Annotated in this window: 101 protein-coding genes, 2 pseudogenes and 1 riboswitch; of the genes and pseudogenes, 54 read left to right on the forward strand and 49 right to left on the reverse strand. The window is 62.8% G+C overall.

The annotated features are described in order from the left end of the window. Positions 1–340: 340 nt before the first annotated feature. The 4 genes from PG897_RS13265 (at position 341) to PG897_RS13280 (ending at position 5402) form a co-directional block, all read left to right on the forward strand. Positions 341–790: a pullulanase gene (locus PG897_RS13265; protein ID WP_043171972.1), complete on the forward strand. Its 450-nt coding sequence runs from the start codon at positions 341–343 to the stop codon at positions 788–790. Positions 791–1003: 213 nt separating this feature from the next. Next, a complete protein-coding gene (locus tag PG897_RS13270) occupies positions 1004–3151 on the forward strand; it encodes an adenosylcobalamin-dependent ribonucleoside-diphosphate reductase (RefSeq protein ID WP_201885124.1) in 2148 nt (715 codons plus the stop codon). Positions 3152–3161: 10 nt separating this feature from the next. Continuing rightward, the gene (locus tag PG897_RS13275) at positions 3162–3845 is read left to right on the forward strand and encodes a TSCPD domain-containing protein (RefSeq protein ID WP_043171973.1); all 684 of its coding nucleotides are present in this window, start codon (positions 3162–3164) and stop codon (positions 3843–3845) included. 186 nt (positions 3846–4031) lie between these two features. Then, on the forward strand, positions 4032–5402 hold the full coding sequence (locus tag PG897_RS13280) for a PhoH family protein (protein ID WP_017763817.1): 1371 nt from the start codon (positions 4032–4034) through the stop codon (positions 5400–5402). 68 nt (positions 5403–5470) lie between these two features. Here the strand turns inward: PG897_RS13280 and PG897_RS13285 are convergent. From PG897_RS13285 to thiB, 4 genes and pseudogenes are all read right to left on the reverse strand, one after another. Next, a pseudogene (locus PG897_RS13285) lies at positions 5471–5613 on the reverse strand (thiamine ABC transporter ATP-binding protein); the annotation flags it as partial. A gap of 37 nt (positions 5614–5650) precedes the next feature. Beyond that, the gene (gene thiQ / locus PG897_RS13290; RefSeq protein WP_201885122.1) at positions 5651–6358 is read right to left on the reverse strand and encodes a thiamine ABC transporter ATP-binding protein; all 708 of its coding nucleotides are present in this window, start codon (positions 6356–6358) and stop codon (positions 5651–5653) included. Positions 6359–6430: 72 nt separating this feature from the next. After that, positions 6431–8053 carry a thiamine/thiamine pyrophosphate ABC transporter permease gene (thiP, locus tag PG897_RS13295; RefSeq protein ID WP_201889707.1) on the reverse strand — a complete coding sequence of 541 codons (1623 nt, stop codon included), beginning with the start codon at positions 8051–8053 and terminating at the stop codon, positions 6431–6433. Continuing rightward, the gene (gene thiB / locus PG897_RS13300) at positions 8050–9030 is read right to left on the reverse strand and encodes a thiamine ABC transporter substrate binding subunit (protein ID WP_201885121.1); all 981 of its coding nucleotides are present in this window, start codon (positions 9028–9030) and stop codon (positions 8050–8052) included. Before thiB ends, thiP begins: the two co-directional genes overlap by 4 nt. A gap of 51 nt (positions 9031–9081) precedes the next feature. Then, positions 9082–9172, reverse strand: a riboswitch (TPP riboswitch). Positions 9173–9263: 91 nt separating this feature from the next. On the opposite strand from thiB, the gene PG897_RS13305 reads away from it, so the two are divergent. Then, positions 9264–9554: a PilZ domain-containing protein gene (locus PG897_RS13305; RefSeq protein WP_005304376.1), complete on the forward strand. Its 291-nt coding sequence runs from the start codon at positions 9264–9266 to the stop codon at positions 9552–9554. A gap of 89 nt (positions 9555–9643) precedes the next feature. Here the strand turns inward: PG897_RS13305 and PG897_RS13310 are convergent, their stop codons facing one another. From PG897_RS13310 to leuA, 5 genes are all read right to left on the reverse strand, one after another. Beyond that, entirely contained in the window at positions 9644–10573 is a 930-nt protein-coding gene (locus PG897_RS13310; protein ID WP_054544177.1) for a hypothetical protein, read from the reverse strand. Positions 10574–10689: 116 nt separating this feature from the next. Continuing rightward, entirely contained in the window at positions 10690–11289 is a 600-nt protein-coding gene (gene leuD, locus PG897_RS13315) for a 3-isopropylmalate dehydratase small subunit (protein WP_054544178.1), read from the reverse strand. A gap of 99 nt (positions 11290–11388) precedes the next feature. Next, complete coding sequence (gene leuC, locus PG897_RS13320) at positions 11389–12786, reverse strand: 3-isopropylmalate dehydratase large subunit (protein WP_126882532.1); 1398 nt, start codon at positions 12784–12786, stop codon at positions 11389–11391. A 32-nt stretch (positions 12787–12818) separates the two neighbouring features. Further along, positions 12819–13904 carry a 3-isopropylmalate dehydrogenase gene (leuB, locus tag PG897_RS13325; protein ID WP_201885120.1) on the reverse strand — a complete coding sequence of 362 codons (1086 nt, stop codon included), beginning with the start codon at positions 13902–13904 and terminating at the stop codon, positions 12819–12821. A gap of 2 nt (positions 13905–13906) precedes the next feature. Further along, positions 13907–15481, reverse strand: a complete 1575-nt coding sequence (leuA, locus tag PG897_RS13330) for a 2-isopropylmalate synthase (RefSeq protein WP_201885119.1) — start codon at positions 15479–15481, stop codon at positions 13907–13909. A gap of 407 nt (positions 15482–15888) precedes the next feature. On the opposite strand from leuA, the gene PG897_RS13335 reads away from it, so the two are divergent. From PG897_RS13335 to ilvN, 6 genes and pseudogenes are all read left to right on the forward strand, one after another. Continuing rightward, positions 15889–16512 carry a TetR/AcrR family transcriptional regulator gene (locus PG897_RS13335; RefSeq protein WP_005304358.1) on the forward strand — a complete coding sequence of 208 codons (624 nt, stop codon included), beginning with the start codon at positions 15889–15891 and terminating at the stop codon, positions 16510–16512. A gap of 125 nt (positions 16513–16637) precedes the next feature. Next, positions 16638–17141, forward strand: coding sequence for a phosphatase PAP2 family protein (locus PG897_RS13340; protein ID WP_010634973.1), 504 nt, complete (start codon positions 16638–16640; stop codon positions 17139–17141). Next, positions 17138–18246, forward strand: a pseudogene (locus PG897_RS13345) (MJ1255/VC2487 family glycosyltransferase). Before PG897_RS13340 ends, PG897_RS13345 begins: the two are co-directional and overlap by 4 nt. 36 nt (positions 18247–18282) lie before the next feature. After that, a complete protein-coding gene (locus PG897_RS13350; RefSeq protein ID WP_005304348.1) occupies positions 18283–18435 on the forward strand; it encodes a hypothetical protein in 153 nt (50 codons plus the stop codon). Positions 18436–18823: 388 nt separating this feature from the next. Continuing rightward, the gene (locus tag PG897_RS13355; RefSeq protein ID WP_005304345.1) at positions 18824–20542 is read left to right on the forward strand and encodes an acetolactate synthase 3 large subunit; all 1719 of its coding nucleotides are present in this window, start codon (positions 18824–18826) and stop codon (positions 20540–20542) included. Next, the gene (gene ilvN, locus PG897_RS13360) at positions 20542–21036 is read left to right on the forward strand and encodes an acetolactate synthase small subunit (protein WP_005304342.1); all 495 of its coding nucleotides are present in this window, start codon (positions 20542–20544) and stop codon (positions 21034–21036) included. The genes PG897_RS13355 and ilvN overlap by 1 nt, the downstream gene beginning before the upstream one ends. Before the next feature lie 406 nt (positions 21037–21442). On the opposite strand, the gene pta is transcribed toward ilvN, so the two are convergent. Together pta and PG897_RS13370 are read right to left on the reverse strand one after the other, a co-directional pair. Further along, positions 21443–23614 (reverse strand): phosphate acetyltransferase, encoded by a 2172-nt coding sequence (pta, locus tag PG897_RS13365; RefSeq protein WP_017763828.1) that lies wholly within the window; start codon positions 23612–23614, stop codon positions 21443–21445. 51 nt (positions 23615–23665) lie between these two features. Continuing rightward, positions 23666–24868: an acetate kinase gene (locus PG897_RS13370; protein WP_005304335.1), complete on the reverse strand. Its 1203-nt coding sequence runs from the start codon at positions 24866–24868 to the stop codon at positions 23666–23668. A gap of 302 nt (positions 24869–25170) precedes the next feature. On the opposite strand from PG897_RS13370, the gene yfbV reads away from it, so the two are divergent. After that, positions 25171–25611 (forward strand): terminus macrodomain insulation protein YfbV, encoded by a 441-nt coding sequence (gene yfbV / locus PG897_RS13375; protein WP_017779105.1) that lies wholly within the window; start codon positions 25171–25173, stop codon positions 25609–25611. Positions 25612–25673: 62 nt separating this feature from the next. Here the strand turns inward: yfbV and PG897_RS13380 are convergent, their stop codons facing one another. The 3 genes from PG897_RS13380 to PG897_RS13390 all read right to left on the reverse strand — a co-directional run bounded on the left by PG897_RS13380 (position 25674) and on the right by PG897_RS13390 (position 27600). Then, complete coding sequence (locus PG897_RS13380) at positions 25674–26174, reverse strand: YfbU family protein (RefSeq protein ID WP_024942265.1); 501 nt, start codon at positions 26172–26174, stop codon at positions 25674–25676. A 407-nt stretch (positions 26175–26581) separates the two neighbouring features. After that, positions 26582–27046, reverse strand: coding sequence for a thioredoxin-dependent thiol peroxidase (gene bcp / locus PG897_RS13385; protein WP_201881766.1), 465 nt, complete (start codon positions 27044–27046; stop codon positions 26582–26584). A gap of 20 nt (positions 27047–27066) precedes the next feature. Next, the gene (locus tag PG897_RS13390) at positions 27067–27600 is read right to left on the reverse strand and encodes a glycine cleavage system protein R (protein WP_005304323.1); all 534 of its coding nucleotides are present in this window, start codon (positions 27598–27600) and stop codon (positions 27067–27069) included. Positions 27601–27872: 272 nt separating this feature from the next. Between PG897_RS13390 and dapA the strand changes: the two genes are divergently transcribed. From dapA to PG897_RS13405, 3 genes are all read left to right on the forward strand, one after another. Further along, positions 27873–28760 carry a 4-hydroxy-tetrahydrodipicolinate synthase gene (gene dapA, locus PG897_RS13395; RefSeq protein ID WP_201881767.1) on the forward strand — a complete coding sequence of 296 codons (888 nt, stop codon included), beginning with the start codon at positions 27873–27875 and terminating at the stop codon, positions 28758–28760. Further along, entirely contained in the window at positions 28753–29877 is a 1125-nt protein-coding gene (gene bamC, locus PG897_RS13400; protein WP_017779109.1) for an outer membrane protein assembly factor BamC, read from the forward strand. The genes dapA and bamC overlap by 8 nt, the downstream gene beginning before the upstream one ends. Before the next feature lie 65 nt (positions 29878–29942). After that, complete coding sequence (locus PG897_RS13405; RefSeq protein WP_270829103.1) at positions 29943–31046, forward strand: phosphoribosylaminoimidazolesuccinocarboxamide synthase; 1104 nt, start codon at positions 29943–29945, stop codon at positions 31044–31046. Between the two features lie 131 nt (positions 31047–31177). On the opposite strand, the gene PG897_RS13410 is transcribed toward PG897_RS13405, so the two are convergent. Continuing rightward, complete coding sequence (locus PG897_RS13410) at positions 31178–31780, reverse strand: short chain dehydrogenase (RefSeq protein ID WP_043171983.1); 603 nt, start codon at positions 31778–31780, stop codon at positions 31178–31180. Between the two features lie 97 nt (positions 31781–31877). Between PG897_RS13410 and PG897_RS13415 the strand changes: the two genes are divergently transcribed. From PG897_RS13415 to PG897_RS13430, 4 genes are all read left to right on the forward strand, one after another. After that, a complete protein-coding gene (locus PG897_RS13415; RefSeq protein ID WP_043171984.1) occupies positions 31878–32777 on the forward strand; it encodes a LysR family transcriptional regulator in 900 nt (299 codons plus the stop codon). Positions 32778–32849: 72 nt separating this feature from the next. Next, the gene (locus PG897_RS13420; RefSeq protein WP_043171985.1) at positions 32850–33506 is read left to right on the forward strand and encodes a DUF2057 domain-containing protein; all 657 of its coding nucleotides are present in this window, start codon (positions 32850–32852) and stop codon (positions 33504–33506) included. A 72-nt stretch (positions 33507–33578) separates the two neighbouring features. Then, a complete protein-coding gene (locus PG897_RS13425; RefSeq protein ID WP_043171986.1) occupies positions 33579–34016 on the forward strand; it encodes an HIT domain-containing protein in 438 nt (145 codons plus the stop codon). A gap of 98 nt (positions 34017–34114) precedes the next feature. Next, complete coding sequence (locus PG897_RS13430) at positions 34115–34813, forward strand: DUF3334 family protein (protein ID WP_043171987.1); 699 nt, start codon at positions 34115–34117, stop codon at positions 34811–34813. A 67-nt stretch (positions 34814–34880) separates the two neighbouring features. Here PG897_RS13430 and PG897_RS13435 read toward each other — a convergent pair whose 3' ends face one another. Then, positions 34881–35879 carry a DUF2860 family protein gene (locus PG897_RS13435; RefSeq protein ID WP_010634959.1) on the reverse strand — a complete coding sequence of 333 codons (999 nt, stop codon included), beginning with the start codon at positions 35877–35879 and terminating at the stop codon, positions 34881–34883. Between the two features lie 207 nt (positions 35880–36086). Between PG897_RS13435 and arcB the strand changes: the two genes are divergently transcribed. The 6 genes from arcB to PG897_RS13465 all read left to right on the forward strand — a co-directional run bounded on the left by arcB (position 36087) and on the right by PG897_RS13465 (position 47961). Continuing rightward, entirely contained in the window at positions 36087–38399 is a 2313-nt protein-coding gene (arcB, locus tag PG897_RS13440; protein ID WP_010634958.1) for an aerobic respiration two-component sensor histidine kinase ArcB, read from the forward strand. A gap of 28 nt (positions 38400–38427) precedes the next feature. Beyond that, positions 38428–39804: a dGTPase gene (dgt, locus tag PG897_RS13445; RefSeq protein ID WP_201889705.1), complete on the forward strand. Its 1377-nt coding sequence runs from the start codon at positions 38428–38430 to the stop codon at positions 39802–39804. A 320-nt stretch (positions 39805–40124) separates the two neighbouring features. Continuing rightward, positions 40125–40328: a hypothetical protein gene (locus PG897_RS13450; protein WP_005304283.1), complete on the forward strand. Its 204-nt coding sequence runs from the start codon at positions 40125–40127 to the stop codon at positions 40326–40328. A gap of 148 nt (positions 40329–40476) precedes the next feature. Continuing rightward, on the forward strand, positions 40477–44754 hold the full coding sequence (locus tag PG897_RS13455) for a transporter substrate-binding domain-containing protein (RefSeq protein ID WP_042005864.1): 4278 nt from the start codon (positions 40477–40479) through the stop codon (positions 44752–44754). Beyond that, positions 44735–45946: an EAL domain-containing response regulator gene (locus PG897_RS13460; protein ID WP_017787669.1), complete on the forward strand. Its 1212-nt coding sequence runs from the start codon at positions 44735–44737 to the stop codon at positions 45944–45946. Before PG897_RS13455 ends, PG897_RS13460 begins: the two co-directional genes overlap by 20 nt. 38 nt (positions 45947–45984) lie before the next feature. Next, a complete protein-coding gene (locus tag PG897_RS13465; RefSeq protein WP_054544633.1) occupies positions 45985–47961 on the forward strand; it encodes a HAMP domain-containing methyl-accepting chemotaxis protein in 1977 nt (658 codons plus the stop codon). Between the two features lie 95 nt (positions 47962–48056). On the opposite strand, the gene rfaH is transcribed toward PG897_RS13465, so the two are convergent. The 4 genes from rfaH to metN all read right to left on the reverse strand — a co-directional run bounded on the left by rfaH (position 48057) and on the right by metN (position 51157). Then, complete coding sequence (gene rfaH / locus PG897_RS13470) at positions 48057–48557, reverse strand: transcription/translation regulatory transformer protein RfaH (RefSeq protein ID WP_019840631.1); 501 nt, start codon at positions 48555–48557, stop codon at positions 48057–48059. A gap of 96 nt (positions 48558–48653) precedes the next feature. Further along, the gene (gene metQ, locus PG897_RS13475; RefSeq protein ID WP_005304269.1) at positions 48654–49454 is read right to left on the reverse strand and encodes a methionine ABC transporter substrate-binding lipoprotein MetQ; all 801 of its coding nucleotides are present in this window, start codon (positions 49452–49454) and stop codon (positions 48654–48656) included. A 25-nt stretch (positions 49455–49479) separates the two neighbouring features. Beyond that, a complete protein-coding gene (locus PG897_RS13480; RefSeq protein ID WP_011704854.1) occupies positions 49480–50133 on the reverse strand; it encodes a methionine ABC transporter permease in 654 nt (217 codons plus the stop codon). Then, on the reverse strand, positions 50114–51157 hold the full coding sequence (metN, locus tag PG897_RS13485) for a methionine ABC transporter ATP-binding protein MetN (protein ID WP_005304262.1): 1044 nt from the start codon (positions 51155–51157) through the stop codon (positions 50114–50116). Before metN ends, PG897_RS13480 begins: the two co-directional genes overlap by 20 nt. 471 nt (positions 51158–51628) lie before the next feature. On the opposite strand from metN, the gene PG897_RS13490 reads away from it, so the two are divergent. Further along, positions 51629–52084: a hypothetical protein gene (locus PG897_RS13490; protein ID WP_201881781.1), complete on the forward strand. Its 456-nt coding sequence runs from the start codon at positions 51629–51631 to the stop codon at positions 52082–52084. Between the two features lie 109 nt (positions 52085–52193). Here the strand turns inward: PG897_RS13490 and ppgK are convergent, their stop codons facing one another. Both ppgK and queG read right to left on the reverse strand, forming a co-directional pair. Then, entirely contained in the window at positions 52194–52949 is a 756-nt protein-coding gene (ppgK, locus tag PG897_RS13495; protein ID WP_005304254.1) for a polyphosphate--glucose phosphotransferase, read from the reverse strand. An 83-nt stretch (positions 52950–53032) separates the two neighbouring features. Next, complete coding sequence (gene queG / locus PG897_RS13500) at positions 53033–54160, reverse strand: tRNA epoxyqueuosine(34) reductase QueG (RefSeq protein ID WP_201885116.1); 1128 nt, start codon at positions 54158–54160, stop codon at positions 53033–53035. Positions 54161–54346: 186 nt separating this feature from the next. Between queG and PG897_RS13505 the strand changes: the two genes are divergently transcribed. The 10 genes from PG897_RS13505 to PG897_RS13550 all read left to right on the forward strand — a co-directional run bounded on the left by PG897_RS13505 (position 54347) and on the right by PG897_RS13550 (position 65135). Then, positions 54347–55858: a bifunctional ADP-dependent NAD(P)H-hydrate dehydratase/NAD(P)H-hydrate epimerase gene (locus PG897_RS13505; RefSeq protein ID WP_042009095.1), complete on the forward strand. Its 1512-nt coding sequence runs from the start codon at positions 54347–54349 to the stop codon at positions 55856–55858. 8 nt (positions 55859–55866) lie between these two features. Beyond that, entirely contained in the window at positions 55867–56340 is a 474-nt protein-coding gene (gene tsaE, locus PG897_RS13510) for a tRNA (adenosine(37)-N6)-threonylcarbamoyltransferase complex ATPase subunit type 1 TsaE (protein ID WP_005304245.1), read from the forward strand. Then, positions 56331–57887 carry an N-acetylmuramoyl-L-alanine amidase gene (locus tag PG897_RS13515; RefSeq protein WP_270829106.1) on the forward strand — a complete coding sequence of 519 codons (1557 nt, stop codon included), beginning with the start codon at positions 56331–56333 and terminating at the stop codon, positions 57885–57887. Before tsaE ends, PG897_RS13515 begins: the two co-directional genes overlap by 10 nt. Positions 57888–58116: 229 nt before the next feature. Further along, complete coding sequence (mutL, locus tag PG897_RS13520) at positions 58117–59988, forward strand: DNA mismatch repair endonuclease MutL (protein WP_117404752.1); 1872 nt, start codon at positions 58117–58119, stop codon at positions 59986–59988. Positions 59989–60081: 93 nt separating this feature from the next. Continuing rightward, complete coding sequence (gene miaA / locus PG897_RS13525; protein ID WP_095593354.1) at positions 60082–60999, forward strand: tRNA (adenosine(37)-N6)-dimethylallyltransferase MiaA; 918 nt, start codon at positions 60082–60084, stop codon at positions 60997–60999. Between the two features lie 70 nt (positions 61000–61069). Further along, entirely contained in the window at positions 61070–61333 is a 264-nt protein-coding gene (gene hfq / locus PG897_RS13530; protein ID WP_005304228.1) for an RNA chaperone Hfq, read from the forward strand. Between the two features lie 63 nt (positions 61334–61396). Beyond that, complete coding sequence (hflX, locus tag PG897_RS13535) at positions 61397–62683, forward strand: ribosome rescue GTPase HflX (RefSeq protein WP_201881790.1); 1287 nt, start codon at positions 61397–61399, stop codon at positions 62681–62683. 91 nt (positions 62684–62774) lie between these two features. Continuing rightward, the gene (gene hflK / locus PG897_RS13540; RefSeq protein ID WP_005304223.1) at positions 62775–63926 is read left to right on the forward strand and encodes an FtsH protease activity modulator HflK; all 1152 of its coding nucleotides are present in this window, start codon (positions 62775–62777) and stop codon (positions 63924–63926) included. Positions 63927–63929: 3 nt separating this feature from the next. After that, positions 63930–64814: a protease modulator HflC gene (hflC, locus tag PG897_RS13545; RefSeq protein ID WP_017763855.1), complete on the forward strand. Its 885-nt coding sequence runs from the start codon at positions 63930–63932 to the stop codon at positions 64812–64814. Between the two features lie 132 nt (positions 64815–64946). Beyond that, complete coding sequence (locus PG897_RS13550; RefSeq protein ID WP_005304217.1) at positions 64947–65135, forward strand: DUF2065 domain-containing protein; 189 nt, start codon at positions 64947–64949, stop codon at positions 65133–65135. An 86-nt stretch (positions 65136–65221) separates the two neighbouring features. On the opposite strand, the gene ispB is transcribed toward PG897_RS13550, so the two are convergent. Beyond that, positions 65222–66193 (reverse strand): octaprenyl diphosphate synthase, encoded by a 972-nt coding sequence (ispB, locus tag PG897_RS13555; RefSeq protein WP_270829108.1) that lies wholly within the window; start codon positions 66191–66193, stop codon positions 65222–65224. 242 nt (positions 66194–66435) lie between these two features. On the opposite strand from ispB, the gene rplU reads away from it, so the two are divergent. The 5 genes from rplU (at position 66436) to PG897_RS13580 (ending at position 72040) form a co-directional block, all read left to right on the forward strand. After that, entirely contained in the window at positions 66436–66747 is a 312-nt protein-coding gene (gene rplU, locus PG897_RS13560; protein ID WP_005304210.1) for a 50S ribosomal protein L21, read from the forward strand. 17 nt (positions 66748–66764) lie between these two features. After that, the gene (gene rpmA / locus PG897_RS13565) at positions 66765–67022 is read left to right on the forward strand and encodes a 50S ribosomal protein L27 (RefSeq protein ID WP_005304202.1); all 258 of its coding nucleotides are present in this window, start codon (positions 66765–66767) and stop codon (positions 67020–67022) included. Between the two features lie 188 nt (positions 67023–67210). After that, positions 67211–68413: an Obg family GTPase CgtA gene (cgtA, locus tag PG897_RS13570; RefSeq protein WP_017763857.1), complete on the forward strand. Its 1203-nt coding sequence runs from the start codon at positions 67211–67213 to the stop codon at positions 68411–68413. Between the two features lie 393 nt (positions 68414–68806). Then, the gene (locus PG897_RS13575; RefSeq protein ID WP_005304191.1) at positions 68807–70177 is read left to right on the forward strand and encodes a YjiH family protein; all 1371 of its coding nucleotides are present in this window, start codon (positions 68807–68809) and stop codon (positions 70175–70177) included. A 168-nt stretch (positions 70178–70345) separates the two neighbouring features. Continuing rightward, positions 70346–72040, forward strand: a complete 1695-nt coding sequence (locus PG897_RS13580; RefSeq protein ID WP_270829110.1) for an AMP-binding protein — start codon at positions 70346–70348, stop codon at positions 72038–72040. Between the two features lie 42 nt (positions 72041–72082). On the opposite strand, the gene PG897_RS13585 is transcribed toward PG897_RS13580, so the two are convergent. The 3 genes from PG897_RS13585 to PG897_RS13595 form a co-directional block, all read right to left on the reverse strand. Beyond that, on the reverse strand, positions 72083–72436 hold the full coding sequence (locus PG897_RS13585) for a hypothetical protein (RefSeq protein ID WP_017787685.1): 354 nt from the start codon (positions 72434–72436) through the stop codon (positions 72083–72085). 85 nt (positions 72437–72521) lie between these two features. Beyond that, a complete protein-coding gene (locus PG897_RS13590) occupies positions 72522–72872 on the reverse strand; it encodes a hypothetical protein (protein ID WP_017787686.1) in 351 nt (116 codons plus the stop codon). Between the two features lie 133 nt (positions 72873–73005). Continuing rightward, a complete protein-coding gene (locus PG897_RS13595; RefSeq protein ID WP_201889702.1) occupies positions 73006–75978 on the reverse strand; it encodes an HD domain-containing phosphohydrolase in 2973 nt (990 codons plus the stop codon). Positions 75979–76133: 155 nt separating this feature from the next. Here PG897_RS13595 and PG897_RS13600 point away from each other — a divergent pair, with 155 nt between their 5' ends. Next, positions 76134–77123 carry a luciferase-like monooxygenase gene (locus PG897_RS13600; RefSeq protein WP_005304175.1) on the forward strand — a complete coding sequence of 330 codons (990 nt, stop codon included), beginning with the start codon at positions 76134–76136 and terminating at the stop codon, positions 77121–77123. 234 nt (positions 77124–77357) lie between these two features. After that, positions 77358–77858: a 2TM domain-containing protein gene (locus PG897_RS13605; protein ID WP_017763864.1), complete on the forward strand. Its 501-nt coding sequence runs from the start codon at positions 77358–77360 to the stop codon at positions 77856–77858. A 252-nt stretch (positions 77859–78110) separates the two neighbouring features. On the opposite strand, the gene PG897_RS13610 is transcribed toward PG897_RS13605, so the two are convergent. Genes PG897_RS13610 through lptD form a run of 6 tightly spaced genes read right to left on the reverse strand, consistent with a single transcriptional unit; the run spans position 78111 to position 84864 of the window. Then, on the reverse strand, positions 78111–78932 hold the full coding sequence (locus PG897_RS13610; RefSeq protein WP_017782105.1) for a symmetrical bis(5'-nucleosyl)-tetraphosphatase: 822 nt from the start codon (positions 78930–78932) through the stop codon (positions 78111–78113). 6 nt (positions 78933–78938) lie between these two features. Next, entirely contained in the window at positions 78939–79301 is a 363-nt protein-coding gene (gene apaG / locus PG897_RS13615) for a Co2+/Mg2+ efflux protein ApaG (protein ID WP_005304166.1), read from the reverse strand. A gap of 4 nt (positions 79302–79305) precedes the next feature. Beyond that, positions 79306–80118, reverse strand: a complete 813-nt coding sequence (rsmA, locus tag PG897_RS13620) for a 16S rRNA (adenine(1518)-N(6)/adenine(1519)-N(6))-dimethyltransferase RsmA (RefSeq protein WP_005304162.1) — start codon at positions 80116–80118, stop codon at positions 79306–79308. Next, complete coding sequence (gene pdxA / locus PG897_RS13625) at positions 80108–81103, reverse strand: 4-hydroxythreonine-4-phosphate dehydrogenase PdxA (RefSeq protein WP_201881792.1); 996 nt, start codon at positions 81101–81103, stop codon at positions 80108–80110. The genes rsmA and pdxA overlap by 11 nt, the downstream gene beginning before the upstream one ends. After that, positions 81103–82401, reverse strand: a complete 1299-nt coding sequence (surA, locus tag PG897_RS13630) for a peptidylprolyl isomerase SurA (protein ID WP_005304159.1) — start codon at positions 82399–82401, stop codon at positions 81103–81105. The genes pdxA and surA overlap by 1 nt, the downstream gene beginning before the upstream one ends. A gap of 30 nt (positions 82402–82431) precedes the next feature. Beyond that, entirely contained in the window at positions 82432–84864 is a 2433-nt protein-coding gene (gene lptD, locus PG897_RS13635) for an LPS assembly protein LptD (RefSeq protein ID WP_017779137.1), read from the reverse strand. A 174-nt stretch (positions 84865–85038) separates the two neighbouring features. Between lptD and PG897_RS13640 the strand changes: the two genes are divergently transcribed. Genes PG897_RS13640 through djlA form a run of 3 tightly spaced genes read left to right on the forward strand, consistent with a single transcriptional unit; the run spans position 85039 to position 87564 of the window. Further along, complete coding sequence (locus PG897_RS13640; protein WP_201881793.1) at positions 85039–86049, forward strand: aminoglycoside phosphotransferase family protein; 1011 nt, start codon at positions 85039–85041, stop codon at positions 86047–86049. Further along, positions 86046–86714, forward strand: coding sequence for an N-acetylmuramate alpha-1-phosphate uridylyltransferase MurU (murU, locus tag PG897_RS13645; protein WP_054544199.1), 669 nt, complete (start codon positions 86046–86048; stop codon positions 86712–86714). The genes PG897_RS13640 and murU overlap by 4 nt, the downstream gene beginning before the upstream one ends. Before the next feature lie 19 nt (positions 86715–86733). Next, on the forward strand, positions 86734–87564 hold the full coding sequence (djlA, locus tag PG897_RS13650; protein WP_017779140.1) for a co-chaperone DjlA: 831 nt from the start codon (positions 86734–86736) through the stop codon (positions 87562–87564). Positions 87565–87640: 76 nt separating this feature from the next. Here djlA and PG897_RS13655 read toward each other — a convergent pair whose 3' ends face one another. The 3 genes from PG897_RS13655 to ettA all read right to left on the reverse strand — a co-directional run bounded on the left by PG897_RS13655 (position 87641) and on the right by ettA (position 91343). Then, positions 87641–88984 carry an NCS2 family permease gene (locus PG897_RS13655; RefSeq protein ID WP_201881794.1) on the reverse strand — a complete coding sequence of 448 codons (1344 nt, stop codon included), beginning with the start codon at positions 88982–88984 and terminating at the stop codon, positions 87641–87643. Positions 88985–89243: 259 nt separating this feature from the next. Beyond that, positions 89244–89579 (reverse strand): hypothetical protein, encoded by a 336-nt coding sequence (locus PG897_RS13660; protein WP_010634932.1) that lies wholly within the window; start codon positions 89577–89579, stop codon positions 89244–89246. Between the two features lie 96 nt (positions 89580–89675). After that, complete coding sequence (gene ettA / locus PG897_RS13665) at positions 89676–91343, reverse strand: energy-dependent translational throttle protein EttA (RefSeq protein WP_005304135.1); 1668 nt, start codon at positions 91341–91343, stop codon at positions 89676–89678. Positions 91344–91584: 241 nt separating this feature from the next. On the opposite strand from ettA, the gene PG897_RS13670 reads away from it, so the two are divergent. Beyond that, positions 91585–92160 (forward strand): Crp/Fnr family transcriptional regulator, encoded by a 576-nt coding sequence (locus tag PG897_RS13670; protein ID WP_201881796.1) that lies wholly within the window; start codon positions 91585–91587, stop codon positions 92158–92160. A 57-nt stretch (positions 92161–92217) separates the two neighbouring features. Continuing rightward, a complete protein-coding gene (locus PG897_RS13675; protein ID WP_201881798.1) occupies positions 92218–92727 on the forward strand; it encodes a YgjV family protein in 510 nt (169 codons plus the stop codon). Between the two features lie 90 nt (positions 92728–92817). Here PG897_RS13675 and PG897_RS13680 read toward each other — a convergent pair whose 3' ends face one another. The 4 genes from PG897_RS13680 to PG897_RS13695 form a co-directional block, all read right to left on the reverse strand. Next, positions 92818–93654, reverse strand: a complete 837-nt coding sequence (locus PG897_RS13680) for a phosphorylase family protein (RefSeq protein ID WP_201881799.1) — start codon at positions 93652–93654, stop codon at positions 92818–92820. A gap of 107 nt (positions 93655–93761) precedes the next feature. Continuing rightward, a complete protein-coding gene (locus PG897_RS13685) occupies positions 93762–94616 on the reverse strand; it encodes a lytic transglycosylase domain-containing protein (protein ID WP_005304122.1) in 855 nt (284 codons plus the stop codon). A gap of 207 nt (positions 94617–94823) precedes the next feature. Next, the gene (locus PG897_RS13690) at positions 94824–95012 is read right to left on the reverse strand and encodes a hypothetical protein (protein WP_201881800.1); all 189 of its coding nucleotides are present in this window, start codon (positions 95010–95012) and stop codon (positions 94824–94826) included. Between the two features lie 210 nt (positions 95013–95222). Further along, entirely contained in the window at positions 95223–96242 is a 1020-nt protein-coding gene (locus PG897_RS13695) for an NAD-dependent epimerase (protein ID WP_124249262.1), read from the reverse strand. 323 nt (positions 96243–96565) lie between these two features. On the opposite strand from PG897_RS13695, the gene PG897_RS13700 reads away from it, so the two are divergent. Next, entirely contained in the window at positions 96566–97192 is a 627-nt protein-coding gene (locus tag PG897_RS13700; RefSeq protein ID WP_005304112.1) for a YitT family protein, read from the forward strand. Here the strand turns inward: PG897_RS13700 and PG897_RS13705 are convergent. Genes PG897_RS13705 through PG897_RS13720 form a run of 4 tightly spaced genes read right to left on the reverse strand, consistent with a single transcriptional unit; the run spans position 97180 to position 100734 of the window. Beyond that, on the reverse strand, positions 97180–97995 hold the full coding sequence (locus PG897_RS13705) for a substrate-binding periplasmic protein (RefSeq protein WP_017763877.1): 816 nt from the start codon (positions 97993–97995) through the stop codon (positions 97180–97182). The two genes, PG897_RS13700 and PG897_RS13705, sit on opposite strands and share 13 nt — an antisense overlap. A gap of 50 nt (positions 97996–98045) precedes the next feature. Continuing rightward, positions 98046–98834: a heme ABC transporter ATP-binding protein gene (locus PG897_RS13710; RefSeq protein ID WP_017779146.1), complete on the reverse strand. Its 789-nt coding sequence runs from the start codon at positions 98832–98834 to the stop codon at positions 98046–98048. 14 nt (positions 98835–98848) lie between these two features. Next, positions 98849–99880: a FecCD family ABC transporter permease gene (locus PG897_RS13715; protein ID WP_185450407.1), complete on the reverse strand. Its 1032-nt coding sequence runs from the start codon at positions 99878–99880 to the stop codon at positions 98849–98851. Next, positions 99877–100734 carry a heme/hemin ABC transporter substrate-binding protein gene (locus tag PG897_RS13720; protein WP_201881801.1) on the reverse strand — a complete coding sequence of 286 codons (858 nt, stop codon included), beginning with the start codon at positions 100732–100734 and terminating at the stop codon, positions 99877–99879. Before PG897_RS13720 ends, PG897_RS13715 begins: the two co-directional genes overlap by 4 nt. Positions 100735–100902: 168 nt before the next feature. On the opposite strand from PG897_RS13720, the gene hutX reads away from it, so the two are divergent. Both hutX and hutZ read left to right on the forward strand, forming a co-directional pair. After that, positions 100903–101415: a heme utilization cystosolic carrier protein HutX gene (gene hutX / locus PG897_RS13725; RefSeq protein WP_005304096.1), complete on the forward strand. Its 513-nt coding sequence runs from the start codon at positions 100903–100905 to the stop codon at positions 101413–101415. Then, entirely contained in the window at positions 101412–101969 is a 558-nt protein-coding gene (gene hutZ, locus PG897_RS13730; RefSeq protein WP_005304092.1) for a heme utilization protein HutZ, read from the forward strand. Before hutX ends, hutZ begins: the two co-directional genes overlap by 4 nt. A gap of 71 nt (positions 101970–102040) precedes the next feature. Here the strand turns inward: hutZ and PG897_RS13735 are convergent, their stop codons facing one another. From PG897_RS13735 to PG897_RS13745, 3 genes are read right to left on the reverse strand one after another with little or no spacing between them, the layout of a single operon-like run. Beyond that, positions 102041–102445, reverse strand: a complete 405-nt coding sequence (locus PG897_RS13735) for a hypothetical protein (protein WP_017779150.1) — start codon at positions 102443–102445, stop codon at positions 102041–102043. Positions 102446–102484: 39 nt separating this feature from the next. Further along, a complete protein-coding gene (locus PG897_RS13740) occupies positions 102485–103036 on the reverse strand; it encodes a cysteine hydrolase family protein (RefSeq protein WP_017784347.1) in 552 nt (183 codons plus the stop codon). A 60-nt stretch (positions 103037–103096) separates the two neighbouring features. After that, positions 103097–104080, reverse strand: coding sequence for a ChaN family lipoprotein (locus tag PG897_RS13745; protein ID WP_024942298.1), 984 nt, complete (start codon positions 104078–104080; stop codon positions 103097–103099). 188 nt (positions 104081–104268) lie between these two features. On the opposite strand from PG897_RS13745, the gene PG897_RS13750 reads away from it, so the two are divergent. Together PG897_RS13750 and PG897_RS13755 are read left to right on the forward strand one after the other, a co-directional pair. Continuing rightward, positions 104269–106362, forward strand: a complete 2094-nt coding sequence (locus PG897_RS13750; RefSeq protein ID WP_270829115.1) for a TonB-dependent hemoglobin/transferrin/lactoferrin family receptor — start codon at positions 104269–104271, stop codon at positions 106360–106362. Positions 106363–106628: 266 nt separating this feature from the next. Then, complete coding sequence (locus PG897_RS13755) at positions 106629–107783, forward strand: 3-phenylpropionate MFS transporter (protein ID WP_010634915.1); 1155 nt, start codon at positions 106629–106631, stop codon at positions 107781–107783. Positions 107784–107857: 74 nt separating this feature from the next. Here PG897_RS13755 and PG897_RS13760 read toward each other — a convergent pair whose 3' ends face one another. The 3 genes from PG897_RS13760 to PG897_RS13770 are packed head-to-tail and all read right to left on the reverse strand — an operon-like array spanning position 107858 to position 109901. Further along, a complete protein-coding gene (locus PG897_RS13760) occupies positions 107858–109066 on the reverse strand; it encodes a hypothetical protein (protein ID WP_065018675.1) in 1209 nt (402 codons plus the stop codon). 6 nt (positions 109067–109072) lie between these two features. Next, the gene (locus PG897_RS13765; RefSeq protein ID WP_005304071.1) at positions 109073–109282 is read right to left on the reverse strand and encodes a helix-turn-helix domain-containing protein; all 210 of its coding nucleotides are present in this window, start codon (positions 109280–109282) and stop codon (positions 109073–109075) included. Positions 109283–109289: 7 nt separating this feature from the next. Continuing rightward, a complete protein-coding gene (locus PG897_RS13770) occupies positions 109290–109901 on the reverse strand; it encodes a DUF2975 domain-containing protein (RefSeq protein WP_065018676.1) in 612 nt (203 codons plus the stop codon). Between the two features lie 219 nt (positions 109902–110120). Here PG897_RS13770 and PG897_RS13775 point away from each other — a divergent pair, with 219 nt between their 5' ends. After that, positions 110121–113621 (forward strand): hybrid sensor histidine kinase/response regulator, encoded by a 3501-nt coding sequence (locus PG897_RS13775; RefSeq protein WP_270829116.1) that lies wholly within the window; start codon positions 110121–110123, stop codon positions 113619–113621. The last annotated feature ends 72 nt before the right edge of the window (positions 113622–113693 follow it).

Consider the following 113693-nt stretch of genomic DNA (forward strand, 5'->3'; position numbering starts at 1 on the left):
TAGCGCCGATGGTAGTGTGGCATTCGCCATGCGAGAGTAGGACACTGCCAGGCACCCAATTGAAGAAGCCCGCTCATTTGAGCGGGCTTTTTTATTGCCTGACATTCAGCTTTTTCTCCCCTAAGTGCAGTTCAGCTGTTCGATCTGCAACCACCTTACTCACATTGCTTCTTGTGCGATTTGCCCATTACGGGGCTGATATTTGTCCATCAATTCAATTGTTGAGCAGAAAAAGCACGGAATGTGATGCCTCTACCTTTCTTGCGATGCCCGCTCTGCTTTAATTCGTCAGCCCACGTTCGATGGGCCAAGGAATCACAATAATCTGAGGAATGGACACATGTTCAAAAGAACAGTAACGATGATGCTGGCGGCGGGAACCCTGGTATTAGGCGGTTGCGCATCCAATGGCGGTGCAGAGCAGGCGGCGGATAACAGCGATTTCGGTGGCAAGTCCATCTACCTGCGCGGGGAAATGAACGACTGGATGGCAACCGATGCGAGCAAGGTGGTCAAGGTGGCCGACAAGCTCTATATGGCCAAGGGAGCGCTCAAGAAAGAGTGGGCTCCTTACAAGTTCAAGTTTGCCGACTCCGGCTGGAGCTGTGGCACCAACTTTGGCTACAAGAGCCCAAGCGATGGTGTTGCCGTGCTGGGTGGCGAAGCCGTACCGGTCAATCCCTGCTCCAAGTATGAGGACATGAAGTTCTCACCGGATGCGGATGGTGTCTATGAGTTCTATCTGAATATGGCTGGTGACACCCCGACCGTATACGTCAAGAAGCCCTGATCTGCGACGGGAAGCGAGCTTCCCGGGCAATTAAATGACGCGATGTAATGCCCCGGACCAGTACCCTGCTGGCCGGGGCATTTGCTTGTGGCAGGCATGACCAGAAAGCGCAAATGATTACTATATATTGTGATTTTGTCTTCCGCGTTAGCTATATGTAGTAATGGCTGTTACTGTCATGAGGTCGCGGCATATCCAGGAGGTTGATTGAACATGGCTAAATCACATCCGGTGCGAGAGAGTGAGAGCGGCTCTCGTCATATTCCTCTGCAGGAGACTTCCCTCGAGATCTGGGACAGCAAGTACCGGCTCAAGAGCAAGGACGGCACTCCCATCGATGGTGCCATCGATGACACTTACCAGCGGGTTGCCCGTGCTCTCGCCGCGCAGGAGCATGACTCTGATGCCTGGTATGAGCCCTTCCTGTGGGCCCTGCGCAACGGTGCCATTCCTGCTGGTCGCATCATTTCCAATGCCGGCGCATTCGAGCACAAGCCTGCTACCTCCACCATCAACTGCACCGTGTCCGGCACCATCGAGGATTCGATGGACGATATCCTCGGCAAAGTGCACGAGGCGGGGCTGACCCTGAAGGCCGGTTGCGGCATCGGCTATGACTTCTCGACCCTGCGCCCGCGCGGGGCCTTCGTCTCCGGCGCCGGGGCCCATACTTCTGGCCCGCTCTCCTTCATGGATATCTACGACAAGATGTGTTTCACCATCTCGTCGGCGGGAGGGCGTCGTGGCGCCCAGATGGGCACCATGGATATCCGTCACCCCGATGTGATCGAGTTTATTCAGGCCAAGCGGGAGGATGGCCGCCTGCGCCAGTTCAACCTCTCCCTGCTCATCACCGAAGAGTTCGTCAAGGCGGTGAAAGAGGATGCCTCCTGGCAGCTTATTTTCCCCTACACCGCCAGGGAGGTGGGGCAGGATGGCATTGCGCTGGATGATCCCGCCCAGGTGGTCTGGGCCGACTGGCCCAACAAGGAGGGGGTTGTCGTCAACGCCTTGGGGCAGGTCGCCTGCAAGGTCTACAAGACCCTGCCGGCCCGCAGGCTGTGGAACGTCATCATGACTTCCACCTACGACTACGCGGAGCCCGGTTTTATCCTGATCGACAAGGTCAACCAGATGAACAACAACTGGTTCTGCGAGGAGATCCGGGCCACCAACCCCTGTGGCGAGCAACCGCTGCCTCCCTATGGGGCCTGCCTGTTGGGATCCGTCAACCTGACCCGCTTCGTGCGCGACCCTTTCACCGAACAGGCCGCCTTTGACTGGCCCGCCTTTCGCAAAGTGGTGGCCATTTTCACCCGCATGCTGGACAACGTGGTGGCGATCAACCAACTGCCGCTGGCCAAGCAGCGCGAGGAGATCATCAGCAAACGCCGGCATGGCATGGGCTTCCTTGGCCTCGGCTCGGCCCTCACCATGCTGCGGATAAAATATGGCTCTGCTGCCGCAGTCGCTTTTACCGAACAGGTATCCCAGGAGCTGGCCATGACCGGCTGGCGCGAGTCCCTGGCCTTGGCGAAGGAGAAGGGCCCGGCACCCATCATGGAGCAGGAGTTCGAAGTGACCGGCAAGCTGCTGCGACTGCGCCCCGAGATGGCGGCGGATGGCATCAAGCCGGGCGACAAGGTAAAGGGCAAGGTGCTGCACGCGCGCTACAGCCGCTACATGCAGCAGGTGGCCGAGGTGGATCCCGCCCTGGTTGCCGAGCTGGCCGAAGTGGGGGGGCGTTTCACCCACCACAGCAGCATAGCGCCGACTGGCACTATCTCGCTGTCGCTCGCCAACAACGCCAGCAACGGTATCGAACCGAGCTTTGCCCACCACTACAGCCGCAACGTCATCAAGCCGGGCAAGAAGAGCAAAGAGAGCGTGGATGTCTACTCCTACGAGTTGCTTGCCTACCGCGAGCTGGTGAATCCGGCGGCCATGCCCTATGCCGAGGATGAGGCGACCCGGTTGCCGGACTACTTCATCACCGCCGACGACATCACGCCGGCGCAGCATGTGGACATTCAGGCGGCGGCCCAGCGCTGGATAGACTCCTCCATCTCCAAGACCGCCAACGTGCCGACCGACTTTCCGTTCGAACAGTTCAAGGACATCTACCTCTACGCCTCGGATTCGGGACTCAAGGGCTGCACCACTTTCCGATTCAATCCGGCAGCCTTCCAAGGCGTGCTGGTGAAGGAGCAGGATCTGGAGAAAACTCTGTACGAGTTCACTCTGGAGGATGGCTCCGTCATCACGGCGAAAGGGAATGAGGAGATCGAATACGATGGCGAGCTGCATACCGCCGCCAACCTCTACGACGCCTTGAAAGAAGGCTATTACGGCAAATTTTGAGGACGAGTTCATGGTCAAGAAGATCGATGGGAAAATCGTCGCCTACCAGGTGAAAACCCGGGATGAGCCGCAAGCAGAGCCGGCCCAGCAGGATGCCGTGGTACAGATGCACGAGACCGTGCTGCGGCCGGAGCGGCTGATGGGCACCACCTACAAACTGAAGACACCGGAGCATGTCTCCGAGCATTCCCTGTTCATCACCATCAACGACATAGTGCTCAATGAGGGGACGGTGCACGAGACCCGCCGGCCATTCGAGATCTTCATCAACTCCAAGAGCCTGGAACACTACCAGTGGATAGTGGCGCTGACCCGCATCATCTCGGCGGTGTTTCGCAAGGGGGGTGATGTCACCTTTCTGGTGGAGGAGCTGCGCTCCGTGTTCGATCCCAAGGGCGGCTACTGGAACAAGGGCAAGTACGTACCGTCCCTTATCGCCGAAATTGGCAACGTGATCGAGACCCACCTCACCGAGATCGGCATACTCAAGGTGGCCGGGCTGGATGAGCACCAGCAGGCGTTTCTGGCCGGCAAGCAGGCGGAGATCCAAACCGCGCAAGAAACCGACGAGCAGCAGGCCGGGAGTGGTTTTCCCCCCGGTGCGGCGCTCTGCTACAAGTGCCACAGCAAGGCGCTGGTGCAGAAAGATGGCTGCATGACCTGCCTCAACTGCGGCGACTCCAAGTGCGGTTGAACCCTTGAGGGCCAGTAAAGGCCAGCTGTTGTTTTTCTGCGCAAACACGCGGGGTGCCCAAGTGATTTGTTGCGTGATGGTAAAATCGGGCGTAGCGTTGGAGGTAATAAAACTGTCACGGCCGTGTGGTTTCAATGACATCTGAGATTCACACACGTGGCACCTTCAGTGCCAAGGAGGATGCTTATGGACAATACGGACCGAAAGCTGTTTATCCTGGATACCAACGTTCTGCTTCACGAACCTCTCGCCATCTACTCCTTCAAAGAGCACGACGTGCTCATCCCCATGACGGTGCTGGAAGAGCTAGACAACATCAAGGATCGCCACAAGGATGTCAGCCGTGATGCGCGCATCGCCATCCGGGCGCTGGAGGACGTGTTCCGCGACGCGACTCCCGAGCAGATAGTGCAGGGGGTGGCGCTGGCCGGCGAGGCGAGCGGCCACATCTCCATCTTCAGTGACCACCATCTGCCCCAGGATGCCGAAGTGTTCACCGACAAGGAGGCCGACAACCGCATCATCAACGCGGCCCTCTACCTGCAAAAGCATGAGCTGAAGCGGCAGGTGGTGCTGGTCACCAAAGACATCAACATGCGGCTCAAGGCCAAGGGGGCCGGGCTTGCCCACGTCGAGGATTATCGCAGCGACCAGCTGATCGATGACATCCGGCTGCTCGCCAAGGGCTTCCAGACGGTGCCAGGCAGCTTCTGGGAGCGGGTCGGCGAGTGTGACAGCGAGACCCATGGCCGCGATACCGTCCACGTCATCGATGCCAAGCTGCTGGAGGGGGTTCACGTCAACCAGTACCTGATCGATGAAGAGAACTTCTTCGCCGCCCGGGTACTCAGCCACGACAACCAGAAGATCCGCATCAAGGATCTGGGGCGCGAGCGACTGATGTCCCGCAAGGCGTGGGGGGTGCATCCGAAGAACGTCTATCAGGGCATGGCGCTCGATGCGCTGCTCGATCCACACATCGATCTGGTGATCCTGACCGGCCCGGCGGGCTGCGGCAAGACCCTGCTGGCCATGGCCGCCGCCCTGGAGCTGGTGATCGAGAAGGGGATCTACGAGAAGGTGATCGTAACCCGTAATACTCCGGAAATTGCCGAGAGCATCGGCTTCCTGCCCGGCACCGAAGAAGAGAAGATGATGCCCTGGCTGGCTGCGGTCACCGACACTCTGGAGGTGCTGCACAAGCAGGACGAGAACATGAGCGGGTCGCTGAGCTACATCATGGAGAAGGCCAACATCCAGTTCAAATCGGTCAACTTCATGCGCGGGCGCAGCATCCAGAACACCTTCGTGCTGCTGGATGAGTGCCAGAACCTGACCGCGTCCCAGATCAAGACCATCATCACTCGCTGCGGCGAGGGCACCAAGATTGTCTGTTCTGGCAACCTGGCCCAGATCGACTCCAACTACCTGAGCCCGGTGACCTCGGGTCTGACCTACATAGTCGAGCGTTTCAAAGACTTCGATGGCAGTGCCAACATTTTCCTGAACGGGGTGGTGCGCAGCAAGCTCGCCTCCTTCGCCGAGGAAAACCTCTGATCTGACTATCCATCCTCATATGAAAAGGGGAAGCCGACCGGCTTCCCCTTTTTTGATCCCGTTGCCGGTCACTGCTCCTTTGTGCGGCCAAGGTAGCGCAGCAGCCCGGGGTGATCGCTGTTTTGCAGTATGTCGGGTTTGCCTTGCAGGGCGATGCGCCCCTCGTCGATGAACAACACCTGATCGGCGAAATCAGCAGGGCATCCTCCGGCCTGATAGTGGGAGACCATCAGCTTGTTAGCCATTCACTATGGCGCTAGAGCGCGGCCAAGGTAGCGCAGCAGGCCAGGGTGGTCGCTGTTTTGCAGTATGTCGGGTTTGCCTTGCAGGGCGATGCGCCCCTCGTCCACGAACAACACCTGATCGGCGATGAGCTGAGCATCTTCCGGGTTGTGAGAGACCATCAGCACGGTAATGCCTTGCTCGCAGGCGAGCCTGGCCACCTCTGCCAGCATCTCCCGGCGCAGGGCCGGATCGAGCGCCGAGAAGGGCTCATCCAGCAGCAGCAGCGGCTTGCCGCGTACCAGGGCGCGGGCTAGCCCGACCCGTTGCTGCTGGCCACCGGAGAGCTGCTCCGGCAGGCGCGTGAGCATCTCGCCGAGGCCGACCCGGTTCGCGGCATCCTTCACCTGAGCCCGCTGGGCGGCGTTCAGGCGCAGGCCGGGGTGTAAGCCGATGGCGATATTGTCGAATACCGACAGGTGCAGGAACAGGTTGTGATCCTGAAACAGGGTAGTCACGGGCCGTGCGGCTGGGCCCAGCGGCAGCAGATCCTGATCGTCGAAGGTGAGGGTGCCGGATTCTACCGGTACGAAACCGGCGATCATGCCGAGCAGGGTCGACTTGCCTGCCCCGCTCGGACCGATCAGCGCGGTGATCTCCCCCTTGGGCAGGGTGGCGCTGAAGCTGACGCGCCAGTCCGGGTAGCTGGTCACCAGCTCATCAATGTTCAGCATGTTTTCCTCTCAAGGGGGGCGTTTGAGCGGCCAGCACAGCCGCCGAGACGGTAGCGCCGGGTCTTTTGTCTCTCAATGGTCGGCATGCTTTCCTCCAAGCCCCCGCTCTACCAGCCAGAACAGGGAGAAGCAGAGGGTGAGCAGCAGCAGGGCGGTGGCGGCCGCCTCGGTCAGCCGGTAGCTGCCGAGCTGCTGATAGAGCAGCCAGGGCAGGGTGGTGAGCTCCTGGCTGCCGAACATGGCGATGGCGCCGAGATCCCCGAGCGACAAGATCATGGCCAGCGCCGCCGCCTGGCCCAGCGGACGGCGCAGCAGGGGCCACTCCACCAGTCGCAGGCGATGCAGGCCGTGTACCCCCAGGCTGTCGGCCAGCCGGTCGTACTGGCGCACTACCAGCTGCATGGGGGCGGAGAGGGTACGCAGCACATAGGGCAGCGCCATCAGGGCGTTGACCAGCACCACCAGCCAGGGGCCGAGAGCAAAGACATCGGCAAACGGCATGCACAGGATGAACAGGCCGGTGGAGAGCACCACCGCCGGGATCATCAGGATCACCGAGCCACTGGTCTCCCACAGGGCGGCGGCCCGCCGCTTGTGCTCCCGAACCCGCAGATGGCGGCTGGTGAGCAGCAGGGCGCTGCCGAGCAGGGTGGCCAGGCTGCCCGCCGCCAGCGCAATCAGCAGCGACTGGCCGCTGGCCAGCCACAACTTGCCTGAGGTCAGGGCATCTGGCAGGCCGGGATTGAGGCCGGCCACCACGATGGCCAGCAAGGGGGGCAGGAATACCGCCAGCCCGATGGCAAGGGCGAGGGCATCCACCAGGCCGCTGCCCGGCTGATGACGGTCCGGTCGCAGACAGGGGCGATGAGCGGTGATCCGGCTGGCCGGGCTGCTCTGCAGCTTGTGCTGCAGCATCAGCAGGGCGGCGGTCAGGATGAGCTGGACCAGCGCCAGTCCGCCGGCGGTGGCGAGATCGAAGTCAAAGCGCAGCGCCTGATAGACGGCCACCTCCAGGGTGGTGGACTTGGGGCCACCCCCCAGCGCCAGCACGGTGGCGAAGCTGGTGAAGCAGAGCATGAAGATGAGGCTGGCCAGCCCTGGCAACTGGGCCCGGATCAGCGGCCACTCCAGCAGCCGGAAGATATGGGAGGAGCGCATGCCGAGCTGGCTGGCGAGGCGCCAGGAGGGTTCGGGGATGCTCTCCAGGCTCTGCAGCAAGAGACGCGCGGCCAGCGGCATGTTGAAGAAGACGTGGGCCAGCAGGATGCCGAACAGGCCGTAGAGGTAGTTGCCGGGAGCGAGCCCGAACCCGTGCAGCAGTTGCGGCAACCAGCCCTGCTTGCCATGCACCGCGACGATGCCGAAGACGGCGATGATGACCGGCAGTACCAGCGAGAGGCCGAACAGCTTGATGAGCAGGGTGCGCCCCGGAAAGCGGCGCCGCGCCAGGGCGCGGGCCACCGGAATGGCCAGTCCCAGGCTCAGCAGGGTGGAGAGCAGCGCCTGCCAGAGGCTGAAGCCCAGCACGTGGCGCAGGTAGGGATCGGCCAGCAGGGTGCGAGGGGCTAGCCCCCCTGCCTGCCACAACAGGGCCGCCAGCGGCCCCAGCGACAACAGCAGGATCAGGGCTGTGGCGGCACTGCCCGGCAGCCACCAGAGCTGACGCGTCCCAGGTTTCACGAAGAGACGGCTCACTGGGTAACGGCTTGCAGCCACTCGCGGATCCAGCCCTTGCGATTGGCGGCCACCTCGTCAGAGCTGAAGGCGAGCGGCTTAGCTACGGTGATCATCTGCTCGAAGCCCTTGGGTAGCGGTGTGTCGATCACCGGATACATCCAGTTGCCAGTCGCCATCTCGTTCTGGAAGGCGGGGCTTATCATGAACTGCAGGAACTGATCCGCCAGCTTGCCCTGCTTGGCATTTTTGAGCTTGGCGGCCACTTCCACCTGACGGTAGTGCCCCTCTTCAAACGCCGCGGCCTGATACTGGGACTTGTGCTCGGCAATCAGGTGATAGGCGGGTGAGCTGGTGTAGGAGAGCACCATGTCCGCCTCGCCATCGAGGAACATGCCGTAGGCCTCTGACCACCCCTTGGTGACGGTGACCGTCTTTTTGGCCAGTTGCTCCCAGGCGGTGGGGGCCTGGTCACCGTAGACCGACTTCATCCACAGCATCAGCCCCTGGCCCGGGGTGGAGGTGCGGGGATCCTGATAGATGATCTTGAGGTCGGGTCGCGCCACCAGCTCCTTCAGGCTCTTGGGGGGCTGCTTGAGCTTCTCCTTGTCGTAGACGAAGGCGAAGTAGCCGTAGTCGTAGGGGACGAAGGTGTCATCCTGCCAGCCGCCGGGCACCTTGAGACCATCCAGCTTGGTGGCGTGAGGGGCGAACAGACCGCTCTGCTTGGCTTCACTGACGAGGGCATCGTCCAGCCCCAGCACCAGATCGGCCTTGCTGTGTTTGCCCTCCAGTCGCAACCGGTTGAGGATGGCCACGCCATCTTCGAGCGGTACCAGATTGAGGGTGCAGCCGCACTCCTTCTCGAAGGCCTGTTTGATCTTGGGACCCGGGCCCCACTCGGCGGTAAAGGAGCTGTAGGTGTAGACGGTGAGGGTATCCGCCGCGAAGGCCTGAGCGGAGAGCAGGCTGGTGGCGACCAGCAGCAGGGTTTTCATGGGTGGCACTCCCTTTAGCAATGAGGTGCCAGCGGATGAGGGCGCAAAAACGAGCGCCATGCCTCAAATTCCTCCGCCAGCATTATCTGGATCAGGTTCACGGGTATAATCTCAGCGGTAGACCGCACCCCGTTTGAGAAACGCACCGCATTGTATTAACGTTCTTGGGGGGAGGCCAGCACAATTGTTTCTGCGGGCCAGCGAGACGGATCAGCTCAACAGAGGATGTTTGCGTGATCACCAGCACCAAGGAAAGACGCGCCTTCCAGCGCATGATAATCAATGCTCCCGTCACCATCTTCCAGCAGCAGCAGGTGCTGGAGGGGGTCTGCCGGGATCTCAGCGCCAACGGCATGGGCATCTCGGTGCCGGAGCACCAGCTCGATACAACCCAGCCCATCCGGGTGAGCCTGGCCACCAACAACAACCTGTTGCCCCCCTTCGAGGCGCAGGCCCGCATCATCAGGGTACTGGAGGAGGAGGACGGGCTCTTGCTGGCCATCGAGTTCCAGTCCCTCGCCTGAGCCATCCACCTCCTTGCCTCCATCGACCAGCCCTACGCTGGTCGCTTTCATTTTGGCCTGTCCCCCCTCGCTTTCATGACGTCCACCACCTATTTGTCGGCGCGAACCGGCTGCACGCTGAGCTGCTTGCTGTCGATGAAGGTCTTGCTGGGCGGGGCCAGCTGACCCATCGCCAGCTGGGCCGGGCCGGTGGGCTCCATCAGCAGGTAGGTTTCCCCTTCCCAGCTCAAGGTAGCCTCGCCCGGCTTGGCCGGCAGCGCTACTCCCAGCAGGGCGTGACCCGGTACGAACACCATGGCCTGTTTCAATTCGGGAAAGAGCTGGGCCAGCATGGCGGCCATCAGGGTCACCTTGCTGTCGCAGTCGCCCTGATTTTGCTCCAGTACCTGTCGCGGGCTGAGAAAGCCCTTGCCCTGGCGGCCCGACTGGCTGTCGAGCAGTTGATAGGGGATGGCCTGAATGAAGTCGAGCATCTGGGCCGTGGTCTTCTGGCGCGCCTCGGTTTCCGTGCTGCCCTGCTGCTTGAGCTGTTCGGCCAGCGGCGCCAGTTCGCTGCGGCTCTCCAGTGCGATGCGCACGTGATCCTGCTTGATGGCGGCGGCACCGTCGGGGGCGGTGAACGGCTGAAAATAGTGCAGCTTGAGCCACGCTGCTTCCTGCTTGTCGCGCTGCTGGGTGAGCCAGCTCATGGCCTTGGCGACCTGTTCGGGCTGACGGCCCTTGAGCCTGAGCTCCATCTCGGGGCGGGAGAGGGAGAACTGCACGGCGGGGAACTCGGCCACCCCCTGCTGCAGCAGGCTCTGCAGCACGTCCTCCTGCATGCGGGCCGACCGATAGGCGATGAGCGGCGGCAGCTTGCCTGCCTCCAGCCGATAGGTGAGTTGCTGCACCTTGCCGTCCTTGTCCTGCCAGCCGACGTTGAGCTGACCGCTACTGCTGTTGAAATAGGTCTGCCCGGCGCAGACCGGCAGCGCCAGCCAGAGGCCGCAGAGCAGGGGGAGGGCGAGTGTCATCTTCATCCAGGTGTCTCGTCGGGTATGCAGAAGTGGCGGGCCATGGCGTGCACCTAGGCCTGACAATAAAACAGGGAGCCAAGGCTCCCTGTTGATTCTACTCGTTTTTTGCAACTGGCTGATTAAATCCAGCTCGGCTGTTTCGCCTCGAAGGCGCTGATGGCGGTCTCGTGCTGCAGGGTCAGGCCGATGGCATCCAGCCCGTTGAGCAGGCAGTAGCGACGGAACTCATCGATCTCGAAGCCGAACGTGAGGCTACCTGCCCGCACCTGATTGGCTTCCAGATCCACTTCGATCTCGATGCCCGGCTGGGCGGCAACCAGCTGGAACAGGGCGTCGACCTCCTCCTCCTTCAGCCGTACCGGCACCATGCCGTTGTTGATGGCGTTGCCGTAGAAGATGTCTGCAAAGCTCGGGGCAATGATGGTCTTGAAGCCGTAGTCCGCCAGCGCCCAGGGGGCGTGCTCGCGGCTCGAACCGCAGCCGAAGTTCTCGCGGGCCAGCAGGATGCTGGCGCCGGCGAACTGCGGTTGGTTGAGCACGAACTCGGGGTTGGGCTGCTCCCCCGCATCGTCCAGGAAGCGCCAGTCGTGGAACAGGTGCTTGCCAAAACCGATGCGATTGACCTTCTGCAGAAACTGCTTGGGAATGATGGCGTCGGTGTCGACGTTGGCACTGTCGAGGGGGACAACTATCCCTTTATGCTGTTTGAAACCTGTCATGTACGTTCCCTCTTACAGTGCACGAATGTCGGCGAAGATGATGTCGGTGACGGCGAAGGGCCGTCCGTGTTGTTTGAATACTTTCATCCTCAACCCCTCTTACAGCGCGCGAATGTCGGCGAAGCGGCCGGTGACGGCGGCGGCGGCGGCCATGGCTGGGCTCACCAGGTGGGTACGGCCGGCGCGGCCCTGACGCCCCTCGAAGTTGCGGTTGCTGGTGGAGGCGCAGCGCTCCCCCGGTTGCAGCCGGTCGTTGTTCATGGCCAGACACATGGAGCAGCCGGGCAGACGCCACTCAAAGCCAGCCTCGATGAAGATCTTGTCGAGCCCCTCGGCTTCGGCCTGGGCCTTCACCTGCTCGGAGCCCGGCACCACCAGCGCCTGCACGCCAGCGGCGACCTTGCGACCGCGGGCGATGGCGGCGGCAGCGCGCAGATCCTCGATGCGGCTGTTGGTGCAGGAACCGATAAACACCTTGTCGATGGCGACGTCGGAGAGCTTCTGACCCGGTTGCAGATCCATGTAGGCGAGGGCCTTGCGGGCGGACTGCTGCTCCATCAGATCGCTGAAGGATTCCGGCGCCGGAATGGGTTCATTGACGGCGATCACCTGACCCGGGTTGGTGCCCCAGGTCACCTGAGGGGCGATGTCGGCGGCGTCCAGCACCACTTCGGCATCGAATCTGGCATCGGCATCGCTCTTGAGGCTTTGCCAGTAGGTGATGGCCTGCTCCAGCGCCTCGCCCTTGGGAGCGAACTCCTTGCCGCGGATGTAGTCGATGGTGGTCTGGTCGGGGGCGATCATGCCGGCCTTGGCACCGAGTTCGATGGCCATGTTGCACACCGTCATGCGCCCTTCCATGGTGAGCCCTTCAATGGCCTCGCCAGCGAACTCCACCACGTAGCCGGTACCGCCAGCGTGGCCGACCCGGCCTATGATGGCGAGCACCACGTCTTTCGCGCTGATGCCATCACTCAGTTTGCCGTTGACCGAAATGCGCATGGTCTTGGCGCGGCCCTGTTTCAGGGTCTGGGTGGCCATCACGTGCTCCACCTCGGAGGTGCCGATGCCGAATGCGAGCGAGCCGAAGGCGCCGTGGGTGGCGGTGTGGGAGTCACCGCAGACGATGGTAGTGCCGGGCAGGGTGATGCCAAGCTCGGGACCCATCACGTGGACGATACCCTGGTACTTGTGGTTCAGGTCATAGAGGCGAACCCCGAACTCCTTGCAGTTATGGGCCAGCGTCTCCATCTGGATGCGGGCCATCTCGCCGGAGGCGGCGATGTCCTTGGTGGTGGTGGAGACGTTGTGATCCATGGTGGCCCAGGTCAGATCCGGGCGACGCAGCTGGCGGTTCATGGCGCGCAGGCTGTCGAATGCCTGCGGGCTGGTCACTTCATGCACCAGGTGGCGGTCGATGTAGATGAGGGGGGTTTCCCCTTCCACTTCCCGCACCACGTGGGCGTCGAATACTTTCTGATAGAGGGTCTTGGCCATTGCTCGGTTTCCTTGTTATCGATGCCGTGGGGTCAGATGCGAGCGGCGATCTGGCTGCCCATCTCGGCCGTGCTCTGTACCGGGTGACGGGCGCTCGCCTGATGCAGGTCGGCGGTGAAGTAGCCTTCGGCCAGGGTCTGGGCCACGGCCTGCTCGATGGCCTGGGCGGCGGCTTCCTGGCCGAGGCTGTAGCGCAGCATCAGGGCGGCGGAGAGGATCTGGGCGATGGGGTTCGCGATCCCCTTGCCAGCGATGTCCGGAGCCGAGCCGCCGGCTGGCTCGAACAGGCCGAAACCGGATTCGTTCAGGCTGGCGGAGGGGAGCAGCCCCATGGAGCCGGTGATCATGGCGCATTCGTCGGAGAGGATGTCGCCGAACAGGTTGGAGCAGAGCAGCACGTCGAACTGGGACGGATCCTTGATGAGTTGCATGGTGGCGTTGTCGATGTACATGTGATTCAGCGCCACGTCCGGATAGGACTTGGCGACTTGCGTCACCACCTCGCGCCACAGGATGGAGGAGGCGAGCACGTTGGCCTTGTCGATGGAGGTGACCTTGGCCTTGCGAACCCGGGCCGACTCGAACGCTATCTTGGCGATGCGCTCGATCTCGAAGCGGTGGTACACCTCGGTGTCGAATGCCTTCTCGGTGGGGCCTTCCCCTTCACGCCCCTTGGGCTGACCGAAGTAGATGCCGCCGGTCAGCTCGCGCACGCAGGCGATGTCAAAACCGCGATCCGAGATGTCGGCCCGCAGCGGTGAGAACTGCTCGAGGCCGGTGTAGATACGGGCCGGACGCAGGTTGCAGAACAGCTTGAAGTGGGCGCGCAGAGGCAGCAGGGCGCCGCGTTCCGGCTGATCGTTGGGGGGCAGGTGCTCCCACTTGGGGCCGCCCACCGAGCCGAACAGCACGGCGTCGGCCGCTTCACAGCCTGCAATGGTGCTCTGGGGCAGCGGGGTGCCGTGGTTGTCGATGGCGATACCTCCCACGTCATGGCGCTCGTAGTCGAGGGCGAAGCCGAATCTGGCCTGCACCTTTTCCAGCACCTTGACGGCCTCGGCCATCACTTCCTGGCCAATGCCGTCACCCGGCAATACTGCGATCCGATAACTGCTCATACTCACACGCTCTCCGTATTGATCTTGTCTGTTTTTGCAACGTTGCGTTCCATCTGTTCGGCCACCTGATCGGCGCGCCAGATGCTGTTGATCACGTGGATCAACGCCTGGGCGGAAGACTCTATGATGTCGGTGGCCAGGCCCATACCATGGAATTTGCGGCCCTTGTACTGTGCGACTATGTCGACCTGGCCGAGGGCGTTCTTGCCTTCCCCCTTGCCCTTGAGTTCGTACTTGTCGATGCTGATCTCGTAGCCGGTGATGCGGTTGATGCATTGGTAGACCGCATCCACCGGGCCGTTGCCGGTGGCGGCTTCGCTGACGATCTCCTGGCCCACCTTCAATTTCACCGAGGCGGTGGCCATCACAGAGCTGCCGCTCTGCACGCCGAGGTACTCCAGCTTGAAGTGCTCCGGCTCTTCGTGGATCTGGCTGAAGAAGGCGAGCGCCTCCAGATCGTAATCGAACACCTGCCCCTTCTTGTCGGCCAGAGTGAGGAACTTGGCGTAGAGATCGTCGAGGTCGTAACTGCTCTCGGCGTAGCCCATGGACTCCATCCGGTGCTTGATGACGTGGCGGCCGGAGCGGGAGGTCATGTTGAGGTTGTTCTGGGTGAGACCGATGCTCTCCGGGGTGATGATTTCATAGGTGTTTTTCGCCTTGAGCACGCCATCCTGGTGGATGCCGGAGCTGTGGGAGAAGGCGTTGGCACCGACGATGGCCTTGTTGGGCTGCACCGGCATGTTGCAGAGCTGGCTGACCAGGGTGCTGGTGCGGTGGATCTCGTTGTGACGGATATTGGTGTGCACCCCAAGCAGGTCGGCGCGGGTTTTGAGGATCATCGCCACCTCTTCCAGCGAGCAGTTGCCGGCCCGCTCGCCGATGCCGTTGATGGTGCACTCGATCTGGCGAGCCCCCATCTGCACGGCGCCGATGGAGTTGGCCACCGAGAGCCCCAGATCGTCGTGGCAGTGCACCGAGATGATGGCCTGATCGATGTTGGGTACCCGGTTGAACAGGGTCTGGATGATGCCGGAGAACTCGGTTGGCACCGTGTAGCCGACGGTATCGGGAATATTGATGGTACGAGCGCCGGCCTTGATGGCGGCCTCCACCATGCGGCACAGGTTGTCTATCGGGGTGCGGCCTGCATCCTCGCAGGAGAACTCGACATCGTCGGTGTAGCGGCGGGCATGCTTGATGGCGCTGACCCCCATCTCCAGCACGTCCTCGAAGCTCTTCTTGAGCTTGCTCTCGACGTGGATGGAGGAGGTGGAGATAAAGGTGTGGATGCGAAAGGCGTCGGCGACCCGCAGGGCTTCGCCGGCGGCGTCTATGTCCTTGGGCAGGGCGCGGGCGAGGGCACAGACCCGGCTCTGCTTGATGTGACGTGCAATGGTCTGCACCGATTGAAAGTCGCCGGGGGAGGAGACTGGGAACCCCACCTCCATGACGTCGACACCGAGCCGCTCCAGTGCCTGGGCGATCTGCAGCTTCTCCTTGACCGTCAAGCTGGCCGCCAGGGCCTGCTCACCATCGCGCAGGGTGGTGTCGAATATGATGACCCGATCTGACATGTGACTTCCCTCTTCCTAAGTTCGGTGACGTGCATCCTGCGTTGGCATAAAAAAACCCGTGCAGGGTGCACGGGTTTTTGTAAATTCCGGCTATGCCTGAGCCCGGCTACAAGGATCCCGCGCGAGAGGTCGCGATTAGGGAGATTAGTAGTAGCGGAGCGGCAATACGCATGATGAATCAATCCTTGCAGTCGATAACGCTTTTACCAATATCGAGATTTTTATGCTGTGTCAACCGTACGCACCCGGTTCATTTCGCTGGTTTATTTAATCGGATTGTAAAGGAGTGCAAATTTACTTGTCCCATATTCGGCCCTTGCCCGATTATCTGGTCATTCCTGCTGTACTCGATCATCTGTACAATCAGATCGACTTGTCAGTTTCTGCTGAATTATCCGAGGTATTAAATGGAAAAACGTAGACCTGGTCGTCCGGTCGGACGTTCTGACATTCGTGACAAGTTGCTCTGTGCCGCTCGCGAGCGTTTTCTGAACACCCCCTACAGCAAGGTGACGACCCGCGAGATCGCCGAGCTGGCTGGCTCCAATCTGGCCATGATCCACTACTACTTCGGCAGCAAAGAGGGCCTCTACAAGGCGGTGCTGGGGGATGTGGCCGAGCCGCTCGACCAGGCCTGGCACGACGAGACCGGCAACCGCAGCCTCAACGATCTGCTCAATACCTACTACCAGGTGATGGCGCCCAACAGCGAGCTGACCTCCGCCATCTCCAGCGCATTATCGACCGAGAAGAGTCCGGGGCGGGATTTTGTGCTGAACCGCCTGCTGGAACGCCAGCTGCCCCAGTTCGATGCCTTGCTGGAGTCCATGAAGAACAACGGCGAGCTGGGTGACAACCTGGATCCCGAGATGCTGAAGATCTCCTTCCTCAGCATGATGTGGCAGCCCTTCGTGATGAAAGATCTCTACGAGCAGGTGTTCGGCCTGACCGTGGACGAGCACTTCATGGCTCGCCTGGCGGATCACAACTGCCGCCTGATGGAAAACGGCCTGCGCGGCACCCTGAACTGATCATTTGCCATGCTGGTAGCAAAAAGGGCCATTCGGCCCTTTTTTCATAAATCTGTTATTTGAACGTCAACCAAGTGTCACCCCGCCGCCCTAGTCTGCTCTGAGACGCTAGGGAAGGAGGGGTTATGAACAAGATCCAGCAATGGGACCTGCAGGTGTGCCGCATCTGCCTGCTCCACGCCTACAACCGGCCACAGGCCAGGATCAGCCGGCTCATCTCCCGTACCGGTGACGGCCCGCTCTACGCCGTGCTGGCGGCCCTGCTCTGGTGGCAGGGGGAAGCCGAACGCGAACTGGTGAAGCTGGCACTGCTCGCATTCGCTCTCGAGCTGCCGCTCTACCTGCTGCTCAAGAATGCCCTCAAACGCCAGCGCCCGGTGGGGCTGCCGGTCTTCATCACCCCCTCCGACCGCTACAGCCTGCCCTCGGGCCACACCGCCGCCGCCTTCCTGATGGCAACCGTGCTGGCGGCCAGCTTCCCGCTCTGGGCGCCGCTGCTGTTCGTCTGGGCCGCGCTGGTGGGGGCGTCCCGTCTGCTGCTGGGGGTGCACTATCTGAGCGACCTGGTAGCCGGCGCCCTGCTCGGTGGTGGCTGCGCCCTGCTGGCGCTCATGTGGGGGCAGGGATGAAGATACTGTTCGGTGTGCAGGGGACCGGCAACGGCCACATCAGTCGCAGCCGTACCCTGGCGCGGGCCTTGCGGGTCCGTGGTCTCGCGGTGGACTATCTGTTCAGCGGCCGTCCTGCGGACGGCTACTTCGAGATGGCCGAATTCGGCGACTACCGCACCTTTCCCGGCATCACCTTCGTCAGCCATGAGGGGCCATCTCGAACTGGCGCACCCTCAAGGGGCTCTCGCCCCTGCGCTTCTGGCGCGACATGCGAGCGCTCGATTGTCGCGACTACGACCTCGTCATCAGCGATTTCGAGCCTATCAGCGCCCATGCCGCTCGCCGCTGGGGCAAGCCGAGCCTCACCATCAGCCATCAGGCGAGCTTCGACTGGCCCATTCCACGCTGGGGGGAGAGCGGCTTCAACCGCCAGCTGATGCGCCACTTCGCGCCGGTGCGCCAGTCGCTCGGGCTGCACTGGTTTCACTTTGGCCAGCCCCTGTTGCCGCCCATCATAGATCCCATCAGCCAGGGGCCCGACAACCAACAGATCCTGGTCTATCTGCCGTTCGAGCAGACCGAGGCGATCGCGGCCCTGTTGTCGCGCTTCAACCAGCAACGCTTCGTCTGCTTTCATCCGGCCATTCGCAGTGCCAGCCAGTGGCGCAACATCCGCTTCGAGCCACAGGCCCGTGAGGCGTTCAAGCAGGTGCTGGCTGGCTGTCGCGGGGTCATCACCAACGGTGGTTTCGAGCTCGCCTCGGAGGCGCTCTCCCTTGGCAAAAAGCTGCTGGTCAAGCCGCTGGGAGGCCAGTTCGAGCAGCTGACCAACAGCAAGACCCTGGAACTGATGGGGCTGGCGCGGCTGATGGATGCGCTCGATGCCAACGCAGTACGTGCCTGGCTGGATGCGACGGCCCCGGGCCAGATCTGCTACCCCGATGTGGCGGGGGAGCTGGCCGGCTGGCTCGCCACCGGCGCCCAGGAGAGCGTGGCGGATCTCTCCCGCCGGCTGTGGGCCCGAACCCTGTTTCCGGAGGAGGTGTGCGATCGGCTGAGCGAGCTGGAGGAGGGGAGTGCACTCAGTAGATGCTGGTTATCGCAAGTGAGCGCCTTTGACTAGACTGAGAGGGATCCCACCAAGGAGAGGACGGACACCATGCGCTTTACCAATGAAAACGGCGACACCATGAACCTGGCGGACAATCTCACCCTGCACGAGCTGCTGGACATGGGGGTCAGCATCTCGGTCTGCGAAGAGACGGATCCGGATCAGCAGATCTGGCTGGCGGAGCCGGAACAGGATCACTGATCCGCAGCCTGCCACCAAGGCCCACCCTGGCGGTGGGCCATTTTTTTCCGCGTTTGGCGGCTGTTGCAGCATGATCCGCTGGCTTGCCGCCCATCTTCCCCGCATTGTTCCCACCCTTTCCAGCAAGTCACTGAATGTTAATAGTTGTTTGAAATTTATGACTGTTGTGGTCAGACAAAGCCGTGGACAACCGTTCACAAGCGGGTTAAGTTGGTTTTTCACCCGCTTTGCGGGTGAATGATGGAAAAAACCTATTTTTCTACTATCGACAGCGCCGAACTCGCCGGGTCCGTATTCAGACAACAACAACGCACGGGCCGGCGGTGCCGGGAAGCAGCGGACTGCCGATAGCTTTCGCTTAACGGAGCAAAGCCTGGAGGGCTTTATCATGGAGATGTTATCAGGCGCCCAGATGGTGGTTAGAGCGCTGGAAGATCAGGGAGTTGAGCACGTTTTCGGCTACCCTGGTGGCTCAGTGCTCGACATCTATGACGCTCTCTTTGAAAACGGCAAGATGGAGCATGTCCTGGTGCGGCACGAGCAGGCCGCGGTGCACATGGCGGACGGTTACGCCCGCTCCACCGGCAAGGTGGGCACAGTGCTGGTGACCTCGGGTCCCGGCGCCACCAACTGCATCACGGGGATCGCGACCGCCTACATGGACTCCATCCCCCTGGTGATCCTGTCCGGCCAGGTGCCGACCAGCATGATCGGGGAGGATGCGTTCCAGGAGACCGACATGATCGGCATCTCCCGCCCGGTGGTGAAGCACAGCTTCCTGTGCAAGAAAGCCAGCGACATTCCGGCCGCCATCAAGAAGGCCTACTACATTGCCGCCAGCGGCCGCCCGGGGCCGGTGGTGGTGGATCTGCCCAAAGACGTGCAGAACCCGAAAGAAAAATTCCCCTACGAGTACCCGGAGACGGTCTCCCTGCGCTCCTACAACCCGACCAAGTCGGGTCACAAGGGCCAGATCAAGCGTGCCGCCAAGCTGCTGGTGGAGGCGAGCCGGCCGGTGATGTATGTCGGTGGCGGTGCCATCAATGCCAATGCGGATCACCTGGTGACCAAGCTGGCCGAGCTGCTGAATCTGCCGGTGACCACCACCCTGATGGGGCTGGGGGCCTTCTCTGGCACCCATCCGCAGTTCATCGGCATGCTCGGCATGCACGGTACCTTCGAAGCGAACAAGAGCATGCACAACGCGGATCTCATCTTCGCCGTGGGTGCCCGTTTCGATGACCGCGTCACCAACAATGTGGCCAAGTTCTGTCCCAACGCCACCATAGTCCACATCGACATCGATCCCACCTCCATCTCCAAGACGGTGCAGGCCCATGTGCCCATCGTCGGCTCGGTGGAAACCGTGCTGGAGCAGATGCTGGAAGTGATCCGCGAGTGCGGCTTCGACAACGACAAGCAGGCGCTGGCGGACTGGTGGAGCCAGATCGGCCAGTGGCGTTCGCGCAACTGCCTGGCCTATGAGACCCACCCCACCCTGATCAAGCCGCAGCAGGTGATCGAGACCCTCTACAAGGTGACCAAGGGGGAGGCGTTCGTGGCCTCCGACGTGGGCCAGCACCAGATGTTTGCCGCCCTCTACTACCCGTTCGCCAAGCCGCGCCAGTGGATCAACTCCGGCGGCCTCGGCACCATGGGGTTCGGCATTCCGGCCGCCATGGGGGCCCAGTTTGCCAACCCGGATGCCGTGGTCTGCTGCGTCACCGGCGATGGCTCGGTGCAGATGAACATTCAGGAGCTCTCCACCTGCATGCAGTACGGGGTGCCCATCAAGATCATCTCCATCAACAACCGCGCCCTTGGCATGGTCAAGCAGTGGCAGAAGATGTTCTACGGCGGCCGTCACAGCCACTCCTACATGGAATCTCTGCCGGACTTCGTCAAACTGGCGGAAGCCTATGGCCACGTCGGTATCGCGGTGAGCGATCCGGCGGAGCTGGAGAGCGCCATGGAGAAGGCCTTCGCCATGAAGGATCGGCTGGTGTTCATGGACATCTCGGTCGACCCGGATGAGCACGTCTATCCAATGCAGATAAAGTTCGGTGCCATGGACGAGATGTGGCTGAGCAAGACGGAGAGAACCTGATGAGACATATAATTTCCGTTCTGCTGGAGAACGAATCCGGCGCCCTGAGCCGTGTGGTGGGCCTCTTCTCCCAGCGCGGCTACAACATCGAGACCCTGACGGTGGCCCCCACCGAGGATCCCACCCTGTCGCGCATGACCATAGTCACCATGGGGGACGAGCGGGTGCTGGAGCAGATCCAGAAACAGCTGCACAAGCTGGTGGACGTGCTCAAGGTGTGTGATCTCAGCGAAGGGGAGCACATCGAGCGGGAAATCGCCCTGGTCAAGGCGCGCGCCGCCGGTGGTGGCCGCGACGAGCTGAAACGGCTGGCGGATATCTTCCGCGGCCAGATCGTCGACGTCACCCCCGAGCTCTACACGGTGCAGCTGGTGGGGACCAGCGAGAAGCTGGATGCCTTCATCAAGACCGCCGCCCAGACCAACGAGATTGTCGAAGTGGTGCGCTCCGGGGTGTGTGGCATCTCCCGCGCCGACAAGGCGCTGCGTCCCTGAGCTATCGCTTGGCAGCAGGCAGATTAAAGGGGCTCCTCGGAGCCCCTTTCTTGTGGGCGCTTGGTGAAATGGAGGGCTGGCACGAGTCTGTCATTTTCTTTCAAATGATCGGTAAACTATCCACAAAAGCTGTGGAAAACTCTGTAGATTAGCGGTGTGTCTGGCGTTAGTGTGCTGATCTTAAAAGGATATTTGGATCTGATCTGCGCTGGGGCGCAATTGTGCAATCGACTCTGGCGGGTGTGAGTGTTTGCTTATCCCGCCGCCCTTGCAGGACTGGCGCCTGTCGCCGAGCAGGTGATCCTGCCAGGATCCAGATTTGATCTTGCGGATCAACATTTCCCCAAATCAGCCATAAAAAAACCCGCCTTGCGGCGGGTTTTTCAGCAGGCAGAGCCGAGGACGATTACTCGGCCTGGGCTGCCTGAATACCGGTCAGGGCGATGGTGTAGACGATGTCGTCAACCAGGGCGCCGCGGGACAGGTCGTTGACCGGCTTGCGCATGCCTTGCAGCATGGGGCCGATGGAGACCAGATCAGCGGAGCGCTGTACCGCCTTGTAGGTGGTGTTGCCAGTATTCAGATCCGGGAACACGAACACGGTGGCCTTGCCGGCAACCGGAGAGTTCGGTGCCTTGGACTTGGCCACGTTCTCCATGATGGCGGCATCGTACTGCAGCGGACCGTCGATGATGAGGTCGGGGCGCTTGGCCTTGGCCAGTTCGGTCGCTTCACGCACTTTCTCTACGTCTGCGCCGGCGCCGGAGGTGCCGGTGGAGTAGGAGATCATGGCCACACGCGGCTCGATGCCGAAGGCGGCAGCGGAGTCGGCGGACTGGATGGCGATCTCGGCCAGCTGCTCGGCAGTGGGGTCCGGATTGATCGCGCAGTCACCGTAGACCAGTACCTGATCCGGCAGCAGCATGAAGAAGATGGAGGAGATCAGGGAAGAGCCCGGGGCGGTCTTGATGATCTGCATCGGCGGACGGATGGTGTTGGCAGTGGTGTGCACCGCGCCGGATACCAGACCGTCGACTTCGTTGCGCTCCAGCATCATGGTACCCAGTACCACGTTGTCTTCCAGCTGTTCGCGGGCAACCACTTCGGTCATGCCCTTGTTCTTGCGCAGCTCGACCAGACGGGCCACATAGCGCTCGCGCACGGCAACCGGATCGATGATCTCGACGCGGTCGGTCAGTACCACGCCCTGCTGTTCGGCGACGCGACGGATCTCTTCCGGGTTGCCCAGCAGCACCGGACGGGCGATGCCACGCTCGGCACAGATGGCGGCAGCCTTGATGGTGCGCGGCTCTTCCCCTTCCGGCAGCACGACGCGCTTGTTGGCCTGACGGGCCAGCTCGGTCAGCTGGTAACGGAAGGCCGGCGGGCTCAGGCGACGGGAGCGGGTGGACTTGGCGGAGAGAGACTCGATCCAGTGCTTGTCGATGTGGCCGGCCACATAGTCCTGCACCAGCTCGATACGCTCGCGGTCATCTTCCGGGATGTCGACGTTGAAGTTCTGCAGGCTGACGGCGGTCTGCCAGGTGTTGGTGCCGGTGATCATGATCGGCAGGCCGGTAGCCATGGCCTGTTGGCACAGCGCCATCACCTGGGGTTCCGGGTGATAGTTGCCGGTCAGCAGCAGGGCGCCCAGCTTGACGCCGTTCATGGCGGAGAGGCAGGCGGAGACGATGACGTCGGAACGGTCGCCGGAGGTGACCAGCAGGCTGCCCGGACGGAAGTGCTCGATCATGTTGTGGATGGAGCGGGCGCAGAAGGTCACGGTCTGCAGACGGCGGCTGTCCAGCTCACCCTTGTGCAGGATCTTGGCGGCCAGGTGCTTGGCGAGATCCTTGGCGCGCGGGGCGATCAGCTGGGTGTTCCAGGGGATGCAGCCGAGGATGCGCAGCGGGCTCTTGCCGAATACCTGCAGTACTTCCAGGTTGTGAGCGGTGTCGGCGCCGTGGTGATGGGCTTCGAACATCTCGGTCAGGTCGGGGCGGGTCACGCCGTGCTCGTCAACCGGTGCACCCACCTTGTTGATGACGCAGCCCACGATGCGGGGGTTGCTGACGCCACCGAAGTTGGAGCAAGCAAGCTCGATGCGCTCTTTCAGCTTCTGGCTGGAGTCGTTGCCCGGGTGGGTCACGAACACCATGTCGGCGTCCAGCGCCTTGGCGACGTCGTAGTTCAGCTTGTTGGCAAACGGCTGCTTGTCGGTCGGCACCATGCCTTCGATGACCAGCACTTCGGCACCGCTGGCCTTCACGTGCTCTTCGAAGCGGGCCACGATCTCTTCCAGCAGGATGTCGGTGTTGCTGGAGGTGATCATGTTCTCGGCGTAGGAGAGGGCGAACGGCTCGGGCGGGTTGATGTTGGCAGCAGCGCGGATCACGGCGGTGGAACGCTCGGTACCGGTTTCACCCGGACGCGGCTGAGCGACCGGTTTGAAGAAGCTGACATTGACACCGTGACGTTCCATGGCGCGAACGACGCCAAGGCTCACGGAAGTTACGCCGACACCAGTGCCGACCGGGATAAGCATAATAGTGCGTGCCACTTTATACCCCTTGTTCATTTTTGGGATCAGGAAAAGGCCGCCCTTGGGCGGCCTTGCTCTACAGCGAAATTATGCGCCGACCAGTTCCAGCGCGTCGTGGGCGATGACCCACTCTTCGTTGGTCGGGATAACCAGGGCCTTGGTGGAGCCAGCCTTGGTGATCTCGCCACCCTTGCCGAAGCGAGCCTTCAGGTTGGCGTCGTGATCGACGTCGAAGCCCAGCAGACCCAGTTTGTTCAGGGTGATTTCACGGATCGGGGCGGAGTTTTCACCGATACCACCGGTGAAGACCACGGCGTCCAGACGACCGTCCATGGCGGCAGCGTAGGCGCCGATGTACTTGGCCAGGCGATAGCAGTAAACGTCCATGGCACGCTTGGCTTCTTCTTTGCTGTCGTAGTTGTCTTCAACGAAACGGCAGTCGGAAGTTACTTCGGTCAGACCCTGCAGGCCGGACTCTTTGGTCAGCATGGTGTTGATCTGATCAACGCTCATGCCCAGCTTGTCGTGCAGGAAGAAGATGATGGCCGGATCGATGTCGCCGGAGCGGGTACCCATCACCAGGCCTTCCAGCGGGGTCAGACCCATGGAGGTGTCGACGGACTGGCCGTTCTTGATGGCGCAGACGGAGCCGCCGTTGCCCAGGTGGCAGTTGATGATGTTCAGCTCTTCCACCGGCTTGTTCAGCTGCTTGGCCGCTTCCAGGCTGATGTAGTAGTGGCTGGTGCCGTGGGCGCCGTAGCGACGGATGCCGTTCTCTTTGTAGAGTTTGTACGGCAGGGCGTACAGGAAGGCTTCTTCCGGCATGGTCTGGTGGAAAGCGGTGTCGAACACGGCCACGTTCTTCTCGGCCAGCGCCGGGAACACACGACGGGCTTCACGAATACCGATCAGGTGAGCCGGGTTGTGCAGCGGGGCGTACGGTACGGCGGCTTCGATGCCGGCGATCACGTCGTCGCAGATGCGCACGGAGGAGGTGAAGCGCTCGCCGCCGTGTACGACACGGTGGCCGATGGCGATCAGGTTCTTGGACAGCTCCGGGTTGAGCGGCAGGATCTTGTTGACGATGTAGTCCAGCGCTTCCTGGTGAGCGGCACCGGCGCCCAGATCGGCACTGCCTTTCTCGCCGTTCAGTTTCCACTTGATGCGGGCGTCGTCGAGGTTGAAGCACTCGGCCAGGCCGGACAGCAGGTCATCACCGGTGGTTGCGTCAATGACAGCAAACTTCAGGGAAGAGCTGCCACAGTTAAGAACAAGAACCAGCTTACTCATGAATAAATCCTATCGCAGATTGGGTTGTGTAGGAGGATGCGTTGGACGCGCTGTGTCCAAAAACTTTCAACTTATCCTTATGAGGGTTGGCAATCTGTTGCTTGCCCCTTGTATAGTGATACAAGACCCGAAATCCAGACGTCCCTGACGGCTCAACGGCAGGCCGTTGGCGCAAAAATTGGGCGTACAAAGGATAACCCGATTGTTGAAAAATAACAAAGTCATCCTCAACCTTTGTTATTGCGCATCAAATATTGTCGTGGTTTTGCCGTTAATACGTTCAAAAAGAGCTCGGAGGTAGCATGAGCATGAACATTTTTGGAACTAAGTTACAGCAAGGCCGTCATTATATGACCCTTTGGCCCCGCCGTCCCGAGCTTAATTCCATGTTCCCGGAGAATCGGGTGATCAAGGCCACCGAGTTTGCCCTCAAGGTGATTCCTGCGCTGGCGGTGCTCAGCGTCATGCTGCAGTTTCAGTTTGGCGAGCAGCACTACTGGCCTTCCGTCATGACCTCGGTGCTGTTTCTGCTCAGCCTGCCGCTGCAGGGCTATTACTGGCTTGGCCAGCGTGCCGATACCCGGTTGCCGCCCTCCCTTGCCAGCTGGTATCGCGAGATCAACGGCAAGATGAACGAACAGGGCGGTCAGCGCCAGCTGGTGGCTCAGCCGAGATACGAAGAGCTGGCCGATACCCTCAACGCCGCCTTCAAGCAGCTGGACAAATCCTTCCTCTACGAGTGAGGCCCCACGGGCCTGCCAACCGGACAAAGGCGCCTCGCGGCGCCTTTTTCATGGCTGCCGGATCAGGCCGCCAATACCTTGCGGATCTCCTGGATGGAGAGCTTGTACTGGCGCGGGCACTGGCGCCAGACCGCCAGCATGCGCTGGTACTTGTCACGCATGGCGATGTCGCTGGAGAGCTCGTCGCAGGGGCACTTGAGCTCGGGGAAGCGCTTGTCCACCTCCAGCAGGAAGCAGACGTAATCGGCCAGCTCCCGCTCCTGGCTGCGGCTGTAGCCGTTGAACTCCAGCCGGCTGGCATTGATTTCGCCTTGATCGGCTGCGTCCAGGTTGCCCCAGGAGATGGCCAGCGCATGGTGCAGCTCCAGGGTGTCGATAACCTCCTGGCAGGTGGCCAGTTCCAGATGGCCGAAGCTCTTCTCCAGTTCGAGGATCTGCAGGCAGTAGCCGCGCTCGATGATGGTGCTGGCCCGTTGGTAAAATGCCGCCTTCTCCGGATTGAGTTTGGCCAGGATCTCGTACTGGTTGCTCAGGATCAGACGTTCGGTGTGGCTCATGTTCATGGGCTTTTCTCACTGGAAAATGAAACTGGGGTCACGTTAACCCATATATAGGATGAATTTTTTGATCTGGCAGGGGAGGTTGGCGAGATTGCGGGGCGGGAAATCAGCGCAGGCGCGGGTTGGTTAATTAAATGTAACGGCCGGCACCTTGCTTTCTGGCCTGTTGGCGCAACAATAAGGGCGTCATTTGGCTTGTACCGAAAGACCCGTCACCAAGGCATCCAGTTATGGATGCACACAGCCCCGCCATGGAAAACAACAAGGCTGCCGCCCCTCATCCGGGCAGGTGACCGAATGGGGGAGATCGCGTGTCCCTCGTCTGCAATGCGGAAGGGCTGAGACATGCGAATAAAAAAGGGCCTGCGCTTGCAGGCCCTTTTCATATCAGCAGTACCGGTATCTGTGGTTCAGCCCTTGAGCAGATCGAGCACCACCTGATGGTGATCGCTGGTCTTGAACTTGTCGAAGCGGTGGGCAATCTTGCCCTCTTCGTCGATGAGGAAGCTGAGCCGGTGGATACCATCATACTCCTTGCCCATGAACTTCTTCGGGCCCCAGACGCCAAACGCATCGGCCACCGCATGATCTTCATCGGCCAGCAGGCGGAAGTTCAGGTTGTCGCGCTCCTCGAATTTTTTCAGCCGCTTGGCGTTATCCGGGCTGATGCCGAGCACCACCACATTGAGGGCGGCCAGTTCGGCGTTGACGTCGCGCAGGCCGCAGGCCTGGGTGGTGCAGCCCGGGGTCATCGCCTTGGGGTAGAAATAGACGAGCACTTTCTTGCCGCGCAGGTCGGCCAGGCACACCTGGTTGCCATCCTGGTCGGAGAGGGAAAAGTCGGGGGCCAGGCTGCCAGCGGATAAAGGTTGCATGGGATCTCCTTGATGAGCCGTCAGGCGTGTTTGTTGTTGACGATGAATTCGAACGATTCTGCGCCCAGTTCACGACAGAATCCGGCGAAGGCCGCCTGCGAGCCGGCCGCTTCCCCCTGCTTGGCCAGATTGAGCTGAAAGCTGGCCTTGAGCAGGTTGAACGGCTGCTGTTCCAGGGTGATGGTCTGCATGGCCTGGATGTCCCAGCCGTGATCGCTGAAGAACTGGGTGCACTGGCTTACGATGCCCGGCTGGTCCCGGATCAGGATCTCGGCGTTGGCGCTGATGTCGTATTGCAGCGACTGGTGGCGCTCGGTGCGTTTCATCATGGTGATGAGGTCCCACTCCTGACTGCGCAGGGGCAGGCTTATCTCGAGCTGCATCAGGCTGTTCCAGTCACCGGACAGCAGCATGATGAAGGTGAATTCATTGCCGAAGATGCCAAGACGGCTGTCGACAATGTTGCAGCCACAACCACTGACGTGGCGGGTGACCTCATTGACGATGCCAGGCCTGTCCGTGCCGATGGCCGTTACGACCAGGTAATGAGTCATAAATCTTCTCTCGTCCATTAGCGGGTGGCGAATGCGGGCGGCGGGCACGTCGACCGAAGGGATCTGGCCCGCGCGGCCGCGTGGCGACCCTGCTGAGAATCTCGTTGTGGCAAGCGTCCTGCCGGGTGGTGGCGGCCCGGTTCCGGCGCCAGTTTCCGGCGCTTGCGCACGGCTGTTTGTGCCGGATGGTAACACGGCTTGGCCGTGGCCTCCCTTGTTTTTCCAAGGGGGCAGCTTTACCATAACGCCCCTGAAAATCGGGAGAAATATCCATGTTGCGCGGTAGTATTGTTGCCCTCGTTACCCCCATGCTGGCTTCAGGTGAAGTCGATTGGGCCAGTCTTGCCAATCTGGTCGAGTATCATGTCAGCGCCGGAACCAGCGCCATCGTCGCGGTGGGGACCACGGGGGAGTCGGTGACCCTGAGCGAGCAGGAGCACATTGCCGTCGTGGAGAAAACCGTGGCACTGGCCGCCGGACGCATCCCGGTCATCGCCGGCTGTGGTTCCAACAATACCGCCCATGCCGTCGCCCTGGCCAAGCGCTTAGCCGAAACCGGCGTGGTGGCGGGTCTCTCGGTCACACCTTATTACAACAAACCCACCCAGGAAGGTCTCTATCGTCACTATTGTGCGATCGCCGAGGCTAGTGGTCTGCCCCAAATTCTTTATAATGTGCCCGGTCGTACCGGTTGCGATCTCAAACCGGAAACGGTAGCCAGACTGGCCAGGGTGCCCGGCATCATAGGCCTGAAAGAGGCCACCGGGGATCTGAGCCGTACACCGCTGCTGCGTGAGCTGTGTGGTGCGCAATTCGCACTTTATAGTGGCGATGATGCCAGTGGATGTGATTTTATGCTGCAAGGCGGTGACGGTGTCATTTCGGTCACCACCAATATTGCAGCGGCCCAGATGGCCGACATGTGTCGTGCTGCGCTGGCCGGCGATGCCGGGCGGGCGCATGACATCAACAATCGATTGATGCCGTTGCATCAGACTCTGTTCTGCGAACCGAGCCCCATCCCGGTGAAATGGGCCTGCGCCCAGCTGGGATTGATTGCGACGGCCACCTTGCGTCTGCCGCTCACCGACCTCACTGCCGAGGGCGAACGGGCGATGGCGCGAGCACTGACGACTGCGGAGTTGATGGCGAGTGTTTAAAGCAAATGGAAAGGGAAATGCAGTGCGCCTGGTGCTGAGCGTGGCGACCGTTGCCGTGCTGGCAGCCTGTAGCTCACCCCAGGAACGCAAGATGGCCAACCGTGGTTTCGAGTACGAGGATGCCCGCCTTGAAGGCCGTGCTTTCCTGGTGCCGGCCGGGTTGAGTACCCCCGCCTTTAACAGCAGTTTCGACATTCCGCCCCTGCCAGAGAGCAGCCGTGACGGTGCCCTCGGGGCCAAGGTGGATGTGCGTCCGCCCGCCCAGCTGCTGACCGTGGTACCGGGCAGCCAGGTGGTGACCAATGCCGGTGAACCTACCATGGCCTTCTATGCCCTCAGCACCTCCCAGAGCGTGGAGCGCGATACCTGGGCCTTCCTGATGAACTTCCTCGCCCAGTACAAGGTCACCACCGAGAAGCTGGACCAGCAGGCCGGCGTGTTGCAAACCGGCTGGTTTGACAACACCAAGGCGCTCGACGGCTGGAGCGAAGAGGACGACGACTTCGTCATTCGCCAGCGCTACCAGTTCACCCTGCGCAACGATCCCCAGCGCCACGCCGTCAACATGTCGGTCCGGGTGCTGGATCACGAGGAGACCATCGATGGCGAGACCAGCAAGGAGCTGACCCCGGCCGATGCCCAGCGCTACGCGACCCGGGCCCTCAACCAGTTCTCGCTCTACTACGACAAGCAGCTCAAGTCCCGCGAACAGCACAAGGCCAACGATGGCATGGGGCTGGAACTGGGTCTGGACAACAACGAGCTGAGCGCCTGGATCGTTGACGGCTCGTTTGACCAGGTGTGGCGTCGTCTCAATCAGGTGCTGCCGGCCTACGGCTTCACCATCAAGGATACCCAGCAGTCGCTGGGCTGGATCGACGTGGAGTACGACGAGCCGGGCAGCGAGTTCTGGAAGGCCAAGGGCAGCGAGCCGTTCAAGCTGGACGAAGACAAGTATCGCTTCCAGCTTGGCGAGATGGCGGGGGGCAAGACCTCCATCACCCTGTTCGACAAGGACAAGAAGCCCGTGTCGTCCGGTGTCATCTCCCAGATGTACATCAGCCTGTCCGAGGCGTTCGCCAAGGGTCTGGCTGACCAAGCTGCAAAAACAGAATAGAAACAGGGGCCTTGTGCCCCTGTTTTGTTATGTTAACCCCCCACAAACAGGAAGTGTTATTAGCCATGAGTCTTGCAGACCAAGTATTGGCGGTGAACGATGATTTGCCGATCCGTACCGATAAACCCGTCCATTCCGGTAAAGTGCGCAGCGTCTACTGGCTGACCGCCGCAGACAGTGCCCGCCTCATCCGCGAGAAGGGTTACGACGTGCCGGCGGATGCGCCGCTCGCCATCATGGTGATCAGCGACCGGATCTCGGCCTTCGACTGCATCTGGCAGGGTGTGGACGGGCTCAACGGTGTGCCGGGCAAAGGGGCTGCGCTCAACGCCATCTCCAGCCACTGGTTCAAGCTGTTCAAGGAGAAGGGGCTGGCCGACAGCCATATCCTGGACATCCCCCATCCCTTCGTCTGGATCGTGCAAAAAGCCCGTCCCGTGATGATCGAGGCGATCGCCCGCCAGTACATCACCGGCTCCATGTGGCGTGCCTACAAGGATGGCGAGCGCGAGTTCTGCGGCATCACCCTGCCGGAAGGACTGAAAAAGGATCAGAAGCTGCCGGAGATCCTCATCACCCCCTCCACCAAGGGCGTGCTGAAAGGGCTGGACGGCGTGCCGGAAGCCGATGACGTCAACGTCTCCCGTGCCGACATCGAACGCCACTACCAGGGCTTCAACTTCAGCAAGCCGGCCGACATCGACCGCTACGAAGTGCTGCTCAAAGAAGGCTTCAACGTCATCAGTGACGCGCTGGCCGAGCTGGATCAGGTCTTCGTCGACACCAAGTTCGAGTTTGGCTACGTCCAGGATGCCGCCGGCAACGAAAAGCTGATCTACATGGATGAAGTGGGCACCCCGGACAGCTCCCGCATCTGGGACGGCGCCGCCCTGCGCGACGGCCAGATCGTCGAGAAGTCCAAAGAGGGCTTCCGCCAGTGGCTGCTCAATCACTTCCCGGATCCGGACATCCTGCTGAACAAGCACCGCATGCCCGAGCGCTTCTCCCTGGCCCGCGACAACAAGTTGCCGACCGAGGTGATGATGGACATCTCCAACACCTACGTGGGGATCGCAGAGAAGATCATCGGTCAGCCGCTGGTTCGCAGCGCCAATCCGAAGCAGGAGATCATCGAGGTGCTGCGCGAGCAGTACGGGCTGATCGACTGAGGCGTACCGCCTTTTTTACTGTCGTAAAAACAAACGTTTGCCACCTGCCGGTACGGCAGCGGTCACGGAACGGGCCCCATCAAGGGGCCCGTTTTTGTTGCCGTGCCGACTGGGCGGCAGAAGGGCGGTGATCAGCCGTTGACCCTGAACACCTGGCCGGTCTGTACGCCCAGTACCGATTTCTGGTAGGCCTGCGCCACCCTGGCGGCGGGCACGGGGACGAAGCCCGGGAAGAAGCTGGCGTATTTATCCATCGACTCCTCCAGCACGGTCGGGCTCACCACGTTGATGCGCAGGCCCCGCGGCAGTTCGCAGGCGGCCGCCTTGACGAAGTGCTCGACGGCGCCGTTGATGGTGGTGACGCTGGCGCCCCAGTTGATGGGCTCCTCGCTCAGGATACCGCTGATCAGGGTGATGGAGCCCTTGTCGTTGAGGTGGGGGATGGCGGCGCGGGTCAGGTTGATCTGGCCCATCAGCTTGCTCTGGATACCCAGCTGCCACTCTTCATCGGTCATCTCGGTCAGGGCGTTGAACGCGGCGCTGCCGCTGGCCACTACCAGCGCATCGAACTGCCCCAGCTTGGCAAACAGCCCCTTGATGGAGGCGGGATCGCGCATGTCGACCCTGGCATCCCCCTGGCTGTGGCCGACCCGGATCACCTGGTGATCCTTGGCAAGCAAGTCGCTGACGGCGGAGCCGACGGTGCCGGAGGCACCCACAATCACAATCTTCATCTGTTTCACTCCTGGTTGGGATGTGTTGATTCTAGCGCGATGAAAAGGGAGAAAAAGCGCGTAAAATAAACCCATTGTTTCCAAATTGGAGCTAATGATGGATATCGCCCATCTGGCCAGTTTCTACGAAGTGGTACAAAGGGGCAGTTTCTCCGCCGCCGCCGATGCGCTGGGGGTGAGCAAGGGGATGCTGAGCCGTCATGTCAGTGCGCTGGAGTCCTCTCTCAATGCCCAGTTGCTGCAACGCACCACCCGCCGGCTCAGCCTGACCGAGGCGGGCTCGACCCTCTACCAGCAGGCGGGGGAGATCTTCGCGCTGGCCCGTCAGGCGGAGCAGGATATCCAGGCCCTGACCGAAGAGGATGGCGGCCGGCTGCGCTTCACCTGCCCGATCAGCGCCGGCGATCGCATGGTGAGTGAGCTGCTGGCTCGCTTCGCCGAGCTTTGCCCCGGGGTTGCGGTCGAGCTCAACTTCACCAATCAGATGGTCGACATGAGTCAGGGTGAGCATGATATCGCCTTGCGCGCCATGAGCGAGGTGCCCGACAACCTGGTGGCCATGCCGCTGGGCCGGCTCAGGGATGTGGTGGTGGCGAGCCCTACACTGGTGGCACGGGAGGGCAAGCCGGCCACCCCTTATGAGCTCAGCGGGCGTGCCTGCCTGCTCATGGGGAGCAACCCGGCCTGGGAGCAGTGGCACTTCAGCCGGGAGGGGGAGGAGGCGCATATCCTGGTGCAAGGCAAGGTGCGGGCCAATCACTACAGCACGGCGCTGCAGCTGGCCCGGGCGGGGTTGGGCTATGCCAAGTGTCCGCTGGTTGCGGTGGATGCCCTACTGGCGGCGGGGGAGCTGGTGACCGTGCTCGATGGGTGGCACAGCGGCCTGCACCCGCTTCATATCCTGCATGCCCAGCAGCGGCGAGTGCCGCGCAAGATCCGGCTGTTCAAACAGGTGCTGGCCCAGTGGTTTGCCGAGCGGCCCCACTACCTGCTCTGAACTGCCGTTATTTTTCTGTCATCTTCGGCTGCTAGCCTGCGCCCATCAACGCGATCAGGAAGATGAACGAAGATGAAGGGTTGTCGATATCGAAATGGTGTGTCGCTGCTGTGCGCCGCACTGGGCATGAACATGATGCTGGGCACAGGCTCGGCGCATGCTGCGGTTGAGGTGACGGTGCCGGCGGATTTCCAGATCCTGGCGGTGAGCGCTGGCACCCTGCACGACGAGCAGCACGCCACCCTGCCGGATGGCGAGCAGCAGCTGCTGGTGCGTTATGAAGGGGTGATCCCGAGTCGCAGCAGCAGCGAGAATGACCGCCAGCTGCGCTCCGCGCCTCAGGTGCTGCGCTATCAGGCCAGCCAGCAACAATTACAGCTGGTCGCCAACTTGCCGAGTGATGAGCGGGGCATGGCGCAGTATGCCAAGTCTCCCGTCATGGGGCTGCAGGCCGACGGCAAGGTGATGGCGAGCGAGCAGGATGCGCTGGTGACCAGCGGCATGCTGATCGGCATGGACTGGCGCGCCAAGCTGGCCGAATACAACCAGCGCGGTGGCAAGGCGGCGCTGACGGCGGCTTCTGTTTCTGCACTTCCTGCGGCCGTGGTCGCCAGCGAGATTGCGCCGGTAGCGGCCAGCGAGCTGGAGGGGCAGTTGCAGCAACTCTTCCTCAAGGCGGATCCGGCCCTGCGCAAGCGCTTTGTCAGCTGGGCCGTGCCGCGGCTTTAAGTTTGCCGTCCGTTGCAGTAACGTGGGGGCTCTCATCGTGTCTAGCGCCCATCTTATTGCAACGAGGTCTTCATGTTTGAATTGCACAGTCGCCTGCAGGCGGATACCCGCCTGCTCGGCGATCTGCCTCTCTGCCGCGTCCTGCTGGCCAAGGACAGCCAGTATCCCTGGCTCATCTTGGTGCCGAGAGTGGCCAATCTACGGGAAATCCACCACCTGGCGCCGGCCCAGCAACAGCAGCTGATGCAGGAGTCCTGCGCGGTGGCGAACCTGATGGAGCAGGCGCTGCGCCCGGACAAGATCAACGTGGCGGCGCTCGGCAACCTGGTGCCCCAGCTGCATCTGCACCACGTGGCCCGTTTCAGTACCGACAAGGCCTGGCCTGGCCCCATCTGGGGGGCTCATCCCTCCTTGCCCTATGATGAATCGACCCTGCAGCGGGAAGCCGCCGGCTGGCGACTCAAGCTGGCCAATCTGGCCGGATTCACTCCCCTTGAAACTGACAGTTGAATCAAGTGAGAGGCGGCTCGCTATTTCGACGCCCGGGCCGCGCTATCTGTTAGAGTTATGGTATAGATAAGCCCATTTTCGATGTTCAGGAAGGTCCCATGATAGTGACAAGAGCCGACGATGATACCGTATTGACCACAGAGGACGTGCTGTTGAGCCTGTGCCATTCGGTGACGGATGTATTGAGTGCGGCAACCCAGAGTCAGGTGCGTTTCTCCGGCATGGTGCAGCGGATCAGCAAGACCTGCCTCAAGCCGGATATCGGCTGCTTCGTGCTGTTTGACGGCGGCTTCTCCGGCCTGGTGGTGATCAACTTCTCCGCCTCCGCCGCCATGGAGCTGTACGAGAGCTACATGCTCAGCATGGGGCTCTCCAAGGAAGATCTCGCCATCTCCCACACCTCGGACGAGGTGAGCAACGTCATGGGCGAGCTGATGAACCAGATCGTCGGCAGCTTCACCGTCAAGGTGGGCCGGGATCTGCAGACCCACATCACCCAGAACCAGCCCAAGATGCTGGCCCTCAACAAGCAGGTGATGCTGAGCGTCGATACCAACCTCGACAGCCCGGAGTCGCGCCGGGTCACTTTCTTCACCGCCCGCAACAACATCTTCTATCTGGAGCTGGCGATGGACAAAACCGAGTTCATCCGCATCCACAACGATGGCATGGATCAGGAAGAGCTGGATCCCGATGCCCTGATCGCCCAGACCAAGCGCGAGTCTGCCCAGCCGGCTCCGGCCGCCGCCCCGGTAGCCAACGATCACGACGATCTGCTGGACTCCCTCGGGATCTGATTTTCCCGCCGTCCGCAATGCACGAGGCCACCCATGGGGTGGCCTCGTTTGTTGGTGCTGCTCGCCGCTAGAAGTTGTAGAGCAGACCCGTGCTGAAACGGGTGGACTGGCTGTCGTAGAAGTCGATGTCCGAGTCGGCATTGGAGTAGGCTGCGGTGAAGGTGGCGGCCAGGGCCTTGACGCCGAACAGGTTGTGCCAGAAGAAGGTACCGTTGACGGCGAATTCGTCCGCGTCGGCATGCTGGCCGAAGATGGGGTTCGCCTCGTCGTACTTGCGCTTGCCGGTGTAGAGGTTGCTGACGAAGGACCACTGGGGGCCGCGCTTGGCGTAGGTCAACTTCAGGCCGGTGTTCTTGAAGCTCTCGGCGCTGCCGTCCAGGCGAGCCTCCTTGTAGAGGATGGCCGGCTCCAGCAGCTGGTTGCCGCCGAAATGGAACTGGTAGGAGAGCTCCATGTCGTGCACCTTGCCGTTGCGATCCAGCATGCCGGCGTAGTGGGTGCCGTGGCTCTGATCATACTGCTGGCCGCTGCGCTCCTCGTCCATGTCCACCTCCCGGGTTGTCAGGTTGCCGTAGAAGTTGCTGCCCCAGATCTTGTCCCAGGCGAAACGGGCCCCTTTTGACTTCAGATCGGTCGAGCTGCGGTCCACGCCGGTGGCGAAGGGATCGCTCCACAGCTCCACCGGCATGACGTTGAACACCAGCGAGGTGGCGACTATGCCCTTGTCGCCCATCTCCTGGCGCAGGCCGAGCTGCTGGGTGAAGTCGAAACGCACCGCATCCTGGATCAGGTTGCCGAGGAAGATCTGGGTGCGGGTATCGGCGAAGGTATAGCGGATGTCGGCGTTGAGCAGCGGCGTCAGGCCGCTCTCGCTGTCGGGCGAGCCGAGATCATTGATACGGCTGTGGTTGTCATCGCCCGCGTAGAAGTTGGACTGGTAGCTGACGGCGTTGACCCCGCCCAGCAGAAAGCCGGACCAGCCTGACTGCTTGGGGATCTCGCCCAGGTCGGCGTGGGCGGCATTGGCTGCCAGCAGGCCAAGACTCAGCAGGGTGAGATTGCGCATCGATGAGACTCCTGAATTATCAGTTGGTTGAATTGAACGGCCTGGCATTATAGCCAGCCAGGCTTAATCCGGGCTGACCGAATTGACTCCGGCATGCTACCCCAGCGGGCGGAGGAGGTTAATCGATAATTTATCGTGCGACGGCAGAAGAGTTCGGCGCGTCGTGCTGGTATTCTGTTCGGCGAATATCGGGGAGAAAACAATAAGATGAAACAAATAAAATCCTGGGCGCAATATTACGTCGACCTGATGACCAAGCTGGGGCTGGTGCGATTCAGCATGTTCCTGGCCACCGGCATCATAGTGCTGGCCGTCTCCATCCAGATGGGGGTCACTCTGTTTCTGCGTGGCACCGTGGATATCGTCGATCTGGTGCGCTCGGTCTTCTTCGGCCTGCTGGTCACCCCCTGGGCCGTCTATTTTCTCTCCATCGTGGTGGATCAGCTGGAGGACTCCCGCCAGCGGCTGACCCGCATGGTGCGCAAGCTGCAGGACATGCGCGAGCGGGATCTCGAGCTCAACAGCCAGCTGCAGGAGAACATCAGCCGCCTCAACGCCCAGATCGCTGAGACCAACCGGGCCGAGACCCTGCGTCAGCAGGCCATCGAGGATCTGGAGAACGAGGTGTTCCAGCGCGAGAAGGCCCAGCTGCACCTGGGCGAGCGCACCGCCCTGCTGCGCTCCTTCATCGACTGCTCCCCCGATCTGGTCTACTACCGCAACGAAGACGAGCAGTTCTCCGGCTGCAACCGCGCCATGGAGGAGCTGACCGGCAAGGTGGAGGCGGAGCTCATCGGGCTGACTCCGTTCGACGTCTACAAGCACGACATTGCCAGCAAGGTGGTGGAGACCGACAAGCAGGTCTTCGCCAGCAATGAGCCGCTCACCTATGAGCAGTGGCTGGAGTACCCAGATGGCCGCAAGGCCTACTTCGAGTTGCGCAAGGTGCCCTTCTTCGACCGCTTCGGCAAGCGGCTCGGCCTGCTCGGCTTTGGCCGCGACATCACCGAGCGCAAGCAATACCAGGACAAGCTGGAGAAGGCGAGCCGCGACAAGACCACCTTCATCTCCACCATCAGCCACGAGCTGCGCACTCCCTTGAACGGCATCGTCGGCCTGAGCCGGATGCTGATGGATACGCCGCTCGATCCCAAGCGGCATCAGCAGCTCAAGACCATTCACCTGAGCGCGGTGACGCTCGGCAACATCTTCAACGACATTATCGATCTGGACAAACTGGATCGGCGCCGGTTGGAGATTGCGCCGACCCGCATCGATCTGCCCGCCTTCCTCGACGAGCTGGAGACGCTGTCGCGCATCCAGGCGGAGCAGAAGGGGCTCTATCTGCACTTCGATCGGGATGGCGAGGTGCCACAGTTCGTGATGGCGGACGGCACCCGGTTGCGCCAGGTGCTGTGGAATCTGGTGGGCAATGCGGTGAAGTTCACCGACGAAGGTGGGGTGACGGTACGCTGCCTCGCCCATGCCGCCGACGCGCCGGGCAAGCTGGCGCTGCACTTCGAGGTGGAGGATACCGGCATCGGCATTCCGCGCGCCCAGCAGGAGAAGATCTTCGCCATGTACTATCAGGTACAGGGCAAGAAGCACGCCACCGGCACCGGCATCGGGCTGGCGGTTTCCCGCCAGCTGGTGCAGGCGATGGGCGGCCAGCTTTACGTGGACAGCGATCCGGGCGAGGGGTCCTGCTTCACCGCCGAGCTGGAGGTGGAGTGTATCGAAGGAGAGGTTGCCGTCCCTGAGCCCGAGATGCCGTCCCTCGACATCCTGCTGGTGGAGGACGTCGAGCTCAACGTGACCGTGGCCTGCGCCCTGCTGAGCAAGCTTGGCCACCAGGTCAAGGTAGCGCGCGATGGCGCCCAGGCGCTGGCCATGGCCAACCCGGATGATTTTGACTTGATCCTGCTCGACATCCAGCTGCCGGACATGACGGGGTTTGATGTGGCGGAACAGCTGCTCGCCCGCTACGGCGAAAGTTTGCCGCCCATGGTGGCACTCACCGCCAACGCCACCGGTGATCGCCAGTACTACCGGGATCGCGGCATGCAGGATGTGATCAACAAGCCGCTCGGCTCGAAGGCGGTGCGGGAGGTGATTGGTCACCTGTTTGCCGCTCTGGCCGGGGACGAGGCGGACGAGCAGGCCGACACCGTTAGCCAGGATGCGCTGCTGGACCTGCCCTTCCTCACCGATTATGCCGATACCGTGGGCAAGCCGGTGCTGCTCTCCAGCGTCGATCTGTTCGAGAAGATGATGCCCGACTACATGGCGGTGCTCGACTCCAACATGATTGCCCGGGATCAGGCCGGCGTGGTGGAGGAGGCGCACAAGATCAAGGGGGCGGCGGGCTCCATCGGCCTGCGCCGGCTGCAGCAGACGGCCCAGCTGATCCAGAGCCCGGATCATCCGGCCTGGTGGGAGAATGTGGAAGACTGGATTGAGACGCTGCGCCGGGAGTACCCGGGCGATATCGCCCGCTTGCGGCGCTGGTTGCTCTCATAAACGCGCTGCGCTGGCAAGGAGCTGCAACATGTATAGCCGTTTGATTACCCCCGAGCGGATCCACCCCTGGGGTGACGAAGAATTGCTGGAGGCGACCGAGCAGGATCGCGCCCGCATCGTGCAGGCGGCGCCGGTGCGCCGGCTGCAGCAGAAGACCCAGGTCTTCCCACTCGACGTGAAGGCCTCGGTGCGCAGCCGACTGACCCACTCGCTGGAAGTACAGGAGACCGGTCGCCAGATCAGCCGCCGCGTTCTGGCGGCCCTGCCGGCAGGCGCTGTGTGCGAGGGGGCCTTCGTCAATCTGGTGGAGATGTCCTGCCTGTTGCACGACGTCGGCAACCCGCCGTTCGGCCACTTTGGCGAGCAGGTGATGAGCCAGTGGCTGGCGCAGGAGCTGGACGGCCTGTTTGTCGCTGCTCTGGGCAAGGCGCCCAGCCCGCAGTGGGCCGAGCTTCGCCAGGATCTGCTGGTGTTTGATGGCAATGCCCAGAGCCTGCGGCTGGTACACAGCCTGCACGAGTTGAATCTGACCCTGGGGCAGCTGGCGGCACTGTGCAAATATCCACAGCAACCGCCGGCGGGCCGGCAGGCAACCCCCTACTATGGCCAGCATCATGGCTGGAGCAGCAAGCGCGGCATCTTCTTCAGCGAACAACCCCTCTACAGCGCCCTCGGCCAGAGCCTGGGGCTGGCCGCCGGCTGTCGTCACCCGCTGGTCTACATCATGGAGGCGGCGGACGACATCTCCTACTGCATCGCGGATCTGGAAGATGCGGTGGATCGGCGCATCCTCGGCCTCGGCGAGCTGCTGCAGGCGCTGCGGGAGGCGGATGGCGGTGACTACATGGCGGCGTTGCTGAGTGCGGCCGTCGACTCGGATCGCGGCTTCTTTCCCCATTTCCGCCAACGGCTGACCCGGGATCTGGTGGCGCTGGCCGCCAGCACCTATGTGAGCGAGCACGCCCAGATCCTGAGCGGCGCCTATCCTCAGGCCCTGCTGCACGGCCAGGCGCCGGCGGCGCGGGTGCTCGACATCCTCAAGCGGGTCGCTCGCGAGCTGGTGTTCATGCGTCCCGAGGTGGAGGCGCTGGAGCTGGAGGGCTATGCCGCCTTGCGCGGCGTGCTCTCCACCTACGCCTGCCTGCTGGCCCTGCCTGCTGCCCAGTTCGAACGCCTGCTGGCGGGGCAGGGGGGCAGCGAGCTGTTCTTTGCCCGCCGGCTTTACCATCGCCTGTCGGCCCGCCATCTCAAGGCCTACCGACTGGCGGTGGCCAGCCGGGATCCCCGTTTTGCCGAGGAGGCGGAGCAGGAGTGGTATTACCGGGTGCGGCTGCTGCTGGATTACGTGAGCGGCATGACGGATACCTATGCGCTGGAGGAGTTTCGGCTGCTGTCCGGGATCTGAGCGGGACGGCGTCAGGCTCTCTGTTCCGGATGAGTATTGATAGATGACTCACCTCCCCATATGGGGGGTGAGGTTCTTGTATAAAATTCGGTCTTTTTTTAGACTGTGGCAACTTGTTCAACTTTCACACGGTAAGGAGACGGATATGCAACATTCAATGTTAAACGTTGCGTTCGACCGCTGCATCAGCAGCGCGAAGACTCGTGCTCTTTTTCTGCCGCGTGGAGGAAACAGGTAACACCTGCTTTTCATCACCCGCGGTTGTCCCGCAGGGTGATCTCTTCTCTCCGGGGGAACCGCACGTTCAACTGGAGAATATTATGTCTATCGAACTGACCCTGCTGCGCACCGTCGAAACCCTGGTCCAGAAACGGATCACCCGGCTGGAACGCCGCACCCGTTATCTGCACCTGTCGCCCGCCCTGCTCAAAGACATCGGTCTGGAAGGGCAAAATGTGCAGATCGCCCACATCCGTGAGCAGGAGTATCAAACCGGCTTCCGGCTTGGGAACCGAATAACCTGATAAGGTGGGGCCTGGCCCCCTTCTTGCATAAAAATGGCAGGCATTAGCCTGCCATTTTTCGTATCCGCACGAGTTCTGTTGCGAATTTTTATTCGCACATTTTGCCAAAATCCCTATGATCGCTCTCCGATCTGTTCAGGAGTCATCCATGCTGCGCCTCTGTTATCGCGCCATTCTGTTGTGCTGGTTTGCTTGCTGGAGCCATGTGGCTGCGGCAGAAACCTCTCTGGACAAGGATCAGCTGGGACTGACGGAGCGGCTGTGGCTCGCCTCGCGCAATGACCTGGTGGTGGGCATGCCCTCGATGGCCTGGCCCCCCTACATCTATACCAATGGCCGGGGCGGCTTCAACGGCCCGCTCGACGACTTTGCCAACCAGATTGCCGGCCGGCTGGGGCTGACCGTGCGCTACAAGACCTATCCCTACTATGCCGATGCCCAGCAGGCGCTGCTCGATGGGGAGGTGGACATGCTGATCGGCGTGACGCCCAGCCAGTCGCGTCAGGAGAAGATGCGCTTTACCTCGGATCTGATGACCCTGCCGCGCGCCGTCCTGCTGACGCGGGAAGAGGGGGAGCCGACCCTGGCCGCGGCACGCCAGTTGCGCTGGGTGTGCGAGCACGGCTTCAGCTCCTGCGAGGAGCTGACCCAGCTCGGGATGACCCAGCTGACCGAGGCGGACAGCAGCGACGAAGCCGTCTTCATGGTCAAGAAGGGGCTGGCGGATGCCTATCTCTCCGATCTGCCCTCGCTGATGCGGCTGCAGCGCCTGCAGCCGCAGACCGGGCTCAAGGTGATCACCCCGGAGTGGGTAACGGATACCTCGCTGGCCATGGCGGTGAGGCTGGACAATCAGGGGCTGCGCGATCTGCTGGAGCTGGCCCTCAACGACATGTCGCTGGATGAGCGCCGCCGCATTCTGGAGACCGGCGGTATCGTCGACTACGAGCTGGCCAACGGCCCTCGCCAGATAGTGTTCAACCAGAGCGAACTGGACTGGCTGGCCCGCCACCCGACCCTGCGCTTCGGGGTGGCTCCGGACTGGCCGGCGGTGAGCGAGATCGATGGCAATGGCCAGCTCAAGGGCTTCATCGCCGACCTGCTCAAGCTGGTGAGCCTGCGATCCGGCCTGCACTTCAGCCTGGTACCCACCAGCAGCTGGGCCGAGACCCAGAGCCTGCTGCAGGCGCGCAAGCTGGATTTCATTCCGGCCATCACCCCGACTGCCGAGCGGCGCCAGTACGCCCTGTTTACCCCCGACTACGCCTTCATCCACCGGGTGATTGCCGCCAGGCAGGGGAGTGAAGAGCTGGCCAGTCTCAACGAGCTCAAGGGACGCCGGGTGGGGATCGTCGGCGGCTCGGTGGAGGAGCTGGTGCTCAAGGAGGTGGGCGCCAACCCTGTGGCGGTGAGCAGCGACACCAAGTTGCTGCCCCTGCTGGACGGGCACCAGGTCGACTATGTGCTGATGAGCATGACTACCCTGGAGCAGGCACTGCAGAAAGGGTTTAACAACCGCTACCAGGTAGTGTTTTCCGGCAACGAGCTGAGGGTGCCGGTCGCCATGGCGGTGCATCAACAGGATCCCATGTTGCAGCAGATCCTGACCAAGGTGCTGCTCTCCATCCGGCCGGAAGAGATGACCAAGCTGGAGCACAAGTGGCTGACTCTGACCATCCAGACCGGCATCAATCCGACCACGGTGGCGCTCTGGTCCGCCTTAGGGCTGGGGGCCTTCCTGCTCTGCGTGCTGCTGTTCATGGGCTGGAACCGGACCCTGCGTCGCCAGATAGTGCAGCGCCAGCTGGCCGAGCACAAATTGAACGAGCAGCTGACGTTTGTGCAGACCCTGCTCAACTCCCTGCCCAACATGGTGGTGCTGCGGGATCGCGAGCAGCGCATCACCCTGTGCAACCGGGCCTATCGGGATGCCTTCATCGGCGACCCGATGAAGGAGGGGGGCGACGATCTGGACCGCATGCCGGCCAGAGAGCGGGCTCGGGTACTGAAAGAAGAGCAGGAGGTGTGGCAGAGCGGCGCACAACTGGAGGGGGCGGGCAACAGCCGCCGCCAGGATGGCTCCATGTTCCACGTCATCTATACCAAGCGCCCCTACACCTCCCCGGATGGAGACATGCTCGGTGTCTTGACCGTGCTGACCGACGTGACCCGCATCAAGGAGGCCGAGGCGCGGGCCCGCAAGGCGGAGACCCGCCTCACCCAGATCACCGACAGCATGCCAGGCATCGTCTATCAGTACCTCTGGATCGGACCCGGCAAGGGACGCTTCCTCTATGCCTCGCAGGGGGCGAGCGAGATCCTGGGGGCCAGCCGGCAGGAGATGCTGTCGGCCGAGTCGGGGGGGGAGGTGTTCGGCTTTACCGAGGAGGCGCTGCAGGACTTCGTCAGCAAGGTGGCCAACCATGCTCAGACCCTGGCCCCTCTCGATCTCGAGGTAAAGGTGGAGCGGCCTGAGGGGGCGCGCTATCTGCAGGTGCGCGGCAGTTTCGTGCCGCAGGAGGAGGGGCACCTGATCCTCAACGGGGTGATCCAGGACATCACGGCCCTCAAGCGCCAGGAGCACGAGCTGAGGGAGGCGCGGGCCTATGCCGAGCAGGCGATGCAGGTGCGCAGCCGCTTCCTCGCCACCATGAGCCACGAGCTCAGAACCCCCATCTCCGGCATGCATGGCATGCTGGAGCTGCTGCAGATGAGCGAGCTGAACGAGGATCAGCGTTACCTGCTGCGCAACGTGGTGACCTCCACCAACAACCTGCTCTATCTGGTCAACGATGTGCTCGACTTCTCCAAGATAGAGGCGGGCCAGCTGCAGCTCCATTATCAGGAGTGCCGGCTTGCCTCCGTCATCTGTGACGTGATCCGCGGCCATGCCACCCTGGCCCATGGTAAGGGGCTCAGAGTGACGCTGGACTGGGGCACCGAGGTGCCGGATCAGGCCCGCATCGATGCGGTGCGGGTGGGTCAGGTGCTCTCCAACCTGCTCAACAATGCGGTCAAGTTCACCGAGCGGGGCGAGATCCGCATCCAGGTGGGTCTGCAGGCCGAGCGACTGGCCATCACGGTCAGCGACACCGGCATCGGTATCGCCGAAGAGAAGCAGGATCGCCTGTTCACCCCGTTCGAGCAGGTGGAGTCCGACATAACCCGACGTTTCGGCGGCACCGGGCTGGGGCTGGCCATCTGCCACCAGCTGGCCCAGAAGATGGGAGGCACGCTGACGCTCGAGAGCAAACCGGGGCACGGCACCCGGCTCACCTTCGAGTTCCCGCTGAGCGAGTGTCAGTGGGATGCCCCGCCGCTGGCCGGCCAGGAGTGGTGGCTGTTTGGCGAAGATGTTGCCTTGCAGAGCGCCATGCAGCGGCTGGGGGCCAGGCTGCATCGTCTGGATCCACAGCAGTGGCAGCAGCCCCTCAACGGCCTGTTGCTGGCGGAGGAGAACTGGCTCGAGCAGGCGCTCGGCAGCGACTGGCTGGGCCATTTACAGCGATCGACCCTCAAGGGCATAGTGCTCTCCCCGCAGGAGGCCCTGCGCGGTCGCATGGGGTCGAGTGCCTGGTGGCGGCTGGGACAATCGCCGCTCTATCCCGACCTGCTGCTGGAGACTTGCCATCAGTTGCTGGGGGAGGCGGCGATCAGCCCGGTGGAAGCCAATGCGCCCAAGTTGCAGGGGCGGGTGCTGGTGGCCGACGATCACCCCATCAACCGCGCCCTGCTGGCCCGCCAGCTGGCGATCCTCGGCGTGGATGCAGAGGTAGTGGATGACGGCGACAAGGCCTTGCGCACCTGGCAGGGGCAGGGATTCGCCCTGCTGCTGACCGACTGCCACATGCCGGCGATGGATGGTTACAGCCTGACCCGGGCGCTGCGAGAGCAGGGGGTATCGGCCCCTGTCATCGGGGTGACGGCCGACACCTCCGAAGAGGCCGGCCTGCAGATGCAGGAGGCGGGCATGAACGACATGTTGTTCAAACCCTATACCCTGGATACGCTGCGGCAGGTGCTGATGCGCTGGCTGCCGGTGAGCAGCCAGGGGCAGGAACCCAGCCTGGCCCCTGCCCCTGCCAGCGAGCAGGGGGAGCGCTGGATCTCGCTGTTTGGCGATGAGGCGGTGGCGCGCAGCATGGCGCGGGAATACCTGGATTCCAATCGCCAGGACGGAGATGACATGATGCAGGCACTGGCCAGGCAGGATACCTATGCCCTGGTGGAGACGGCGCATAGGATCAAGGGGGCTGCCCGCATGGTGGGGCAGCAGGCATTGGCGGAGGAGGCGGCCCGGCTCGAAGCGGCGGCCCGCCTCAAGCAGCTGGACGAGCTCAGCGAACTGAGCCAGACGGTGCTGGCGCTGATGAAGGCTATTACAGGTGAAATTGGATTATGGCTAGATGAACAAGACACAGCATGAGTTGGTGATCATGGTGGTGGAAGATCACGCCTTCCAGCGCAAGGCGTTGATGCACCAGATCCGCGGGCTCGGTTACGCTTCCCTGCTGGAGGCGCAGGACGGGGTGGAGGCGCTGGCCATGTGCCAGCGGCATCAGGTCGACATCCTGTTTTGCGATCTGCGCATGCCGGGCATGGATGGTATGGCGCTGCTGCGCCGCCTCTCCCTCGGTGGCTTTCGCGGCGGCATCATCCTCTCCAGCGCGCTGGAGGATGATGTGGTCGAGGCCGTGCTGCGCATGAGCGCCGCCTATGGCTTGCAGGTGCTGGGGCGCATCGAGAAGCCCTCCAGCCAGCAGCAGATCAGCCAGCTGATCGGGGCCTGGCGCCCGCAGCAGGAGCGAGCCCAAGAGGAAGATGGCCACCGTCTGACCCTGGATGAGCTGAGCCTGGCGCTGGAGCAGGATCAGCTGCTGCCCTGGTATCAGCCCAAGGTGAGCTTCGGCTCCGGCCAGTGGGTCGGCATGGAGGCGCTGGCCCGCTGGCAGCATCCGGAGTACGGCCTCATCTCGCCGGCTCGCTTCATTCCGCTGGCAGAGCACAACGGCCTCATTGATCAGCTGACCGAGGTGATCATCAGCAAATCGCTGCGGGACGGCCACCTGTGGGAGCAGACCGGGCTATCCCTCAACCTCTCGATGAACCTCTCTACCACCTCGCTGATCGAGGGGGATCTGTGCAACACCCTGATCAACCAGTGCCAGCGCTGGAGCATCAATCCCGAGCTCATCACCCTGGAGGTGACCGAGAGCGCGTTCGTGCAGGATCTGGGCAAGTCGCTGGAGGTGCTGACGCGCCTGCGCATGCACGGTTTCGGCCTCTCCATCGATGACTTCGGTACCGGCTACTCCTCCATGCAGCAGCTGGCCCTGCTGCCCTTCACCGAACTCAAGCTGGATCGCTCTTTCGTCGATCACTGCTTTGAGGACCCCTCTCGTTTGGCCATAATAGAGTCAAGCATCGAGCTGGCCCGCAAACTGGGGCTCAAGTCCGTCGCCGAAGGGGTGGAGGATGAACTCACCTGGCGGCTGCTGGCGCGGCTGGGGTGCGACGTGTGCCAGGGCTTCTTCTCTGCCCGGCCCATGCCGCGCGAGGAGTTGATGGGATGGCACGACTCCTGGCGTGAACGGCTACCGGCGCTGCTCGGGGAGTGAATGTCGGGCAGGATGCCCGCAAAGAAACAAGGACGTTCATGAAAATTTCAAGCAAGCTGCTGCTCAGCTTCTGTTTTATCAATCTGCTGGTGATCCTCTCTTCCAGCCTGGTCTACCACCAGCTCGGCCGCATCGGACAGGCCGGCAGCGCTCTGATGGAGCAGGCCCTGCCCGCCCTGCAACGGGATGAGGCCAGCCAGAAGGCGCTGGTGGCGACCATCTCCTCCCTGCGGGCCTATCTCATCCTGGGCAAGGATCCGGCGCAGGCCGACCGCCTCAAACAGGAGTGGGAGGGGGCCTGGCAGGTGATCGAGCATCAGCAGTTCACCGCCGAGCTTGCCCGCTCGCTCAAGGCCTTCAAGACCAGCCAACAGAAGGTGTGGGACATTGCCCAGACCGACGAGAATCTGCCCGCCCATACCTTGATGTTGCAGGAGGCGGGGCCTTTGGCAGAGTCTGCCCTCGATCAACTGCAGTCCTTTGCCAACGAAGAGGTGGCGACCCCGCAGGATCAGCTGCCCGGTGATCGCCGCCTGCTGCTCAAGCAGGTGGGGGATGCCTACAACGGCCTCTCCAATGCCCTCTCCGCCCTGCGTGACTTCCTCATCTCGGGGGATCCGGACTATCGCACCAAATACCAGGACTATTACCAGTTCCACCAGCAGCGGGTGGCCGAGCTGAAGCAGCAAGAGGCCAACTTTACCGAGGCGCAGAAAGGGATCTGGTCGCTGTTCGAGGAGATGTCGGCCCCCTTTGCCGAGCTGGTGGGCCAGGTGATCGAGAAGCGTCAGGCCCCGGACTGGGATCAGGCCAATTACCTGATGGCGACCGAGATTGAACCCGCCCTCGGCCAGCTGGCGACCCAGCTGGCCGGCCAGGTGACCGAGACCCGTGCCGAGGTACAGAGCATGGGCCAGAAGATGACCAGCGCCGGTCAGGCCATCAATCGCACCCTGCTGCTGGCCACCCTGACCGTGATCGTGCTGGGCACCCTGGTGGCGCTGCTGTTCAGCCGCCGCCTGACCCGTGACATCGCCAGCCTGGTGCTGCGGGCCGATCAGGTGGCCAATGGCCGGTTGCCGGCCCGCCCCCTGCCGGTGCAGAGCCAGGATGAGCTGGGCGGGTTGACGGGCTCCATCAACCAGATGTCCGGCCAGCTGCGCCAGCTGGTGGGGGAGATCCAGGGGGCGGTGGGGCAGGTAGACGGGGCCTGCGGTGAGGTGAGCAGCACCACCCGCGCCATCGTCACCGATCTGGCCAGTCAGAATCAGCGGGTCGATACGGTGGCGGCGGCCATCGAGCAGATGTCGGTCAGCACCCGGGATGTGGCGGGCAATATCGCCGAAGCGGCGCGGGCCGCCCAGCAGGCCGAACAACAGACCCGCCAGGGCGGCCACGAGCTGGCCCGCATGACGGCTACCATGCAGCAGATTGCCGCCATGATTGCCCAGGCGAACGAGGCGATGGGCCAGCTCAGCAGCCAGAGCGAGCAGGTGGGACGCGTCACTGAGGTGATCGCCACCATCGCCGAGCAGACCAATCTGCTGGCGCTCAACGCCGCCATCGAGGCGGCGCGGGCCGGCGAGCAGGGGCGCGGTTTTGCGGTGGTGGCCGATGAGGTGCGGCTGCTGGCGAGCCGCACCAGCCAGTCCACCGAGGAGATCAGCCAGACCATCGCCAGCATCCAGCAGCAGACCCGCCAGACCGTCAACACGGTCGGCAGCGGTACCCGGCTGGTGGAGGAGGGGCGCGGCGCCGTCGACTCGGTGACCGCTACCCTGGATGCCATGCTGCAGCTGGTGCAGGACTTGTCGGGTCAGCTGGGAGCCATCGCCACCGCGACCGAGCAGCAGTCTCGGGTGGCGCAGGAGGTGGCGGGCACGGTGGAGGAGATCGCCGGGCTCAGCCGGCAGTCGAGCCAGCGCAGCCAGCAGGGGGAGGAGATAGTGGCCAGGCTGGCGCAGGATACCGGCCGCTTGACGGCGGTGATCAGCCGCTTCGAGCTGGATGCCTGAGGCGGACAAGGCCCATGAAAACGGGGCAGGCCGCTTGGTCTGCCCCGTTTCTTTTCAGCCTTGCTGGCAAGAGATGGTTGCTCTGGCCTGGCGGGTCAGTCCAGCCGGCGGAAGGACTGGTTGTCGAAGCTGCTGCTGGTCTCCTGATTGAGCAGGCTCACCAGCAGGATCGCGCGTTTGTCGCCATCCGGCTCCAGATAGATGGCCTCGAAGCCGGCCAGCGGACCGGATTCTATCAATACCTTGTCGCCCTGGGTCGGCAGATTGGCGTAGCTGGCGCGCGCCTCGTCGCTGTCGTCCCGGCTCATCAGCTGATAGACCAGCTGGCTGTTGATGGCGGTCCACTCCCGCCCGAAGTGGATGATGCGGCTGATGCCGCGGGTGGACTTCAGGGTGACCGGGGTGACCTCTTCCAGATCCACGTAGATGAACAGGTAGTTGGGGAACATGGGCTCCCGCACCGGGACTCGCTTGCCCCGCCGCAGTTTTTCAATTTCCACCATGGGATAGTAGGACTCGATCCCCTGGGCTTCGAGATGGGCGCGGGCGCGGGCCTCTTCTTTTGGCTTGCAGTAGGCCAGATACCATTTTTTCATGTGATGAATATGTTCGTGTTGCCGTGCTCGCCGATATGATAGCGGCAGCAATAAAAAAGGCCACGCATTGCGTGGCCTTTTTTGCCGAGTGAGTGATTACCAACCTTTCACCAGGCCGCCTTTGAACAGTTCCAGCCCTTTCTTGTAGACGTCGTCGGTCTGGAAGGCCTGTACGAACTGTTTGACCTTCTCGTCGTCCTTGTTGTTGTCGCGGGCGACGATCAGGTTGACGTAAGGGGACTCCTTGTCCTCAACAAACAGGCCGTTCTCGGTCGGGGTCAGGCCAATCTGACCGGCGAAGGTGTTGTTGATGATGGCCAAGTCCACGTCTTCCAGCGAGCGCGGCAGCTGGGCAGCTTCCAGCTCGACGATCTTGAAGTTGCGCGGGTTGCTGGCGATGTCCAGCACGGTCGCTTCCAGACCGGCACCCTCTTTGAGCTTCAGCAGACCCTGCTTCTCCAGCAGGATCAGGGAGCGGCCCAGGTTGGTCGGATCGTTCGGCACCGCGATCTGGGCGCCATCTTTCAGCTCGGAGAGGGCCTTGATCTTCTTGGAGTAACCGGCGATCGGGTAGACGAAGGTGTTGCCGACCGGCACCAGCTTGAAGCCGCGATCACGGATCTGGGCATCCAGATAGGGTTTGTGCTGGAAGGCGTTGACGTCAACGCTGCCATCGTTCAGGGCCACGTTCGGGGTGACGTAGTCGGAGAAGTTGACCACCTCGACGGTCAGGCCGTATTTCTCCTTGGCCACTTTGGCGGCCACTTCAACCAGTTCGGTCTCGGGGCCGGCGATGGCGCCCACCTTCAGGGTCTTGTTCTCTTCCTTTTGACCGCAACCGGCCAGTACCAGGGTAGCCAGCAGGGCAGCCGCAACGGATTTGATGCCAAATTTCATAAAACCTCCTGTCAGAAATCGACGATTAACGATGATCACATTTGTTGACCAGGCGCTCACCCGCGCTCTGGATGAGTTGAACCAGCACTACCAGGATCACGACGGTGACCAGCATGACGGTTGGGTCAAAGCGTTGATAGCCGTAGCGAATACCCACATCGCCCAGTCCACCGCCCCCGATGGCACCAGCCATGGCGGAGTAGTTCACCAGCGTGACGAGGGTGATGGTGACGCTGTTGAGGATGCCGGGCAGGGCCTCGGGCAGCAGCACCTTGGTGATGATTTGCAATGGCTTGGCGCCCATCGCCTTGGCCGCTTCCAGCAGGCCGTCCGGCACCTCCATCAGGGCCCCTTCCACCAGGCGGGCGATGAAGGGAATGCAACCGACGGTCAGCGGCACGATGGCGGCGATGGTGCCGATGCTGGTGCCGACGATCAGCCGGGTCAGCGGGATGATGGCGACCAGCAGGATGATGAAGGGCACCGAGCGACCCACGTTGACCACCATGCCCAGGGTACGGTTGAGCAGCGGGTTGGCCAGGATCTGACCAGCCTTGGTCACGTGCAGCGCTACGCCGAGCGGCAGACCGAGCAGGCAGCCAAACAGGGCGGAGGCAAACACCATGATGAGGGTGTCGCCCAGGGCCGTGAACAGCAGATTAATCATTGCTTCGGACATAACCCATTACCTCCAGCTGAATATGGTTGTCGATGAAGAACTGCTGGGTGGCCTCGCACTGGGCCTCATCCCCGAACAGTTCCGCCAGCAGGAAGCCGAACTTGACGCCGCCGGCGTACTCGATGTCGGCGCTCAGAATGCTGATGTCGATGTTGAAGCGGCGGCTCGCCTCCGAGATGAGCGGCGTGTCGACCGTGCTGCCGGTAAAGCCGAGTTTCACCAGCGGATAGCTGGCAGGTACCCGGTCGCTACTCATCCGATCCTGATACTCCTGGGGTACTTCCAGGTGAATGGTGGAGTGGATGAAATCCCGTGCCAGCTGGGTCTTGGCATTGCTGAAGAACCAGGCCACTTCGCCCTGTTCGATCAGCCGGCCGTCGCTGATGATGGCCACTTCGTCGCAGATCCCCTTCACCACGTCCATCTCGTGGGTGATGAGCAGTATGGTGAGCCCCAGCTTGACGTTGATCTCCTTGAGCAGGGTCAGGATCGAGCGGGTGGTCTGCGGGTCGAGGGCCGAGGTGGCCTCGTCGCACAGCAGCACCTTGGGGGCCGGGGCCAGCGCCCGGGCGATGGCGACCCGCTGCTTCTGACCGCCGGATAGCTCGGACGGATAGGCGTGGGCGCGGGCTTCCAGCCCGACCAGCGCCAACAGTTCGGTGACCCGATTCTGGATCTTGTCCTTGCTCCAGCCCGCCAGCTCCAGCGGGAAGGCGATGTTGGCGGAGACGGTGCGGGAGGCCAGCAGGTTGAAGTGCTGGAAGATCATCCCGATCTGGCGGCGAGCCTGGGTCAGATCCCGCTCGCTCAGGGCGACCAGATCCTGGCCGTCGACGATGACCTGGCCATCCGTCGGGCGCTCCAGCAGGTTGACGCAGCGGATGAGGGTGCTCTTGCCGGCACCGGAGGCACCGATCACCCCGAAAATTTTGCCTTGCGGCACATGCAGGCTGACATCACGCAGGGCGTGCACGGCATCACTGCCTTTACCGTAGACTTTGTTGAGACCGATCAACTTAATCATGGATTCTTCCGTGCTAACAGCCTTAAAGCACAGGGCGCTACAGGCGGGTGAATTGGGCAGAGGTTTCACTGGGTTGCTCTGTCATCATGGAGGATGATGCTAAGATGTCTGGATGGCCATGTCAACGCGTGTTTATACATCTAGACGTCTAAAAAAGTACTAAGGATTGCCACTTGTTGACTAAGGCCGACGGTGATCCGGTTCACATCAATATTGTATTTGGCAGTGTAGTAGGATTGCCGAATATCAGATGGTAAATGCACCATTATCACTTCCTTTATTAGTCGTGAGACGGATTCAGCTGCTCATCCTTTTACTCCCCCCGGGTTGGCACAAATCATTCCATTTTGTATCGATCGCTGCTTTCTTGGCCGGCTTCTTGATGCAGCACAACAAGGGCCGTGCTTTGGCTTGGCTTGCAATTGCCTGTTTTTTATACTGAATGGGCACGACATACAGGAGGGCAACCTGATGCGATTTCAACAAATCAAAGACTTGCTGCTCTATCTGGAGCAGGTGCATCACCAGCTTGGACTCTGTTACGGGCGCCTCATGACCCAGGTGGATGGCGAGCGCAGCCGGCTGCTGCTGGTCTATCTGCAGCAGCGGGAGGAGGCGGCGGGTACCCAGCTGGATGACTACCTGAGCGAACTTGGCGAAGGGGTGAAGGAGACCTGGCTGGAGCGGGGCTTCAGCGAGGATCTGCTGCCCGGGATCCGGCGCCTGAGCCTGCCCGCCATGGCCCAGACCCAGGACATAGTGCAGCTGGTGTGCCGGCAGGAGGAGAAACTCATCGGCGAGCTCAGCCATCTGGCCCGGGAGTGTCCGACCGAGGAGACGGTGCGGCTGCTCGGTGGCCTGGCCACGCAGGAGCAGACCCGCCTGACCCGGTTGGTGCACGGCGCCCATCGGCTCGACGACCTCTAGGGGATGGCCGCCGTCGGCTGAGATGTGCGGCGCGTAGTGAAAAATGTGTGAGGAAAACAGCAGAGGCCCGGCAATGCCGGGCCTCTGCTGTTTGTTGTGCACGACGGGCTCATGCCGACTGGCGGGCGGCGGTCAGCTCGGCGGCGTGCAGGGCGGCGCCTATGATGCCGGCCTGATTGAGGTTGGCGGCCGCCACCAGCGGGGCACGGGTCTCAATCTTGTCGATGAACTTGTCGAGCTTGGCGGCGCTGCCGCCGCCCAGGATGAAGAGGTCGGGGGAGAAGAGAAACTCGAGGCGAGCCAGGTACTTGTTGAAGCGCTTGCCCCAGCGGCCCCAGGAGAGATCCTCGCGCTTGCGCACCGCGTCCGAGCAGTAGTGCTCGGCCACCATCCCTTCCAGCATCAGGTGACCCAGCTCGGTGTTGGGCAGCAGCTGGCCGTTGACGAACACGGCGGTGCCGATGCCGGTGCCGACCGTGATGAGGATGATCACCCCCTGGCGATCCCGGCCGTTGCCGTAGCGCATCTCCGCCAGACCGGCCGCATCGGCGTCGTTCAGCACGTGGCAGGGCTGGCCGGTCACGTCGCCGAACAGATGAGCGACGTCGGTCTCAATCCAGCTCTTGTCGATATTGGCCGCACTCTTGGCGATGCCGTTGTGGATGGTGGCGGGAAAGCCGCAGCCCACCGGGCCCTTCCAGTCGAAGTGTTCCACCAGCGCCTTGAGGGTATGCGCCACGGCGGCCGGGGTGGCCGGCTGCGGCGTCACCAGCCGGTGGCGTTCGCCAATCAGCTCGCCCGTTGCGGTGTCGACCAGGCATCCCTTGATCCCCGAACCACCGATATCCACTCCCAACATCTGCATCAGCTTGTTCCTTTTGTTGTGCCGACCATCGACCGTCGGCAGAGCATGAAAAAATGACCTGGATCCGGCAAGGGGCAGATCGTCTATGCGTGATCCGGCAGACCTTTTTCGATGCAGCGGATCAGCAAGCGGGTCTTTTTGTTGTCATCCTGCTGGCGCCGGGCCAGGGTCGTCAGCGCCCACTCGATATGTTCGGCCACCATGGGCTCGGCTTCCGTCAGCGCCTGCTGCAGGGCCACAATTACCTCCTGACTGGCCGGACCGTTGCCAAGGGCCACCGCCAGGTTGCGGCGCCAGCGCTGATAGCCGATGCGGCGAATGGGGCTGCCTTCCGTGTGCTTGAGAAACTCGCTCTCGCTCCAGCCCCACAAGGTCAACAGCGGTGGGCGGTGCAGATTGGGGCGCGGGCTGAAGTCGGGCTCTGGGCTGGCGTTGGCGTAGCGGTTCCAGGGGCAGATGAGCTGGCAGTCGTCACAGCCATAGATGCGGTTGCCCATCAGCGGCCGGAACTCTGCGGGGATGGGGCCGTCGTTCTCGATGGTGAGATAGGAGATGCAGCGGCGGCCATCCACCACGTAGGGGGCGACAATGGCGCCGGTGGGGCAGATGTTGATGCAGGCCACGCACTTGCCGCACTGCTCTTTCTCCACCGGGGCGTCCAACGGCAGCGGCAGGCTGAGCAGCAGCTCCCCCAGAAAGAAGAAGGATCCCGCCGACTCGTTGAGCAGCAGCGAGTGTTTGCCCACCCAGCCGAGGCCGGCCTTGGCCGCCAGCGGCCGCTCCAGAATGGGGGCCGAGTCGACGAAGGGGCGCCAGCCCAGCGCCTCGCAGCGCCGCTCGATGCGCTCCCCCAGCTGCTTGAGCCGGCTGCGCAGCAGCTTGTGGTAGTCGCGACCCAGGGCATAGCGGCTGATGTAGCCGAGGGTGGGGTCGCGCAGGGTGGCGGCGAAGCCCGCCTCGAACGGGAGATAGTTCATCCGCACCGACAACACCCGCAAGGTGCCCGGCAGCAGCTCGTGGGGGCGAGCCCGCATCATGCCGTGGCGCGCCATGTAGTCCATGCTGCCGTGATAGCCAGCGTCCAGCCAGGCTTGCAGCCTGGGCTCTTCGAGGGTGAGATCCGTGTCTGTGATGCCGGCCTGGTCGAATCCTAGCTCGCTCGCCCAGAGCTTGATATCTTGGGCCAGTTGATGAAGTTCGGCCGTGGTCATGGCGCTGCCGGTCCTGCTGGCGGGCGACCTGAGCGTGCACCGGGATGGGAGTGTACTGTCATGCTGTATCGCATCTCTGGGGGCTTGCTGCCAAGGTTAACCGATGGGGGCGTTTGCCGCCGTCATACTGCATCATGAGCCCGGTGCCCGCCGGACCGGATCAATGGATGAGAGTCAGGAGCCGTCATGGAACAGGTCATCGGGGATGCTATCAGCGGGAAAGAGGGGCAGAGCTTACCACAATCACTGTGGCGGACTGAACAGATCCGTGCCCTGGAGCGGGAGTGGGCCGAACGCGAGGGGCTGAGTCTCTATGCCTTGATGGAGCGCGCCGGTGCGGCGCTGCGTACCTACGCCACCCACCACTGGCCGCACAGCCGGTGCTGGTGGATCTTTACCGGCCCCGGCAACAACGGTGGCGACGGCTACGTGCTGGCCCGCCTGGCGAGACAGCTGGGTCTTGAGCCTCAGGTGATCGCCGTGCGGGATCCCGCCGAACTGACGGGGGATGCCAGGCGGGCCGCCGACGAGTGGCTGGCGATGGGGGGCACAGTAGTGTCGCCCGAGGAGCGGGAGCTCGACCGGCTGCCGGCCCCGGATCTGGTGATAGATGCACTGCTTGGCACCGGTGTCCATATCCGGCTGTCACCTCTCATGACAAGGATCGTCGCAACAATCAATGGCTTGCAGGTGCCAGTGTTGGCGGTGGATCTCCCCTCCGGCCTCAATGCCGATACCGGCTGCGCCATGGGAGCCGTGGTGCGCGCCAGCCGTACCCTCACCTTCATCGGCATCAAGCAGGGCATGCTCACCGCCGACGGGGTGGATTGCGTCGGTCGACTCGACTGCGACACCCTCGGCGTCACCGCGCCGCCCAAGTGGCAGGCTGCCGCCGAGCGTGTCGATTATCCTTCTCTTTGCGCCAGGCTGACGCCGCGCCAGCGCTCGTCCCACAAGGGCTCCCACGGCAAGGTGTTGCTGGTGGGGGGCAATGCGGGGATGCAGGGGGCCATCGTGCTGGCCGCGCGCGCCTGCCTGCGGGCCGGTGCCGGTCTGGTCCGGGTGTGCCAGCATCCTGATCACCTGCCCGCCAGCCTCTATCAGGCCGAATTGATGGGCAGTCAGGCCGGGGGGGATGAAAGCTGGGCCTCGGTGCGGGTGGTGGGGCCGGGTCTGGGTCAGGATGAGTGGGGTCGGCGCCATTTTGAGTCATTTGTTAACGAGCGGGTGCCACTGGTATTGGATGCCGATGGATTGAATTGGCTGGCGCAATGTCCCCGTCATCAGGATAATTGGGTGCTCACGCCCCATCCGGGCGAGGCGGCCCGCCTGCTGGGCTGCACCATTGCCGAGATCGCCGCGGATCGCTTTGCCGCGGTGCAGCGTCTGCAGCAGCGCTTCGGCGGTGTGGTGCTGCTCAAGGGGGCGGGGACGCTGATCCACGACGGCAAGGGGATGGCGCTCTGCAACGAGGGCAATCCCGGCATGGCCAGTGGCGGCATGGGCGACCTGTTATCTGGTATAATCGCCGCCCTTTTGGCCCAGGGCTGGTCTGCCGCCGAGGCAGCCCGACTGGGCGCCGTGATCCACGGGGAAGCGGCCGATCTGGCCGCTGCAGACGGAGAGCGGGGCATGCTGGCATCAGACCTGCTGCCCTTTATCCGTCGACTGGTTAATCCCGACACCATAACAAGTTAAAGAAGAACATGGCAAAACAGCTGATGATGACACTGCCGGACGAGGCAGCAACCGTGGCACTGGGTGGCCGTCTGGCCCACGCCTGCCAGCAGGCGACCACTGTCTTCCTGCACGGGGCCCTCGGGGCCGGCAAGACCACCCTGACTCGGGGCTGGGTGCAGGGGCTGGGTCATGAGGGCAAGGTCAAGAGCCCGACCTACACCCTGGTGGAGCCCTACGAGCTGGCCGACTGGCAGCTCTATCACTTCGATCTCTATCGGCTGGCCGACCCGGAAGAGCTGGAGTTCATGGGGATCCGCGACTACTTCGGCGCCAACACCCTCTGTCTGGTGGAGTGGCCGGAAAAGGGCGACGGCTGGCTGCCTGCGCCGGATCTTGAGATCACCCTGAGTTATGCAAACGAGCAGCGCGAGGTGCAGATTGACGCCCGCACTGCTATTGGCGAAGCCATTCTGGAACGGTTGTCATCTACGTGCGCTTGATCCTTGTTATTGCCCTCTCCCTGCTGGCCTTACCCTCCTGGGCGAATCAGCTCAAGAGCGTGCGGGTGTGGCCATCGCCGGACAACACCCGGGTGGTGCTCGACATGAGCAGCGCCCCCAATTACAACTACTTCACCTTGACCGGTCCGGACCGGCTGGTGATCGACCTGAAAGGGGCGAGCAACGTCACCAACCTGGCCCGCATCGAGAACAAGAGCGAGCTGGTGCGCAAGATCCGCGAGAGCTCGCCGCTGGAAAAAGGCGGGCTGCGGCTGGTGCTGGATCTGAGTTCAGCCATCAAGCCGGTGGTCTTTCCATTGGCGCCGGCAGGGCCCTATGGCCACCGGCTGGTGATCGACCTGCCCTATGAAGAGAAGGCCTCCGCCACCGCTCAGGCGGCACCGGTGGGCGGCAAGGGCAAGGGAGTGGTGATCGCCATCGACCCAGGCCACGGCGGGGAAGACCCGGGCTCCATCGGCCCGCGTCGCACCTACGAGAAGCGGGTGACCCTGGCGGTCTCCCAGAAACTGGCCACCCTCATCGACCGCGAACCCGGCATGCGCGCAGTGCTGACCCGGCGCAGCGACTACTTCGTCGATCTGAACAAGCGCTCCGAGATTGCCCGCAAGGCCAAGGCCGACCTGCTGGTGTCGGTGCATGCCGACAGCTTCCACAACTCGACCCCGCGCGGCGCCTCCGTCTGGGTGCTGTCGACCAACCGTGCCAACCGCGAGATGGGCAGCTGGCTGGAGAAGCAGGAGAAACAGGGCGAGCTGCTGGGCGGCGTTGGCAAGGTGTTGGCCGAATCCGATCCCAACCCCTACCTGGCGCAGACCTTCCTCGACCTCTCCATGGACAAGTCGCGAGCCGAAGGCTATGACGTCAGCCGCCAGATCCTGCGCTCGCTGGGCCGGGTGGCCCGGTTGCACAAGAAGGCGCCGGAGCACGCTAGCCTGGCGGTGTTGAAGGCGCCGGACATTCCCTCCGTGCTGGTGGAGACGGGCTTTATCTCCAACCACGCCGAAGAGAAGCTGCTGGCGACCTCCAGCTATCAGGATCAACTGGCCCGCGCCATCTTCGAGGGGATCCGCAACTACTACCGGGCTCACCCGACCAAGGGCGCCATGCTCACCGGCAAGGGGCAGGCCAGCAACAAGCAGGCCGCGGTCAGCCGACCCGCCCCTGCCAGCAAGCCGGTCGCCGTCAGCAAACCGGCGGCGCAGCCGGTGGTGACCAACCGGATGCCGGCCACCGAACCGAACCGCAGCAGCGATGGCGGGGCGCCGGTCAGCAGCGTCGGTGGATCCTCGTCCGGCGCCGGGGTGATCAAGCCCTACGTGGTGGCAGCCAAGGAGCCGAGCGTCCCGGTGACCAGCGTGCAGAGCAATGACAAGGCCAACATGCTCCGTCATGTGGTCACCCGCGGGCAGAGCCTCTCCCGGCTTGCCGAGAAATACGGGGTCAGCCAGGCGCGACTGGTGGAGATCAACAAGCTCAAGTCGCGGGACATCCAGATAGGGCAGGTGCTCTATATCCCGCAAAAGTAGCGCTGGATGAGGCGCCGGGCCCGCCCTTGCCTGTGGCAAGGGCTGACCCGGCTAGTCCTCATCGCCCCCGCCGATTACCCGCACCTTCAACCATCAGGAGCCAGCGATGCCGATCCGTTCTTTGTCCCCTGTTCTGGCCAGCCAGACGAGCGCGGGCTGTGATGCGGCGGCGTGGCGCCCAGTCGGGACGGTTGCCACAGCCATCCCGTTCAACCAGCAGGAGTAAGCGATGCCAATCCGTATATTGCCGCCGATTCTGGCCAACCAGATTGCTGCAGGTGAGGTGGTGGAGCGGCCCTCCTCCGTGGTCAAGGAGCTGGTGGAAAACAGCCTGGATGCCGGCGCCGACCGGGTCGAGATCGACATCGACAAGGGCGGTGCCAAGCTTATTCGCATTCGCGACAATGGCGGTGGCGTCGCCAAGGATGAGCTGGTGCTGGCGCTGTCGCGCCACGCCACCTCCAAGGTGGCGACTCTCGACGATCTGGAAGGGATCAACAGCCTGGGGTTTCGCGGCGAGGCGCTCGCCTCCATCAGTTCTGTCTCCCGTCTCACCTTTACCTCCCGCACGGCGGAGCAGTCCGAAGCCTGGCAGGCCCAGGCCGAAGGGCGCGAGATGAGCGTTACCGTCAAGCCGGCGGCCCACCCGGTGGGCACCACGGTGGAGGTGGTGGACCTCTTCTTCAACACCCCGGCCCGGCGCAAGTTCATGCGCAGCGAAAAGACCGAGTTTGCCCACATCGACGAGCTGGTGCGCCGCATCGCGCTCTCCCGCTTCGACGTCACCCTGATCCTGCGCCACAACGGCAAGGTGGTGCGCCAGTACAAGGCCGCCAACACGGTGGCGGAGCAGGAGCGCCGGCTCGCCGCGGTGTGCGGCTCTCCCTTCATGCACCACGCGCTGGCGGTGGAGAGCGAGCACAGCGACGTGCGGCTGTGGGGCTGGCTGGCCACGCCCGCCGGCGCCAGACCGCAGAACGATCTGCAATACACCTATGTCAACGGCCGCATGATGCGCGACAAGCTCATCAACCACGCCATTCGCCAGGCCTATGACGAACTGCTGCCGACCGATCGCTTCGCGGCCTACGTGCTCTACATCGAGCTGGATCCGCGTCAGGTGGACGTCAACGTCCATCCGGCCAAGCACGAGGTGCGTTTTCATCAGGCGCGCCTCATTCACGACTTCATCTTCCAGGCGCTCTTTACCGCCCTGCGCCAGCCAGGGGCGGCAAGCGACGAGAGCGACCAGCCTCTGGCCGAGACCCTGGTCGAGCTGCCGGTCAGTGCCCCCATCGAGTATCCGGGCCAGGCGCCCAGAGCCGAGTGGTATGGCGCCGAGCACAACTACCGTGCCCCGGCCCGGGAAGTGCGGGAAGGAAGTGGCGCCGGGCGACCCGGCAACTACCAGCCGCCCGAGCCCCCGAGTCGGGAGGCGATGCGCGGCATGGGCGCGCTGCTCACCACCCTGCCGACGGTGCAGGACACGCCGCTGGCAGAGACTGAAACCGCGCCTGCCGCCGTGGCGGCCAAGGCGGGGGCGTGGCGGGCCTTGACCCTGGTGGAGCAGGCCTATCTGCTGCTGGAGCGGGACAACCGGCTGGCCCTGCTGTCGCTGGTGCGGGCCGAGCGCCTGCTGCTGCGCCACTGGCTGCTGGAAACCTGGGGCCAGGGGCTGGCGGCCCAGCCGCTGCTGCTGCCGGTCTCCTTCAAGCTGCCGAAAAACCTGGTCGCGCTGGTGGAAACGCAGGAGCGTTTGCTCAAACGGATGGGGCTGGAGTTGAAAAGCGGTGGGCGCGACACCATGATCCTGACTCGGGTGCCGGCGCTGCTGCGCCAGACCGATCTGGTGCGCTTATTACCCGAATTGCTGCAACTGATCGAGAGCGGATCTGACAGTGATGCTGGCCAGCAGGCTGAAGTACTATGCCAATGGCTGGTGGAGCAGGGGATAAGTCGCGAAAAAGTATATGATTTTGCCACGGCCAACCGCTTGCTGACGGAACTTGTTGCCGATTTCAGTGACCAACTGGCAGACGTTCGCATGGTGCGCCCGCTGTCGCTGGCGAGCGTGCTGGCCGAGTTCGCCGATGGCCATTGAGGGAAATGCCCTCTTGAATCCATAAACCAGTTTTTTTGCAGGTGCGCCGCCAAGGGGTGGCGACTATGAAGGGGAGTTTTTCACGTGGCTGACTTGCCGACTGCAATTTTTCTGATGGGGCCGACGGCCTCCGGCAAGACGGATCTCGCCATCGAACTGTGCCAGGCACTGCCCTGCGACATCATCAGCGTGGATTCCGCGCTCATCTATCGCGGCATGGATATCGGCACCGCCAAGCCTACGCCGGCCGAACTGGCGCAGGCGCCGCACCGGCTGATCGACATCCTGGATCCCGCTATGAGCTATTCGGCGGCCGATTTTTGCCGTGATGCGCTGCGGGAGATGAAAGAGATTGCCGAGCGCGGCCGCATTCCGCTGCTGGTGGGCGGCACCATGCTCTATTTCAAGGCGCTGCTGGAGGGACTATCTCCGTTGCCCTCCGCCGACCCCGCCATTCGGGCCGGCATCGAGGAGGAAGCCTCCCGCCTTGGCTGGCAGGCGCTGCACGATGAGCTGGTGCGCATCGACCCGGTGGCCGGGGCCCGTATCCATCCCAATGACCCGCAACGGCTCAGCCGGGCGCTCGAGGTCTACCGCATCAGCGGCAAGACGCTCACCGAGCTGACCCAGGTGCAGGGGGAGGGGTTGCCCTATCGCGTGCTGCAGTTTGCCATCGCGCCGAGCGATCGCGCCGTGCTGCACCAGCGCATCGAGCTGCGCTTTGACAAGATGCTGCAGGGTGGCTTTGAACAGGAGGTCAGGGGCCTCTACCAACGGGGCGATCTCACCCCGGATCTTCCCTCCATCCGCTGCGTGGGATACCGCCAAATGTGGGACTACTTGGCGGGGGAAGTGGAGTATGATGAGATGCGCTATCGCGGAATTGTTGCCACCCGCCAGTTGGCCAAGCGTCAAATGACCTGGTTGCGCGGTTGGTCTGATGTGACCTGGTTGGAATCTGGTGAGTCTGGCAATCTGGCAAGGGTCGTCGCCCGTGCCGGAGTGGCTTGACACTCCTGTATAATCAGGTTGTTATATTGATATCCGGTGTTTAAAAACAACAAACTATAAGGAAAAGAAGATGGCTAAGGGGCAATCTCTCCAAGACCCGTTTTTGAATGCGCTGCGCCGTGAGCGGATTCCTGTTTCTATCTATTTGGTGAACGGCATCAAACTGCAGGGTCAGATCGAATCGTTTGACCAGTTTGTCATTTTGCTGAAGAACACCGTGAGCCAGATGGTCTACAAGCACGCCATCTCCACCGTGGTGCCGGCCCGTGCCGTCAACCATCACCAGCACGCCCAGGGCGCGGCTGGCGAAGAGCAGGGTGAAGCCGAGGCGTGATATCCCGGGACGAGGCGACTCGTCAACCCAGATTCATCATGATTCCTGTCAAGGAGCAAGCGCTTGTTTGACCGTTATGAAGCCGGCGAACAGGCCGTTCTGGTACATGTCAACTTCAGTGATGAGGGTGAGCGGGAGGATCTGGAAGAGCTCAAGATGCTGGTGAGCTCGGCCGGGGTCAATGCGCTGGGGGTGATCACCACCAGCCGCAGTGCGCCCAGCGCCAAATTTTTTGTCGGCAGCGGCAAGGCTGAAGAGATCGCGTCCCAGGTCCAGATGCTGGACGCCGACGTCGTCATCTTCAACCATGCCCTGACCCCTGCCCAGGAGCGCAACCTGGAGCGTCTGTTCCAGTGCCGGGTAGTGGACAGGACCGGCCTGATCCTCGATATCTTCGCTCAGCGTGCCCGTACTCACGAAGGCAAGTTGCAGGTCGAACTGGCCCAGTTGCGCCATCTCTCTACTCGCCTGGTGCGAGGCTGGACCCACCTTGAACGTCAGAAGGGGGGGATCGGTCTGCGCGGCCCGGGTGAAACCCAGCTGGAAACCGACCGCCGCCTGTTGCGTGAACGCATCAAGGCGATTTTGCGCCGGCTCGACAAGGTGGCCAAGCAGCGGGAACAGGGACGTCGTGCCCGCAACCGCAACGAGGTGCCGACCGTTTCTCTGGTGGGTTACACCAACGCCGGAAAGTCCACTTTGTTCAACCAACTTACAGCTGCCAGCGTGTATGCTGCCGACCAATTGTTCGCAACCCTGGATCCGACCCTGCGCAAATTGGTGATCCGGGATGTGGGTGATGTGATTCTGGCGGATACAGTTGGATTTATTCGACACTTGCCCCATGATCTGGTCGCGGCCTTCAAGGCGACGCTGCAGGAGACCCGCGAAGCGGACCTGCTGCTGCACGTGGTGGACTGTGCCGACGAGCAGATGCAGGAAAATATCGAATCGGTGCAGCAGGTGCTGGCCGAGATCGAAGCCGACGACCGGCCCCAGCTGATGATCTGCAACAAGATCGACAAGCTGGGTGAACACCCGGTCGGGCTGGAGCGGGACGAAGAGGGGCGCCCGGTGCGGGTCTGGCTGTCTGCCCAGACCGGCGAGGGGTGTGACGATCTGTTTGTTGTCCTGACCGAGCTGCTGGCCGGCTCCATGGTGCACCACACTCTGCAGTTGCCCCCTTCGGCCGCCAGATTGCGCAGTGCGCTCTATCGCCTCAAGGGCATCGAGCAGGAAGGTTTCAGCGAGGAGGGGGATTTTGTGTTGGAAGTCCGCCTGCAACTGGCTGATTGGAACCGCCTCGTGAAACAAGAAGGTGAGAGTTTACAACGCTTTATCAGGCATTGATTCGTCGATGAGATGAATGTTTGCTGGCTTCATCAACGATTGATGGCCCGATAGAGATGATATCCATCCGCATGTATTAATGGAGACGCTGATGGCTTGGAATGAGCCTGGTAATAACGGCAAAGACCGTGACCCCTGGGGGAACAACGGCAAGAATCAGGGACCCCCTGATCTGGACGAGATGCTGCGCAAGGTGAGCCGCCGTTTTGGTGGTCTGCTGGGAGGCGGCAAATCGGGTGGTGGTGACGTCGGCAAGTTCGGCCTCTCCATCGCGCTGGTGGTGGCGGTAGTGGTGTGGGTCGTCAGCGGCTTCTATACCATTCGCGAAGCCGAGCGTGGCGTGGTGCTGCGCTTTGGCGAGTACTCCCACAACGTGGATCCGGGCCTGCGCTGGAAACCGACCTTCATCGACCGGGTGATCCCGGTGGACGTGGAGTCGGTCCGTTCCCTGCCGGCCTCCGGCTTCATGCTGACCCAGGATGAGAACGTGGTGCGGGTCGAGATGGACGTGCAGTATCGCGTGGTCGATCCCGAGCAGTACCTGTTCAGCGTCACCAACGCCGACGAGAGCCTGAGTCAGGCGACCGACAGCGCCCTGCGCTACGTGGTGGGTCATACCCGGATGGACGACGTGCTGACTACGGGCCGTGAGAAGGTGCGTCAGGAGACCTGGCAGGTGATCGACAGCATCATCGAGCCCTATCACATGGGTCTGCAGATCGTCGACGTCAACTTCCTGCCGGCGCGTCCGCCGGAAGAGGTGAAGGATGCGTTCGATGACGCCATCTCCGCTCAGGAAGATGAACAGCGCTTCATTCGTGAAGCCGAAGCCTATGCCCGTGAAGTGGAGCCGAAGGCCCGCGGCCAGGTCAAGCGTCTGGAGCAGGAGGCTGAGGCCTACAAGTCCCAGATCGTGCTGAAGGCCAAAGGTGAAGTCGCTCGCTTCAACGAGCTGCTGCCCCAGTATCAGGCTGCGCCCGAGCTGACCCGTGATCGTATCTACCTGGAAACCATGGAAGAGCTCTATCAGCAGGCCAACAAGGTGGTGGTCGACATGCCGGCTGGCAACAACAGCATGATCTACCTGCCGCTCGACAAGCTCTCCGGCAAGGCCAACGCGGTGCAACCGGCTCGTCCGGCAGGTGCGCCGGTGGTAGAACAGACCCCGCCGTCCAACGAAGGGGCCAACTCCACGCCGACCCCGCTGCGCAGCGGCGACCGTTTCAGCTCAGGGAGAAACTGATAGATGAAAAAGCTAGCTATTGGTGTCATCGCTGTGGCCGCCATGGTCTGCTTCTCGTCGGTCTTCATCGTCGATGAAGGCCAGAAGGGAATCGTGGTGCAGTTTGGCAAGGTGAAGCGGGTTGAATCCGGCGAGCCGCGCCTGTACGAGCCGGGCCTGCACTTCAAGGTGCCGCTCATCGACCAGGTTCGCAAGATGGATGCCCGTATCCAGACCCTGGAAGGGCAGGCAGATCGCTTCGTCACCTCCGAGAAGAAGGACCTCATCATCGACTCCTACGTGAAGTGGAAGATCGAGGACTTCTCCAAGTACTACCTGGCGACCGGCGGTGGCAACAAGATCCAGGCCGAAGACCTGCTCAAGCGCAAGATCAACAACGGTCTGCGTTCCGAAATTGGTAATCGCACCATCAAGGACATCGTCTCTGGTGAGCGCAGTACCGTGATGGAAGATGCCCTGATGAAGATGGCGCGCTCCTCCGAGCTCGGCATCAAGGTGGTGGATGTGCGTATCAAGCAGATCAACCTGCCGGTGGAAGTCTCCAGCTCCATCTATCAGCGTATGCGTGCCGAGCGGACCGCGGTAGCCCGTGAGCATCGCTCCCAGGGCCGCGAGCAGGCCGAGATCCTGCGTGCCGACATCGACCGCAAGGTGACCGTCATGATCGCCGATGCCGAGAGTAATGCTCGTCAGCTGCGTGGTGAAGGGGATGCCGAGGCCGCCAAGATCTATGCCGACAGCTACAAGAAAGACCCCGAGTTTTTCAGCTTCGTGCGCAGCATGGAGGCTTATCGCAAGAGCTTCGCCGGTGGCAATGACCTGATGGTCCTCAAGCCGGACAGCGAGTTCTTCCGCTACCTCAAGTCGCCGCACGGCAACAAGCAGTAAGCTTGTCGTGATTTGACCCAAGGGCCTGATGATTCAGGCCCTTTTGTTTGCCGGTCATCGGCTGGCAGCGGGAGGGGGGGCGGCGTGCGAAGTGCTGTGGTTGGGGCACATTCAGACGAGAAAGGAGGTTGTATGCTGACATCCATCCTGATGGGGCTGGGATTGCTGCTGCTGTTCGAAGGGCTGGGGCCGCTCTTGATGCCGCGCGCCTGGCAGCAGATGTTGCGACTGCTGAGCGATCAACCGGCCGAGCAGTTGCGCCGCATAGGCGGCTGTCTGGTGGTGGCCGGGGCCGTTATCTTGTGGGCGCTGGCCCGCTAGCTCCTGGTTGAAACGACAGTGGCACGGCTAATTGGACAATAAAAAAGAGACCCTCTGGCCTCTTTTTTATTGTCTACCGGCTGGCATCAGGCGCTGCGTTGCACCGCCATGTGGGCCAGGGTTTCCAGCGCCTGCTTGTGTTGGGAGTCCGGCAGGATGGCGAGGGCCGCGATGGCCTTGTCGGCCTCTTCCCGGGCCCGCATGCGGGAGTACTCCAGCGCGCCGGTACGGTCGAGGATGGCCAGGATCCGGTCGAGGTGCTCCATGCCGTTGCGGTGCTCGATGGCGTCGCGCACCAGCTGGCGCTCTTCCGGGCTACCCACTTCCATGGCATGCAACAGCGGCAGGGTCGGCTTGCCTTCGGCCAGATCGTCGCCCACGTTCTTGCCCATCTCGTCGCTCTGGGAGCAGTAGTCCATCACGTCGTCGATGATCTGGAAGGCGGTGCCCAGATACTTGCCGTAGTCGGTCATCGCCTGCTCGATGGGCGCGGGCTGATGGGTCAGCACGGCGGCGAGACGGGTGGCGGCTTCGAACAGCTTGGCGGTCTTGCAATAGATGACCGTCATGTAGCTCTCTTCGGTGGTATCCGGGTCGTTGCAGTTCATCAGCTGCAGCACTTCCCCTTCGGCGATGGTGTTGGTGGCCTCGGAGAGGATCTCCATCACCCGCAGGTTGGAGAGCTCGCTCATCATCTGGAAGGAGCGGCTGTAGAGGTAGTCACCCACCAGCACGCTGGCGGCGTTGCCGAACATGGCGTTGGCGGTTTCCCGGCCGCGGCGCAGGTCGGATTCGTCGACCACGTCGTCGTGCAGCAGGGTGGAGGTGTGAATGAATTCGATGATGGCAGCCAGTTTCAGGTGATCCTCACCCTCATATCCCAGTGCGCGGGCGGCCATGACGGTCAGCATGGGGCGCATCCGTTTCCCGCCTGCACTGACAATATAGAAACCAAGCTGGTTGATCAGGCTGACATCGGACTGGAGTCGCGCCAGGATCAGTTCATTGACCGCCGTCATGTCGGCGGCACAGAGCGCACGGATAGTCTGTTGGTCCATAAGTCTCGTAACGTGACGGCAGTGATGACTGCGATTTTAGCAATGGCGGGGATTCTACACGATTTCACAATGGGTTACAGTTAAGCGTTTATTCACGGCGGCAGATATGCGCACAAAATAAACTTTTTGCTAAATTGGCCTTGCCTGAGCAAATCGATTTGCGTAGAATGCCCGCCCATTGTTATAGGTTTTTGCGCGTGTCTGGCCTTGAGCAAAAGACACGCCTTTACGGAGTTAATCAAATGTACGCGGTATTCCAAAGCGGCGGAAAACAACACCGTGTGGCCGAAGGTCAAATCGTTCGTCTGGAAAAGCTGAACGTTGAGACTGGCGCTACCATCGACTTCAACGAAGTGCTGATGGTTGCTGCAGGCGACACTTTTAAAGTAGGTGCTCCTTTCGTTGAAGGTGGCAAGGTTGTAGCTGAAGTTGTGGCTCACGGCCGTGGCGAGAAAGTGACTATCGTCAAGTTCCGTCGTCGTAAGCACCACCGTAAGCAAGCGGGCCACCGTCAGTGGTTCACTGAAGTCAAAATCACTGGCATCAGCGCTTAATTAGAGGAGTACGATAGATGGCACACAAAAAAGCTGGCGGTTCATCCCGCAACGGCCGCGATTCAGAAGCTAAACGCCTGGGCGTGAAGCGTTTCGGCGGCGAAACAGTTCTGGCTGGCAGCATCATCGTTCGTCAGCGCGGCACCAAGTTCCACGCTGGTGAGAACGTTGGTCTGGGCAAGGACCACACCCTGTTCGCTACCGCGAACGGCAAGGTGCAGTTCGAAGTCAAAGGTCCGCTGAACCGTAAGTACGTAAGCATCGTTGCTGAGTAATTACGGACCGCAAGGATCCGAAGCCCCGCCAACAGGCGGGGCTTTTGTTTTTCTGATGTAGTTGACGAAAAAACGGCACGCAGCCGACCCTGGCTCTGAAGGGGCGACTGGCAAGATGCGTATCGCCCGCAGGGGTCTGTACCACTATAATGGCGTATCGGTTTTTCGAATTAAGGTGACGGTTACCTATGAAGTTTGTTGATGAAGTCCAGATTCGAGTCGATGCCGGTGACGGTGGTAACGGTTGTGTGAGCTTTCGCCGGGAGAAGTACATTCCGAACGGTGGCCCGGACGGCGGTGACGGCGGTGACGGTGGCGACGTGTATCTGGTTGCCGATGAAAACCTGAACACCCTGATCGACTACCGTTTCGAGCGTTTCCACGCCGCCGAGCGTGGCGAGAATGGCCAGAGCGCCAACTGTACCGGTCGTCGCGGCAAGGACAAGATCCTGCGCGTGCCGGTCGGTACCCGTGCGACCGATGAAGATACCGGCGAACTGCTGGGGGATCTGACCCACCATGAGCAGAAGCTGCTGGTCGCCAAGGGTGGTTTCCACGGTCTTGGCAACACCCGCTTCAAGAGCTCGGTCAACCGTGCGCCGCGCCAGAAGAGCAACGGCACCCCGGGTGAAGTACGTACCCTGAAGCTGGAGCTGCTGCTGCTGGCCGACGTCGGCATGCTTGGCCTGCCCAACGCCGGCAAGTCCACCTTCATCCGTGCCGTCTCTGCGGCCCGCCCGAAAGTGGCTGACTACCCCTTCACCACGCTGGTGCCGAACCTCGGCGTGGTGCGTGGCGAGAACTCCCGCTCCTTCGTCATTGCCGACATTCCGGGTCTGATCGAGGGTGCTGCCGAAGGCGCCGGCCTCGGTATCCGCTTCCTCAAGCACCTCGAGCGCTGCCGCGTGCTGGTCCATCTGGTGGATATCTGCCCGGTGGATGGTTCCGATCCGGCCGAGAATGCCGTGACCATCGTCCGCGAGCTGGAGAAGTACAGCCCGGAGCTGGCGAGCAAGCCACGCTGGCTGGTGTTCAACAAGATGGACCTGATCCTGGAAGAAGAGGCAGGTGAAGTGATGGAGCGCGTGAAGGCCGCCCTGAACCACGAAGGGCCGGTTTACGCCATCACCGCCATCAGCAAGGAAGGGACCAAGAAGGTCTGTTACGACATCCTGGATCTGCTGGATACCATGCCCCGTCAGCTGGCGGAAGATGCCAAGGAAGCCATCGAGAAGGTGGAGTTCAAGTGGGACGACTACCACAAGAACCAGCTGGCCAAGGCCGAAGCGGATGCGCTGGCTGCCTCCAAGGCGTTTGACGAGTCGCTGGATGACGATGACTGGGACGACGAAGACGATGATGGCGTGGAAGTCATCTACGTGCGTGACTGACCCTCATCCTGCGGGTGGGCACAGTGCAGCCACCCGCCGCTGAAAAACCGGAGCCTTGCCAGGCTCCGGTTTTTTTATGGGGATCGACTGGATCACCATATAGATATATTTCTCATGTCACTTATTGCCTGCCAACCGCAACTGATTATACTGCGCTCCTGAATGTAACCTTAACGAAACAATGTGCTAACCATTTGTAATGAATTGATATGCGCATCTGTTTGGGTACATTCTTATGGAAGGTTTGCCTGTAAAAATATTTATGCTTGAAATGATCCATTAAAGGCTTGTTTGTGCATTTTTTTGGAGTATTCTTGCGCCCGTTTTGTCGGGTGAGAGCATGGGTATGCAGGTTCGCCTGGCTAAGGAAAAGTAACATTAAGGCTGTAAACCATGCTGGAAAAGACTCTGCAAGCACCTGCGCTCAATACCCGTCGCAACGTGCTGATGTTCCTGGTCCCGTCACTCATCGGGATCCTGCTGTTCATGACCCCCGTTCTCTATGACGGCAACGTCACCATCCCGGTAGCCGTACTGGCGAAGCTGGTACAGAGGGTGTTTGCCGACTATCTGGTGGCCATGGTCAGCGCCATCATCACCACCACCATGCTGATGACCCTGATCGCCTGGTTGTTCAAGCCGGCGATCCTGGTGAAGCGCCCCTTCCTCAACAGCCTGTTCAACGTCTCTCCCTTCTGGGCCTGCGTGCGGGTGCTTGGCGGTATCTTCGTGCTGCTGACCTTCTTCGAGGCCGGTCCCGAGGTGCTGCGTTCCGGTGCGACCGGTGGTCTGGTGCTGCACGATCTGCTGCCGGTGCTGTTCTCCGTCTTCATCTTCGCCGGCCTGCTGCTGCCGCTGCTGCTCGATTTTGGTCTGCTGGAGTTTGTCGGCACCATGATGACCCGCATCATGCGCCCCGTGTTCCGCCTGCCGGGCCGCTCTGCGGTGGACTGCTTCGCCTCCTGGCTCGGGGATGGCAGCGTCGGCATCCTGCTGACCAGCAAACAGTACGAAGGCAAGTTCTACACCCAGCGGGAAGCCGCCGTCATCGGCACCACCTTCTCTGCCGTTTCCATCACCTTCTGCCTGGTGGTGATCTCCCAGGTGAAGCTGGAGCACATGTTCGTGCCCTTCTACCTGACCGTCTGCCTGGCCGGGGTGGTGGCCGCCATCGTGGTGCCGCGCCTGCCGCCGCTCTCCTGGAAGAAGGATGTCTACAGCGACGGTACCCCCCTGTGCCGCAAGCAGGAGGCGATCCCCCATCAGCACAGCGTGCTGAGCTATGGCTATGAGCGGGCCCTGACCAAGGCCGACAGCATGACGGATCTCGGCGCCGTGGCGCGGGAAGGGGTGAAGAATGCCCTGGACATGGTGTTTGGCGTGCTGCCGGTGGTGATGGCGGTGGGTACCTGTGCCCTGATGCTGGCCGAGCACACCCCCATCTTCAACTGGCTGGGGGCCCCCTTCGTCCCCTTGCTGGAGCTGTTGCAACTGCCGGAGGCGGAAGCCGCTTCCAAGACCATCATGGTGGGCTTCGCCGACATGTTCATCCCGGCGGTGCTGGCCTCCACCATCGAGAGCGAGATGACCCGCTTCGTGATCGCCGCCATGTCGGTCACCCAGCTCATCTATATGTCGGAAGTGGGCGCCCTGCTGCTGGGCAGCAAGATCCCGGTCAAGCTGTGGGAGCTGTTCGTGATCTTCCTGCTGCGCACCCTGATCACCCTGCCGGTCATCGCCGGGGTGGCGCACCTGCTGTTCTGATCTGCCCCGCGTCTGTAAACGGTCAACTTCGGTTGGCCGTTTTTTATGGCCACTATTAGACCAAAGTGAGTCTTTTATGAGGCGTGAATTTACATTAATGTAACAAGCTGAAAAAACACGCCAGCCGAGCAGTAGGCAATACCAACCTATGTGGCCAGGAGTCACCCCATGACCTCACTGCTCAGCTACCGGGCCGGTCCTTGCGATCAGCCGCTGCTTCACCAGACCATAGGCGCCTACCTGCAAGAGGTGGCGGAACGTTTCCCCGAGCGGCCCGCTGTGGTGGTGCGCCACCAGCAGATCCGCTGGAACTACCGGGAATACCTGACCCAGACAGACCGGCTGGCGCTGGGCCTGCTGGCGCTCGGGATCCGGCCAGGGGATCGGGTCGGCATCTGGTCGCCCAACAACATCGAGTGGTGCCTGGTGCAATTCGCTACGGCCCGCATCGGGGCCATCATGGTCTGCATCAACCCCGCCTACCGCAGCCACGAGCTCGCCTTTGCCATCAACAACGTGGGTTGTCGGGCCCTGATCTGCGCCAGCGCGTTCAAGGGTTGCGACTACCTCGCCATGCTGGGCGAGCTGGCCCCCGAGCTGGCGAGCTGTCCGCCAGGCCGCCTGACATCATCCCGGCTGCCAAGCCTGGAGATGGTGATCCGGCTCGGGGAGCAGCAAAGCGCCGGCATGCTCAACTTCCCCGAAGTGCTGGCACTGGGCGACCGGCAGGATCCGGCCTGGCTGGCCCGAGTGGCCGCCACCCTCAAACCCGATGACGCCATCAACATCCAGTTCACCTCGGGCACCACGGGCAACCCCAAGGGGGCTACCCTCAGTCACAGCAACATCCTCAACAACGGCCGCCAGGTGGCGCAAGGCATGGCGTTCAGCGAGCAGGATCGGCTCTGCATCCCGGTGCCGCTCTACCACTGTTTCGGCATGGTGCTCGGCAATCTGGTCTGCATCAGTGTGGGGGCCTGCGCCCTGTTTCCGGCCGAAGCCTTCGATCCGGCGGCCACCCTGCGGATGGTGAGCGAGGAGCGCTGCACCGCCCTGCACGGGGTGCCGACCATGTTCATCGCCGAGCTGGAGCTGGCGGAGTTTGATCAGTTCGATCTCTCCTCCCTGCGCACCGGCATCATGGCCGGTGCCATCTGCCCCGAGCCCTTGATGCGCAAGGTGCAGACCCTGATGCACATGACCGAGGTGACCATCGCCTACGGCCAGACCGAGTGCAGTCCCATCAATCACATGACCGCCATCGACGCGCCGCTGGACAAGCGGGTCACCACGGTCGGCCGCGCCATCGGTCACACCGAGATCAAGCTGGTCGACCCCAGCGGAGAGATAGTGGCCATCGGCGAGCGGGGCGAGATCTGCTGTCGCAGCAACGGGGTGATGCAAGGGTACTGGCAGGATCCGGCCAAGACGGCGGATACCATAGATGAGGAAGGGTGGCTGCACTCGGGGGACATCGGCATCATGGATGAAGAGGGCTATGTACGGATCGTCGGGCGCAGCAAGGAGCTGATCATTCGCGGTGGCGAGAACATCTACCCGCGCGAGATCGAGGAGCGGCTCTACGATCATCCGGCGGTGCAGGATGCAGCCGTGTTCGGGGTCGACAGCGAGCGCTATGGCGAGGAGGTGTGCGCCTGGGTCAAGCTCAGGCCCCGCCAGGAGGCCAGCGAGGAGGAGCTGAAGCAGTTCCTGTCGGCCCGCATCGCCTATTTCAAGGTGCCAAGATACATCCGTTTCGTGGAGGAGTACCCCATGACGGTAACCGGCAAGCTGCAAAAATTCAGGATGCGGGAATTGATGAGCGACGAGCTGGCCCGCCAGCACGCCGAGGCGATGCGCTGAGCGTGGCGACATCGGAAAAAAGGGCCTGCGGGCCCTTTTTTGTCAGCGTCCCAGCGGGTGGGGCTGTGCCGGCTTGCGGGGGCACTGCACCAGCAGGGTATGGGTGGTGAAGGTGCTGCTCTGGGGGAAGCTTGGGCGAAACCCCGTCATCGGATCGGCGGCCCCCATGCTCATCTGATGGGAAGTGAAGGTGCGCTGGCGGCGTTCGGTCTCCTGATAGCCGAGCGGGCAGCTCAGCGTCGCCTGCTGCTGGCACTCCTCCAGTGCGGCGCACTCGATCTGGAAGCGTTGCAGTGCGGGATTGGCTGAAGCGAGTTCGGTGACGGTGGCGGGCGCCGGCAGCAGGGCGCAGCCGGACAGCAAGAGGCTGCCCAGCAGGAAAATTCGGGGTGACATAAGAGAGTGGTGCTCGATGAAACAAGAAAAGGGTGGCTAGCGGCCGGCCGGGGCCATCTGCCTCGTGCCGGCCGCAAAGCGCGGATCAGCGCGGCGTGATGCCCATATCGACCGGACACTGGATGGTCAGAGAGTGCACCGTGTTGGCCATGCGATAGGGTTTGCCAGCCTTGTAGACCTTTTTCTCGTCGTCATAGCTGCCCGCCGTGTACTGGGTGCTGTAGAGGGTCTGCTGACGGCGATCCGTCTCCTGGTAGCCCTGCGGGCAGGTCTGGTTGGCCTGCTGGAAGCAGGCCGTCATGTTGCTGCACTCGATGTAGAAGCCGCGCTGGCTGGCATCGGCCAGGTGCACCGGGGTGACGGTGGGGGCGGGGGGAGACAACAGGGAGCAGCCGGACAGCGTCAGCGCGCCCAGCATGATGAGATGTTTTGACATAGATAACCTGAACAGTGTGGTGTGACAAAGAGTGAGGGGGAGTCTATTGCTCCCCCTTCGCTATAGGGGCACCGTTATAACCAGCCGGGGGCGTTCAGGCCAGCCCGCAAATGTAAGAAAATATGACCCGGCCCTAGGCCAGCCCGGCCAGCAGGGCGTTTTCATCCACCTGATCCAGCTGTTCGGGGGCGAGGAATCTCCCGGCGTAATCGCGCCAGATGCCGCTGCTGACGAACAGGGCAAACAGGGTGGGATCGATGTGCTGCTCTCGCACCATGCTCTGCATGATGGCCAGCGACTGGGAGACCGTCTTGCCCGATTTGTAGGGGCGATCGCTGGCGGTCAGCGCCTCGAAGATGTCGGCGATGGCCATGATGCGGGCGGGGATGCTCATCTGGCTGCCCAGCAGCTGGCGCGGGTAGCCCTTGCCGTCCATCCGCTCGTGATGGCCGCCGGCAATCTCGGGCACGCTGCGTAGATGGCGGGGGAAGGGGAGGCGTTCGAGCATGCGAATGGTCTGGATGATGTGCTCGTTGATCTTGTAGCGCTCCTCCTCGGTGAGGGTGCCGCGGCCGATGGCGAGGTTGTAGCGCTCGCCGCGGTTGTAGAGGTGAGTGGGCACCCGCACCTTGAAGCCCCAGGGATTGCGCTCGTCCAGCTGATCGTGGACGGGGCGGGGGATGAGGTGGGCGGCCTTGTCCGCCAGCAGGGGCTCGACGCAGGGCAGTGGTGCAGCCGGCTCCCCCTGGCGCAGCTTGAGCTCCTCCCGGCTGATGCCTAGCCGATCGTCCAGGGTGCGCAGCCAGGTGCGGCTGGCGATGGCATCCAGCCTGGTCAGCTTCTCCGGTGCCATCCATTCTCCGCCCAGGTTGCACTCGGCGACGAAGGCGAACTCCTCGTCCAGGGTGCTCCAGAGCGGCGCCACCGTCGCCCTGGCCGCTTCCCGCTCCGACGCCGGCAGGCGGGCCGCCAGCGCCTCTATGTAGCCGTCGCGCTTGAGCACCTCGAAGCGGGTACGGATCTCGTGGATCCGGTCGTACAGGGTCTCCAGCTTGGTGGCCTTGTCCACCACGAACTCGGGGGTGGTCACCTTGCCGCAGTCGTGCAGCCAGCTGGCGATATGGATGGCCTCCCACTCCTCCTCGTTGAGCCGGAACTCGGCGAACGGTCCCTGCTGCTGGGCGCAGGCGGCCTCGGTCAGCATCCGGGTCAGCTCCGGCACCCGCTGGCAATGGCCGCCGGTGTAGGGGCTCTTGGCGTCGATCGCGCCGGCCATCAGCTCGATGAAGGACTCCAGCAGCTGTTTCTGCTCCTCCAGCAGGCGCTGATTCTCGATGGCTGAGGCCGAGGTGCCCGCCAGCGCCTCGATCAGACTGATGCGCGAGGCCAGCTCACGGGCCGAGCAGTCAGGCAGGATCAGCAGCAGGCAGCCGATCAGCTCTTGGCGATGGTTGCGCAGGGGCTCGGCCACCAGCTGGCAGGGGCCGGGGAAGGGGCCCCAGTCGGCCAGATGCTGCTGCCAGCCCTGCTGGTCGATGGCGAGGCTGAGCCGCTCGCCCCGGGCCAGCTCGCCAAACAGGGCCTGTTGCCAGCGGATCTGCCCGGTCGGCAGCGGCGTTTTGCGCCATAGCGCCTGCACCGCCACCATCCCCTGCTCCTGAGCCAGGTAGAGACAACCCCCTTCGGCCTGCACCGCGGCGATGGTTTCGTGCAGGATGCGGCTGAGCAGGGAGTCGAAACGGTGTTCGGCCGCCAGCGCCCGCCCCATGTTCATGAAGTTGCCGAGGGTCAGCCGCATGCCTGACATGGTATGGGCCAGATCGTCGATCTCGCGGATGGCAGACTCGGGGACCCGACTCTCGCCAAAATCGAAATGCTGGATCCGCTCCGCCTCCTTGGTGAGCGCCAGCAGCGGGGTGGCGGTACGCCGCGAGACCAGCCAGATCACCGGCAGCAGCAGCAGCAGGCCCGCCAGCGCCCAGCCCAGATTGACCAGGGCCTCGTCTCTGGCCTGCTGATAGAGCAGGTCGGCCGACACCAGCAGGGCGATATGGAAGGGGGAGTCGCTCCCGAGGGGGGAGAGGTTGACCAGCCAGTCGCTGCCATCGGCGGCAGTCAGGTTGAGCTCGGCCGGCTCGCTCAGCAAGGTGGGCTGGCTGATGATCCGTTGTTGCAGGTCCGCCAGGGCCGGGTGGGGCAGGCTGGCCAGCATGGGCAGCTGGCTCAGCTGCTCGAAGCTGGGCAGATGCCTGGGATCGGCGGCCAGCAGGGTGGCGTACTCATCGAACAGGATCACCTGGCTCTGGGCAGGCAACTGCAGCTTGCCGATCAGGGCCGACAGCCCCTCGACGCTGGTGTCTAGCCCGATCACGGCGCGTCTATCGTCGCTCTCCACCGCTAGGGTCATGCCAGGCTCCTTGGTGGTGAAGAAGAGGTAGGGGTTGGTGGTGGCGATCCCCGCACGCCAGCGGGCCTGCTTGTACCAGTCGCGGCTGCGGGGATCGTAGCGGTAGTTCGGCATGGGGCGCCGCTCGAGCAGGCTCAGCCGCTGATCAAAATAGAGAAACTCCCCCTTGCCCTGGCTGAGGCTCTGCACCAGCAGGCTGCTGGCGGCCGGCACGCCCCCCAGCTGGGTCTTGGCCCGCTCGGTCAGTTTGCGCACCAGAAAGAAGTCGCCATCCTCGTAGCCGGCATAGACGGCCCCATAGCTGGGGCTGTTGGCCAGCACCTCCGCCAGTTGCGGCAGGTAGGCCAGACGGTCGGTCAACGTGGTCATGGCCGCCAGCTGGCCGCTGCGCAGCAGGCTGAGCGACATGCGGGCCGGCCGCTCGTTCAGTTGCAGGGCGAGGGCCAGCTGCTGGCGATACTGCAGAAAGTTCTGTCGCTCGTGCTCCAGCCCCTGGCGGGCCCCTTGCTGGAACTGCAAGGCGATGAGGGCGCTGCCGAGCAGGGTGAACAGCAGGATGAAGAGGGTGGCGATATGCACATAGAAGGGTTTACGACCTGGCCTGGCAGTTGTCATGGACACATCCTTGTCACACGGGCGATTGCAGAGACGATCAACCAGCAGTGTGCCTGCAGGATGACAATAAACACAATAACCCATTCAGAGAGATCGGGATGTGACAGAGAGAAACTCCCCCTGCTGGTGCTCCCGTAACCCGTGCTCGTCAATTTTGCCGGCCGATCAGGTGATTCATTCAGGTATCCCGTGCTACATTGCCCCCCTTGTTACTGGTCTGTGAATCAATGGAGTGACCCATGTCTGCCATCCCCTATTCCGTGCTCGATCTGGTGCCCGTTGCCGAAGGCTCCCAGCCGGCCGAATCGTTTCGCCGCTCGCTGGATCTGGCCCGTCATGCCGAGCGCTGGGGTTACAACCGCTACTGGCTGGCCGAGCACCACAACATGCCGGGCATCGCCAGTGCCGCCACCTCGGTGCTGATCGGCCACCTGGCCGGCGGCACCAATACCCTGCGCATCGGCGCGGGCGGCATCATGCTGCCGAACCACTCGCCGCTGGTCATTGCCGAGCAGTTCGGCACCCTGGCGTCACTCTATCCGGATCGCATCGATCTCGGCCTTGGCCGCGCGCCAGGCACCGATCAGCGCACCATGCGGGCGCTCAGACGCCAGCGCAGCGGCGAGGTGGATGACTTCCCGGCGGATGTGCGCGAACTGATGGACTACTTTGGCGACGAGGTGGGCGCGGTGCAGGCGGTGCCGGGCCAGGGGCTGCATCTGCCCATCTGGCTGCTGGGCTCCAGCCTCTACAGCGCCCAGCTGGCGGCGGCCATGGGGCTGCCGTTCGGCTTTGCCTCCCACTTCGCCCCCGCCATGCTGCTGCAGGCGCTGGAAATTTACCGCGCCCAGTATCGCCCCTCCGCCCGCTGGCCCAAGCCCCATGCGGTGGTCTGCATCAACATGATCGCCGCCGACAGCGAGCGGGAGGCGCGCTTCCAGTTCACAACCCTGCAGCAGCAGTTCCTGCGCCTGCATCGCGGCAACGCGGGCAAGTTGCCGGCGCCCGTCGTCGAACTGAGCGAGGAGTGGTCCGAACGCGAGCTGGTGGCGATGGAGCAGACCCTGGCCCGCTCGCTGGTGGGCAACCCGGATCAGGTACGCCACGGCCTCAAGGCGTTGCTGGCGGAAACCAGGGCCGACGAGCTGATGTTCAACGGTCCCATCGTCGATCATCAGGCGCGGCTGCGTTCCTTTGAAATTGCCGCCGAGCTGATGCAGGCGCTATAAGCTCGACTCCCCGAAGAGCAGGGCGCTATCTTGCTAGAAGCGCCTCTGTCGCCCTGCTGTCAGGTCATCGAGAGGGGGGCGTTGTGGGGAGGACTGATGGGATTTCTGCTCTCTCTATTTTATCTAATGCACTGAATTAAAAGGAAAGTCAGGTTGGTGTCAGGCTGCTGTCGTGTCGCATGCCACCCTCCTGATCCTATGCTGGCCCCGTCAATCAACCACAAGGAGTTCGAGATGATCGTCAGGAAGTTGAGATTGCAGCGGGGCTGGTCACAGGAGCAGTTGGCCGCCTTTACCGGCCTGAGCGTTCGCACCATTCAGCGGATCGAGCAGGGTCAGCAGCCCGGACTGGAATCCCTCAAGGCCCTGGCCGCCGTCTTTGAGCTCGAGGTGGCGCAACTTGACGGTACAAGCCAACAGGAGCATGAGATGAGAGGGAGTGACACGATGGAACGGGATCAGATCCGGGTATCGGTAGAGGAGCGGGCCGCCATGCGTTATGTGGAGGGGCTCAAGGGCTTCTATTACCACATCGCCAGCTACCTGCTGGTAATATGCGGGCTGTTTGTCATCAACTATCTGAGCAACCCGGGCTATATCTGGGCCTGGTGGCCGGCACTGGGCTGGGGGCTGGGATTGATCTCCCATGCCATCAACCTGTTCCAGCCCTTCAAACTGTTCGGCCCCGAGTGGGAGCGACAGCAGATCGAGAAACGACTGGGACGCAAGCTCTAGGGTGAGCAGTGCACCATAAAAAACGGGCCCGGCAATACCGGGCCTGTTTTGTTTTATTGTCTGCAGCCTACTTGGCGTTGGCGGGACAGTGAGTGACGATCAGGGCATCATCTTCATGGCACCACAGGGTTGCTCAGGTTCAGCCGCTTATCGTCACTTGGCGTAGGTAGGGCAGGGGGTCGCGATCAGGGCATCATCTTCATAGCGCCACAGGGTGAGGCTCTGATTGTCCAGACGCTCGCTCCCTCACCATTACTTGGCGTAGGTGGGGCAGGGGGTCGCGATCAGGGCATCATCTTCATAGCGCCACAGAGTGAGGTTGTTGCCCCAGACGCAGCCGGTGTCGAGCGCCTTGATATCCTGCTTGCCGGTGTTGCCCATCAGGGCCGCCCAGTGGCCGAACACCAGAATGGGGTCGTCCACATGGTGTTCGCGCTGCTCGAACCAGGGACGCAGGCCCGGGGTCGACTCGGTGGGGCCCTTCTTGCATTTGAAGTCGAGCCGGCCGTCGAAATAGCAGAAGCGCATTCGGGTGAAGGTGTTGATGATGTAGCGGTAGCGCTCGATCCCGACCAGATCGTCCTGCCAGCCATCGGGCTGATCGCCATACATGTTGTGCAGCAGCCACTGGTACTGATCACCGCGCAGCAGGCTTTCCACCTCACGGGCACAGTTGCGGGCGGTGCGGGCGTCCCACGCCGGGGAGATGCCGGCATGCACCATCATGATGGGCAGGTCGGGGTGCTCCGCCAGCAGCGGGCGGTGGCGCAGCCACTCCAGCAGTTCGTCCCGATCCGGGGCGTCCATCAGCTCCTGCAGCCTGTCTTTCTTCTTGAGCGGGGCTACCCCGTCGGCGACCGCCAGCAGGTGCAGATCGTGGTTGCCGAGCACGGTGACGGCACGGTTGCCCAGCCCTTTGACGAAGCGCAGGGTGTTGAGAGAGTCCGGGCCGCGGGCGACCAGATCGCCGCACAGCCAGAGTACGTCGTTAGCGGGATCGAACTCGGCCAGATCCAGCAGACGGCGCAAGTCGTCGTAACAGCCCTGGATATCGCCAACAAAACAGTTCGCCATGAAACCTCAGTTGATAATGTGGGGGACGGCCAGCGTAAAGGGTGCGATAGGCACCTCGAATTGCTGCCCCGACTCGTCTTGCAGGGTATAACTCCCTTCCATCACGCCGAGCGGGGTGGCCAGCGGCACGCCGCTCTGATAGCGGAAGGTCTCGCCGGGGGCGATGACCGGCTGCTCGCCGACCACGCCGGGGCCTTCGACTTCTAGCATCTTGCCATTGGCATCTGTGATGAGCCAGCGTCGGCGCAGCAGTTGCGCCGGGCCGGGCCCCAGGTTCTCGATCTCGATGAGATAGTGGAACTGGTAAGGGTCTTTGCTGTCCGCCACATACGAGGGGTATGGGCGGACCAGGATGTGCGGGGTTGCCACGGGATCAGGCCTTTGGCTGATCCGCCAGCCAGTTGGCGATCATGACGAACTGCTCGAGGGAGAGGTTCTCCGGGCGCAGGTTGCCATCGATACCAAGCTCGGTCAGCTGGGCGTCCGTGATGAAGTTGGAGAAGCTGTTGCGAATGGTCTTGCGACGCTGGCCGAAGCCCTCGGTGCAGACCCGGTTCAGGCAGCGAATGTCTTTCGCGACTATGGTCGGGTTCTTGTGCGGGATCAGACGGACCACGGCAGAATCCACCTTGGGCGCCGGCTTGAAGGCGCCAGGGCCCACTTCCAGCACAGGCACTACCTGGCAGTAGTACTGGGTCATCACGCTCAGACGGCCATAGGCCTTGCTGCCCGGGCCGGCGGCCAGACGCAGCACCACTTCCTTTTGCAGCATGAAGTGCATGTCTTCTACCCGATCGGCGAACTCGCACAGGTGGAAGATGAGCGGGGTGGAGATGTTGTAGGGCAGGTTGCCGAAAATGCGCAGCGGCCCCTTGCCTTCCCCCATCAGGGTGCTGAAGTCAAAACGCATGGCATCGGCTTCGATGACGGTGAGCTTGTCCTTCAGGGTCGGGTGCTCGCGCAGGCGCGCCGCCAGATCCCGGTCCAGCTCGACCACGGTCATCTTGTCCATCTGGGCGGCGACCGGCTCGGTCAGCGCGGCCAGACCCGGGCCTATCTCCACCAGGTTCTGACCCGGCTGCGGATTGATGGCGGCCACGATCTGGTCGATCACGTAGCGATCGTGCAAGAAGTTCTGACCGAAACGCTTACGGGCCGTGTGGCCCATGTGCACCTTACTGCTCATATCTTTTTTTCTCTACCATCTTGATGGCGTGGTTGATCGCGGTGATCAGGCTGCCGGAGTCGGCCAGGCCCTTGCCTGCCAGATCCAGTGCGGTGCCGTGATCCACCGAAGTGCGGATGAAAGGGAGTCCAAGGGTGATATTGACCGAACTGCCGAAGCCCTTGTATTTGAGCACGGGCAGCCCCTGGTCGTGGTACATGGCGAGTACCGCATCCGCATCCTTGAGGTATTTCTCCTGGAACAGGGTATCGGCCGGCAGCGGGCCGACCAGATCGATCCCCTCCTGGCGCAGGCCGGCCAGGGCGGGTTCGATCACGTCAATCTCTTCACGGCCGAGGTGGCCGCCTTCCCCGGCGTGGGGGTTGAGGCCGCAGACGTAAATGCGGGGCTTGGCGATGCCAAACTTGGCTTTGAGATCCGCATCCAGGATGCGGATCACCTTGCCGAGGCGATCCTCGGTGATGGCCATCGCCACATAGGCCAGCGGAATGTGGGTGGTCGCCAGCGCGACCCGCAGCCCTTCGGTCGCCAGCAGCATCACCACGTCGGCGGTGTTGGATTGCTGGGCGAAGAACTCGGTGTGACCGCTGAATGACACGCCAGCCTGGTTGATGATCCCCTTGTGCACCGGCCCGGTCACCACGGCGGCAAATTCGCCGCTCATGTTGCCGTCGCAGGCGCGCTGCAGGGTGGCCAGCACGTAGGCGCCATTGCATTCGTCCAGCTTGCCCGGTATCACGGCGGCGCCGAGGGGAACCGGACAGACGGTCAGGGTGCCCGCCCGCTGCGGTTGTGCCGGCTGACCGGCATCATAGGGCAGCAGCTCGACGGGCAGCCCCAGCAGGGCGGCCCGTTCGCGCAGCAGCGCCGGATCGGCGATCACCACCAGCTGGTGCGGCCAATCCTGCTGGGCAATCTGCAGCACCAGATCCGGGCCGATCCCGGCCGGTTCACCCGGGGTAATGGCGAGGCGACGACAGGTCATCAGCTGCCGGCGCCTTCGATCTGGATGTAGGCCTCGTCACGCAGCTCGTCCAGCCAGGCCTGGGACTCTTCGGTGAAGCGACGGTTGTAGATCAGCTGATAGGCGCGCTGCTCCTGGGCCTTGGTGGTGGCATCCTGGCTGCGGCGCTCTTCCAGCTGGACGATGTGCCAGCCGTGGGTCGTGCGGAAGGGTTCGCTGATCTGGCCTGGTTGCAGGCGGTTGACCATGTCGCGGAATTCGGGCACGTAGACGTTGGGATCGGACCAGCCCAGTTCGCCACCCTGCACCGCGGAGCCCGGATCCTCGGAGTACTTCTCCGCCAGGCTGGCGAAGCTCGCCTTGCCGCTCTTGATGTCGTGCAGGATGCCGTCCAGCATCCCCTTGGCTTTCTCTTCGCTCAGGATGATGGAGGGCTTGATCAGGATGTGGCGGGCGCGCACTTCGGTCTGCACCACCTGCTGCTGGCCCTTGCTGTCGAACACCTTGATGATGTGCAGACCGGCACCGGAGCGCAGCGGGCCGACGATGTCGCCCTTCTTGGCACCCTGCACCGCTTCGGCCATCAGGGTCGGCATCTCTTGCGGGCTCATCCAGCCCCAGTCACCCCCTTCCAGCGCCTTGGGTCCGCTGCTCTCGGCAATGGCCATCTTGCGGAAGTCGGCGCCCTGCTTGAGGGCGGCCAGGATGCGTTCAATCTTGCTCTTGGCGGCGTTGAGCTGCTCGGCGCTCGGGTTGTCCGGCAGGGCAACCTGGATGTGGCCGACATGGTACTGCTGTTGCTGCTGACCCTGCTTGGCCAGGATATCCACCACCTGCTTCACCTCCTGCTCGGAGATGTTGATGCGGCGGCGCACCTGGTTGCGGCGTACCTCGTTCATCAGGATCTCGCGGCGCACCTCTTCCCGATACTGGGCATAGGTCAGCCCTTCGCGATCCAGCTGGGCACGCAGCTGATCCAGGGTCATCTTGTTGTCGGCGGCGATGCTCTGGATCGCTTGCTCCAGCTGGGTATCGCTGATCTTGAGGCCCTGGCGCTCGGCCAGCTGCAACTGCAGGCTCTCCTGGATCAGGCGGTCCAGCGCCTGTTTGCGCAAGGTAGCGTCATCGGGCAGGGACTGGCCGTTTTCCTGGGCGGAGATCTTGACCTTCTGGACCAGGGCCTCCTGCTGGCTGGCCAGCACCACGTCCTTGTTGACCACGGCAAGCACCTTGTCCATCAGCTCGGGGGCGGCGAAGGCACCCTGGCTCATGGCTCCGAACAGGCCTGCAGTCAGCAGGGAAATCAACGTCTTCTTCATATCCATCTCTCAAGGCGTTTGCCAGACCGCTTATTGGTCTCGCAGGTTAAACGGACGAATGTAAGGCAGTGCTTCGGTGTCAAGGGAGGTGCCCTTGGTGCCGGTACCCACGCTACCCAATCCTTTCATTTCAAACTGAATGCCCAGGCTGCGCTCCGAGGTTGGACGCAGGGTCACGTTGTCCGGAGTGTTGACCCACTCCAGGTTGAAGTTGATGCTCCAGCAGCAGGAGTCGTACTTCAGGCCCACCTTGCGATCAGACTTCACGCTCTGGTTGAGCTCCTGGTAGTAGCCCCCGTACAGGTGCCACTGATCGTTGAGCGGCGTGGTCAACAGCAGGCCGATCTGGTTGAGGTCGGTGACCTGTCCCCGGTTTTCGAGATCGTAGTTGGCGTCGCGCACGAAACGGTGGTTCAACTGGCTGATCAGCTTCTCGTGGCGATACTCGAGGGCGCTGTTGGCGGAGCTGAGCCGGCTCTGGTCCATATCATATTGCGCGCCGGCATGGGCAAACCACTGCTCGTTGATCTTGGCATCCCCCTCGAAGGAGAGCGGGGAGCGGGTGTTGGTGGTCAGGGTCTCGCTGGGATAGAGCTTGACCCTGGGCGCAACGAAATCGAAAGCTTGGGCAACGGCCAGCCGAATTCGTTCATCGCCGACCTCATCATATACCCGGCTGGTGAGGCCGATGGAGATCCTGTTGGAGTCGCTGATGCGATCCAGGCCGGCGTAGCGGCGGTCGCTGAACAGGCTGTAGTAGTCCTGGCGCATGGTGGTGGAGTCATAGACCCCTATGTTGTCCTGATCCTTGTAGGGCACATAGAGGTACTGGAACTCCGGCTCCAGGGTCTGGTTGGCATCGCCGCCGAACCAGTTCTGGTTGCGCTCGAAGGTCATGCCGCCCTTGAGGCGGAACGAGGGCAGGGTGCGGGTGATGATCCCTTCGTCCAGCGTAACCCCGTTGGCGCCTGCAGGGGTGAAGCGGCTGACAAAGGTCTGGCTCATGTTGTCCGGCACTTCCTGATCGTAGCGGGTGTACATCAGCTTGTACTGGCTGTCGAGGTAGTAGCCTGCCTCGTTGATCAGCGGCATGGTCAGGGTCGGGGCCGTGTAGACCCGGGTGCCGGTGTAGGCGCCGCCCTGGTTCTGGGCGATGGCCTGGGCATTGTTGTAGCCGAACTTGGTGATCTCGGTGTTCCAGGCCAGATCGTACCAGCTGCCCTGCTGGTAGTAGTTATGGTCGATGCGCGGCATCAGCTCGTGGGGCTGCTGGGCGCTGGCCAGCAGGATCTGGTAGGTGCGCACCTCGGTGTTGATGTTCCAGTTGGGCTGGAAGTAACCGGCCATCAGGGATTGCTGCAACTGGTTCTCGACCTGGGTACCCACCTTGGGAGAGAAGTCGTTGAAGTAGTTGTAATCCCGATCCCGCACCTTGGTGTAGTCGAGCGACACCCTCATGGCGTTGTCGGCAAACAGCGAGGTGTGGTTGGCGTTGAGCAGGTAGCGGTGACCGTCGGACATGGCCTGGTTGAGGCTCGGGGTCTCGTCGTACTGCTTGTCGTTGGCCAGGTTCTCGAAATAGAGGCTGCCCACGTGGGCCGGATCCGGCATGTAGCGGAACTGCACCTGCTCCATCAGGCCCCGTCTGTCCATGAAACGGGAGGTGATGGTGGCATCGTAGTTGGGGGCTATGTTCCAGTAGAACGGCTGGGTGATGTCCATGCCGTTCTTGGAGCTCTGGGTGTAACCCGGGTAGAGCAGACCCGTCTTGCGCTCATCCTTGATGGGGAAGTTGATATACGGGAAGTAGAACACCGGGTAGTCGTAGAGCCAGAGGCTGGCGTTCCAGGCCTCCCCGAACACCTCGGTCTGATCGATGTCGATGCTGCCGGCCTTCAGGGTCCACACTTCCTGGCCCGGTGGGCAGGTGGTGTACTGGGCCCCTTCCAGGGTGATGTTCTGGTTGTTGTTGGTCATGGTGACCCGGTCGGCAGAGCCGCGCACCGGCGAGCCATGCACCTGATACTTGCCCTCTTCCAGCTCGGAATTCTTGGTATCCAGGTTGGATTTCAGGGTCTTGTCGCTGGTGACCGTGATCTGGCCGTCGTTGTAATAGATGTTGCCGATGGCGATGACGTCCCGGCTCTTCTGATCGAGCTCGGCGTAGTCGGAATCGAACTTGCGCACGCCCTGGCGCACCTTGACGTCGCCCTGATAGACGGCGGTGCCGCCCTGCTTGGCTTCGAGGCGATCGGCATCCACCTCCACGGGCTGGGCATTGGCGTCGGTGCCGGGCGCCAGTTTTTCAATCTTGGGGACATAGTCATAGCAGAGCCCGTCCAGGATCCCGGTGGCGGGCGGCGGCGTCAGCGGCGCTGCCTGCACGATGGCAGGGGTCAGGGCAGGAACAAGGCTGATGGTCAGGGCGATGGGATAGGAGTATCCCAGTGTCCGTTTTGTCATGTGAAAGACTCGCGCAATCCGTGGTAGCTACGGCTGATTCAAGACATGCATTTTACGACAGGATTCATCGAGTTGACATTGCATGTCATTGCTTTATGTTAGCCGGCAATGATAAAGCATTATTGCGGCCAGGGCTAACAGCCAAGTGCTGCTTTCCAATTTGGTCTCCGACTTATGCACGATCGCGATTCCCTCTTGCTGCACTGGGCGCGCCGGATTTCCGGTGATGCCAGCCTGCAGTTGACCCTCATTTCCGGTGACGCCAGTTTTCGCCGCTACCACCGTGGCGGTGGCCTGATCTGGGTGGATGCCAACCCTAAAACCGAAAAGAATCATGAGTTTGTCCGCAATGCCTCGGCCCTGCACGCCGGCGGTCTGCTGGCCCCCGAGGTGCGGGCGGTGGACTACGAGCAGGGGCTGCTGGCGGTGACCGATCTGGGGGACACCCAGCTTATCGGCTGCCTGAACGCAGACAACGTGCTGGCCTGGTACGGCAAGGCCATCGCGCTGCTGCCCCGTCTCGGCGCGGTTGAGCTGGACCTTGAACCTTTTGATGCTGCCTTCATGGCGCGGGAGAACAGCATCTTCCCCGAGTGGCTGCTGGGTCAGCATCTACAACTGACCCTGAGCGATGAAGAGCAGCAACTGCTGGCCGAGACCTTCGCCTGCCTTACCGAGAACAACCTGGCCCAGCCGCAGGGGGTGATGCACCGTGATTTTCACAGCCGCAACCTGATGGTGTGCGGCTGCGAGACGCCGGATGAGAGCGAGCTGGCGGTGATCGACTTTCAGGACATGGTCATCGGCCCGCTCAGCTATGACCTGGTTTCGCTGCTGAAAGACTGCTACGTGCGCTGGCCGGACGCGGTGATCGAGCAGGGCATGCGACTCGGCTTCGACACTTTGCAGCAGGCCAATCTGCTGGGCGGGCTCGATTACGCCGCGTTTCGTCGCGCCGCCGACCTCACCGGCATGCAGCGCCACCTCAAGGCGGCGGGCATCTTCACCCGGCTCTACCATCGCGACGGCAAGTCCGGCTACCTCAAGGATATTCCCCGCACCCTGGGCTACGTGGTGGATGTCTGCCGCAGCCATGGCGCCGCCTATCCGGTGCTGGCCCGCTTCGGCCAGTGGCTGGCGCAGGTGGTGCTGCCCGGGCTGGCCCGCAGCGGAGTGGCGTCATGAAGGCGATGATCCTGGCCGCCGGACGCGGCGAGCGGATGCGCCCGCTCACCGACAGCCTGCCCAAGCCACTGCTGGCGGTGGGGGGCAAGCCGCTCATCGTGCACCATATCGAAAAACTCAAGGCGGCCGGCGTGACCGACCTGGTCATCAATCACGCCTGGCTCGGCCACAAGCTGGTGGAAGCGCTCGGCGATGGCCGTGCGTTCGGGGTCTCCATCCACTGGTCGGCCGAGGAGAGCGCGCTCGAGACCGCCGGCGGCATCGTACAGGCGCTGCCGCTGCTGGGCAGCGATCCTTTTCTGGTGATCAACGGCGATACCTGGCTCGACCTGGACTATCGCACCCTGGTGAGCCAGCCCCTTGGCGACCAGCTGGCCCACCTCTGGCTGGTGCCCAACCCGCCGCAGCATCCGGCGGGGGATTTTGCGCTGGAGGCGGGCAAGGTGGTTGATACCCCTGCGCTGACCTTCAGTGGTGTCGGGCTCTATGATCCCGCCGCCTTTACCGGATTGGCGGCGGGGGCACGCAAGCTGGCGCCCCTGCTGCGGGGGTGGATGGCGCAAGGCAGGGTGGGCGGCAGCCTGCTGGCCGGCGAGTGGCGCGACATAGGGACGGCCCAGCGGCTGCACGAGCTGGACGATCAGTTGCAAGGACGCACTCATTAATTTCACGAGGTCTTGAACCATGCGTATTTGGGGTAAGGTGCTTGGCGCCTTCTTCGGTTTTCTGCTCGGCAACATCTTCGGTGCCCTGCTTGGCCTCTGGATCGGCCACCGCTTCGATCGGGGCATGGGCTTGAATTTTCGCCGCGCCCCCACCCAGCAACAACAGGCGGTCTTCTTCCACGCCACCTTCGCCGTCATGGGCCACATCGCCAAGGCGAGCGGCCAGGTGACCGAGCAGGAGATCCGGGTCGCCTCCAACCTGATGGACCGGATGCGGCTGGCAGGGGAGCAGCGGGCTCGCGCTCAGGAGTCGTTCCGCCAGGGCAAGGAGGCGGACTTCCCGCTGCGGGAGACCCTGGCCGAGTTTCGCCAGGCCAGCCAGGGCCAGCGCGATATCCTGCGCTTCTTCCTCGAGGTACAGCTGCAGGCCGCCTTCGCCGATGGCAAGGTCGAGGCCAGCGAGCGTGCCATCCTGCACACCATCGCCGACGAACTGGGCTTTAGCCGCATCGAGCTGGCTCGCATCCTGGCGATGGCCGAGGCGCAGATGAACTTCTTCAATCGGGCCCACGGCGGTCAGTATCAGAATGGCGGGCAGGGTGGTCAGCAGTATCGGCAGGAGGCTCCCTCCCGTGACAGGCTCAAGGATGCCTATCAGCTGCTGGGAGTGAGCGAGAGCGACAGCGATCAGGAGATCAAGCGCGCCTACCGCAAGGAGATGAGCAAGCATCACCCGGACAAGCTGGCCGCCAAGGGCTTGCCGCCGGAGATGATGGAGATGGCCAAGGAGAAGACCCAGGAGATCCAGCAGGCCTGGGAGTGGATCCGCGAGGCGCGCGGCATTCGCTGAGCCCCCTTCATCAGCCATAAAAAAATGCCCGTCGCTGACGGGCATTTTTGTTTGCGCAGTATTTGTGCGTCGCGGCTTAGTGGCTGTCGACCCAGACAAACTTGAGCACGAACAGCAGAGCCACCACCAGCACGCAGGGGTTGATCTCGCGCCAGCGGCCGGTGCCCGCCTTCATCACGCAGTAGGAGATGAAGCCCACGGCAATCCCCTCGGTGATGGAGAAGCTGAACGGCATCATGACGGCGGTCATGAAGGCCGGTACCGCTTCGGTCAGGTCTTCCCACTTAACCCGGGTCAGCTCGGAGCACATCAGCACACCCACATAGATGAGAGCCCCCGCCGCCGCATACGCCGGCACCATGGCAGCCACCGGAGAGAAGAAGATCGCCAGCAGGAACAGCAGGCCGACCACGATGGCGGTCAGACCGGTACGGCCGCCGACGGCGACGCCGGAGCTGCTCTCGATGAAGGCGGTGACCGAGGAGGTGCCCATGAAGGCGCCGCCGACGGAGCTGGCGCTATCCACCAGCAGGGCCTGCTTCATGCGCGGGAAGTGACCCTTGTCATCGGCCAGCTTGGCGCGGTTGGTGACGCCGATCAGGGTGCCGGAGGAGTCGAACAGGTTGACCAGCATAAAGGAGAAGATGATCCCGGCCAGGCTGATGTCGAGCGACCCCATCAGATCCAGCTGGCCGAACACCGGCTTTATGCTGGGAGGCATGGAGACGAAGCCCTTGAAGGTGACGTCGCCAAACAGCCAGCCCAGGGTGGTGGTCACCACGATGGCGATCAGCACGGCGGAGTGGACGCCGCGGGCAGAGAAGATGCAGATCAGGAAGAAGCCGAGCAGCCCCAGCAGGCAGGGCAGGGAGGTGAGGTTGCCCACTGTCACCATAGTCGCGGGGCTGGCCACCACTATGCCGGCGTTGTGCAGGCCGAGCAGGGCGATCAAGAGGCCGATGCCGGCGGTGATGCCGACCCGCAGGGTGAGCGGAATGTTGGCGATGAGCCAGTAGCGCACCCGCAGCAGGGTGAGGATCAGCAGACCCATGGCGCCCCAGAAGATGGTGCCCATGCCCACTTGCCAGGAGTAGCCCATGCCGGCCACCACCACGAAGGCGAAGAAGGCATTGAGACCCATGGCGGGAGCCAGCGCGATGGGCAGGTTGGCGAGCAGGCCCATCAGGATGCTGCCGATGCCGGCGATGAGGCAGGTGGTGACGAACACGGCCTGGGTGTCCATGCCGGCCGCAGAGAGGATCTGCGGGTTGACGAAGACGATGTAGACCATGGTCAGGAAGGTGGTGATGCCGGCGATCACTTCGGTGCGGGCGTTGGTGCCATGGCCCTTCAGGGCAAACAGACGCTCAAGCAATCCTTGCCCGGCGGCCTGTGCGGGGGCCTGGTGTGGTTGATTCATGTTGGATTCCAATAGGTGACGTGAAATAAGCAGCAGGAGAGGGGCATCCTCCATGGGGGAGTGACGCCCGCTTTCTGGTGGTTTAACAACCAGACTCGTCCTGATACCGTGACAGCGCGCACATTTTTACACAGGCGGCGCCGTTTACAAACCCCGGATCTGCGAGGCGGATCAATGAATAGAGCAAAAATTCAAACGTTTTCCCGGCCGAAAATAAAAAGGTTCTCGCTGGAGAACCTTTTGAGGGGCAGGGGTCGGGTCAGAGGGTCTTGAAGTAACGCTCCACCAGCTGGGCCAGCACGGAGTCGAGCTTGTCCTGCACCTCTCCCAGTTCCCGCCCCATGCGGCGCAGGAAGAGGCTAGCCTGCTCCTCGCTCAGCTTGCGGCCGTCGATGAAGAACTCCTGTTCCGGCAGCTGCTTGTCATAGCGGGGCAGCAGGGTCCAGTTCACCAGCTCCGGCTCCACGGCGGCGAAGATCCTGGCGGCGGCGGCACAGAAGGTCTCGATGTGCGCCTTGCCGTCCGGCCCGAGGCAGCCCGGTTCAACCCGGATCTGGATGGTCAGTTTCTTCTCTGTGGTGGGCTGGGTCGTCATCTTGCTACATCCATGCATAAAAGGTATCCGTCTTGGATTGTAAGCCATCGGGCACAAGAAAGGGGAGCCTGGGCTCCCCTTGTCGCATTTGCCGGTTTACTTGGCGATGCGCTTGTACTTGGCTCTGTGCGGCTGGACTGCCTCGGCGCCGTAGGTCTTCTTCTTCCACTCTTCGTATTCGGTGAAGTTGCCTTCGAAGAATTCGATCTTGCCCTCGTCCTGATAGTCCAGGATGTGGGTGGCGATGCGGTCGAGGAACCAGCGGTCGTGGGAGATGACCATGGCGCAGCCCGGGAACTCCAGCAGGGCGTTCTCGAGGGCGCGCAGGGTTTCGATGTCCAGATCGTTGGTCGGTTCATCCAGCAGCAGCACGTTGCCGCCGGTCTGCAGCAGCTTGGCCAGGTGCAGACGGCCGCGTTCACCGCCGGAGAGCTCGCCGACCCGCTTCTGCTGATCGGCGCCCTTGAAGTTGAAGCGGCCGATGTAGGCGCGGCTCGGGAACTCGTAGTTGCCGATACGCAGGATGTCCTGGCCGTCGGCGACTTCCTCGAACACCGTCTTCTTGTCGTCCATGCTGTCGCGGAACTGATCGACGGAGGCCAGCACCACGGTCTCACCCAGGGTGATGGCGCCGGAATCCGGCTGCTCCTGACCCGACATCATGCGGAACAGGGTCGACTTGCCGGCCCCGTTTGGACCGATGATGCCGACGATGGCCCCCTTCGGAATGGCAAACGACAGATCGTCGATCAGCACCCGGTCACCATAGGATTTGCGCAGGTTGGCCACTTCCACCACCTTGTCGCCGAGGCGCGGTCCGGGCGGAATGAACAGCTCGTTGGTCTCGTTGCGCTTCTGGTAGTCGTTGGTGTTGAGCTCTTCGAAGCGGGCCATACGGGCTTTGGATTTGGCCTGACGGCCTTTCGGGTTCTGGCGAACCCACTCCAGCTCCTTCTCGATGGACTTGCGACGAGCCGCTTCCGTGCTGGCTTCCTGCGCCAGACGGGCATCTTTTTGCTCCAGCCAGGAGGAGTAATTGCCCTCCCACGGGATACCTTCGCCGCGGTCCAGCTCCAGGATCCAGCCGGCCACGTTGTCGAGGAAGTAGCGGTCGTGGGTGATGGCCACGACGGTGCCCTCGTAGTCGTGCAGGAAGCGCTCCAACCAGGCCACGGACTCGGCGTCCAGGTGGTTGGTCGGTTCGTCCAAGAGCAGCATGTCCGGCTTTTCCAGCAGCAGGCGGCACAGTGCCACGCGGCGGCGCTCACCACCGGAGAGGTGCTTGATCTTGGCATCCCATGCCGGCAGGCGCAGGGCATCGGCCGCACGCTCCAGCTGGTTTTCCATGTTGTGGCCGCCCTGGGCCTGGATGATGGCTTCCAGCTCGCCCTGTTCGCGGGCCAGCTTGTCGAAATCCGCATCCGGGTCGGCGTAGGCCGCATAGACCTCGTCCAGCCGGGCCATGGCGCGTTTCACCTCGCCGACCGCCTCTTCGACCGCTTCGCGTACGGTCTGCTCCGGATCCAGCTTGGGCTCCTGCGGCAGGTAGCCGATCTTGATGCCGGGCTGCGGACGGGCTTCCCCTTCGATCTCGGTATCTAGCCCTGCCATGATGCGCAGCAGGGTCGATTTACCGGCGCCGTTCAGACCCAGCACGCCGATCTTGGCGCCCGGGAAGAAGGAGAGGGAGATGTTCTTGAGAATATGACGCTTGGGCGGCACTACCTTGCCGACCCTGTTCATGGTGTAAATAAATTGAGCCATTGGCTAATTCTCTTCCTTTTCAGCAGGTTAATGTCTTGGCACTAACAGACTGATGTCGTGGTGGGGCCAGGTCGGCGGGTCGCCAACCGGGTTCCAAAAAACCCGTCGATTGTAAACCAATGGGCGAGGGGGGGCAAAGGTGGTACCCGGCCGGCCATCCCCTTTGCCGGGGCCATCACAGCCTGCTGCAACGGGCCGCCAAACTTGGCATGATGAAGGCCCAGTTTGCCCCGGAGTTTGCATGACCAGCCTGCCCTCTGCCCCGCCTCTGGCGGCCACCCTCGCCGCCATGGGGTTGGCACCCGCCATCGGCGAGCCGCTTGCCTGCCACCTACCCCGTTTGACCTTGCAGCCGGGTCAGCCGCTGCTGGCCCAGGGGGAGATGCAGGAGTCGGCTTTCTACATCGAGCGGGGGATCGCCCGTGCCTGCCACTATGCCCGGGACGGGCAGGAGCGCTGCAAGGAGTTCTACTTCGAAGGGGAGCTCTGTCTGCTCTACGATAGCTGGCTCAGCGGGTCGCCTGCCCGCTACCAGCTGGAGGCCGTCACGGCGCTGCAGCTGGTGCGGGTGCCGCTCGCCCTGCTGGACGAGCCCGCCTGGCAACCGGTCTGCATGGCCCTGCTGCGCCAGCAGCTCTGCTACAAGGAGCGCAAGGAGGCCTTCTTGCTGCTCCACTCCCCCGAAGAGCGCTACCAGGAGCTCTGCCACACCTTCCCCCACTGGCCGGCGCGGCTCACCCAGGTGCAGCTCGCCAACTATATCGGTATCAGCCCGGTCACCCTGTCGCGGATCCGCCGGCGCATTAACACGGGTTAATGCCGCGCCGCGCCCATTCCCGCCATGCTGGGCCCCTCGAACAAGCCTGGAGTGGGGATGATGTCGCTGTTTTTGTGGTCACAACTGGTGGTGAGCCTGGCGCTGCTGCTGGATCTGCTGTCGTTTCAGCTGCGGGCGCGCCGGGCCATTCTGGCCTGTCTGGCGCTCTCCTGCACCCTCAATGGCGCCCATTTTGCGCTGTTGGGACAGTGGTCTGCCGCCCTGCTGCTCTGGCTGGCGAGTCTGCGCTTCGTGGTCAGCATGCTGGCCACTCACCGCCTCTTGATGTGGCTCTTTATGGGGTTGTCCTGCCTTGCGGTGCTCGCCACCTATCAGGGGCCGCTCGTCCTGCTGGGGTTGCTGGCCAGTCTGCTGCAGACCCGGGCTGCGTTTTGCCCGGATGATCGCCTGCTGCGGCGCTGGATGCTGCTGGGCACCCTCTGCTGGCTGGTCAACAATCTGCTGGTGGGATCGCCCGTGGCGGCGCTGATGGAGGGGCTTTTTCTGGTCAGCAATCTGGTGGGTTACTACCGCCACTATGGGCGCAGGGTGTTATCTGCCGGCTGAGGTCAGTCTGCCGAGAAAAAAGCGGGTAATGCCGCAGCATGGGTGTCGTAGGGCAAAGAGGCCGCCACAGTGGCGGCCTCTTTGGAGCTATCAGGCTTTGTTGAAGCCGTTGATGAGCGCCTTTGCGTAGTCGATGACGAACTGCTGGCAGTGAATGGCGGTTTGCGGATCGAACTCCTCGCCGTGCAGATCGGTGTTGGAGAGCACCCGGATACCCACGAAGGGCACCTTGTAGGCCTCCGCTACCAGGGCGGCGGAGGAGGTTTCCATCTCTTCTGCGGCGGTCTGGTAGGTCTGGTGCAGCCAGTTGATGCGGGCGACCTGGCGGTTCCACTCGTCGGCGGTGCCTATGATGCCGGGGACCACCCGACCGTGACGATAACCGTCGGCCATGCCGAGGGCGCGGCCGACCAGCTCGGGATCGCCGGCAAAGGAGGCGTGCTCCACCAGTTTGCCGTTGTCGCGCAGGCGCATGGTGACCTCGAAGTTGTGCCATTTGCTCGGATCGACGCCCTGCTCGGCGGGGGTCAGATCACTGCGATAAGCCCCCATGTTGAAGCTCCTGGTGCCGATGACGATGTCGCCCCGGTGCAGCGCCGGATCGTGGCCGCCCGCCGTGCCCTGGTTGATGACGAAGCGTGGCCGGAAGCGTTCCATGGCGAGGGTGGTGGCCGCGGCGGCATTGGCCAGTCCCACCTCGGTGCGGGAGACGACCACCGGATAACCCGAGAGGGTGCCCTGCCAGTAGGTCCAGGTGCCCACGGTCAGCTCCTGCTTCTCCTTGAGGGCGGCCACCAGGGTTTCGACTTCGACGTCCATTGCCCCCTGGATCAGGATGGGGGCGGGGGCCGGATTGGCCGCCACGACGGCGGAGGAGAAGAGGGCAAACAGGGTGAGCAGGCGCGAGCAGCGTTTGATGAAATTCATGGATTACCTGTAGAAGGTGCGAGAAAGCGCCGGATCCTATCGAAAGGCAAACGATTGCGCAAATGAGGGGGTGGTTTTGTCAATAGCAGGCCGGCAGGAAGTCGGGTTCAGGGCTGCTTGTGGCCGGCGAAGTAGAGCACCCGCCGTACATATTGCTGGGTCTCCTGATAGGGGGGGATGCCACCATACTGCTCCACCGATTTTTCGCCGGCGTTGTAGGCCGCCGACATCAGGGTCCAGTTGCCATCGAAATGGGTGTGCAGCCACTTGAGATAGGCCACACCCCCCTTGATGTTCTGCTCCGGATCGAAGGGGCGGGTCACCCCGAAGCGCTGCTGGGTCTCGGGAATGAGCTGCATCAGCCCCTGGGCATTCTTGGGGGAGACGGCGCGGCTGTCGAGGTTGGATTCGGCGATGGCGATGGCCAGTACCAGCCGCTCGTCGATGCGGTGGCGCTTGGCGGCGTGGCGTAGCATGTTGGCCAGCTTCTGTTTGGCGGGCGACTGGCGGGCCAGATAGGCCTCCAGATTGAAGGGGGTGGTGGGGATGGCGGCGAAGTAACCGCCGGATCCGCCGACGCCGCTGCCGCACTGATCCCCCATCACGGCATTGCCGACCCGGCTGTTGTAGTAACGGATGGCCTGCTGGTTGCCAAGACGGATCGCCATGGCCAGGTAGGCGTTGGCCATGCGGGGGTTGCGAACCGAGCCCGGGCCGGTGGCGAGCAGGCGGCCGATGCGAAAATACCCTTCCGGGTTACCCGTGGTGGCGGCGGCGCAGTAGAAGTGGATGGCCTGGGTCAGGTTGCCCTGACTCTGTGCCTGTTGCCCTTGCTTCAGTGCGCTGAGCGCCTTGGGTGCCTGTCTGAAATCCCTGCTTTGCGCCGCTGCCTGCACGTTACCGGCCAGCAACAGCGATAAAAAAAGCAGCAAAAACAGCCTGTTTTCGCTGAGGCTCGACATGGATTCTCTCCTGTTGGGGTACAGAAGATATAGGGGAACATGGCCCGTTCTGCCATTAATCCAGTGGATCCTGTTGTTATTGATCCGGGTATCCAGAGATCAAAACGATATGGAACCAATGACCGATGCAGTCCTAGCAGGGGCTGGCCGTGCATCCAGGTGGTCGGTGGCGATAAAGAGGTGGCTAAATCAGTTGTCCCTGGCCCCTCAGACGTCGAGGTGATAGGGCTGCGCGTCCGGCTCGGCGGCGGGCAGCTGGCGATACATCAGGCGAATTTCGCTCGCCACCCAGAGCGAGAGCAGGCCGAGCAGGCTCAGCAGCGGCGCCAGGGTATGGCTCTGTTGCAGTCCGTAGGCAGACAGGGCGGCGCCCAGCAACAGCAGAATACGGATCATGAGGTGACTCCTTCTCATCATGGTGAGGGGGCGGATGCGTGCCCGTGTGGCACCAAGTGCGGCCAGTATACCCCAGCCGGTGCCCGGCAAACCGCCATCCGCCTCACATCCCCATCCTAAGGGGGGAGGTGGTGCGGCACCATTCCATTAACTCATCAAACAATTTTCAGCCGGCCGTAGCAGGGCGCACCCAGTGTCCGGTCGGGATGGCTACTCCAGCTCAGCGGGTTGGTAGTAGTCGAGATACCAGTGCACGAACGCGGCGACCCCTTCCTCGATGGAGGTGGCGGGGCGCAGGCCGGTGAGGGTGTGAAGGGGCTCGCTGTCGGCCCAGGTGGCGTGCATGTCGCCCGCCTGCATCGGCAGCATCCGCTTGATGGCGGGCTTGTCCAGCGCCTGTTCCAGCGCCTCGATGAAGTCGAGTAGCCGCACCGGCTGGCCATGACCGATGTTGAGGATGCGGTAGGGGGCGGCGCTCTCGGCCGGGCTCTGTTCGCCGGCGTGCCAGTGAGGGTTGGGGCGGGGTGGCAGCTCGGCGACGGCGAGGATCCCCTCGACGATGTCGTCGATGAAGGTGAAGTCGCGGCTGAGATCGCCCTGGTTGTAGACGTCGATGGGCTCGCCCGCCAGGATGGAGCGGGTGAACCTGGCGATGGCCATGTCGGGCCGGCCCCAGGGGCCGTAGACGGTGAAGAAGCGCAGCCCTGTGGTGGGCAGGCCGTAGAGCGCCGAGTAGGCGTGGGCCATCAGCTCGCCGCTCTTCTTGGTGGCGGCATAGAGGGAGACCGGGTGGTCCACCTGCTGATCGGCACTGAACGGCAGCTGTTCACCCATGCCGTAAACCGAGCTGGAGGAGGCGTAGATCAGATGCCGGATGTCGTGCTGGCGGCACCCCTCCAGCACCGTCAGCATGCCGGTGAGGTTGCTCTCGCTGTAGGCAAAGGGGTTTTCCAGCGAGTGGCGCACCCCCGCCTGGGCACCCAGGTGGATCACCCGCTCGAACTGTCCCTCGGCAAACAGGGCGGCCATGCCGGCCCGGTCCGCCAGCTCGCCCTCTACGAAGCGAAAGTGGGGGAAGGGGGTCAGCATCGCCAGGCGAGCCTCTTTGAGGCTCACCTCGTAGTAGTCGTTGAGGTTGTCCAGCCCCACCACCTGATGACCCGCCTCGCACAGCCGTCTGGCGACGTGAAAACCGATAAAACCGGCGGCGCCGGTGACCAGATACTTCATGGCTGGGGTCCTGTGCAGATCATGGGGCTCCTGATGGTGGTGCTGGAATTGGGGCTGCGCGCGTTGTAGCAGAACCGGCGCGTCTGTGCCATGGCAAACCGCCCTTTTCGTCAAGGTGGGGGCGGCTCAGGCGCGGCATGCTGCATCTTGGTGCAGCGGCTGTCAATGGAGAATGACAGGCACCAAAACGGGGCGTTGGCGGCGACTATTGTGATCATGGTCGCAAAAAATAGACTGGATCCCATAACGAAGCCCTGTGGACAGGGCTCGCGCCCGCCCTGTGGGCAACAGACACTCTTTTACTTCGCTATTGGATACCGGTTATGGACAACACCCCTGTCTCGGCGCAGTCCGCTCGTACTGCGCACCCCCTCTATGAAGACATCATCGCCCTGCTGACCGCCGCCGGCTTCGTCTCCCTCGGCATCTTTCTGTTTCATCAGGTGGGCCTGCTCACCGGCGGTACCGCCGGGCTGGCACTGCTGCTGCAGCAGGTGACCGGGCTGAGCTTCGGCCTGCTGTTCTTCGGCATGAATCTGCCCTTCTATGCCCTGGCCTGGCTCAGGATGGGGCCGCGCTTCACCCTCAACACCTTCGTCTCGGTGGCGACCGTCTCCTTTATGACGGATCACCTCAATGCCGTGCTGCAGATAGGCAAGATTGAGCCGGTCTACGCGGCGCTCATCGGTGGCACCCTGATCGGCATGGGGCTGCTCATCATGTTTCGCCACAAATCGAGCCTGGGCGGCTTCAACATCCTGGCGCTGTTTATCCAGGATCGCTTCGGCATCCGCGCCGGCAAGCTGCAAATGGGGCTGGATTGCACCATCGTCATCGCCTCCTTCTTCGTGGTGCAGCCCTGGATCCTGGCCCTCTCCGTGGTGGCGGCCATCATCTGTAACCTGGTGTTGACACTCAACCACAAGCCGGGTCGCTATCAGTTGGCGTGAGGCCTCTGTGAGCCGGGTGGAAAAAGGGTGTGCAGCCGATGATCGGGCAGCGGTGAGGAGAGGCCCCAGTGCACCCTGTGCCGCAGCAGATTGCCCTGGGCTTCCAGCCGGGTCAGGATCTGGTTGAAGGCTGCCAGCTGCGCCTCGCTCATGCGTTGGCGGTTGAAGGCGATGTAGTAGTTCGCCTCGTGACTCTTCTGCCATAGCCTGATCTTCGAGGCGCCACTGAGGTTGAGTCGATAGAGGGCCACATCCAGGTTGGAGAAGTAGAGGTTGTAGCGCCCCTGTCGTTCTATCTTGAGCAGATTCGCATAATCATCGTTGACGTTGAGTTCCAGCTGCATCGGGGGGATCCCCTGCTGGTGCAGGGTGTCGTCCAGCTGGCGCAGCAAGGTCTCGCTGAAGGAGCCTCTGGTCACCCCGATCCGTGCGTGACCAAGGCGAGCCAGAGTCAGCGGCGCGTCAATTTCGTCGACGTGGGCAAAGATGCCCCAGCTCGCCTTGCACAGCGGTACCGAGTAGCTCAGGGTCTTTGCCCTGGCATCGCTCCAGGCGAGCGGAAACATGCCGTCCACTTCCCCCAGATCCAGCTCTTTTCTGGCCCGCAGATTGGGGCGCAGCGTGATCTGGCACCCCTCAGGCCAGTAGCTGCACGCCTCTTTCACCATGTCCACCATGGCGCCGGTCGGCTGGTTGTCACTGCCCATGAAGCTGTAGGGAGCAAACTCCTGGACGACCAGACGCAGGGGGGCGGCAACGCAGAGAGGGGAGAGGAGCCAGAGCAACAGCAGACGAGCAGGCATGGGGCAAGCATCCGTGATTGACACCCTTGCAGTATGAGCGAGAAATCGCCCTACAGGACGACGGTATACATCCCCTGCGGGTCTGTGATCACCCGGGCCGGGTAGTCGTAGAGCCGGTCGATGAGATCAGGCGTCAGCACCTCGCGCGGGGTGCCGTCGGCCATCACTCTGCCCTGCTCCAGCATCACCAGACGGTCGGCGTAACGGGCCGCCAGATTGAGGTCGTGCAACACCACCAGCACGGCGGTATGGCGGGCGGCGAGGGCGCGGGCCATGGTGAGCAGCTGGTGTTGGTACTTGAGATCGAGCGCCGAGGTGGGTTCGTCCAGCAGCAGCAGGCGCGCTTGTTGCGGTTCCTCCGGGGCCTGCCAGATCTGGGCCAGCACCCGGGCGAACTGCACCCGCTGGCGTTCCCCGCCGGAGAGGCCGGGATAGAGGCGGCCGGCCAGATGATCCACCCCGGCATGGGTCATGGCGGCCCGCACTATCTCGTCGCGCCGGCTGGCCGGCTCGCTGTGGGGCAGTCGGCCCATGGCCACCACCTCTTCGCACAGGAAGGGGAAATTCAGGGACGAGCTCTGCGGCAACACGCCGACACGGTGGGCCAGCTCGTTGCCGGCCCACTCCCGCCGCTCCCGGCCAAACAGATCTATCTCCCCCTCATGTTCCAGCTCGCCGGTGAGGCACTTGAGCAGCGAGCTCTTGCCGGCGCCGTTGGGGCCGAGCAGGGCGGTGAGGCTGCCCGCCTGCAGGCTGAGGTCGAGCCTGTCCAGGATGGGACGGCCGTCCCGGCTGAGGCTGAGCTGGCGACAGTGCAGCAGGGTCGATGAAGCTGACAAGATGAGTCCTCCGGTTAAAGGGTGCGGCGGCCCTTGACCAGCAGCCAGATGAAGAAGGGGGCGCCCAGCAGGGCGGTGATGATGCCGACCGGCATCTCGGCCGGCGCCAGCAGGGTGCGGGCCAGCATGTCGGCGCCCAGCAGCAGGGCGGCCCCGAGCAGGGCGGAAAGCGGCAGCAGCCGGACATGGTTGGGGCCAGCCAGCAGCCGCACCAGGTGCGGCACCACCAGACCGACGAAACCTATCATGCCGGCCACTGCCACCGCCACGCCGACCCCGGCGGCGGTGAGCAGGATCAGCCGCCGCTTGAGGGACTGTACCTGAATGCCGAGGTGGCGGGCCTCCCCTTCACCCAGCAGCAGGGCGTTGAGGGGGTTGGCATCGCGCATGAACAGGATGAGCAGGGCAACCAGGGTCAGCAGCGCCAGCGCCACGTCCACCGGCTTGCCCGCCGCCAGCGACCCCATCTGCCACAGGCTCAGGTTGCGCAGCATCTGATCGTCGGCGAGATAGGTGAGCAGGCCGATCACGGCGCCGGACAGGGCAGTGACGGCCACCCCGGCCAGCAGCATGACGGTGACCGAGGTGCCGCCTTCCCGGGTGCCGAGCAGATAGACCAGGGTGGTGGTCAGCGCGCCGCCGAGGAAGGCGAGCAGGGGCAGCAGGCCGATGCCGAGCAGGCTCTGCCACTGCTGGCTGAGGGGGGCCAGCAGCACGATGGCCAGCGCCGCGCCGAGCGCCGCCCCGCCGGAGACCCCGATGATGCCGGGGTCGGCCAGGGGGTTGCGAAACAGCCCCTGCATCACGGCGCCGCAGAGGCCGAGAATCCCCCCTACGGCGATGCAGAGCAGGGTGCGTGGCAGGCGGATCTCCTGCACGATCAGCAACTTGTGGGCCTCAATCCCGCTCCCTTGGCCGGCGAACAGGGCGCGCAGGCTCTCGCCAAAGGAGAGGGCCATGGGACCGGTGGCCAAGGATCCGACCAGCAGCAGCGCCAGTGCGCCGCCGGTGAGGCACAGCAGCCAGGGCAGTGGCAGACGCATCATGAACCCAGCTTGATCCACTTGGCGATCTGGCTGGCCTGCTGCAGCGAGGTGAGGCTGAGCCCCCCTTGCAGGGCGTGACCATCGATGGCATGGATGGCCCTGTTCTTGCCGGCCGGGGTGGCGGAAAGGGCGGGCACCTGGCTCAGCACGGTTTCAGGATCCTGATACTGCTGCCAGTCGCGGCCGCTCACCAGCACCAGATCGGGCTGCAGTTCGATCAGGGATTCGGTGGAGACGGGCTTGTAGCCTTGCAGCTGGGCCACCGGGTTGATGCCACCGGCCAGGGTGAGCAGGGCGCTGGCGGTGGTGTTGCCGCCGGCGATGCTGGTGGGCTGGCCCTTGTGCAACAGCAGGAAGATCACCTTGAGCTGCTTGTTCTGCTTGTTCTGCTTGTTCTGCTTGGCCTGAGCGGCCAGCAGCTCGCTCTGGGTCTGGATTTCGGCCTTCAGACGGGTGCCGGCGGCCGGGTCCTTGAGCAGGGTGGCCAGGGTATCGATACGCTGGTTGAGGTTGGCGAGGGTGGGGGCGGTAGGCAGCACGTCCACCTCGACCCCTGCCCGGCGCAGCTGCTCCAGGGCGGGTGGTGGCCCCATCTCGTCGCTGCCGACCAGCCGGGTCGGCGCCAGGCTCAGGATCCCTTCGGCGGCGAGGGCGCGGTGATAGCCGACCCGCGGCAGGTTCTTCGGCTCCGGGCTGCTGATGTCGGTGGCAATGAGGCTCTGCTCGCCCCCGAGTGCCAGAATGAGTTCAGTGGTGGCCGGGCCTATGCTGACGATACGCTCCTGCGCCAGAGCGGGCAGGGACAGGGCTGAGCAGCCGAGCAGGCTGAGTGCGAGGGCAAAACGACGGCCCATGCTAACCTCCGAAGGGTGAATGAAGTGGGATTGTCGCCGAGAATATCAAGCCGTCGAAAAAAATGCACTGAGAATGAAAGCGATTATCAATTGCATTGGTTTGGGGCCTTCATTACAGTATCCGCCATGACAGAACAGGGATGCCGCAGGCATCCCAAGGGAGAACCGATGAGCATTGCACAACGCATTCATGGGCTGCTGGCACAAGATCCCGGCGCTCACCCGTCCACCATCGCCGCCGAGCTGGCCGTCAGCGAATGGGAGGTGGTGCGCCACCTGCCGGCCGAGCTGGTTACCCTGGTGCCCGCCGAGCAGGCAGAAGCCCTGCTGGCGGATCTGGCCGACTGGGGCCAGGTGACCACCATCGTCGAGTCCGACGGCTCCATCTTCGAGGTGAAGGCCCCCTTCCCCCGCGGCAAGAGCGCCCGTGGCTACTACAACCTGATGGGGCGTGACGGCGAGATGCACGGCCACCTCAAGCTCGACAACGTGGTCGGTATTGCCCTAGTCAGCAAGCTGTTCATGGGCAAGGAGGGGCACTCCTTCCAGTTCTTCGGCCACAGCGGTCGCTGCATTTTCAAGGTCTATCTGGGGCGTGACGAGCAGCGTCAGCTGCTGCCGGCCCAGGTGGAACGCTTCATGGCCCTGCGCCACCAGTATCAAGAGGAAGTCAAAGCATGAGTGAACGTCAGGAGCGTCTGCAGAACCGCCTGCAACCGGAGATCCGCGAGTTTCGCGACGGTTGCCGCACCCTGCAGCTGGCGACGGTGGACAGTGAAGGCAACCCCAATGCCAGCTATGCCCCCTTCGTGCTGCAGGAAGATGGCTACTATGTGCTCATCTCCGAGATCGCCCGCCACGCCCGCAACCTGCAACAGGTGCCCAAGGTGTCGCTGATGCTGATCGAGGACGAGAACGGGGCCCGCGAACTGTTTGCCCGCAAGCGCCTCACCTTCGATGCGCTGGCCGAAGTGGTGGCCCGCGACGACGTGCGCTGGGAGAAGGCCGTGGCGGCGCTGGAAGGGCGCTTTGGCGAGATAGTCAAAGGGCTCTCCAATCTCAAGGACTTCGTGCTGTTTCGTCTCAAGCCCGAGCAGGGGCTGTTCGTCAAGGGCTTCGGCCAGGCGTTCCGGGTCTCCGGTGACGAGCTGGTGGACTTCGTCCATCTGGTGGAAGGGCACAAGCGCATCGACAATGGCGCCGAGCTGACCAGCCCGGCCGACGCGCCGGTCTGATCCGCGCGGATCGCCAGGATGAAAAAACGGGCAGCCCTGGGGCTGCCCGTTTTTTTATGGACGGTTTTCCCTCAATCCTGCCAGGAGGCCTTGTTGGGAAAGGCGTCGCGGTCGGCCCGGGTGGCGGTCTCGTTGCATTCACCCCGGATCTTCCAGGAAGTCTGGCTGAGCACTATGTAGCCTTCGCGGCAGTATTTGCGCTCGGTCAGTGCCTGGGTGAGCTGGGCATCCTGCAGTGCTTCGCGCCGCTCCAGCAGGCTCTTGTTCCTGCTCAGCCTGCTGCCGTCATCGTTCTGGAGGCGGGTGGGCAGGGTATCGAGCGGGGCGGCCTCGAAGGTGAAGCGCTTGCTTCCCTCCTCGTTGATGTGGGTCCTGAACAGAGGGGCCGGGCCATCCGGCTGGCGCCCCGGCAAGCCGGAGCAGGCGGTGATTGCCGGTAACAGCAGCGTGAAGGCAACGGCAGAGAGTAGACGCACACAAGACTCCAATCGGGTGATCGCTTCAAAGCGGGCAGATTAACATGCCGGCTCGGGTTGGGTGGCGCCGAGCAGCTCATCCGTCGTGAGCAGGGTCACGCTTCTGCCTTTTGGCAGGCTGAGGTGACGCCACATCCAGTGATGGTGCTCGATGATCTGCTCCGCGCTCAGGTGGGGCCGGTCCGCCGTGGTGTGGGCGTCGGTCACCGCCACCACCTCGAAACCGCGGGCGGCGGCGCTGCGCAGGGTAGTGTCGACGCAAAAATCGGTGGCACAGCCGCAGACGAGCAGCCTGTCCACCGGCTGCTCCGCCAGCAGGAAACCGAGCTCGGTGTCGAGAAAGCTGTCGCAGGCGGTCTTGCGTACCCGGCTGTCATGCCCCTCTGGGGCGAGATCGGCGTGCAGCTGCCAGCCCGGACTGGCGGGATCCACTTCGGAACCGGGGGCATCGTGCTGCACATAGATGACACGACCCTGTTCTGCCCGCACGCGCTCGGCCAATCGATTGATATTGGCGATGACCTGGGCGTCCTGATGGCGAGGCTGAGTGAACAGCCCCTGTTGCATGTCGATGACCAGTAACACATCCATATGAAATCCTTGGGCAATTGTTTGTCAGGGTGGCAGCCACTGGGCTCCTCAGACGCAAGGTCAGGGTTGCAGCCACTGGCTGCAGTCACGACTGCGGGATTGATGCAGTGCGCCCATATCTTGCTTCATTTCATCGGCATTTAGCCAGCGTTCCGGCAGGGGGGCTATGCCGACCCGCACGTCGGCCACCCGGCCGGCTGCCGCCGCTTGCTCCTTGCCCGCTTGCGGCGTCGTCAGCTCAGGCACGATCAGCGCCACCTTGAGGGCCGGGTTGCGACTGGCGATGCGGCTGGCCAGCCCCAGTCCCCCCTCCACGTGGAAGTTGCCGGCGATGTGCATGATGCGCCGGCCCGGGTGGATGCGCAGGTAATCCACCATGCTCTCGGCCATGGTGTCGTCCCAGCTGGTCTGGGCGGCAAAGCGGCGGGCGTTGCCGTCGGCATCCCCATGATGGAGCGAGGCCATGAATTTCTGGCGATAGGGGTCATCGCCGAGGGTGAGGGTGCGGGCCAGCTGGCTGCGGCGGCTGGCGGGCAGCTGATCCAGCCAGGCCGGCCCCTCCTGGCCGACACAGCTCACCAGCGGTTTGGGGGCATTGGCGGCGATGATCGGCAGGTGGTGCGCCTTGGCGAACTCCACCAGCGGGCGATAGTCGCTCGGGTAGTTGGGCCAGGCGTTGCCGTCGCGAATGAGGGCCGCCTCGCCGATGCGACCGGCCAGGTAGGCATCCAGCACCGGCTGATCGGCGCGGCTGAACTGCTCCATGGAGAGCACCAGGGGGCGGCCGTCTGCCTGCGCCGTGTCGGCCAGGCCCGCCAGCATTCTGGCCTGCAGCAGGTGCACCGCCGGGTGGGTGTGCAGCTCGCCCACCAGCACTATGTCGGCATCCGCCACCCGGGTCAGGGCCTGCTCCAGGGTCAGCGCATCCCCCTGGGTGGCCTTGAGCTGATAGTGATAGAGGGTGCCGGCATCGTTGACGGGGGCCGTCGTGGCACAGGCGGCCAGCAGCAGGGGCAGGGTGAGCAGGGGCAGAAGTCGGGTCATGGGTGTCTCGCAGCGATGAGGTGCCTGCACCATACAATGGCAGCATGGCGGGCGGGAAAACAGAGGGGAGTAGTGTAGAACCTAATTATGACAAAAGAAAATGAGAATGATTCCGTTTATTATTGATCTTTGTTGAGAGGTGAGTAATATGCCCGCTGTTTGATAACAGTTCTCAATAAGGATTTGCAGTGGCCCATAACAACACCCTATCGCTGGTCGCCCTTGCCGTGGCGGCCGGCCTCGCTTCCCCGGTTTTTGCGGCGGACAAGAAAGCAGATGACGTCATGGTGGTCAGTGGCTCCCGGATGGAGCAGAAACTGGAAGATGTCTCCGGTCCCATCTCGGTCATTACCGCCGAACAGATTGAAGAGCAGGTGGTGAGCAACGTCGCCGACCTGTTCCGTTACGAGCCGGGCGTCACCGCCCTCGGCGGCGCCGGCGATGCCCAGACCTTCATCATTCGCGGTATGGGCGAGAACCGGGTCAAGATAGTGCGCGACGGCGTGCGCGAGAACGACGCCTACAAGAACGGCGGCGTGGGCCAGAGCTATTTCGACACCGACATGATCAAGCAGGTCGAGGTGGTCAAGGGGCCGGCCTCGGCCGCCTACGGCTCCGATGCGCTGGGCGGCGTCATCGCCATCACCACCAAGGATGCAGCGGATTTCCTCAAGGGGCGCGACAGTTATCTGGACGCCACCTCCGGCTATGCCTCCAGCAGCCACCAGAAGATGGCGGGCTTTACCGGTGCCCTGCGTACCGGCGAGCTGGAAAACCTGCTGCGCTACACCTGGCGTGACGGCGGGGTGACCCAGAACTACGACAGCGACAAGAACGAGTTCGACATCGTCAGCCAGGCGCTGCTGTTCAAGAGCCAGTGGAACCTGAGCGATAGCCAGTTCCTCAAGCTGACCGTCGACTACTTCACCGAGGGTCAGGACCCCGACGCGGTCGACCTCACCAAGGCGGGCTCTGTCTTCAACCAGCCAATCACCGACAAGGATACCGACAACCTGTCGCTGGTGCTGGATCACGGCATCGCCCTGCAGGCACCCTGGGTCGATCGCATCGACAGCAAGCTCTACTACGCCCGCACCAAGCAGACCATGGATCAGTACGCCTCCTCCAAATACCCGGTGCGGCCGACCAACCCCTATGTGACCAAGAACTCGCTGGATCACAACGGTTTCGAGCAGAAGAGCCTGGGCGCCCAGGTGAAGTTCAGCAAGGCGCTGGATAGCCAGCGACTGGCCTGGGGCCTGGAGTATGAGCACACCGACAACGAGCGGACCCGCTTCAAGGCGCCGACCGTGGCGGGGGATTTTGAAGGCTACAGCGAGCTGAGCTTCCCCTCCACCACCACAGAGCACGGCGCCCTGTGGGCGTTCGACGAGCTGAAGTTCGGCGAGCGCTGGGTGCTGACGCCGGGGGCCCGCTATGACTACTACCGGATGAACCCGGATCAGGATCCCGCCTACACGGGCGAGAACCTCAAACGCTTCTCCGAAGGGGAGTTCTCGCCCAAGCTGGGGCTGGTATTCAAGGCGCACGAGGCGGCCAACCTGTTCGCCCAGTACAGCCACGGCTACAAGACCCCCATGTATGACAACGCCTTCTCCACCCTGAACCATCAGGCGTACGGCTATCGCATCGAGCCCAACACCAACCTCAAACCCGAGAGCAGCGACGGCATCGATCTGGGGGTGCGCGGCAGCGCCGGCGGTTTCAGCTATGAAGTGGCCACCTTCTACAACAAGTTCGACGACTTCATCGAGCTGGGCCAGGTGAGCACCGAAGGGCGCACCGCCGTCTACCAGTACCAGAACCTGGACAAGGCCACCACCAAGGGGACCGAGGCCAAGGCGGACTACTGGCTGAACGATCTGGTCAACGTCTGGGGCAACCTTTCCTACATCGAGGGCAAGGATGGCGACGGCAACTACATCAACAGCCTGAGCCCGCTCAAGGGGACCCTGGGGGTACGACTGGAGCAGGCCAACTGGAACATCAACACCGCCCTGCGCTTTGCCGACGACATGAGCAAGGTGGGCAAGGATGCCAAGGGCAACGACAACATCAAGAGCGCGGGCTGGGGCGTGGTGGACATCTACGCCCAGTTCAAGCCGGTGCAGGATCTGCAGTTCAACGTGGGCGTCTTCAACCTGTTTGACAAGGAGTACGTCAACTACGAGAGCATCACGGGGCAGAGCGCCAGTGCCAGCACCAGCAACAAGACCGAGCCGGGCCGCAACCTGAGTGCACGGGTCAAGTACGTGTTCTGATGAATACCCATCACGACAAGGGGCCTGCGGGCCCCTTTTTCATGGCGCAAGCGAACGGCCAAAAAGAAACCCGCCGGTGGCGGGTGGAAGGATTGCAACACTAACCAGGAGGAGGTGTTACTCGATAGACACCGGTCTTGCGCCAATAGTTCAATTTTATTGATGTTTTTCACTATTATCTGCGCGGCTTCCCGCCCGGGATCGCAGGATCCCCACCGGCAAATCGGTTATCATTTGTGCCCCATCTTCCCCCTTGCCGAGGATCTATGCCCGCCTTCTCCTGGTTAGCCCTGTTTTTTGGTGCTTTCTACTTCGTCTATGGTGCCTATCTGCCGTTCTGGTCGCTCTGGCTGGAGGGGATCGGGGTGAGCGCCGAGATGATAGGCCTGCTGCTCGGTGCCGGCATGGCGATCCGCTTTGCCGGCAACCTGATGGTGATGGGGCAGATCAAGGGGGCGGGGCACCTGCTGCCGGTCACCCGCCTGCTCTGCCTGCTCAGTCTGCTGGCCTTCCTCGGCTTTTATCTCAGCCACAATCTCTGGTGGCTGGTGGGACTGACCCTGGTGGCGAACTTCATCTACCCGACCCTGATGCCGGTAGGGGAGGCGCTGGCCACCCGCATGGTAGTGCAGGCGCACCTCGACTACGGCAAGGTGCGCCTGTGCGGCTCCTTTGCCTTCATCGTCGCCTCGACCCTGGTGGGGGCCCTGGTGGGGAATTTTGGCAGCGAGTGGGTGCTGCACACCATGGTGGCCGGGCTGCTGTTGATGCTGCTGCTCAGCTGGCTGCCGCTGCACCCGGCGCCGCGGGACATTCAGGGCGAGCGGGCCAAGGCCTCCCTGCTCGATACCCTCAAGTCTCCCCAGGTGCGCCGCTTCCTGCTGATCTCGGCCCTGCTGCAGGGCAGTCACGCCGCCTACTACGGCTTCAGCGCCATTCACTGGAAGGCGGCGGGCTACAGCGGCACCACCATCGGCTATCTGTGGGCGCTGGGGGTGGTGGCGGAGATCGGCATGTTCGCCGCCGACAAGCGCTTCCTCAACCGCTTCGGCGCCCAGACTCTGTTTCTGGTGGGGGCGCTGGGCTGCGTGGTGCGCTGGATCCTGCTTGGAGCCTCCACCGAGATCCTGGTGCTGGTGGCGGGCCAGCTGCTGCATGCGGTTACCTTCTGCGTCAGCCACCTCGGCGCCGTGCGCTTCATGACCCGCCAGCTGCCGGCCGAGCAGCTGATCCCGACCCAGGCGCTCTATGCGGCGCTGGGGCTCGGCATGACGGTGGCCGCCCTGATGACCCTGTGCGGTCTGCTCTACGAACCGCTGGGAGGCAGCATCTTCTTCCTGATGGTGCTGGTGGTACTGCCGGTGTTCGTGCTGCGCCTGCGCCCAGCTGCGCCGTCTGGGCAGGGGCATGTCCCGGTCTGATACCGACCCGTCTGAATCATCACGCAGCAAAAGGGAGAGCCATGGCTCTCCCTTTTTCGTTGCGGCGTGCGGCGTTACCGCGCTTCGCCAAGATAGTGGCGGCTCAGGCGGCGCCAGGTATCCGAGCCTATGGTGCCAGCAAGCAGCTCATTGGATGCGGTATCAAAGCGACCATCCGGCAGCCAGCCCAGCTGGGGCAGCAGCCGGGCGAGGGTGGCGTCATTGTGCTGCAGCTCCCTGTCCAGGGTTTCCCAGAAGGCGCTCCCCTTGACGTAAAAGAGCGGGTAGTAGGAGCGATCTCCTGCCATCACCTCGCGGGCTGCCCGATAGAGGCCGCTCTCGCCATGGGGCAACTGCTTGCCCCGTTCGGCCAGCTCGTTGACCGCCGTGACCTGATGCAGCCGAAAGCGGCGCAGCGCCTTGATGGCAAGGTACTCGGCAAGGCTCTCGTTGACCCAGGTGGGCTGTGGCGCGGTGCTGAGGATGTGCACCGCCTCGTGGGCGGAGGTGCGCAGCAGACGCAGTGGCGCCTGTGGCGTCGGCTTGCCATCCCTGGTGGGGTAGTTGGCGACAAACACCTGATCCCCGGCGGCGCCGCCGAGGGAGCGGGTCGCCACATCCCGCCCCAGCCACACCAGCCGCCACGGGTGAGTGGGCGGGGTGACATCGAGCTGGAAGGCCAGATAGTCGATGATCTCATTCATTTGTTGCTGCAGGGCCGGCAGATCGAGCCGATTGGCCGTCTCGTCATGGCTGAGCAGCAGCCTGGGATCCCGTTCGGTGACGGGCACTGTGGCCAGACCAAATGGCAGGATCAGCGGCGGCTGGTTGAGGTCCGGCAGCGGCTGGCAACTGCCATCCGGCAGACAGACTTCCCCTTGGCGACTCCCTTGCTGGCGCACCAGATTGCCCCATTCGGTCAATAGCCACCGATTGGGGGCAAACAGCAGCGATGCCTGGGCCGAGGCATCGGCCCCCAGGGCTGGCGCCGGAGTGAGGGTTACCTGCCAGCCGACCTCTTGGCAGGAGAAGGGCTGGTTGAGGGCCACCGGCTGGCTGTCTGCAAGACAGACCAGCTTGGGTGAAACCGGCGCGGTGCTGCCCGGCAACTGACGAGGGGGGAGCAGGGTAAAAGGGGGATTGCCCTGCATCGTGAGGCGTACCTGCAACTCATTGGCACGGCTGCCCTGCTCAATGTGGTAGCGGGGGCCGCTGGTGTCATCGGCGGCGCAGGCCCACAGCGGCAGCAACCACAGGGCACACAGGGTGAGATGGCGACTCATAGGGGATCAACGCTCCTCCTCGAAGGCCAGCAGATCCCCGGGCTGGCAGCCCAGTTCGCGGCAGATCGCCTCCAGGGTGGAGAAGCGAACCGCCTTGGCATGGCCGTTTTTCAGGATGGAGAGGTTGGCCTCTGTGATGTTGACCCGCAGGGCCAGCTCGCGGGCGGTCATCTTGCGTTCGGCCAGCAGGGCATCGAGTCGGATGATGATGGGCATGGGATCCTCACACCGTCAGTTGTTGTTCATCGGCCAGCAATTTGGCCTCGCGCATCACCAGGGCCAGTGCCGAGACGATCAACCCGGCCAGCAGCAGCTGGAAGTCCGACGAGCTGATGTTGATCTTGCCGTGCAGCTCGGGTCCCGGCAGGGTGAGCACTATGTCCAGCAGCGGCGTCGTGCCGATCTTGGTGACGAAGCTGACGCAGAGCAGCAGGCCGATCCACTGGTAGCGACGGATCTGGCTGAAGGTGAACAGCATGGCCTGCCGGTAGCCGCGAAACAGCTGGAGCAGCTGCCACAGCATCAGCATGAACACCAGGTCCGGCAGCAGCATCACCAGGGTGCCCAGCAGGCGGGTTCCCAAAGTGAGGGGATAGTCGGCAACGGCGGGCTGGGTGCTGGCCTGCGGGAGCGACTCCGTGGTCAGGGGCACCTTGCCGAGCACCGAACTCTCTTCCACCTTCAGCGCTTCTTGCAGTTCCTGCTGCAGGTAGTCGCTGCCGCCGATCAGGTGTGACCAGACCCCCATGACCGTCAGGACGGGGGTGGCCAGCAGAGTAGCCAGCAGGATCCATTCGATCAGGCTGCTCATGCGTTCGAGCTTGTTGTGTTTCATCGCTTACCTCTTTGAGTGAAAGGGTGGGCCACGCGTAGCGCCGAGTTATCGTTTATCAATAAACACAGCCAGATGTTTATCGTTTTTCGATATTTATTCAACCATTTTTTATTGAAAAACGATAAATTCTCGCCGCAATAAGGAGATGACATTTTCCGGGCAGCTCTCTAGACTGGCTGCTGCTGCGCTTGAATCTTCAACACGGACAAGAGGTTACAGATGCACCAGGGATGGTTGCTGATCGGATTGTCGCTCTCCTATCTGGGGCTGCTGTTTCTGATCGCCTACGTGGCGGACAAGAACAAACGGCGTCGCCTGCAGGGCCAGCCCCTGCTCTACAGCCTGTCGCTGGCGGTCTACTGCACCTCCTGGACCTTCTTCGGCACCGTGGGCCAGGCCAGCGAGTCGCCCTGGTCGCCCGTGCCCATCTACCTGGGGCCCATGCTGGTGTTCCTGTTCGGCTGGCGACTGCTGGCCCGCCTCATCCTGGTGGCCAAGCGCGAACATATCACCTCCATCGCCGACTTCATCGCCGCCCGTTACGGCAAGTCCCAGCGCCTGGCCATGGTGATCGCGCTGATCGCCATCATGGGCATACTTCCGTACCTGGTGCTGCAGCTCAAAGCCATCGTCACCGGGCTGGATCTGCTGATGGCCAACCCTGTGCCCGCCGGCCCCACCGGCAATACCGCCGGGCTGGCGCTCGGGGTGGCCCTGCTGCTGGCCCTGTTCAGCATACTGTTCGGCACCCGCCACCTGGATGCCACCGAGCACCACCGCGGCATGGTGGTGGCCATCGCCTTCGAGTCCGTGGTCAAGCTGCTCGCCTTCATGGCGGTGGGGAGCTTCGCGCTCTGGCTCATCCTCAGCAAGCCGAGCCAGGCCCGCACCCTGGTGGCCAGCGATTTTCTCGATGCGGTGGTGGCGGTGACGCCGGGCAGCCTGCTGGAGCTCGCCATCTACACCCTGGTGGCCATGTGCGCCGTCATCTGCCTGCCGCGCCAGTTTCACGTGACCGTGGTGGAGAACAACCAGGGCCAGGATCTACACTGGGCGCGCTGGTTGTTCCCGCTCTACCTGTTCATGATGGGGCTCTTCATCTGGCCGCTGGCGCTGGCTGGTAAGCAGTGGGTGGGGGCCGGCATGGCCTCGGATACCTATGTGATCAGCCTCCCCATGTCGCTCGGGTTCGACGGCATGGCGCTGCTGGCGTTTCTCGGCGGCACCTCGGCGGCCACCGGCATGGTGATCGTCTGCACCATAGCGCTGGCCATCATGGTCAGCAACGATCTGGTGCTGCCGGTGCTGCTGCGCCGCTTCTGGCAGCAGGGGCGCGACGAGCGGCTGGTGCGCCTGCTGCTGCAGGTGCGCCGCGGCGCCATCCTGCTGATCCTGCTGGCGGCCTGGGGGCTCTACCTCTGGCTCGGCGATCTCACCAGCCTGTCGCGCATCGGCTACCTGTCGTTCGGTGCGGTGGCCCAGTTCGCGCCGGCCCTGCTGCTCGGTCTCTACTGGCGGCACGGCAACCGCAAGGGGGTCTATCTCGGCCTCGCCCTCGGGGTCAACCTCTGGTTCGCCACCCTGCTGGCGGAGAGCGGCCTGCTGGCCGGCTCGCCGCTGGCGACCCTGCTGGCGCCGCCCGACTGGCCTGCGGTGCGCGACCTGAGCCTGGGGGCCTGGTGCATCTTCCTCAGCCTGTTGCTCAACCTTGTCGGCTATGTGGCGGGCTCCCTGCTCTCCCGCCCGGCGGTGAGCGAGCGGCTGCAGGCGGCCAACTTCGTCGGCAAGCCGAGCCGCGACACCACTGCGCTCTATCAGGCGCGGGTTTCGGTCAAGGAGCTGGAGATGCTGGCAGCCCGCTTCGTCGGCTCGAGTCGGGTCAAGCGCGCCTTCGGCCGTTTCGCCGGCGAGCGAGGCGGCACCCTGGCGCCCCAGATGCAGGCCTCCGCCGAGCTCATCGCCCACACTGAGCGGCTGCTGGCTGGGGTGTTCGGCACCTCGTCCGCGCGGCTGGTGCTGGCCTCGGCCCTGCAGGGGCGCAACATGCAGCTGGAAGAGATCGCCACCATAGTGGACGAGGCCTCCGACGTGTTTCGCTTCAACCGCGGCCTGCTGCAGGGAGCCATCGAACACATGGGGCAGGGGATCTCGGTGGTGGACCGGGAACTCAAGCTGGTGGCCTGGAACCGGCGCTACATCGAGCTGTTCCACTATCCCCCCGGCCTCATCCAGGTGGGTCGCCCCATCGAGGAGATCATCCGCTACAACGCCCAGCAGGGGCTGTGCGGCCCCGGCGATGTGGAGGCCCAGGTGGCGCGGCGGGTCGCCTTCATGCAGCGGGGCAGCCAGCACATCTCGGCCCGCGAGCGTCCCGATGGCCGGGTGATCGAGATGCAGGGCAACCCCATGCCGGCGGGCGGCTTCGTGATGACCTTTACCGACATCACCCCGTTTCGTGACGCCGAGCGGGTGCTGCGCGAGGCCAACGAACACCTGGAGGCGCGGGTGGCCGAGCGCACCCACGAGCTCTCCGAGCTCAACCGCCAGCTGCTGCTGGTGAACCAGCAGGTGGAGCGGGCCAACCACTCCAAGAGCCGCTTCCTGGCGGCGGTGAGCCACGATCTCACCCAGCCGCTCAACGCCGCCAAGCTGTTTACCTCCTCCCTGCTGGAGATGCTGCCGCCGGCGGACGAGCCGGCCCGCATCGCCCGCCACATCGACGACGCGCTGGGGGCGACCGAGGATCTCATCACCGATCTGCTCGACATCTCGCGGCTCGAAGCGGGCAAGTTCAAGGCCAAGAAACTGGATTTCGCCCTGCGCGACGTGTTCGACAACCTCAAGGCGGAGTTCGGCGTGCTGGCGCAGGCGGGGGGGATCCAGTTCTCGGTGGTGGAGAGCGGTGTGGCGGTCTACAGCGACGTGCGCCTGCTGCGGCGGGTGCTGCAAAACTTCCTCACCAACGCCTTTCGCTACAACCCGGGCGGCCGGGTGCTGCTCGGCTGTCGCCGGCTCGGCGACAAGGTGCGCATCGAGGTGTGGGACAACGGCCCCGGCATTCCGGCCGACAAGCAGGAGGCGATCTTCGACGAGTTCTCCCGCCTCGATCACTCCCGTACCGCGCGGGAGCAGGGGCTGGGGCTCGGCCTTGCCATCGCCCGCGGCATCGCCCTGGTGCTCGGCCACAACCTGACCCTGCGCAGCTGGCCGGGAGCGGGCTCGGTATTTGCCGTCACCCTCAATCTGGCGACCCGTCCTGTCGCAACGACGCAGGTAGCGGCCCCCGCCCAGCGGGACAGCCAGCTGGAGGGGATCCGGGTGCTCTGCATCGACAACGAGAGCGACATCCTGATCGCCATGCAGTCACTGCTGGGGCGCTGGGGCTGCGAGGTGGTGTGCGCCCAGAGCCAGGCCCAGGCGGAGGATCTCATCGCCGGCGGCTTCCTGCCGCAGCTGGTGCTCTCCGATTACCATCTGGACGACGGCAAGACCGGGCTACAGGCGCTGCACATGCTGCGTCTCGCCCACGGCAACGACATCGGCGGCATCATCATCAGTGCGGATCGCAAGAGCGAGCTGCAGGCACAGATCCGCGAACACGGCTACGGCTACATCAGCAAACCGGTCAAACCGCTCAAGCTGCGGGCGCTGATGAACAGCATCTTGCGGCCGGCCAAACTTGATGGTGATCACGAATCCGGGAATTCGTCCGATTTTTAATCGGCGGCCCCCAAGTGGCAAGATCGGCACTTTCCGACCCGGAAATGTGCCTTTTCTTCTCGTTTGAGGCTC

Source organism: Aeromonas sp. QDB20, from assembly GCF_027707805.1.
GTDB classification, from domain to species: domain Bacteria; phylum Pseudomonadota; class Gammaproteobacteria; order Enterobacterales; family Aeromonadaceae; genus Aeromonas; species Aeromonas dhakensis.

Coding starts and splice junctions, on each gene's coding strand:
- metQ (WP_005304269.1), bottom strand. CDS start 49,454: ATGAAATTTGGCATCAAATCCGTTGCGGCTGCCCTGCTGGCTACCCTG.
- bcp (WP_201881766.1), bottom strand. CDS start 27,046: ATGCAACCTTTATCCGCTGGCAGCCTGGCCCCCGACTTTTCCCTCTCC.
- thiB (WP_201885121.1), bottom strand. CDS start 9,030: ATGAAAACCCTGCTGCTGGTCGCCACCAGCCTGCTCTCCGCTCAGGCC.
- PG897_RS13575 (WP_005304191.1), top strand. CDS start 68,807: ATGCTGGAAAAGACTCTGCAAGCACCTGCGCTCAATACCCGTCGCAAC.
- pta (WP_017763828.1), bottom strand. CDS start 23,614: ATGAACAAGGGGTATAAAGTGGCACGCACTATTATGCTTATCCCGGTC.
- PG897_RS13480 (WP_011704854.1), bottom strand. CDS start 50,133: ATGTCCGAAGCAATGATTAATCTGCTGTTCACGGCCCTGGGCGACACC.
- PG897_RS13700 (WP_005304112.1), top strand. CDS start 96,566: ATGGACAACACCCCTGTCTCGGCGCAGTCCGCTCGTACTGCGCACCCC.
- PG897_RS13600 (WP_005304175.1), top strand. CDS start 76,134: ATGTCTGCCATCCCCTATTCCGTGCTCGATCTGGTGCCCGTTGCCGAA.
- PG897_RS13280 (WP_017763817.1), top strand. CDS start 4,032: ATGGACAATACGGACCGAAAGCTGTTTATCCTGGATACCAACGTTCTG.
- yfbV (WP_017779105.1), top strand. CDS start 25,171: ATGAGCATGAACATTTTTGGAACTAAGTTACAGCAAGGCCGTCATTAT.
- hutX (WP_005304096.1), top strand. CDS start 100,903: ATGAGCATTGCACAACGCATTCATGGGCTGCTGGCACAAGATCCCGGC.
- hfq (WP_005304228.1), top strand. CDS start 61,070: ATGGCTAAGGGGCAATCTCTCCAAGACCCGTTTTTGAATGCGCTGCGC.
- PG897_RS13590 (WP_017787686.1), bottom strand. CDS start 72,872: ATGTCAAAACATCTCATCATGCTGGGCGCGCTGACGCTGTCCGGCTGC.
- murU (WP_054544199.1), top strand. CDS start 86,046: ATGAAGGCGATGATCCTGGCCGCCGGACGCGGCGAGCGGATGCGCCCG.
- PG897_RS13595 (WP_201889702.1), bottom strand. CDS start 75,978: ATGGGTTATTGTGTTTATTGTCATCCTGCAGGCACACTGCTGGTTGAT.
- PG897_RS13455 (WP_042005864.1), top strand. CDS start 40,477: ATGCTGCGCCTCTGTTATCGCGCCATTCTGTTGTGCTGGTTTGCTTGC.
- PG897_RS13655 (WP_201881794.1), bottom strand. CDS start 88,984: ATGAATCAACCACACCAGGCCCCCGCACAGGCCGCCGGGCAAGGATTG.
- PG897_RS13370 (WP_005304335.1), bottom strand. CDS start 24,868: ATGAGTAAGCTGGTTCTTGTTCTTAACTGTGGCAGCTCTTCCCTGAAG.
- PG897_RS13410 (WP_043171983.1), bottom strand. CDS start 31,780: ATGAAGATTGTGATTGTGGGTGCCTCCGGCACCGTCGGCTCCGCCGTC.
- PG897_RS13355 (WP_005304345.1), top strand. CDS start 18,824: ATGGAGATGTTATCAGGCGCCCAGATGGTGGTTAGAGCGCTGGAAGAT.
- PG897_RS13460 (WP_017787669.1), top strand. CDS start 44,735: ATGAACAAGACACAGCATGAGTTGGTGATCATGGTGGTGGAAGATCAC.
- cgtA (WP_017763857.1), top strand. CDS start 67,211: ATGAAGTTTGTTGATGAAGTCCAGATTCGAGTCGATGCCGGTGACGGT.
- PG897_RS13670 (WP_201881796.1), top strand. CDS start 91,585: ATGACCAGCCTGCCCTCTGCCCCGCCTCTGGCGGCCACCCTCGCCGCC.
- PG897_RS13660 (WP_010634932.1), bottom strand. CDS start 89,579: ATGACGACCCAGCCCACCACAGAGAAGAAACTGACCATCCAGATCCGG.
- PG897_RS13585 (WP_017787685.1), bottom strand. CDS start 72,436: ATGTCACCCCGAATTTTCCTGCTGGGCAGCCTCTTGCTGTCCGGCTGC.
- leuA (WP_201885119.1), bottom strand. CDS start 15,481: ATGTCAGATCGGGTCATCATATTCGACACCACCCTGCGCGATGGTGAG.
- rfaH (WP_019840631.1), bottom strand. CDS start 48,557: ATGAAAAAATGGTATCTGGCCTACTGCAAGCCAAAAGAAGAGGCCCGC.
- PG897_RS13765 (WP_005304071.1), bottom strand. CDS start 109,282: ATGCCCATCATCATCCGACTCGATGCCCTGCTGGCCGAACGCAAGATG.
- rplU (WP_005304210.1), top strand. CDS start 66,436: ATGTACGCGGTATTCCAAAGCGGCGGAAAACAACACCGTGTGGCCGAA.
- hflK (WP_005304223.1), top strand. CDS start 62,775: ATGGCTTGGAATGAGCCTGGTAATAACGGCAAAGACCGTGACCCCTGG.
- PG897_RS13420 (WP_043171985.1), top strand. CDS start 32,850: ATGAAGGGTTGTCGATATCGAAATGGTGTGTCGCTGCTGTGCGCCGCA.
- PG897_RS13715 (WP_185450407.1), bottom strand. CDS start 99,880: ATGATGCGTCTGCCACTGCCCTGGCTGCTGTGCCTCACCGGCGGCGCA.
- PG897_RS13340 (WP_010634973.1), top strand. CDS start 16,638: ATGAACAAGATCCAGCAATGGGACCTGCAGGTGTGCCGCATCTGCCTG.
- ppgK (WP_005304254.1), bottom strand. CDS start 52,949: ATGCAGATGTTGGGAGTGGATATCGGTGGTTCGGGGATCAAGGGATGC.
- PG897_RS13490 (WP_201881781.1), top strand. CDS start 51,629: ATGCGATTTCAACAAATCAAAGACTTGCTGCTCTATCTGGAGCAGGTG.
- rsmA (WP_005304162.1), bottom strand. CDS start 80,118: ATGAGCAGTAAGGTGCACATGGGCCACACGGCCCGTAAGCGTTTCGGT.
- hflC (WP_017763855.1), top strand. CDS start 63,930: ATGAAAAAGCTAGCTATTGGTGTCATCGCTGTGGCCGCCATGGTCTGC.
- PG897_RS13550 (WP_005304217.1), top strand. CDS start 64,947: ATGCTGACATCCATCCTGATGGGGCTGGGATTGCTGCTGCTGTTCGAA.
- PG897_RS13775 (WP_270829116.1), top strand. CDS start 110,121: ATGCACCAGGGATGGTTGCTGATCGGATTGTCGCTCTCCTATCTGGGG.
- PG897_RS13380 (WP_024942265.1), bottom strand. CDS start 26,174: ATGAACATGAGCCACACCGAACGTCTGATCCTGAGCAACCAGTACGAG.
- PG897_RS13610 (WP_017782105.1), bottom strand. CDS start 78,932: ATGGCGAACTGTTTTGTTGGCGATATCCAGGGCTGTTACGACGACTTG.
- thiQ (WP_201885122.1), bottom strand. CDS start 6,358: ATGCTGAACATTGATGAGCTGGTGACCAGCTACCCGGACTGGCGCGTC.
- PG897_RS13755 (WP_010634915.1), top strand. CDS start 106,629: ATGCCCGCCTTCTCCTGGTTAGCCCTGTTTTTTGGTGCTTTCTACTTC.
- PG897_RS13350 (WP_005304348.1), top strand. CDS start 18,283: ATGCGCTTTACCAATGAAAACGGCGACACCATGAACCTGGCGGACAAT.
- mutL (WP_117404752.1), top strand. CDS start 58,117: ATGCCAATCCGTATATTGCCGCCGATTCTGGCCAACCAGATTGCTGCA.
- PG897_RS13580 (WP_270829110.1), top strand. CDS start 70,346: ATGACCTCACTGCTCAGCTACCGGGCCGGTCCTTGCGATCAGCCGCTG.
- PG897_RS13275 (WP_043171973.1), top strand. CDS start 3,162: ATGGTCAAGAAGATCGATGGGAAAATCGTCGCCTACCAGGTGAAAACC.
- arcB (WP_010634958.1), top strand. CDS start 36,087: ATGAAACAAATAAAATCCTGGGCGCAATATTACGTCGACCTGATGACC.
- pdxA (WP_201881792.1), bottom strand. CDS start 81,103: ATGACCTGTCGTCGCCTCGCCATTACCCCGGGTGAACCGGCCGGGATC.
- rpmA (WP_005304202.1), top strand. CDS start 66,765: ATGGCACACAAAAAAGCTGGCGGTTCATCCCGCAACGGCCGCGATTCA.
- surA (WP_005304159.1), bottom strand. CDS start 82,401: ATGAAGAAGACGTTGATTTCCCTGCTGACTGCAGGCCTGTTCGGAGCC.
- PG897_RS13335 (WP_005304358.1), top strand. CDS start 15,889: ATGGAAAAACGTAGACCTGGTCGTCCGGTCGGACGTTCTGACATTCGT.
- PG897_RS13435 (WP_010634959.1), bottom strand. CDS start 35,879: ATGCGCAATCTCACCCTGCTGAGTCTTGGCCTGCTGGCAGCCAATGCC.
- PG897_RS13695 (WP_124249262.1), bottom strand. CDS start 96,242: ATGAAGTATCTGGTCACCGGCGCCGCCGGTTTTATCGGTTTTCACGTC.
- PG897_RS13505 (WP_042009095.1), top strand. CDS start 54,347: ATGGAACAGGTCATCGGGGATGCTATCAGCGGGAAAGAGGGGCAGAGC.
- PG897_RS13740 (WP_017784347.1), bottom strand. CDS start 103,036: ATGGATGTGTTACTGGTCATCGACATGCAACAGGGGCTGTTCACTCAG.
- lptD (WP_017779137.1), bottom strand. CDS start 84,864: ATGACAAAACGGACACTGGGATACTCCTATCCCATCGCCCTGACCATC.
- metN (WP_005304262.1), bottom strand. CDS start 51,157: ATGATTAAGTTGATCGGTCTCAACAAAGTCTACGGTAAAGGCAGTGAT.
- dapA (WP_201881767.1), top strand. CDS start 27,873: ATGTTGCGCGGTAGTATTGTTGCCCTCGTTACCCCCATGCTGGCTTCA.
- PG897_RS13640 (WP_201881793.1), top strand. CDS start 85,039: ATGCACGATCGCGATTCCCTCTTGCTGCACTGGGCGCGCCGGATTTCC.
- PG897_RS13760 (WP_065018675.1), bottom strand. CDS start 109,066: ATGAGTCGCCATCTCACCCTGTGTGCCCTGTGGTTGCTGCCGCTGTGG.
- leuC (WP_126882532.1), bottom strand. CDS start 12,786: ATGGCCAAGACCCTCTATCAGAAAGTATTCGACGCCCACGTGGTGCGG.
- PG897_RS13770 (WP_065018676.1), bottom strand. CDS start 109,901: ATGAAACACAACAAGCTCGAACGCATGAGCAGCCTGATCGAATGGATC.
- ilvN (WP_005304342.1), top strand. CDS start 20,542: ATGAGACATATAATTTCCGTTCTGCTGGAGAACGAATCCGGCGCCCTG.
- PG897_RS13605 (WP_017763864.1), top strand. CDS start 77,358: ATGATCGTCAGGAAGTTGAGATTGCAGCGGGGCTGGTCACAGGAGCAG.
- PG897_RS13720 (WP_201881801.1), bottom strand. CDS start 100,734: ATGGGCCGTCGTTTTGCCCTCGCACTCAGCCTGCTCGGCTGCTCAGCC.
- PG897_RS13705 (WP_017763877.1), bottom strand. CDS start 97,995: ATGCCTGCTCGTCTGCTGTTGCTCTGGCTCCTCTCCCCTCTCTGCGTT.
- PG897_RS13270 (WP_201885124.1), top strand. CDS start 1,004: ATGGCTAAATCACATCCGGTGCGAGAGAGTGAGAGCGGCTCTCGTCAT.
- queG (WP_201885116.1), bottom strand. CDS start 54,160: ATGACCACGGCCGAACTTCATCAACTGGCCCAAGATATCAAGCTCTGG.
- PG897_RS13450 (WP_005304283.1), top strand. CDS start 40,125: ATGTCTATCGAACTGACCCTGCTGCGCACCGTCGAAACCCTGGTCCAG.
- djlA (WP_017779140.1), top strand. CDS start 86,734: ATGCGTATTTGGGGTAAGGTGCTTGGCGCCTTCTTCGGTTTTCTGCTC.
- ispB (WP_270829108.1), bottom strand. CDS start 66,193: ATGGACCAACAGACTATCCGTGCGCTCTGTGCCGCCGACATGACGGCG.
- PG897_RS13465 (WP_054544633.1), top strand. CDS start 45,985: ATGAAAATTTCAAGCAAGCTGCTGCTCAGCTTCTGTTTTATCAATCTG.
- leuB (WP_201885120.1), bottom strand. CDS start 13,904: ATGAGCAGTTATCGGATCGCAGTATTGCCGGGTGACGGCATTGGCCAG.
- PG897_RS13675 (WP_201881798.1), top strand. CDS start 92,218: ATGATGTCGCTGTTTTTGTGGTCACAACTGGTGGTGAGCCTGGCGCTG.
- PG897_RS13745 (WP_024942298.1), bottom strand. CDS start 104,080: ATGACCCGACTTCTGCCCCTGCTCACCCTGCCCCTGCTGCTGGCCGCC.
- PG897_RS13405 (WP_270829103.1), top strand. CDS start 29,943: ATGAGTCTTGCAGACCAAGTATTGGCGGTGAACGATGATTTGCCGATC.
- hutZ (WP_005304092.1), top strand. CDS start 101,412: ATGAGTGAACGTCAGGAGCGTCTGCAGAACCGCCTGCAACCGGAGATC.
- PG897_RS13265 (WP_043171972.1), top strand. CDS start 341: ATGTTCAAAAGAACAGTAACGATGATGCTGGCGGCGGGAACCCTGGTA.
- PG897_RS13690 (WP_201881800.1), bottom strand. CDS start 95,012: ATGATCCGTATTCTGCTGTTGCTGGGCGCCGCCCTGTCTGCCTACGGA.
- PG897_RS13430 (WP_043171987.1), top strand. CDS start 34,115: ATGATAGTGACAAGAGCCGACGATGATACCGTATTGACCACAGAGGAC.
- PG897_RS13310 (WP_054544177.1), bottom strand. CDS start 10,573: ATGAAGATGACACTCGCCCTCCCCCTGCTCTGCGGCCTCTGGCTGGCG.
- PG897_RS13680 (WP_201881799.1), bottom strand. CDS start 93,654: ATGAATTTCATCAAACGCTGCTCGCGCCTGCTCACCCTGTTTGCCCTC.
- dgt (WP_201889705.1), top strand. CDS start 38,428: ATGTATAGCCGTTTGATTACCCCCGAGCGGATCCACCCCTGGGGTGAC.
- tsaE (WP_005304245.1), top strand. CDS start 55,867: ATGGCAAAACAGCTGATGATGACACTGCCGGACGAGGCAGCAACCGTG.
- PG897_RS13415 (WP_043171984.1), top strand. CDS start 31,878: ATGGATATCGCCCATCTGGCCAGTTTCTACGAAGTGGTACAAAGGGGC.
- leuD (WP_054544178.1), bottom strand. CDS start 11,289: ATGACAGGTTTCAAACAGCATAAAGGGATAGTTGTCCCCCTCGACAGT.
- PG897_RS13425 (WP_043171986.1), top strand. CDS start 33,579: ATGTTTGAATTGCACAGTCGCCTGCAGGCGGATACCCGCCTGCTCGGC.
- ettA (WP_005304135.1), bottom strand. CDS start 91,343: ATGGCTCAATTTATTTACACCATGAACAGGGTCGGCAAGGTAGTGCCG.
- PG897_RS13685 (WP_005304122.1), bottom strand. CDS start 94,616: ATGTCGAGCCTCAGCGAAAACAGGCTGTTTTTGCTGCTTTTTTTATCG.
- PG897_RS13390 (WP_005304323.1), bottom strand. CDS start 27,600: ATGACTCATTACCTGGTCGTAACGGCCATCGGCACGGACAGGCCTGGC.